General features: G+C 31.7%; 105 protein-coding genes and 5 tRNA genes (2 of these 110 running past the window's edge). 42 read left to right on the top strand and 68 right to left on the bottom strand.

The window, feature by feature from the left end; translation table 11 throughout:
* The 12 genes from ACKTTR_RS11275 to ACKTTR_RS11220 all read left to right on the top strand — a co-directional run.
* Positions 1 to 1,755 carry the 3' portion of a SusC/RagA family TonB-linked outer membrane protein gene (locus tag ACKTTR_RS11275; RefSeq protein ID WP_408027931.1) on the top strand. It extends 1,314 nt beyond the left edge of the window, so 1,755 of the gene's 3,069 nt are visible here — the last part of the coding sequence; its start codon lies off the left edge, out of view; the stop codon is at positions 1,753 to 1,755.
* A 17-nt stretch (positions 1,756 to 1,772) separates the two neighbouring features.
* The gene (locus tag ACKTTR_RS11270; RefSeq protein ID WP_408027930.1) at positions 1,773 to 3,356 is read left to right on the top strand and encodes a RagB/SusD family nutrient uptake outer membrane protein; all 1,584 of its coding nucleotides are present in this window, start codon (positions 1,773 to 1,775) and stop codon (positions 3,354 to 3,356) included.
* A 79-nt stretch (positions 3,357 to 3,435) separates the two neighbouring features.
* Positions 3,436 to 5,238 (top strand): alkaline phosphatase, encoded by a 1,803-nt coding sequence (locus ACKTTR_RS11265; RefSeq protein ID WP_408027929.1) that lies wholly within the window; start codon positions 3,436 to 3,438, stop codon positions 5,236 to 5,238.
* Positions 5,231 to 6,733 carry a calcineurin-like phosphoesterase C-terminal domain-containing protein gene (locus ACKTTR_RS11260; protein ID WP_408027928.1) on the top strand — a complete coding sequence of 501 codons (1,503 nt, stop codon included), beginning with the start codon at positions 5,231 to 5,233 and terminating at the stop codon, positions 6,731 to 6,733. The genes ACKTTR_RS11265 and ACKTTR_RS11260 overlap by 8 nt, the downstream gene beginning before the upstream one ends.
* Positions 6,734 to 7,878: 1,145 nt before the next feature.
* The gene (locus tag ACKTTR_RS11255; protein ID WP_408027927.1) at positions 7,879 to 8,844 is read left to right on the top strand and encodes a hypothetical protein; all 966 of its coding nucleotides are present in this window, start codon (positions 7,879 to 7,881) and stop codon (positions 8,842 to 8,844) included.
* Positions 8,845 to 8,921: 77 nt separating this feature from the next.
* Positions 8,922 to 11,192 carry an N-6 DNA methylase gene (locus tag ACKTTR_RS11250; protein WP_408027926.1) on the top strand — a complete coding sequence of 757 codons (2,271 nt, stop codon included), beginning with the start codon at positions 8,922 to 8,924 and terminating at the stop codon, positions 11,190 to 11,192.
* On the top strand, positions 11,193 to 12,545 hold the full coding sequence (locus ACKTTR_RS11245; protein WP_408027925.1) for a restriction endonuclease subunit S: 1,353 nt from the start codon (positions 11,193 to 11,195) through the stop codon (positions 12,543 to 12,545).
* Positions 12,545 to 14,011, top strand: a complete 1,467-nt coding sequence (locus ACKTTR_RS11240) for an AAA family ATPase (protein ID WP_408027924.1) — start codon at positions 12,545 to 12,547, stop codon at positions 14,009 to 14,011. Before ACKTTR_RS11245 ends, ACKTTR_RS11240 begins: the two co-directional genes overlap by 1 nt.
* Complete coding sequence (locus tag ACKTTR_RS11235) at positions 14,011 to 14,622, top strand: retron system putative HNH endonuclease (protein ID WP_408027923.1); 612 nt, start codon at positions 14,011 to 14,013, stop codon at positions 14,620 to 14,622. Before ACKTTR_RS11240 ends, ACKTTR_RS11235 begins: the two co-directional genes overlap by 1 nt.
* Positions 14,623 to 14,635: 13 nt before the next feature.
* Positions 14,636 to 17,263: an AAA family ATPase gene (locus ACKTTR_RS11230; RefSeq protein WP_408027922.1), complete on the top strand. Its 2,628-nt coding sequence runs from the start codon at positions 14,636 to 14,638 to the stop codon at positions 17,261 to 17,263.
* A gap of 2 nt (positions 17,264 to 17,265) precedes the next feature.
* The gene (mcrC, locus tag ACKTTR_RS11225) at positions 17,266 to 18,297 is read left to right on the top strand and encodes a 5-methylcytosine-specific restriction endonuclease system specificity protein McrC (RefSeq protein ID WP_408027921.1); all 1,032 of its coding nucleotides are present in this window, start codon (positions 17,266 to 17,268) and stop codon (positions 18,295 to 18,297) included.
* 292 nt (positions 18,298 to 18,589) lie between these two features.
* Positions 18,590 to 19,279, top strand: a complete 690-nt coding sequence (locus tag ACKTTR_RS11220; RefSeq protein WP_408027920.1) for an SMI1/KNR4 family protein — start codon at positions 18,590 to 18,592, stop codon at positions 19,277 to 19,279.
* Between the two features lie 556 nt (positions 19,280 to 19,835).
* Here the strand turns inward: ACKTTR_RS11220 and ACKTTR_RS11215 are convergent.
* Positions 19,836 to 20,111 (bottom strand): hypothetical protein, encoded by a 276-nt coding sequence (locus ACKTTR_RS11215; RefSeq protein WP_408027919.1) that lies wholly within the window; start codon positions 20,109 to 20,111, stop codon positions 19,836 to 19,838.
* 675 nt (positions 20,112 to 20,786) lie between these two features.
* Positions 20,787 to 21,143 (bottom strand): winged helix-turn-helix transcriptional regulator, encoded by a 357-nt coding sequence (locus ACKTTR_RS11210; RefSeq protein WP_408027918.1) that lies wholly within the window; start codon positions 21,141 to 21,143, stop codon positions 20,787 to 20,789.
* A 113-nt stretch (positions 21,144 to 21,256) separates the two neighbouring features.
* Here ACKTTR_RS11210 and ACKTTR_RS11205 point away from each other — a divergent pair, with 113 nt between their 5' ends.
* The 3 genes from ACKTTR_RS11205 to ygiD all read left to right on the top strand — a co-directional run bounded on the left by ACKTTR_RS11205 (position 21,257) and on the right by ygiD (position 23,324).
* Positions 21,257 to 21,766, top strand: a complete 510-nt coding sequence (locus ACKTTR_RS11205; protein ID WP_408027917.1) for an NAD(P)H-dependent oxidoreductase — start codon at positions 21,257 to 21,259, stop codon at positions 21,764 to 21,766.
* A gap of 18 nt (positions 21,767 to 21,784) precedes the next feature.
* The gene (locus tag ACKTTR_RS11200; protein ID WP_408027916.1) at positions 21,785 to 22,360 is read left to right on the top strand and encodes a YceI family protein; all 576 of its coding nucleotides are present in this window, start codon (positions 21,785 to 21,787) and stop codon (positions 22,358 to 22,360) included.
* Between the two features lie 133 nt (positions 22,361 to 22,493).
* Positions 22,494 to 23,324 (top strand): 4,5-DOPA-extradiol-dioxygenase, encoded by an 831-nt coding sequence (gene ygiD, locus ACKTTR_RS11195; protein WP_408028007.1) that lies wholly within the window; start codon positions 22,494 to 22,496, stop codon positions 23,322 to 23,324.
* A 57-nt stretch (positions 23,325 to 23,381) separates the two neighbouring features.
* On the opposite strand, the gene ACKTTR_RS11190 is transcribed toward ygiD, so the two are convergent.
* The 6 genes from ACKTTR_RS11190 to ACKTTR_RS11165 all read right to left on the bottom strand — a co-directional run bounded on the left by ACKTTR_RS11190 (position 23,382) and on the right by ACKTTR_RS11165 (position 28,693).
* Positions 23,382 to 25,601, bottom strand: coding sequence for a nitric-oxide reductase large subunit (locus tag ACKTTR_RS11190; protein ID WP_408027915.1), 2,220 nt, complete (start codon positions 25,599 to 25,601; stop codon positions 23,382 to 23,384).
* A 10-nt stretch (positions 25,602 to 25,611) separates the two neighbouring features.
* Positions 25,612 to 26,331, bottom strand: a complete 720-nt coding sequence (gene ric / locus ACKTTR_RS11185) for an iron-sulfur cluster repair di-iron protein (RefSeq protein WP_408027914.1) — start codon at positions 26,329 to 26,331, stop codon at positions 25,612 to 25,614.
* Positions 26,332 to 26,396: 65 nt separating this feature from the next.
* The gene (locus ACKTTR_RS11180) at positions 26,397 to 26,837 is read right to left on the bottom strand and encodes an RrF2 family transcriptional regulator (RefSeq protein ID WP_408027913.1); all 441 of its coding nucleotides are present in this window, start codon (positions 26,835 to 26,837) and stop codon (positions 26,397 to 26,399) included.
* A gap of 115 nt (positions 26,838 to 26,952) precedes the next feature.
* A complete protein-coding gene (locus tag ACKTTR_RS11175) occupies positions 26,953 to 27,378 on the bottom strand; it encodes a DUF2147 domain-containing protein (RefSeq protein WP_408027912.1) in 426 nt (141 codons plus the stop codon).
* 45 nt (positions 27,379 to 27,423) lie between these two features.
* Positions 27,424 to 27,951, bottom strand: coding sequence for a KdsC family phosphatase (locus ACKTTR_RS11170; protein WP_408027911.1), 528 nt, complete (start codon positions 27,949 to 27,951; stop codon positions 27,424 to 27,426).
* Positions 27,935 to 28,693, bottom strand: coding sequence for a Rossmann-like and DUF2520 domain-containing protein (locus tag ACKTTR_RS11165; protein ID WP_408027910.1), 759 nt, complete (start codon positions 28,691 to 28,693; stop codon positions 27,935 to 27,937). Before ACKTTR_RS11165 ends, ACKTTR_RS11170 begins: the two co-directional genes overlap by 17 nt.
* A 153-nt stretch (positions 28,694 to 28,846) precedes the next feature.
* Here ACKTTR_RS11165 and ACKTTR_RS11160 point away from each other — a divergent pair, with 153 nt between their 5' ends.
* From ACKTTR_RS11160 to ACKTTR_RS11145, 4 genes are all read left to right on the top strand, one after another.
* Positions 28,847 to 30,256, top strand: a complete 1,410-nt coding sequence (locus tag ACKTTR_RS11160) for an MATE family efflux transporter (protein ID WP_408027909.1) — start codon at positions 28,847 to 28,849, stop codon at positions 30,254 to 30,256.
* Between the two features lie 75 nt (positions 30,257 to 30,331).
* A complete protein-coding gene (locus ACKTTR_RS11155; protein WP_408027908.1) occupies positions 30,332 to 31,489 on the top strand; it encodes a trans-sulfuration enzyme family protein in 1,158 nt (385 codons plus the stop codon).
* Complete coding sequence (gene bshB1, locus ACKTTR_RS11150) at positions 31,490 to 32,206, top strand: bacillithiol biosynthesis deacetylase BshB1 (RefSeq protein WP_408027907.1); 717 nt, start codon at positions 31,490 to 31,492, stop codon at positions 32,204 to 32,206. It begins immediately after the preceding gene.
* 55 nt (positions 32,207 to 32,261) lie between these two features.
* Positions 32,262 to 32,337 (top strand) — tRNA-His (locus ACKTTR_RS11145).
* A gap of 83 nt (positions 32,338 to 32,420) precedes the next feature.
* On the opposite strand, the gene ACKTTR_RS11140 is transcribed toward ACKTTR_RS11145, so the two are convergent.
* Positions 32,421 to 33,329: a lysophospholipid acyltransferase family protein gene (locus tag ACKTTR_RS11140; RefSeq protein WP_408027906.1), complete on the bottom strand. Its 909-nt coding sequence runs from the start codon at positions 33,327 to 33,329 to the stop codon at positions 32,421 to 32,423.
* Between the two features lie 89 nt (positions 33,330 to 33,418).
* Between ACKTTR_RS11140 and ACKTTR_RS11135 the strand changes: the two genes are divergently transcribed.
* Complete coding sequence (locus ACKTTR_RS11135; RefSeq protein ID WP_408027905.1) at positions 33,419 to 34,066, top strand: rhomboid family intramembrane serine protease; 648 nt, start codon at positions 33,419 to 33,421, stop codon at positions 34,064 to 34,066.
* Between the two features lie 31 nt (positions 34,067 to 34,097).
* Here ACKTTR_RS11135 and ACKTTR_RS11130 read toward each other — a convergent pair.
* The 3 genes from ACKTTR_RS11130 to ACKTTR_RS11120 all read right to left on the bottom strand — a co-directional run bounded on the left by ACKTTR_RS11130 (position 34,098) and on the right by ACKTTR_RS11120 (position 34,401).
* Positions 34,098 to 34,170, bottom strand: a tRNA-Gly gene (locus ACKTTR_RS11130).
* 43 nt (positions 34,171 to 34,213) lie between these two features.
* A tRNA-Gly gene (locus tag ACKTTR_RS11125) sits at positions 34,214 to 34,286 on the bottom strand.
* Between the two features lie 42 nt (positions 34,287 to 34,328).
* Positions 34,329 to 34,401 (bottom strand) — tRNA-Gly (locus ACKTTR_RS11120).
* Positions 34,402 to 34,913: 512 nt separating this feature from the next.
* Here ACKTTR_RS11120 and ACKTTR_RS11115 point away from each other — a divergent pair.
* On the top strand, positions 34,914 to 35,108 hold the full coding sequence (locus ACKTTR_RS11115; protein WP_133534483.1) for a cold-shock protein: 195 nt from the start codon (positions 34,914 to 34,916) through the stop codon (positions 35,106 to 35,108).
* A gap of 356 nt (positions 35,109 to 35,464) precedes the next feature.
* Complete coding sequence (locus ACKTTR_RS11110) at positions 35,465 to 36,346, top strand: DUF4238 domain-containing protein (RefSeq protein ID WP_408027904.1); 882 nt, start codon at positions 35,465 to 35,467, stop codon at positions 36,344 to 36,346.
* A 345-nt stretch (positions 36,347 to 36,691) separates the two neighbouring features.
* Here ACKTTR_RS11110 and ACKTTR_RS11105 read toward each other — a convergent pair whose 3' ends face one another.
* Together ACKTTR_RS11105 and ACKTTR_RS11100 are read right to left on the bottom strand one after the other, a co-directional pair.
* Entirely contained in the window at positions 36,692 to 36,847 is a 156-nt protein-coding gene (locus tag ACKTTR_RS11105; protein ID WP_408027903.1) for a hypothetical protein, read from the bottom strand.
* Positions 36,848 to 36,955: 108 nt separating this feature from the next.
* Positions 36,956 to 37,402 (bottom strand): GNAT family N-acetyltransferase, encoded by a 447-nt coding sequence (locus tag ACKTTR_RS11100; protein ID WP_408027902.1) that lies wholly within the window; start codon positions 37,400 to 37,402, stop codon positions 36,956 to 36,958.
* A 29-nt stretch (positions 37,403 to 37,431) separates the two neighbouring features.
* Here ACKTTR_RS11100 and ACKTTR_RS11095 point away from each other — a divergent pair, with 29 nt between their 5' ends.
* Together ACKTTR_RS11095 and ACKTTR_RS11090 are read left to right on the top strand one after the other, a co-directional pair.
* Complete coding sequence (locus ACKTTR_RS11095) at positions 37,432 to 37,866, top strand: GNAT family N-acetyltransferase (RefSeq protein WP_408027901.1); 435 nt, start codon at positions 37,432 to 37,434, stop codon at positions 37,864 to 37,866.
* A gap of 46 nt (positions 37,867 to 37,912) precedes the next feature.
* On the top strand, positions 37,913 to 38,797 hold the full coding sequence (locus tag ACKTTR_RS11090; RefSeq protein ID WP_408027900.1) for an MBL fold metallo-hydrolase: 885 nt from the start codon (positions 37,913 to 37,915) through the stop codon (positions 38,795 to 38,797).
* 34 nt (positions 38,798 to 38,831) lie between these two features.
* On the opposite strand, the gene ACKTTR_RS11085 is transcribed toward ACKTTR_RS11090, so the two are convergent.
* Positions 38,832 to 38,905 (bottom strand) — tRNA-Met (locus tag ACKTTR_RS11085).
* Positions 38,906 to 39,009: 104 nt separating this feature from the next.
* Between ACKTTR_RS11085 and ACKTTR_RS11080 the strand changes: the two genes are divergently transcribed.
* Complete coding sequence (locus ACKTTR_RS11080; RefSeq protein ID WP_408027899.1) at positions 39,010 to 39,393, top strand: START-like domain-containing protein; 384 nt, start codon at positions 39,010 to 39,012, stop codon at positions 39,391 to 39,393.
* 105 nt (positions 39,394 to 39,498) lie between these two features.
* Positions 39,499 to 40,329, top strand: coding sequence for an aminotransferase class IV (locus ACKTTR_RS11075; RefSeq protein ID WP_408027898.1), 831 nt, complete (start codon positions 39,499 to 39,501; stop codon positions 40,327 to 40,329).
* A gap of 2 nt (positions 40,330 to 40,331) precedes the next feature.
* Here the strand turns inward: ACKTTR_RS11075 and ACKTTR_RS11070 are convergent, their stop codons facing one another.
* From ACKTTR_RS11070 to ACKTTR_RS11025, 10 genes are all read right to left on the bottom strand, one after another.
* Positions 40,332 to 40,889, bottom strand: coding sequence for a YqgE/AlgH family protein (locus ACKTTR_RS11070; RefSeq protein ID WP_408027897.1), 558 nt, complete (start codon positions 40,887 to 40,889; stop codon positions 40,332 to 40,334).
* 95 nt (positions 40,890 to 40,984) lie between these two features.
* Positions 40,985 to 41,734, bottom strand: coding sequence for a LytR/AlgR family response regulator transcription factor (locus ACKTTR_RS11065; RefSeq protein WP_408027896.1), 750 nt, complete (start codon positions 41,732 to 41,734; stop codon positions 40,985 to 40,987).
* A gap of 3 nt (positions 41,735 to 41,737) precedes the next feature.
* Complete coding sequence (locus tag ACKTTR_RS11060; protein ID WP_408027895.1) at positions 41,738 to 43,768, bottom strand: sensor histidine kinase; 2,031 nt, start codon at positions 43,766 to 43,768, stop codon at positions 41,738 to 41,740.
* Positions 43,769 to 43,914: 146 nt separating this feature from the next.
* On the bottom strand, positions 43,915 to 45,009 hold the full coding sequence (locus ACKTTR_RS11055; protein WP_408027894.1) for a hypothetical protein: 1,095 nt from the start codon (positions 45,007 to 45,009) through the stop codon (positions 43,915 to 43,917).
* Positions 45,010 to 45,041: 32 nt separating this feature from the next.
* Positions 45,042 to 45,257, bottom strand: a complete 216-nt coding sequence (locus tag ACKTTR_RS11050) for a hypothetical protein (RefSeq protein ID WP_047789227.1) — start codon at positions 45,255 to 45,257, stop codon at positions 45,042 to 45,044.
* A 212-nt stretch (positions 45,258 to 45,469) separates the two neighbouring features.
* Positions 45,470 to 47,647 (bottom strand): PepSY domain-containing protein, encoded by a 2,178-nt coding sequence (locus ACKTTR_RS11045; protein ID WP_408027893.1) that lies wholly within the window; start codon positions 47,645 to 47,647, stop codon positions 45,470 to 45,472.
* Between the two features lie 27 nt (positions 47,648 to 47,674).
* The gene (locus ACKTTR_RS11040; protein ID WP_408028006.1) at positions 47,675 to 48,106 is read right to left on the bottom strand and encodes a DUF2271 domain-containing protein; all 432 of its coding nucleotides are present in this window, start codon (positions 48,104 to 48,106) and stop codon (positions 47,675 to 47,677) included.
* Positions 48,107 to 48,215: 109 nt separating this feature from the next.
* Complete coding sequence (locus ACKTTR_RS11035) at positions 48,216 to 49,709, bottom strand: ankyrin repeat domain-containing protein (RefSeq protein ID WP_408027892.1); 1,494 nt, start codon at positions 49,707 to 49,709, stop codon at positions 48,216 to 48,218.
* A 10-nt stretch (positions 49,710 to 49,719) separates the two neighbouring features.
* Positions 49,720 to 52,143, bottom strand: a complete 2,424-nt coding sequence (locus tag ACKTTR_RS11030) for a TonB-dependent siderophore receptor (RefSeq protein WP_408027891.1) — start codon at positions 52,141 to 52,143, stop codon at positions 49,720 to 49,722.
* Positions 52,144 to 52,177: 34 nt separating this feature from the next.
* A complete protein-coding gene (locus ACKTTR_RS11025) occupies positions 52,178 to 53,080 on the bottom strand; it encodes a DUF6607 family protein (RefSeq protein WP_408027890.1) in 903 nt (300 codons plus the stop codon).
* 95 nt (positions 53,081 to 53,175) lie between these two features.
* On the opposite strand from ACKTTR_RS11025, the gene ACKTTR_RS11020 reads away from it, so the two are divergent.
* Positions 53,176 to 55,242, top strand: a complete 2,067-nt coding sequence (locus ACKTTR_RS11020) for a TonB-dependent receptor plug domain-containing protein (protein ID WP_408027889.1) — start codon at positions 53,176 to 53,178, stop codon at positions 55,240 to 55,242.
* A gap of 21 nt (positions 55,243 to 55,263) precedes the next feature.
* On the top strand, positions 55,264 to 55,893 hold the full coding sequence (locus ACKTTR_RS11015; RefSeq protein WP_408027888.1) for an HmuY family protein: 630 nt from the start codon (positions 55,264 to 55,266) through the stop codon (positions 55,891 to 55,893).
* Between the two features lie 75 nt (positions 55,894 to 55,968).
* On the opposite strand, the gene uvrA is transcribed toward ACKTTR_RS11015, so the two are convergent.
* Positions 55,969 to 58,761 carry an excinuclease ABC subunit UvrA gene (gene uvrA / locus ACKTTR_RS11010; RefSeq protein WP_408027887.1) on the bottom strand — a complete coding sequence of 931 codons (2,793 nt, stop codon included), beginning with the start codon at positions 58,759 to 58,761 and terminating at the stop codon, positions 55,969 to 55,971.
* A 234-nt stretch (positions 58,762 to 58,995) separates the two neighbouring features.
* Between uvrA and ACKTTR_RS11005 the strand changes: the two genes are divergently transcribed.
* On the top strand, positions 58,996 to 59,577 hold the full coding sequence (locus ACKTTR_RS11005; RefSeq protein WP_408027886.1) for an RNA polymerase sigma factor: 582 nt from the start codon (positions 58,996 to 58,998) through the stop codon (positions 59,575 to 59,577).
* A 242-nt stretch (positions 59,578 to 59,819) separates the two neighbouring features.
* Here the strand turns inward: ACKTTR_RS11005 and ACKTTR_RS11000 are convergent, their stop codons facing one another.
* Positions 59,820 to 60,479: an endonuclease III domain-containing protein gene (locus tag ACKTTR_RS11000; RefSeq protein WP_408027885.1), complete on the bottom strand. Its 660-nt coding sequence runs from the start codon at positions 60,477 to 60,479 to the stop codon at positions 59,820 to 59,822.
* Positions 60,480 to 60,588: 109 nt separating this feature from the next.
* Between ACKTTR_RS11000 and bcp the strand changes: the two genes are divergently transcribed.
* Positions 60,589 to 61,041: a thioredoxin-dependent thiol peroxidase gene (gene bcp, locus ACKTTR_RS10995; protein WP_408027884.1), complete on the top strand. Its 453-nt coding sequence runs from the start codon at positions 60,589 to 60,591 to the stop codon at positions 61,039 to 61,041.
* A gap of 38 nt (positions 61,042 to 61,079) precedes the next feature.
* On the opposite strand, the gene ACKTTR_RS10990 is transcribed toward bcp, so the two are convergent.
* The 5 genes from ACKTTR_RS10990 to ACKTTR_RS10970 are packed head-to-tail and all read right to left on the bottom strand — an operon-like array spanning position 61,080 to position 66,248.
* Complete coding sequence (locus ACKTTR_RS10990) at positions 61,080 to 62,030, bottom strand: sterol desaturase family protein (protein WP_408027883.1); 951 nt, start codon at positions 62,028 to 62,030, stop codon at positions 61,080 to 61,082.
* 54 nt (positions 62,031 to 62,084) lie between these two features.
* Positions 62,085 to 62,723, bottom strand: a complete 639-nt coding sequence (locus tag ACKTTR_RS10985) for an alpha/beta hydrolase (protein ID WP_408027882.1) — start codon at positions 62,721 to 62,723, stop codon at positions 62,085 to 62,087.
* A gap of 3 nt (positions 62,724 to 62,726) precedes the next feature.
* A complete protein-coding gene (locus ACKTTR_RS10980) occupies positions 62,727 to 63,053 on the bottom strand; it encodes a hypothetical protein (protein ID WP_099213844.1) in 327 nt (108 codons plus the stop codon).
* 4 nt (positions 63,054 to 63,057) lie between these two features.
* Positions 63,058 to 64,317, bottom strand: a complete 1,260-nt coding sequence (locus ACKTTR_RS10975; protein WP_408027881.1) for a dihydroorotase — start codon at positions 64,315 to 64,317, stop codon at positions 63,058 to 63,060.
* Positions 64,314 to 66,248 carry a BatA domain-containing protein gene (locus tag ACKTTR_RS10970; protein WP_408027880.1) on the bottom strand — a complete coding sequence of 645 codons (1,935 nt, stop codon included), beginning with the start codon at positions 66,246 to 66,248 and terminating at the stop codon, positions 64,314 to 64,316. Before ACKTTR_RS10970 ends, ACKTTR_RS10975 begins: the two co-directional genes overlap by 4 nt.
* A gap of 121 nt (positions 66,249 to 66,369) precedes the next feature.
* On the opposite strand from ACKTTR_RS10970, the gene ACKTTR_RS10965 reads away from it, so the two are divergent.
* Genes ACKTTR_RS10965 through rlmF form a run of 3 tightly spaced genes read left to right on the top strand, consistent with a single transcriptional unit; the run spans position 66,370 to position 69,487 of the window.
* On the top strand, positions 66,370 to 67,035 hold the full coding sequence (locus ACKTTR_RS10965; protein ID WP_408027879.1) for a class I SAM-dependent methyltransferase: 666 nt from the start codon (positions 66,370 to 66,372) through the stop codon (positions 67,033 to 67,035).
* The gene (bshC, locus tag ACKTTR_RS10960; protein ID WP_408027878.1) at positions 67,035 to 68,630 is read left to right on the top strand and encodes a bacillithiol biosynthesis cysteine-adding enzyme BshC; all 1,596 of its coding nucleotides are present in this window, start codon (positions 67,035 to 67,037) and stop codon (positions 68,628 to 68,630) included. The genes ACKTTR_RS10965 and bshC overlap by 1 nt, the downstream gene beginning before the upstream one ends.
* The gene (gene rlmF, locus ACKTTR_RS10955) at positions 68,630 to 69,487 is read left to right on the top strand and encodes a 23S rRNA (adenine(1618)-N(6))-methyltransferase RlmF (RefSeq protein ID WP_408027877.1); all 858 of its coding nucleotides are present in this window, start codon (positions 68,630 to 68,632) and stop codon (positions 69,485 to 69,487) included. The genes bshC and rlmF overlap by 1 nt, the downstream gene beginning before the upstream one ends.
* Before the next feature lie 114 nt (positions 69,488 to 69,601).
* Here the strand turns inward: rlmF and ACKTTR_RS10950 are convergent, their stop codons facing one another.
* The 17 genes from ACKTTR_RS10950 to ACKTTR_RS10870 all read right to left on the bottom strand — a co-directional run bounded on the left by ACKTTR_RS10950 (position 69,602) and on the right by ACKTTR_RS10870 (position 87,559).
* Complete coding sequence (locus ACKTTR_RS10950; protein ID WP_408027876.1) at positions 69,602 to 71,443, bottom strand: PLP-dependent aminotransferase family protein; 1,842 nt, start codon at positions 71,441 to 71,443, stop codon at positions 69,602 to 69,604.
* Between the two features lie 145 nt (positions 71,444 to 71,588).
* The gene (locus ACKTTR_RS10945) at positions 71,589 to 72,353 is read right to left on the bottom strand and encodes a hypothetical protein (RefSeq protein ID WP_408027875.1); all 765 of its coding nucleotides are present in this window, start codon (positions 72,351 to 72,353) and stop codon (positions 71,589 to 71,591) included.
* A gap of 105 nt (positions 72,354 to 72,458) precedes the next feature.
* On the bottom strand, positions 72,459 to 74,597 hold the full coding sequence (locus ACKTTR_RS10940; protein WP_408027874.1) for an amino acid permease: 2,139 nt from the start codon (positions 74,595 to 74,597) through the stop codon (positions 72,459 to 72,461).
* Between the two features lie 481 nt (positions 74,598 to 75,078).
* Complete coding sequence (locus tag ACKTTR_RS10935) at positions 75,079 to 75,525, bottom strand: hypothetical protein (RefSeq protein ID WP_408027873.1); 447 nt, start codon at positions 75,523 to 75,525, stop codon at positions 75,079 to 75,081.
* A gap of 143 nt (positions 75,526 to 75,668) precedes the next feature.
* Positions 75,669 to 76,604, bottom strand: coding sequence for a bacteriophage abortive infection AbiH family protein (locus ACKTTR_RS10930; protein WP_408027872.1), 936 nt, complete (start codon positions 76,602 to 76,604; stop codon positions 75,669 to 75,671).
* Positions 76,605 to 76,955: 351 nt separating this feature from the next.
* Entirely contained in the window at positions 76,956 to 77,534 is a 579-nt protein-coding gene (locus ACKTTR_RS10925; protein ID WP_408027871.1) for an NAD(P)H-dependent oxidoreductase, read from the bottom strand.
* A gap of 6 nt (positions 77,535 to 77,540) precedes the next feature.
* Positions 77,541 to 77,882: a hypothetical protein gene (locus tag ACKTTR_RS10920; protein ID WP_408027870.1), complete on the bottom strand. Its 342-nt coding sequence runs from the start codon at positions 77,880 to 77,882 to the stop codon at positions 77,541 to 77,543.
* Between the two features lie 58 nt (positions 77,883 to 77,940).
* Positions 77,941 to 78,522: a Crp/Fnr family transcriptional regulator gene (locus tag ACKTTR_RS10915; RefSeq protein WP_408027869.1), complete on the bottom strand. Its 582-nt coding sequence runs from the start codon at positions 78,520 to 78,522 to the stop codon at positions 77,941 to 77,943.
* A 76-nt stretch (positions 78,523 to 78,598) separates the two neighbouring features.
* Positions 78,599 to 79,330, bottom strand: coding sequence for a GNAT family N-acetyltransferase (locus ACKTTR_RS10910; protein WP_408027868.1), 732 nt, complete (start codon positions 79,328 to 79,330; stop codon positions 78,599 to 78,601).
* Positions 79,327 to 79,776, bottom strand: a complete 450-nt coding sequence (locus tag ACKTTR_RS10905; protein WP_408027867.1) for a DMT family transporter — start codon at positions 79,774 to 79,776, stop codon at positions 79,327 to 79,329. The genes ACKTTR_RS10910 and ACKTTR_RS10905 overlap by 4 nt, the downstream gene beginning before the upstream one ends.
* A gap of 51 nt (positions 79,777 to 79,827) precedes the next feature.
* Complete coding sequence (locus ACKTTR_RS10900) at positions 79,828 to 80,430, bottom strand: Crp/Fnr family transcriptional regulator (protein ID WP_408027866.1); 603 nt, start codon at positions 80,428 to 80,430, stop codon at positions 79,828 to 79,830.
* Positions 80,431 to 80,437: 7 nt separating this feature from the next.
* Entirely contained in the window at positions 80,438 to 81,382 is a 945-nt protein-coding gene (locus ACKTTR_RS10895; RefSeq protein WP_408027865.1) for an XdhC family protein, read from the bottom strand.
* 6 nt (positions 81,383 to 81,388) lie between these two features.
* On the bottom strand, positions 81,389 to 81,895 hold the full coding sequence (locus tag ACKTTR_RS10890) for a hypothetical protein (RefSeq protein WP_408027864.1): 507 nt from the start codon (positions 81,893 to 81,895) through the stop codon (positions 81,389 to 81,391).
* The gene (locus tag ACKTTR_RS10885) at positions 81,885 to 84,137 is read right to left on the bottom strand and encodes a xanthine dehydrogenase molybdopterin binding subunit (RefSeq protein WP_408027863.1); all 2,253 of its coding nucleotides are present in this window, start codon (positions 84,135 to 84,137) and stop codon (positions 81,885 to 81,887) included. Before ACKTTR_RS10885 ends, ACKTTR_RS10890 begins: the two co-directional genes overlap by 11 nt.
* Before the next feature lie 8 nt (positions 84,138 to 84,145).
* Positions 84,146 to 85,543 carry an FAD binding domain-containing protein gene (locus tag ACKTTR_RS10880; protein ID WP_408027862.1) on the bottom strand — a complete coding sequence of 466 codons (1,398 nt, stop codon included), beginning with the start codon at positions 85,541 to 85,543 and terminating at the stop codon, positions 84,146 to 84,148.
* Positions 85,544 to 85,690: 147 nt separating this feature from the next.
* Complete coding sequence (locus ACKTTR_RS10875; protein ID WP_408027861.1) at positions 85,691 to 86,461, bottom strand: zinc ribbon domain-containing protein; 771 nt, start codon at positions 86,459 to 86,461, stop codon at positions 85,691 to 85,693.
* Between the two features lie 3 nt (positions 86,462 to 86,464).
* Positions 86,465 to 87,559: a Nif3-like dinuclear metal center hexameric protein gene (locus ACKTTR_RS10870; protein WP_408027860.1), complete on the bottom strand. Its 1,095-nt coding sequence runs from the start codon at positions 87,557 to 87,559 to the stop codon at positions 86,465 to 86,467.
* Positions 87,560 to 87,662: 103 nt separating this feature from the next.
* Here ACKTTR_RS10870 and lpxK point away from each other — a divergent pair, with 103 nt between their 5' ends.
* Complete coding sequence (gene lpxK / locus ACKTTR_RS10865) at positions 87,663 to 88,694, top strand: tetraacyldisaccharide 4'-kinase (protein ID WP_408027859.1); 1,032 nt, start codon at positions 87,663 to 87,665, stop codon at positions 88,692 to 88,694.
* On the opposite strand, the gene ACKTTR_RS10860 is transcribed toward lpxK, so the two are convergent.
* The 4 genes from ACKTTR_RS10860 to ACKTTR_RS10845 all read right to left on the bottom strand — a co-directional run bounded on the left by ACKTTR_RS10860 (position 88,691) and on the right by ACKTTR_RS10845 (position 93,201).
* Positions 88,691 to 90,676, bottom strand: coding sequence for a GTP-binding protein (locus ACKTTR_RS10860; protein ID WP_408027858.1), 1,986 nt, complete (start codon positions 90,674 to 90,676; stop codon positions 88,691 to 88,693). The genes lpxK and ACKTTR_RS10860 overlap by 4 nt on opposite strands.
* A gap of 36 nt (positions 90,677 to 90,712) precedes the next feature.
* Positions 90,713 to 91,774 carry a mannose-1-phosphate guanylyltransferase gene (locus ACKTTR_RS10855; protein ID WP_408027857.1) on the bottom strand — a complete coding sequence of 354 codons (1,062 nt, stop codon included), beginning with the start codon at positions 91,772 to 91,774 and terminating at the stop codon, positions 90,713 to 90,715.
* Positions 91,775 to 91,784: 10 nt separating this feature from the next.
* Positions 91,785 to 92,381: a SprT-like domain-containing protein gene (locus ACKTTR_RS10850; RefSeq protein WP_408027856.1), complete on the bottom strand. Its 597-nt coding sequence runs from the start codon at positions 92,379 to 92,381 to the stop codon at positions 91,785 to 91,787.
* Positions 92,382 to 92,520: 139 nt separating this feature from the next.
* The gene (locus ACKTTR_RS10845; RefSeq protein ID WP_408027855.1) at positions 92,521 to 93,201 is read right to left on the bottom strand and encodes an SDR family NAD(P)-dependent oxidoreductase; all 681 of its coding nucleotides are present in this window, start codon (positions 93,199 to 93,201) and stop codon (positions 92,521 to 92,523) included.
* 74 nt (positions 93,202 to 93,275) lie between these two features.
* Here ACKTTR_RS10845 and ACKTTR_RS10840 point away from each other — a divergent pair, with 74 nt between their 5' ends.
* Positions 93,276 to 94,562 (top strand): metal-dependent hydrolase family protein, encoded by a 1,287-nt coding sequence (locus ACKTTR_RS10840; RefSeq protein WP_408027854.1) that lies wholly within the window; start codon positions 93,276 to 93,278, stop codon positions 94,560 to 94,562.
* Positions 94,563 to 94,900: 338 nt separating this feature from the next.
* Here ACKTTR_RS10840 and ACKTTR_RS10835 read toward each other — a convergent pair whose 3' ends face one another.
* Both ACKTTR_RS10835 and ACKTTR_RS10830 read right to left on the bottom strand, forming a co-directional pair.
* On the bottom strand, positions 94,901 to 96,397 hold the full coding sequence (locus ACKTTR_RS10835; RefSeq protein ID WP_408027853.1) for a hypothetical protein: 1,497 nt from the start codon (positions 96,395 to 96,397) through the stop codon (positions 94,901 to 94,903).
* Positions 96,398 to 96,412: 15 nt separating this feature from the next.
* The gene (locus ACKTTR_RS10830) at positions 96,413 to 97,453 is read right to left on the bottom strand and encodes a glutaminyl-peptide cyclotransferase (RefSeq protein ID WP_408027852.1); all 1,041 of its coding nucleotides are present in this window, start codon (positions 97,451 to 97,453) and stop codon (positions 96,413 to 96,415) included.
* 197 nt (positions 97,454 to 97,650) lie between these two features.
* Here ACKTTR_RS10830 and ACKTTR_RS10825 point away from each other — a divergent pair, with 197 nt between their 5' ends.
* The 3 genes from ACKTTR_RS10825 (at position 97,651) to ACKTTR_RS10815 (ending at position 100,643) form a co-directional block, all read left to right on the top strand.
* Positions 97,651 to 97,902: a type B 50S ribosomal protein L31 gene (locus ACKTTR_RS10825; RefSeq protein ID WP_047789607.1), complete on the top strand. Its 252-nt coding sequence runs from the start codon at positions 97,651 to 97,653 to the stop codon at positions 97,900 to 97,902.
* A gap of 92 nt (positions 97,903 to 97,994) precedes the next feature.
* Positions 97,995 to 99,527: an FMN-binding glutamate synthase family protein gene (locus tag ACKTTR_RS10820; RefSeq protein ID WP_408027851.1), complete on the top strand. Its 1,533-nt coding sequence runs from the start codon at positions 97,995 to 97,997 to the stop codon at positions 99,525 to 99,527.
* A gap of 18 nt (positions 99,528 to 99,545) precedes the next feature.
* On the top strand, positions 99,546 to 100,643 hold the full coding sequence (locus ACKTTR_RS10815) for a methyltransferase (RefSeq protein ID WP_408027850.1): 1,098 nt from the start codon (positions 99,546 to 99,548) through the stop codon (positions 100,641 to 100,643).
* Between the two features lie 42 nt (positions 100,644 to 100,685).
* Here ACKTTR_RS10815 and ACKTTR_RS10810 read toward each other — a convergent pair whose 3' ends face one another.
* From ACKTTR_RS10810 to ACKTTR_RS10750, 13 genes are all read right to left on the bottom strand, one after another.
* Complete coding sequence (locus ACKTTR_RS10810) at positions 100,686 to 101,315, bottom strand: outer membrane beta-barrel protein (RefSeq protein WP_408027849.1); 630 nt, start codon at positions 101,313 to 101,315, stop codon at positions 100,686 to 100,688.
* Between the two features lie 54 nt (positions 101,316 to 101,369).
* Positions 101,370 to 102,539 carry a histidine decarboxylase gene (locus ACKTTR_RS10805; RefSeq protein WP_408027848.1) on the bottom strand — a complete coding sequence of 390 codons (1,170 nt, stop codon included), beginning with the start codon at positions 102,537 to 102,539 and terminating at the stop codon, positions 101,370 to 101,372.
* A 240-nt stretch (positions 102,540 to 102,779) separates the two neighbouring features.
* A complete protein-coding gene (locus ACKTTR_RS10800; protein WP_408027847.1) occupies positions 102,780 to 103,817 on the bottom strand; it encodes a M28 family metallopeptidase in 1,038 nt (345 codons plus the stop codon).
* A 65-nt stretch (positions 103,818 to 103,882) separates the two neighbouring features.
* Positions 103,883 to 104,587, bottom strand: a complete 705-nt coding sequence (locus ACKTTR_RS10795) for an ABC transporter ATP-binding protein (protein ID WP_408028005.1) — start codon at positions 104,585 to 104,587, stop codon at positions 103,883 to 103,885.
* A gap of 117 nt (positions 104,588 to 104,704) precedes the next feature.
* The gene (locus tag ACKTTR_RS10790; protein ID WP_408027846.1) at positions 104,705 to 105,736 is read right to left on the bottom strand and encodes a FecCD family ABC transporter permease; all 1,032 of its coding nucleotides are present in this window, start codon (positions 105,734 to 105,736) and stop codon (positions 104,705 to 104,707) included.
* Positions 105,737 to 106,315 (bottom strand): non-canonical purine NTP diphosphatase, encoded by a 579-nt coding sequence (locus ACKTTR_RS10785; RefSeq protein WP_408027845.1) that lies wholly within the window; start codon positions 106,313 to 106,315, stop codon positions 105,737 to 105,739.
* Positions 106,316 to 106,438: 123 nt separating this feature from the next.
* A complete protein-coding gene (locus tag ACKTTR_RS10780; RefSeq protein WP_408027844.1) occupies positions 106,439 to 107,380 on the bottom strand; it encodes a proline dehydrogenase family protein in 942 nt (313 codons plus the stop codon).
* A 23-nt stretch (positions 107,381 to 107,403) separates the two neighbouring features.
* Entirely contained in the window at positions 107,404 to 108,015 is a 612-nt protein-coding gene (locus tag ACKTTR_RS10775; protein WP_408027843.1) for a hypothetical protein, read from the bottom strand.
* A gap of 51 nt (positions 108,016 to 108,066) precedes the next feature.
* Complete coding sequence (locus tag ACKTTR_RS10770; RefSeq protein WP_408027842.1) at positions 108,067 to 108,648, bottom strand: Crp/Fnr family transcriptional regulator; 582 nt, start codon at positions 108,646 to 108,648, stop codon at positions 108,067 to 108,069.
* 168 nt (positions 108,649 to 108,816) lie between these two features.
* The gene (locus ACKTTR_RS10765; protein ID WP_408027841.1) at positions 108,817 to 109,179 is read right to left on the bottom strand and encodes a DUF2200 domain-containing protein; all 363 of its coding nucleotides are present in this window, start codon (positions 109,177 to 109,179) and stop codon (positions 108,817 to 108,819) included.
* Between the two features lie 8 nt (positions 109,180 to 109,187).
* Positions 109,188 to 109,514 carry a DMT family transporter gene (locus ACKTTR_RS10760; RefSeq protein WP_408027840.1) on the bottom strand — a complete coding sequence of 109 codons (327 nt, stop codon included), beginning with the start codon at positions 109,512 to 109,514 and terminating at the stop codon, positions 109,188 to 109,190.
* A gap of 30 nt (positions 109,515 to 109,544) precedes the next feature.
* The gene (locus tag ACKTTR_RS10755; RefSeq protein ID WP_408027839.1) at positions 109,545 to 110,219 is read right to left on the bottom strand and encodes a hypothetical protein; all 675 of its coding nucleotides are present in this window, start codon (positions 110,217 to 110,219) and stop codon (positions 109,545 to 109,547) included.
* Between the two features lie 41 nt (positions 110,220 to 110,260).
* Positions 110,261 to 110,845: an SMI1/KNR4 family protein gene (locus tag ACKTTR_RS10750; protein ID WP_408027838.1), complete on the bottom strand. Its 585-nt coding sequence runs from the start codon at positions 110,843 to 110,845 to the stop codon at positions 110,261 to 110,263.
* Between the two features lie 264 nt (positions 110,846 to 111,109).
* Between ACKTTR_RS10750 and ACKTTR_RS10745 the strand changes: the two genes are divergently transcribed.
* From ACKTTR_RS10745 to ACKTTR_RS10730, 4 genes are all read left to right on the top strand, one after another.
* Positions 111,110 to 112,198 carry a helix-turn-helix domain-containing protein gene (locus ACKTTR_RS10745; protein WP_408027837.1) on the top strand — a complete coding sequence of 363 codons (1,089 nt, stop codon included), beginning with the start codon at positions 111,110 to 111,112 and terminating at the stop codon, positions 112,196 to 112,198.
* A gap of 188 nt (positions 112,199 to 112,386) precedes the next feature.
* Entirely contained in the window at positions 112,387 to 113,919 is a 1,533-nt protein-coding gene (locus tag ACKTTR_RS10740) for a S41 family peptidase (RefSeq protein WP_408027836.1), read from the top strand.
* Between the two features lie 3 nt (positions 113,920 to 113,922).
* Positions 113,923 to 114,627, top strand: coding sequence for a S1 family peptidase (locus ACKTTR_RS10735; RefSeq protein ID WP_408027835.1), 705 nt, complete (start codon positions 113,923 to 113,925; stop codon positions 114,625 to 114,627).
* A gap of 26 nt (positions 114,628 to 114,653) precedes the next feature.
* A protein-coding gene (locus ACKTTR_RS10730; RefSeq protein ID WP_408027834.1) for a hypothetical protein crosses the window boundary here: on the top strand, positions 114,654 to 115,343 show its 5' portion. Its footprint extends 453 nt past the window's final position; the window shows 690 of its 1,143 coding nt (coding positions 1-690); its start codon is at positions 114,654 to 114,656; its stop codon lies beyond the right edge, outside the window.

Raw genomic sequence — 115,343 nt, 5'->3', positions numbered from 1 at the left:
AACGTATATCTTAACTATGATATTACTGACGGATTAAAGTTTAAAACGAGTTATAGTTATAGTACTACTGATACGAAATATAAAAAGTTCTCACCTCGAATTCCAGAGTTAGGAAGAACGAACTTAAACAATTATTTATATCAGAGTTACTCAGATACCAAGCGCTGGGTATGGGATAATCAATTAAGCTATAAAAAGAGTTTTGGAGACCATAACATAGATCTTACCGCTGTTTACTCGTCACAGTTTACCGATTATGAATACTACTTTCAGCAAGGAGAAGGGTTTAGTAGTGAAGAACCTTTCAATCAATTCATGTCTAATGCATCAGTAATTAGAACTCCAGAAACAGACGTATATGAAGACGCTTTAACTTCTGCAATCGGAAGGGTACTATATAATTATAAAGGGAAGTATTTCTTATCAGGAAGTATTCGTAGAGATGAAACCTCACGTTTAGCAAAAGAAAATCAAGCAGACTATTTTCCATCAGCTTCAGCAGCATGGAAAATATCAGGAGAAGATTTCTTTAATATAGAAGCTATCAATAATTTAAAAGTAAGAGCATCTTGGGGACAAATAGGAAATATTAACTCTGTAGGATATTACTCTTTTGATGTTCCTTTAAACACCACAAATGTTATTTTAGGAGCAGATGGTTCTTTAGACGATAAAGGTACGTATGTAGGAAGACAATCAAACCCAAACCTTAAATGGGAAATTTCAGAATCTTTAGACTTTGGAATTGACATGAATTTATTCAACAACCGACTATCTATTGTTGCCGATTATTTTGAGAAAACTACTAAAGGAATGATTATTCCTGGACTAGAAGATATTCATCAAGGAACGTCGGCTGCTGATGTAAATGGAGGAGAAGTTAAAAACACAGGATATGAATTTGCAGTTTCGTATAAAGATTATGTAGGAGACTTAAACTATAGTATTAGTGCGAACGCTAGTTTTCTTGATAATGAATTAATGAACCTTAATGGGTATAACAGTAGTGGAATTGATTATATAGCACACTCAGATAATGTTAGAAGCACATTATATCCATACAGATCTGTAGTAGGAAAAGAATTATACGCTACTTATTTAGTGCCTTACTTAGGAATTTTCCAATCACAAGAAGAAATCAATGCACATAGTAAAGATGGGCAATTAATACAGCCTAACGCAGTACCAGGAGATTTTAAGTTTCAAGACACTAACAACGATGGTAAAATAGATAATAACGACCGTGTTTTTATGGATAGTTATTTACCAGAAGTAACTTATAACTTGGGATTAAATTTAGATTATAAAGGATTTGATTTAAATATGAACTTCCAAGGGGTAGGAGGTGTTAAAGTATTTAATGCATATAAGTTTACAGCTTTCAATACTTCTCAACAAGGATATAATTTAGATAAGGGAGTGTTAAATGCTTGGACTCCTGAAAATACAAATACAAACATTCCGAGGTTATCTACACAAGATAATAACCAAACTTACGGAACCACTTCAAGTTGGTATTTAGAAGACGCTTCATACTTACGACTTAAAAATGTAACACTTGGCTATACAGTACCAACAAGTAAAATGAGTTCTGTATTAAGTCAATCATCTTTAAGAATATATGTTTCAGGAGAAAATCTATTTACAATCACAAACTATAGTGGAATGGATCCTGAAGTAGGAGGTAAAGGATTAGATGTAGGTAGATATCCTTCAGCAAGAACTATCTCTGCAGGAATATCATTGTCATTATAAAAAATAAAAATAAGAAGATGAAAAACACATATATAAAACTAATCGCATTTATTGTGAGTGTTCAAATGGGGATTGTTTCCTGTTCAGATGACTTCACAAATCTAGATCCATTAGGAAGTACTTCATATGAAAACTTCTGGAAAACAGAACAAGACGCTATAGAAGCAACCAACAGTATGTACGAGTATATGCGTGCAGAAGAAATGTTTGCACGTGGATTCTTTTGGTACATCAACGCATCTGACGATATGGTTACTGGAAGGTTAAACGCCACAGCAGATAATATTAAAAACTTTAATGTAACTGGTGATGAGGGATATACATCAAAAATGTATAAACAAGGTTATAAAGTAATAAGAAGAGCGAACGATGTTATTTTAAACGTTCCACAAATGAATATTAGTCAGTCAACTAAAAATCGTTTGTTAGGTGAAGCTTACTTTATGAGAGGGTTTCATTATTTCTGGTTAGCTCATACTTATGGTGACAATGGTGTAAACGGAGGAATTCCTATCGTTACTGAAAAGAATATGAACGATGAAGCAGGAAGCTATGAAAGACCACAAAGTGTAATAGAAAATTATGAATTTGTTGTTGAAGACTTAAAAAAAGCAGCAGATTTATTACCTCTTTTTACTGAAATGGGAGAAGGTGATTACGGACGCGCACATAAAGATGCAGCCTTAGCTTATATTGCAAAAACCTATTTGTATTGGGCACAATATGACAGTTCTAAATATGCTGATGTGGTAACCTATTGTGATGCAGTAACAAATTCAGGATCGGGTAGAGCACTTATTGATACAGATAACCCTAAAAAAGATTTCAGATTGTTACACAGTCATCTAAATAACTGGACGAGTGAATACATCTGGTCTGTAGATTCTGGTGTTGAAGGTGGTAGCATCTTACCAGGAGTAATGTTAGAAAACAAAGGCTGGGGGCTTTACAATGGTTGGGGATATTACACTCCAACAGAAGACTTATACAACGAGTTTGAAGCAAATGATGCAAGAAGAGAAGTAACCATCTTAAAATTTGGTGATGAGTTTCAGTTCTTTGGTGAAACCAGAAAATACCAATCAGAAAACTCACTTTCGGGATTCCAGTTTAACAAGTACATGTATGAATATGGAATGGAAAACCCAGTAGGAAATTCTATCAACTCAAATGGTAATGCGCCAACAACACTTTACAATGTACCTGTAATGCGTTATGCAGAGATTTTATTAATGAAATCTGAAGCACTAATTCAACAAGGAGGAAACGGAGATACAGATTTAAACAGAGTAAGAGAAAGAGCAGGATTAGCTCCAGTTACCAACGCTACATTAGAAAATATTAAACACGAAAGACGTGTTGAGTTTGCCGGCGAGTTTGCTAACAGACACTACGATTTAGTACGTTGGGGAGATGCTGCTGAGGTATATAGTAAACCTTTATATGGTAGAATCCACACAGATAGATCAAACCCAGATTCAGACTACACCGTTGAACAAGTGTGGCAAGCAAGAAATTTTGACCCTAGTTATATGCATGTATGGCCAATTCCTAACGAAGCAATTATCTCTTCAGGAATCAAGCAAAACACTGGATGGTAATTTTAGTCATTTTTTTAGTTTAATTTAAGTTTAACAAAAAGATGTCGTTAAGGCGGCATCTTTTTTATAAATGCATAAAATGAAATTTATTCAAAAGATATTTTTATACCTAATATTAGGGGTAGGAGCTATACAAGCACAAACCTCAAACCTTACTTATAAAGTACATTCTCACAACGATTATAAACAAACAGTTCCTTTTTGGAAAGCCTATGCAGCAGGAGTCCATTCTTTAGAAATAGATGTAATATTAAAAAATAACACCCTATTTGTAGCACATGGAACAGCCGAGATTATTAAAAAGCACACTATAGAATCGCTTTATTTAGAACCTTTACGAACAGCGTTAAAAAACGATCTTCAACTTACACATAAAATACAGTTGTTAATAGATGTAAAGTCAGAACCCTATAGTACACTAAATCGCCTAGTAAAAACTTTAAAAGGATACCCAGATCTTACTAAAAACAAAAACATACAGTTTGTAATCTCAGGCGGAAAACCACAAGTTAAAGACTATGTAGACTATCCGGATTATATACAATTCGACCATCAAAAATTAACCAAGCTTTTAAACAAACAAGCATGGAAAAAGGTAGGATTGATAAGTGTAGACTATAAAAAATATTCTGTATGGAACGGAAAAGGAAGAATGGTTGCAGACGATCTTAAAAGAGTAAAAAAAGTAATTGAAACAGCACACAATTTAAACAAACCATTCCGTTTTTGGGGAGCCCCAGATTCTGAGTCGGCATGGAAAGTTTTTACAGATTTAAAAGTTGATTTCATAAACACCGATCAACCTTTTGAAGCTACTAAATACCTTAAAAGTTTATCAAAAAGGGTAAGTTTTAATAAAGAAAAATCAGAAGTTTATAAACCTACATTTACTTATGATCAAAAGAATAAAAAAGTAGAAAATATCATTTTATTAATTGGTGATGGAAATGGAGTATCACAAATTTCAGCAGCAGCTTTGGCGAATGGTGGAGATTTAACATTAACTCAATTAAGAAGTGTTGGGTTTTTAAAAACACAATCTTCAGACGATTTTACAACAGACTCTGCTGCAGGAGGTACAGCTATAGCAACAGGAACCAAAACATACAATAGAGCAATTGGTGTAGGACCAGATGGTAAACCAGTAAAAAACATCAGTGAGTTATTAGTAGAACACAATTATAATATAGGTTTAATTACTACTGATGAAATTACAGGAGCAACTCCTTCGGCTTTTTATGCACATCAAAAAGATAGATCGCATATGCAACAAATAGCTACAGATTTTGTAAAGAGTCAAATTTCATTGTTTATAGGTGGAGGTGCAAAGTACTTCTCAAATAAACAAACCATGCCTTTCAGTATTAAAAATACTATTGAAGAAATTACTACTGATGAAGAAAGAATAGGGGTTTTTACTGCAGAAGGAGGAATGCCAGGAATCAAACAAGGAAGAGGTAATTTTTTAGCAAAAGCAACCCAACGTAGTTTGTCTTTTTTAAAGTCGAAAAAAGAACCGTTTTTATTAATGGTAGAAGGAGCTCAAATAGATAGCTATGGGCATTTTAACGATACCCATGGAATTATAGCAGAAGGAATTGATTTTGACAAGGCGGTAACCGAAGCAATAAAATTTGCAGATGCTAATAAAAACACCTTAGTAATTGTTACAGCAGATCATGAAACTTCAGGATTTTCTATTCCACAAGGAAATGTAGAAAACCATATGATTGAAGGAGACTTTACGACACACGATCATACAGGAGCAATGGTGCCTTTGTTTGCTTATGGTCCTCAATCAGATAAATTACAAGGGGTTTATGAAAATAGCGATCTTTTAGGCAAGATTCTAGAAATCTTAAAGGTAAAAACTAATGAGTAGATCAAGATTTCTTTTCGGTTTATTAGTGCTTATGGTGCAAGTAGCTTTAGGACAGTCACCTAAAATTTCAGGAAGAGTTTATCATGATAAGAATCAAAATGGAATTTATGACAAAGGAGATAAAGTTCTTAAAGGTATACTTGTAAGCAATGGAAAAGATGTTGTAGCTACAAATACTAAAGGGATTTATAAAATAGAGTCTTTAGAGAATAATCCAATATTTGTTATCAAACCAAAGGGGTATGTTTCACCACGTACCCCACAAAACAACTTGAAGTTTTACTATCTATCTCAAGAGTTAACCAATAAAAAGTCATTTGATTTTCCGTTATATACTAATAAGGAAAAAGACAAGGTAAAAATAGCGTTGTTGGGAGATCCTCAATCAGATGTAATTGACGATATTCATCATGTTAGTAAGTTAGTAACAGAAGAATTAGTCAAAAATAAACCAGACATTATTATTCCTTTAGGTGATCTTTCTTTTGATAATCTTAGCATATTTAAGCCTCTATCAGAATCATTAGGGCTGGTTGGAGTGCCTGTGTTTTATGTAATAGGAAATCACGATTTAAACTTTGGAGAACAAAAAATTTCTAATAGAGACAAAACTTTCGAAGCTTCGTTTGGACCTTCGTACTATGCTTTTGAATATGGAGACAATCTGTTTTTAGTACTTAATAATAACTTTCCAGTAAATAATCGTGAGTATATAGGCAAGTTTGATGAAGATCAATTAACATTTGTATCTCACATTACTAAGAAGTTTGCAACCAAGTATAACTCGATAAAAGTTTTTATGCATATCCCTTTGGAGTATACAAGTAATAAGGAGGAATTCATATTATTAATGAATCCTTTTGACAAAGTATTGATTGCAGCAGGTCATACACATACACAATACCATTGCTACTTTCAAAGAAATCAGAAACCAGCAGTACATCAGCTAGTAGGAGGAGCGGTTTGTGGTGCTTGGTGGCAAGGAGCGCACGATATTCATGGAGTTCCTTTTGCGATGATGTACGATGGTACCCCAAAAGGATATTGGTTCTTAGAAACAGAAGACAAAGATTATCATCTTAGTTATAAGGTTTCGGGAGCATCTATAGAAAAGCAAATGCGTATTTGGGTTCCAGAGAACAAAGAATGGGATACAGAAATGAACGTTTTAAATGAGCCTTATGTATATGCAAATGTGTTTGCAGGAGGAGAATCTACAAAAGTTGAGGTTTCTTTTGATGGTAAAACATGGCAATCTATGGAGTATTATCAAGGAGTAGTGCCAGAGTTAAAAAGATTTTATTTGCTTCAAGAATTAGGAAGGTATAAAGGACAAAAACTATCTAAAATGCCCAAGCCAACTACCAAAAGTAAACACCTATGGAGGATGAAAATACCCGAAAATATAGTATCAGGGATGCATTTAATAAGAATTAGAGCCAAAGATGATATGTTAAAGTTACAAGCAGAAGACGTAAGAGTTTTTTACAAGTAATAATAAAAGGAGGGGAGTTTCTTGATAACCGTCATTTCGAAGGAGTATGCGACTGAGAAATCTTTTTCTTGGTTCCCGTCACCTCGAACATTATCGAGTTCAAAATATATTTTGAACGAAGATAGTTTTCGAAGTAAGTTGAGAGGTCTTAAAGTTATGAGTAACTCTCCTATTCATGGGTTTTCAGACACTTCGCTACCGCTTGGTTCGTAATGACGTTGTTGTTTGTTGGTTTCCGTCATTGCGAGGCACGAAGCAATCTTTTCCTCGATGACTGTCATTTCGAAGGAGGTTACGACTGAGAAATCTTTAAGTTGATAGTAACTCCCATTCATGAGATTACGTCACTTCACTGTGTTCCATTCATAATGACGTTGAGATGTCAGTTCGAGTGATTTTGTGCAACGTAGCGGAACAAAATAGTATCGAGAACCTTGTTACTACCGAATACTTCTCGATACAAAATTCCCTTCACTATGTTTAAAGAATTTTACTCGAAGTGACAGTTTGTTGTTAATTTTCGGCTTGTTTTCTAAGGACGTTTTATTACCGTAATTGCGAGGAGGTAGAGAAGAGTATGGATAAACGCCGACCTATTTTTATTTTGCTAGAATTCAAGGTTATGGAGTATAAGAGAATCCAAAGAGTTTACGGTCTGGATTCGAATACGGAATACAACGTAGAATTCAAAAAAGGAAAAATAAGTCTTGATTTTTTGTTTCGTTTTGTATCAAGACAAAATGAAAGTATATGTTATGAGTAACTTTTATTCATGGGGTTTCTCACACTTCCTTAACACTCGGTTCAAAATGACTGTTTTGTTTGTTGGTTTCCGTCATTGCGAGGAGGTAGGACGAAGCAATCTTTTTCTCGCCTCCCGTCATTTCGACCAGCGGGAGAAACCTTTAAGTTACGAGTTACTCCCATTCATGAGATTTAGCTCTACTGAACTTAATGTTAAAAACACCTTCTTATACCTGTACACCAAAAAAATAACCAAACAGAAAAGTGTACAGAGGCTGTACACTAAAAAGTTTTTCATTTTAAAAAGTGTACAAGTGGTGTACACCAAAAAAGTTGTACAGAATTAATTGCCTTCTTTTTTTTGAGAATAAAAGTTTATTACATTTATTCAAAAAAATAGAATGGAAAAATTTTTTAAGAAAGATTCTTTTTGGGAGTTTTACGGTATTACAAACGAAAATGATTTTATAACACAAATATCATTAGAAAATAAATATCATGATAATTTACCAAAAGATATTGTAGAGGGGTTTGAAACAGTAATTCAACTTTTAAACCTGTCTTACTTTCATTCTAACTTACTAGACGAAGCGGTAACCAAAGCACTAGTAACTATAGAAACAGGAATAAAAATAAAAGCAAAAGAGCTGGGTATAGAATTGAAGGAGCTTTCTAAAAAAAAAGGAATAATAAAAGAGAAAAGGTTGTTTAGATTAATTGAAGAAGTGTTAAAAGTTACTGGGCAAGAACATTTAAAGCCTGATTTTGATAGAGCAAGAAGCATGAGGAATAGAAGGCTTCATATAGATTCTCATTTTTTTAATGGTTTATTAGGTTATCCAAGAAGAAACATAAAGTCTTTTATAAATTTAATGAACCAAATATTTCTTCCGGTAGATAAAATTAATGAGATAAATGAGTTACAATCCGTACTTGATAAAAATGTAGAGGAAATGAAAGATGATTTATATATACTTGAATTTAATAAAAAGAAAGTTTTAATTGATGAGGTATACAAAATACAGTATATAACTGACGGCAAAGTTAAATTACTGATAGCTTTTATGAATCCAGTGATTAATAATCCAAAAGAATACTATAATACAAATCAATTCAATAAACCTTTAGTGCTTGCAATAAAAGATTTTAGTATTAATGATAACTCTATTGAAGGTTTAGATTTAAAAGAAGAAAAGATAAGTTTATTTAAAAACGAAAAAGACTCTAATAAAATTACGTATAATGAATATCTGAAGGAAATAAAGGAGGTTTCTGAAGAAAGGTTAGATGTTCATTTGGCAGTAGTAAGGCAACAATACCCTTGGCGTTTTGAAGAAATTATTTATGAAAACTGTTGGAATAAATAAAAATTAAAACACTTTAAAAGAATCTTAAGATTATTAACTTTGAAAGTTAAAATTAAAAGAAAACTAATCTATAGTCTATGAGCATAGAACTTCAAATAAAAGGCAATAAAATTTTCGCACCACTATTAGGTAAATGGTTAGTACTTAAACCAGAAGAAAAAGTAAGGCAACTATATATTCAGCGTTTAATTGAAAATTATGGCTTTTCACCAGATCAAATGGCACAAGAAGTTAAAGTGAGTAATTCACAACGCGGTCAAGGTAGAGCAATGGCGGATATTGTAATATGGAAATCTAAAGAAGATAAAAATGAAGGCAATCACGCTGCTATCGTGGTAGAATGTAAAGCAGAACATTTAACCATTCGTGAAGAAGATTATTTTCAAGGCTATAATTATGCGTCTTGGGCTGGTGCAGACTTTTTTGTAACTACCAATCTAAAGGAAACAAGAATATTCAGGGTTATAAAAGGTAAAATCCCAAAACGACTTGATGAGGTTGTAGATATTCCAACGGCAAGTATAATTAATAATGCTAAAAAGGTAGATGCCTTATTAAAGCAAACAAAAGCGTTTACGCGAGATGAGTTTTCCAAACTATTGTTTAAATGCCATAACATTATTAGAAACAATGATAAACTTTCACCAGAAGCTGCTTTCGATGAAATCAGTAAAATCTTGTTTATCAAAATCAGATATGAACGTGAAAATTCTAATGCACAAGTATTTTCAAGAGAACAATTTATAAAAGATAAAGAAGCCTATAATCGTTATTCCTCTTCTTCCAGTAAACCGTTTTATCAGCAACTGTTTGAAAATACCAAAGAGGAATTTAAGGATGATGATTTATTCGACCCTAACGAATCTATTAGAATACGAGAAAATAGTTTTGAAGCTATTGTAAAAGAATTGGAAACGTACAACCTCTCTACAACATCAGATGATGTTAAAGGTATCGCATTCGAGCAATTTTTAGGGAGAACCTTTAGAGGTGAATTAGGTCAGTTTTTTACACCGCGTACTATTGTAGATTTTATGGTAGATGTATTAGACCCACAAGAAGGAGAAATTGTTTGTGACCCTTGCTGTGGTTCAGGCGGATTCCTTATTAAAGCGTTTGAATATGTAAGAGCTAAAATTGAAGAAGATATTCATCAGGAAAAAGAGAAAATTAAAGAAAAATACTATACGACTGAATACGAAAAACTATCAGAGAAAAAGAAAGAAGAAGTAGATGAGGTTGTTAACGATTTATTCGCTAAACTCAATCAAGAATTAGACATAAACAATCCTAAAAGTAGATTAAGGGTATTGAGTTACGAATGCATTTTTGGTACAGATGCCAATCCTCGTATGAGTCGTACTGCTAAAATGAATATGATTATGCACGGTGATGGTCACGGAGGTGTACATCATAACGATGGGTTGTTAAACGTAAATGGAATATTCGATAATCGCTTTGATGTCATATTAACCAATCCTCCATTTGGAGCAAGGGTTGAAAAAAGCTTAAAGATTACGGAAGCCGATAAATACAAGGATGCAGTCCGTATTGTTAAATACAAAAAACGTTATGGTAAAGCCTATGAGAATGCTTTAAAACAAATTAGTGACAATATGGGGAAACCATTGTTGAGTTTATACAAAACAGGAAGTATGAGCACACTTACAGAAGTGTTGTTTATAGAACGTTGTTTAAATTTATTAAAACCAGGTGGTAGAATTGGTATTGTATTGCCAGAAGGCGTATTAAACAATTCTAACCTTCAAAAAATAAGAGATTTTGTAGAAAGCAAAGCAAAAATTGTTCTAATAACTTCAATTCCGCAAGATGTATTTATTGCATCAGGTGCAACCGTAAAACCTAGTTTACTATTCTTTAAAAAGTTTACCGAGGAAGAAGCTAAAACCTATAAAAAAGTAGCATTAAAAGCTAAAAAGGATATTGAAGCAAAATATCAACCGCAAATAGCACCAATTAAATCTAAATTGGTATTACGTGGTAAAGAAGCATTACCTGCTGATGAGAAAAAAGAATTAAGGGCAGAATTAAAAGTTTTACAACAAACAGTTGAAACCGAAATTAAAGCTCAAATTAAAGAGCAGTTCAATTACGAAATACCAATTGCCGAAGTAGAAAAAGCAGGGATTAGCACAACAGGTGCAAAAATAGATAACGAGTTAGAACCATTAGCCAAAGAGTTTACGGAGTATAGAGTAAGCAACCAACTTTGGGAAAACATCATCAATAAAGTAGAATACCAAATTTTAGACAACAGTACAATGTATCGTATTCCTTTATCTGGAGATAATAAAGCTCAAGAACCTGAAATATTTTATAGTCTATAAATGGAACAAGCAAACACATATTTAAAGACGGTTCCATTTACAGATTTCTTGTTGTGGGATGTTAAAAGGTATATTACAAATGCTTTAAATTCAGATTATCCATTAGTATTACTATCTAAATTAATTTATGAGAGAAGTGAAAGAGTAAAATTATACGACTTTCCAGATAAAGAATTTAAAATATTAGGTGTTAATAATAAAACAGGCTTATTTGATGCTTATACCGAATTAGGAGCTAATATTAATCAGTCTTATAAAAAAGTTTATAATCAAGATTTAGCATATAATCCTTATCGAATTAACGTAGGTTCAATTGGTTGGAAAACACCTAATCAAAAAAATGAGTTTATTAGTCCAGCCTACGTTGTTTTTGGCACTAACGATGAATTGTCTTCTGAATACCTTTATTTGATTTTTAAAACAGACACTTTTAATAAGATAATAAATGATAATACTACAGGTTCGGTTAGGCAGAATTTGAAATTTGATACGCTGGTAAACATAAAAATCCCATTACCACCATTATCAGAACAAAACCGCATCGTAGCCCAATACAATCAAAAAATACAATTAGCCCAACAACAAGAACAAGAAGCTAATAATCTTGAACAAGAGATTGAAGAGTATTTGTATTCAACTCTTGGAATAAGTAAAACAAAAAAAGTTCAAAAAGAAGGGTTGTTAGATACTATAAACTATAGGGAAGTGGATCGATGGGCTGTAGATTCTTTAGGGAGGTTAGCAAAAATTGAAAACAAATTTAAAGGACTTTATCCTTTAATTAAATTTAGAGAATTGATTTTTTCAACTCAATATGGTTTATCTGAAAAGTCTTCTAAAGAAATAGTAGGTCCACCTATGTTAAGAATGAATAATATTTATAATGGAGAATTAAATCTTGATGATTTAAAATATATTTCAATTAATGATTCGACTTATAAAAAGTATAAATTAAATAAAGGAGACTTACTTTTTAATAGAACCAATAGTAAAGAATTAGTAGGTAAAACGGCTCTTTTTGATAGTGATGATGAATACACTTTTGCTTCTTATTTAATTCGGGTGGTTTTAAAAGAAGATTTAGTTAATAAAAAATTTATTAATTATTTATTTAACTCATCTATACTTCAATTTCAAAAAGATTTAATCAGTAGGCAAATTACAGGTCAAGCAAATATTAATGCTCAAGAAATGCAAGAGCTTTTGTTTCCTTTACCAGATTGTGATAAACAGAATGAAATTGCTAACCATATTGATGGATTAAAAAATCAAATCAAAAGTTTAAGGAGAAAGGCAAATGCAAACAGAGAAAAAGCCCTACTTAATTTTGAACAAGAAATATTTACCAGTTAATGAAACTAAATTCACTTTATATAAAAGACTATAAGTTGCTAAATGATTTTGAAGTAGATTTTTCACCCAGTAAATCTATAGCAGCTTTTATTGGTAAAAATGGCTCTGGTAAAACAACACTTGTAGAATGTTTATCTATAATATTTGCTAAACTTTTTGAATGTACATCACTTAAAGGAATCTATGAACTAAAATATCCATTTCGATTTAAAATTCAGTATTTACTCAAAAGCGAAAAGATAACTAATACAACTGCTTGGGGAGAAAGTTTTGTAAATTATTATGCCATTGAATTAGAGTATGATGGTAAAATACAAATAAGTCTTTTTGAATCAAGTAATACTTATAGCAAACAAAGTGAAATTGAAAAGTATTTAAGAAATATTGGTGAATCTTTTGAATATATATTACCTGCAAGCCTTATGGTATATTATTCAGGTATTTCAGATATCCTATATAATTTATACCAATCTTACCAAAGTAAAAATATTTTGGGCTCTTTAGATGGTGAAATAAAAATCGACCAACCATTTTATTATTTCACTACTAACAACTTTCCATTAATTCTGATAGCATTATTAAGCTATCAGTATGGAGATGTGCCAGACAAATTACTATCAAAAAATAAAATACAAGGTTTCAAAAAAATCGTATTGGACTTTGATAAGCCAAAATGGGCCAAACCTAAAGCTACAGCTAAAGACTTTTGGGGAGCAAAAGGAGATTTAAAAATATTTTTAACTCGTCTTGCTGCAACTGTTGATGAGGTTGTAATAAAAAGCCCAACCCAAATATCTTATGTAATCACAAATCAAAACTCATTAATAAGACTTTGGGAATATTATGGTACAGAAAAAAGATTGTTTGAATATTTAGTGGCATTACAAGCCAATGGTTTACTAACAAATGTTGAAATCTTTTTAAATAAGGGAAATATTCAAGTTCCATTTCAAAGATTGAGTGAAGGGGAAAAGCAACAGCTCATTATTATGGGTTTGAAAGAGCTATTGGCAGCAGAAAACAGTCTATTCTTATTAGATGAACCAGATACATATTTGCATCCTGAATGGAAAAGAGAGTTTATTTATGAACTCATTAAAAACGAGAATGCATATCAGAATTTTTATCTAATTACATCTCATTCACCTGATATTGTTTCAGCAATGCGTAAGGATCAGTTATTCATAATGGCATCATCCGAGAATAATGCACGTCTTAAAGTATTTGCTTATAACCCTTACGGTAAAGAAGTTGACGATATTTTATTAGAGGTTTTTGACGTAGATGATTTAAGGTATAAAGAAGTAGAAATGACTATTTCTCTATTATGGCAAATGATTAAAGATAAAAAGCATAACTCCGTTGATTTTGAAAGGTTATTTAATGACTTGCAAGATCAAATAGGTAAAGATGATGAAGCCATAACGCAGCTAAAAGTTGAACTTGCTAAAAGGAAAAATGGTTAATGAGAAGGGTGAATAAGCAAGAACCTTTAAAGGAGTTTGAAGATTTCAAGGTTAACAATAAAGGTGCTAATTGGAGTGATTTTCACAAACTCGCACCCGAAGTATTTCAAAATACACGGTTTCAAATTTTAGCAGAGGAACAAGTCTTCCTATGTGGTTACACAGAGGTTTTAATTGATGATGACAGAGATTGTCATATCGACCATTATATCAAAAGAAATATTGATGCATCAAAAACTTTTGAATGGAATAATTTAATAGCAGCTTGTAACGATGAGGATTATGGGGCTAAATATAAGGATAATGGATACTCAATAAAAATGGAGGAGTATATAGAGATATACAATCCTGTGATTGATAATCCTGAACACTTTTTTAATTATTTGCAAAATGGTGAAATAGAACCTAAAGAAGATTTAAAGGAGCTAGATAGAAAAAAAGTTGAGAAAACGGTTGAGATTTTTAATCTCAATGCAAAATCTTTATCCAATAGGCGTGCAGGTTTAATAAAAATGATAAGTGACACGAAAAAAGGAGGGCTTTTAGGAGATGCTTTAAGAGAAGCTTTTAGCACAACAGGTTTTGAAAGTGTAAAAGAACAAGAGTTTTAGATTATAAATAATTATGCAAACACAATTTAAATACATACAAGACCTTGCTACAAAGTATTGTAGTTTAGCAACAGATTCACAAGAATTGTATCAAGCTATTAATGTGTTAAGCCCAGAAATTGTAAACGATATTTATAACGAATATAATACACCAGATAATTTTAAGCCAGTAAATTTATTACGTGCAGAAATGGCACGTTTATTATTAAACGGCGATGAAATTTCACAGGACACAGTAGAGCAAGTTAAAGACTATATACGTAATAAAGATATAGAGGCTCTCAATCATTTGTCACCAACTTTACTAGAGCAACTTCAAAATTATGGCATAGGTAAAAGAGATATGTTTGCCAATTGGCAAAAACCTTGGAGCATATTTCACACTTTCTTTTACAATAAGCATACAGCAGAACGGGAAACAGTTCAAAACTATCTAGAGCAAATAGCCAAAAGCCTTATAGTCCAACTAAATTTAGACGATTACACCTATCACACAGTAGATTTTCAAGGCGCAAATAATTTTGGTCAGGATTTTTGTTGGTTAGCACTTTACCCAAACATAAAAAACTCACATAAAATTGCGTATCAATTCTTTTTAAGAATAGGCCATAAATCTGAAACAGGTTTAGTAGCAGGTTTCGAGTTAAAAAATCCTTTACCAAGAAAACTGAAAACAGTAAATAATTATGATGCTGTTCTGGAGTATTTAACCGAGTTAAAACCTCAAATTGTAAAGATAAATGACGAAACACGTAACTATTTCAAGTTTGCACCTGGTAGTCAAGCATCAGAATGGGACGAATTTTATGCTAATAATATAGTAGCCATAGACTATAGCAATTTAGAAATAGGAGATATTACAAAGGTTGAAAGCTATCAAGAGCTTAATAAGTTAGCAGGTTTACCGCCAGAGAGTCAATCCAATCAAACCGGTAATCTATGGTTTTTTAAAACTGCTAATAAAGGTGATGTGGTTTTTGCTAATAAAGGCATCAATACTTGTTTAGGTATTGGTGTAATTGACAGCAATTATTATTTCGATTCACAAGCACAAGACTATAAGCACAGACGTAAGGTTAAATGGCTAACCAATAAAGTATATCAATACAAATCAAACAGCCTTAAAGGGTATAAGAGACTATTTAGACCAGATACGTTTAGCCCAACAAAAGTTTGGGAATTTTTATTAAATGAATACGCGCGCTTATATCCAGACTTGGTAGATGTATTTACAAAACATAACCTTTTATTTGAGAATACTAAAGGAAATGCAAAATCTAATGATATTGAGGAAATTGATGATGAATTATCTGAAAATGAAGAAGCGATTAACTTTTGGTGGTTAAATGCAAATCCGAAAATATGGAGCATTAGCAATCATAAAGAGGGCGATAAACAAACCTATACAACACACAACGAAAAAGGTAACAAGCGTAGAATTTATAAATATTTTGAGCAAACAAAACCAGGCGATTTAATTATTGGTTATGAAAGTTCACCAACAAAACAAATTAAAGCTATTTATGAAGTAACTAGAGGGATTCATAATACGGAAGTCGGTGAAGAAATTGAATTTGAATTGGTAGAAAAATTAGAAATACCAATTACTTGGAACGAACTCAAAAACATAAATGCGTTACAACAATGTGAAGTATTTATAAATAATCAAGGAAGTCTTTTTAAACTACAAGAAGAAGAATATGATATAATAAGGGATGTAATTGACACTAAAAATATCATTACCGAAAAATTATTACAAAATAGCAGTCATAAAAAATACCAGTTTGCAGAGGATAGCGATAAGCCATTTATTAGCGAGCAACAGTTTTTTCAAACAGTAGCTCTATTAAAAAGAAAGAAAAACATCATTCTACAAGGTCCACCAGGTGTTGGTAAAACCTTTATTGCAAGAAAACTGGCATATCAAATAATGCAGGAAGTTAAAGATGCTAATATAGAAATGGTACAATTCCATCAATCATATAGTTATGAGGACTTCATTCAAGGTTTAAGACCAACGCAAAAAGGAAGTTTTGATTTAAAAGATGGCATATTTTTCTCTTTTTGTCGTAGGGCATTAGCACATCCCGATAAACCGTTCTTTTTCATTATTGATGAAATTAATAGAGGTAATCTTGGGAAGATTTTTGGTGAATTAATGATGCTTATTGAAGCGGATAAAAGAGCCGAAAAATTCGCTTTAAAACTAACTTATGCAGAAGATGAAGAAGACCGCTTTTATGTACCTGAAAACTTATATATAATTGGTACAATGAATACAGCAGACCGTTCATTGGCGATTGTAGATTATGCGTTAAGAAGACGTTTTGCCTTTATAAACTTACAACCATATTTTGATGCTAATTTTCAGAACTTTTTATCAGATAACGGACTATCAAAGGCAATGGTTAATCATATAAGTTTAATGATTCCAAAGGTCAATGATAAAATTAAAAGTGATTCAAATTTAGGGGAAGGTTTTCAAATTGGTCACAGTTATTTCTGCAACTATAATAAAGAGCAAAACGAAGAAAATTGGTGGCAAGAAATAATCGATTTTGAGTTGAAACCGCTTTTAGAAGAAATCTGGTTTGATGATATGGATAATGTATCAGAAATCCTTAAAATATTATCAAGGTAAAAATGCATATTCCTATTGAAAACATATATTATTTATTATGCTATGCTTGGAATAAGTTAGAAGAAAAAGAACGTGTAAATGTTGAGGTGAATGATAAAATGGAAATCCTAGACCTCTTCGCAAAAGTTTTAATAAATGCAACTAAAATATTACTCAAAAGAGGTATAGATAAAGATTACATTGAAACTACTGATGAATTGGCTGGAGTAAAAGGTAAAATCCAATTTAGCCAAACAGTAAAGAGTAATATATTATTTAAGCAAAGGACTATTTGCACTTTTGATGAGTTTTCATCAAACATTTTAACCAATCGCATTTTATTGACTTCAATTAAAACGCTAATCAAAACTAAAGGGCTTAATTCTGATTTAAAAAAAGAACTGAAAAGTTTACTGATAATGTTTGGTGGTATTGAGCCTATTAAAATGAGTAAATCTGTTTTTAGCCAAGTTAGATTAAATAGAAACAATCGATTTTATGGTTTTCTAATGAATGTTTGCCAAATCATCTATGAAAATACATTACCTACAGAGAAATCAGGAGAATATAAGTTTTCAGATTTTACAAGAGATAAAAATAAAATGAATCAACTTTTTGAAGCATTTATTAGAAATTTCTACCGCATTGAACAAACAGAATATCGTACGGTAAAACCTGAAATAATAAACTGGAATTTTGACTATACAGACATAGATAGTTTTCAATATGTACCTATAATGAAAACTGACATTACATTAGAAAATGCTGAACAGAAAATCATTATTGATGTCAAGTATTATAGAGAAACAATGTCGTTGAATTATTATAAGGAAAAAATTAAATCTAATAATTTATATCAGCTATTTAGTTACTTATTAAATCAAGAAGATGGTACAGTAAAAAGCGAAACAGCTAGAGGAATATTATTATATCCTACAATAGAGAAAGAATATGATTTAAGCTATGCATATAAGAGTCATCAAATTGAGATAAAAACATTAAATCTAAATACAAATTGGACGGAAATAGCTTCCCGTCTTAAATCAATTTTATAAGTAGTAAACTAAAAAATAAAGATTGTGTAATAAACTTTGTAGAAATATAAGAAGGTTAATTAATTCTGTAAAGAGGATTATAAAGAGTCATAGGAAATATAAGTATGTTAAAAATAAGATGTAGTGTAATGGTAAAGGTTTAAAAAGTATACAAACCGTAATAGAAAAATGTTTGTTTTTAGAATTTTGTTAGTTGCTAGTAGTGTTATTTAAAAATGAAGCAAAAGGCAAGGAGAAGTTTATAAAATATAGATTTTTGGTAGATTGCAGCTTACATAAAAACATACATACTATGAAAAACAAAATAGAAGAATTGTTAGCGATAATTTCAACAAAGTTTTCAGAAATAAGAGAAACATTACCTCCAGGAGCAAGTGATACAGCAATAGCGCGTATAGAAAAAGAAACTAACTTACCTGTACCGCAATCGTTAAAAGATTTATTAAAAATAACCAATGGAGACGAGAAGTGGGGTGAAAGTCCACACGGATTTTTTAGCTATTTTTTATATAGTTGTAATCGTATTATTGATACCTATAACTTTTTTAAAGAACGCGAAAACCAAGCTTATCCAGATAGTGTTTATCAAAAAGATTTGGTAAAAAATATTTTGTACAGTACCAAAAGGTTACCCTTTGCTACCGATGGCTCTGGTCAATACTTGTGTATTGATTATGATCCAGCAGAAAAAGGGATTTACGGACAAATTATTTACTTGCCATGTGGAGAACCAGAACCTGTTTCGGTTATTGCAGATAGTTTTGATGACTTTGTAGATTTTCTTATTGATGAATACAAAAATGATCGATTTTATATTGATGATGAAAGAACTGAATGGGATGAGGAAGAATGGACAGAATGGAAGGAAGACCAACAAAGTGATTATAGCAAAGTAGAAATTATTTTTGGACACACTCGTAGAAATGATTGGACGGATATTGCTGATAAATACAATAAAAAGAAAAGAATAGTAAGTAATTAATTAGTTATTGTCGTCATTGCGAGGAGGTAGGACGAAGCAATCTTTTCCTCGATGACTGTCATTTCGAAGGAGGTTATGACTGAGAAATCTTAATGTTATGAGTGACTCCCATTCATGAGATTACGTCACTCCACTGTGTTACGTTCGTAATGACGTTTGAGATGTCAGTTCGAGTGATTTTGTGCAACGTAGTAGAACAAAATAGTATCGAGAACCTTGTTATTACCGAATACTTCTCGATACAAAATTCCCTTCACTTCGTTTCGTGAATTTCACTCGAAGTGACAGTTAGGTGTAATTTTCGGCTTGCTTACTGAGGACGTTTTATTATCGTCATTGCGAGGAGGTAGGACGAAGCAATCTTTTTCTCGACTACTGTCACCTCGAATGGATATGAGAGGTCTTAATGTTATGAGTAACTCTGATTCATGAGATTTAGCTCCGCTGAACCTTACGGTTTCTCACACTTCGCTACAGCTCGGTTCGAAATGACCGTTTTTGATTAATTGGATTACGTTGTTATCCAATCCGACTTTAGTGTATGTAAGTAATCTTATTAAGAATACTCGTAAGTGCGTCTTTTTTCTAACCAAGAACTCACACTACCAAGTTCACGAGCTTGATAAAAATTATTCTCTCGTAAAATACAGTCGTTAGAAGCGTTAGTGTCTATTTTAATAAATCGGTATAAAACCAATTTTATAATAGACTCTCTTACTGACTCGTAGGTAGCTCCATTATTTTTATTAGCGTTAATTACTTCTTGAATAAAATTATCTATTCTATTAAACTTATTATCAGTTAATAAGGCTTTAAAAACTACTTCTTCCATAATTCATATTTTATATATGCAAAATTACTTGTTGGAATAATGATTTAAAAGGTGATATATGCAGAAAAAAATGTGGATTTCCGTAGTGGTGTCGGTGTTTATTGATTTCGATTATTGAAAAGAGGTACGATGAAGCAATCTTTTTCTCGACTACTGTCACCTCGAACTGATGTGAGAGGTCTCAAAGTAATGAGTAACTCCTATTTATGAGATTACGTCACTTTCCACTTCGACCATAGTTTATCTTGAGCGATAGTCGAAAGACTCAGTGTCCGTTCGTAATGACGTTTTGTAACGGTCTTTGTGAATAAAAGAGGGGTTATGGGTAAAAACCGACCTATTTTTAATTTAGTAGAATTCGAGGTTATGGAGTAGGAGAGAATCCAAAGAGTTTACGGTCTGGATTCGAATACTGAATATAACGTAGAATTCAAAAAAGGAAAAATAAGTCTTGATTTTTTGTTTCGTTTTGTATCAAGACAAAATGAAAGTATATGTTTGTGAGTAACTCTGATTTATAAGATTTAGCTCCGCTGAATCTCACGTTTTCTCTGTTGCTCATAAAATCTCTTCTTCGAAATGACCATTTTTGATTCATAAGATTACGTCACTTCGCAGCATTTCGTTTGTAATGACGTTATGTAATGTTGGGTGGAATAATAAAGAAGGATCAACTTACTTTAAAGTTAATTCTCTATGCTCAATTCCCCATTTAACCATAACATCTAAAGCAGTATGTAATCGCATTCCAGATTCTGTTAATTCATATTCAACCGTAACAGGAGTGGTATCGTAAATGGTACGCTTAATAATTCCGTTAGCTTCCAAATCTTTCAATTCTTTAGATAACATCCTTGGAGAAATTTTTCCAATATTTCTTTGCAATTCTTTAAAGCGCATTTTGCCATATAATAAGCTACCAATGATAGATAGTTTCCATTTTCCGCTTATTACATTTAAAGTGTCTCTTAGTGCCAATACATATTGAACAGAGCATCTTTTTATCTCTTCCATCTGAATGGTTGTTTCCATATTGTGTTGATGTTGGTATACTTTTGTATACTGGTATACTTAAGTATAGTAGTTACTTTTATATAGCAAATATACATACTTTTGTGATATAAAAAACAAGTAAACATAAAAGAATGAAATACTTAGTAATTGTAACACACCCAAATATTGAGGAGTCAAAAGTTAACAAAACTTGGATAGATGAGCTGCAGCAGCATGATGATAAAGTAACAATTCATCAATTATATAAAGAGTATCCAGATTTAAATATTAATGTAGCAAAAGAGCAAGAGTTATTATTGAATCATGATAGTATAATTATTCAATTTCCGTTGCATTGGTTCAATACTCCATTTTTATTTAAAAAGTGGATGGATGAGGTATTAACGTATGGTTGGGCTTTTGGACCTGAAGGTGACAAGTTAAAAGGAAAAAAACTCCGTTTATCGGTATCAACAGGAGGTACTGAAGAAACCTATAATAGTTTTGTATCTTTAGAAGAGTTATTAAAATCAGTAACTGTTTCGTTTCAGTATTGCGGATTAGAAATGTTGCCATTGCACGTGTTTTACGGAGCCAATGACAATCCGAAGTTTGAAGATATAAAAGTAAATTCTAAACAATACGCAGATTTAATCTTATAATTATAAAAACCATAAACAATGAAAAATTTAAAAAATCCTTTAGTGTTAGTATTAATTGCATTTGCAACACTATCGTTTACTACCATTACAAAAGAAGTAAAAAAAGTAAATACCAAAGAAAGTAAAGTGGTATGGAAAGGTTATAAAGTAACAGGTTCTCACGAAGGAACGGTTAGTTTACAGTCAGGGATATTAAACTTTGAAGAAGATAAGTTAGTAGGAGGAGAGTTTACGATAGATATGACTTCTATAGCTGTAACAGATTTATCTGGAGAGTACCAAAAAAAGTTAGAAGGGCATTTAAAATCAGATGATTTTTTTGGTGTGAATAATCACCCAACAGCAAAATTAGTTTTTACTAAGGTGAAAGCTAAAGGAAAGAATTCGTACGAAGTAACAGCTGACCTAACAATAAAGAATAAAACAAACCCTGTTACTTTTCAAATTTCTGTTTACGGAGGAAAAGCAACAGCATCGTTAAAGGTAGATAGAGCAAAGTATGATGTGAAATACGGTTCTACAAGCTTTTTTGATGGTTTAAAAGATAAGGCAATTTACGACGAGTTTGATTTGGTAGTTGATTTGGTTTTTTAAAACCCAACTAAGATTGTATGCATGCCTCAAACGTTGGTTTGAGGTATGTTTTTTAAATAAAGCTAAACAAGAGTCCCTTATGAAACGAACGACGTTTTTACAGTTATTAGGGTTAGCATCAGTAAATTTGAGTATGGGAACATTAAGTGGGTTAAAAAAGTTATCAGATAGTTTACCTGTTTCTCAAACAATGCCAGTGTTGTTTTTAGGACATGGTAGTCCTATGAATGCTATTGAAGAAAACGAGTTTACTAGAGGTTTTCAGAATATTTCAAAAACTCTTCCTAAGCCGAAGGCAATCATTTGTGTTTCGGCACATTGGTTTACCAAAGGAACAAAAGTAACTGTGATGGAAATGCCCAAAACAATTCATGATTTTGGTGGTTTTCCTCAAGAGTTATTTGAGCAGCAATATCCAGCAAAAGGAAATCCAGAATTGGCAAAAGAAACCAAACAATTGTTACATCCTAATTTTGTGGAATTAGATGAGCATTGGGGTTTAGACCATGGTGCTTGGACCGTATTAAAGCATTTATTTCCGAAAGCTGATATACCTGTAATTCAATTGAGTATTGATTATACCAAAGATGCTAATTATCATTTTGAATTGGCTAAACAGCTAACATCTTTAAGACAGAAGGGGGTATTGATTATTGGTAGTGGAAACATTGTTCATAATTTACGAATGGTTGACTGGAAAAATTTTGATAAGGATGATTACGGATATGATTGGGCTATTGAAGCAAGAGAAACGGTTAATACATATTTATTAGAAGGAAATTATCAACCTTTGATTGATTATACAAAACAGTCAAAAGCTTTTCAGCTTGCAATACCAACTCCGGATCATTATTTACCGTTAATTTATAGTTTAGGGTTGCAACAAAAAAATGAAGAAATTCAGCTTTTTAATGATAAACTATTAGCGGGTTCTTTAAGTATGACCTCGCTAAAAATAGGGTAATAAAAAAAGTCTGTATAGATGGGGTCTACACAGACTTTTTATAAAAATAAAGAGGGGTTACGATTTTTGTTTTATTGCATTAACTGTTGTTCTTACCACAAACCAGCAGAAACATACAATACCTAAAGAGAATACAATGTCTCCTATCATTCGCATCCATTTTAAGGTTTGTACTGTTGGATTGTATAATAATTCAGGATCTCTGGCAAAAGAATACCCTTTGGTAATTGAAGTATATGCTTGAATTATACCTACAGGTAATAAGCTTAATACCACCATTAATACCAATCCACCGTTTAAAAACCAAAAAGCATTTTTTACGAGTTTTTCGTTCCAAGCAATGTTTGAATACAAACGTAAGCAGATTAAAATAAAGCCCATACCTAACATTCCATATACTCCAAATAATGCAGTATGTGCGTGTACAGCAGTTGTGTTTAATCCTTGGATGTAGTACAATGCAATAGGAGGGTTGATTAAGAACCCGAAAACACCAGCACCGACCATGTTCCAAAAGGCAACAGCAATAAAGAAAAATATAGGCCATTTGTAACGTTGAATCCAAGCATTCTTTTTCAATAAATTCCAGTTTTCTCTAATTTCAAAGCCCATTAAGGTAAGTGGTACCACTTCTAAAGCACTAAACGTAGCTCCTAATGCAATGGCTTGTACTGGAGTTCCTGAATAGTATAAGTGGTGTAAGGTACCTATGATACCACCTGCTAAGAAAATAGTAGCAGAAGCTATCGCTGTTTTTCCTGCTGTTTTGGTTGAAATTATTTTCATACGAGAGAAAATATAGGCAATAATCACCGTTGCAAATACTTCAAAGAATCCTTCTACCCATAAGTGTACGAGCCACCATCTCCAATAATTAATTACAGGTAGTGAACTGTTTTCTCCATACATTAATCCTGAGAAAAAGAACATACCAATAGCAACTACAGCTATTAATAGGATAGAAAGTAAATGTTTTGAGTCGTCTTTTTTACGGATACCATACAGTACGTGTCTACCAACCATAACTACCCATAAAATTAAACCAATACCTAAGAATATTTGCCAGAATCTACCTAAATCCATGTACTCGTATCCTTGGTGACCAAAGAAGAAATTAGTGGTTAAGTCTAAAAATTGGTGTACACCTAACCATTCTCCAAGCATAGAACCCAAAACAATAATTAACAAGGCGATAAACAAGAAGTTAATTCCGAAAACTTGGTACTTCATTTCTTTACCACTAATAATTGGAGCCAAGAATAATCCTGTTGCTAACCATGTAGCGGCAATCCAAAATACAGCAAGTTGTGTATGCCATGTTCTAGAGATTGAATACGGAAGATATTCAGATAAATTAAAACCAAAAAAAGCTTGACCTTCTACCGTATAGTGTACAGTAACAATACCCAAAACAACTTGTAATACAATAAGAAGTGAGATTACTAAAAAGTACTTTAATACCGCTTTTTGAGATCTAACTAATTTTAAGTCTAATAAAGGGTCTTTGCTTGGGTTTGTTACCGCTTCTCCTTTCTCATGATTTCTGATATAGTAATAGGTTAATACTCCAATAAATAGTAATAATAAAATTATTGAGAAGCCTGACCACAGCTGTGAATCGGGAGTAATTGTATTATTAATTAACGGTTCATGAGGCCAGTTAGAAGTATAGGTATAGTCTTGACCAGGTCTTTCTGTACTGGCAGCCCAAGAAGTCCAGAATAAAAAGGCATTAAGCTTAGCGAGTTTTTCAGTATCAGTTAATGCTCCTTCTGGAATGGCATATTTTTCATGACCTTTTGAAAAGATATTAGCATAGTATGCAGAGTTTGCTTTAATGGCTTTTTTTCGCTCTTTAGAAATTGTTATTGATTGGTCTTTTTCATTAAAAGTGTTGGTTCTAATATCTTTTACCAAACGAGCTTTTAAGGCAGCTTTGTTTTCTTCATCTAAAGCATCATAGTTGGTGTTAAAGTCTTTTTTAGCCCAGTAGTTTAATAAGTAAACAGCCTCTTTATGAATCCAATCAGCTGTCCAGTCTGGGGCTACATAACTTCCATGACCCCAAATAGAGCCGACTTCCATTCCTCCGATAGATTCCCAAACATTTTGTCCATCTTGTATGTCTTTTTTAGTGTATATAGTTTCATTACTTCCGTTAACTTTTACTGTTTCAGGTATAGGGGGTTGGGTTTGATAAATTTCTGTACCTACCCATATTAATGCAATAAATGATAATACCACTACTGCAATAAATCCAGTCCAAATTTTTCTCATTATTAATTATTTAATTTAATTGATTTTCTAATTTGATTGCTTTTTTAAATAGAATATTGTTTTCTAAATGAATGTGTTTGTGTAAGTCTTCTTCAAACTCTTGTAGCATTGCTAAAGCAACTTTGTAAGTGTTACAAGCGTCTTCAGGTGGAGTGTAATTATTTGTAAGTTTTGCAATTGTTCTAAATCTACTACCTTCATTATCATGTTCAGTATGCATCATGTTTATAGGGTTTTCTACCGTACCAAATGGAGGAGGAGAAAGGGGAGTGTTTGAGTTACTTGCCTCAACTAACTTTTTTATAAAAGGAAATAAAATAAGTTCCTCTTTTTTCATATGTGTGGTAAGTTCTCCGGCACTTTCTTTAAAGAGTTGCATTACCTCGTGTAGCTCAGGATGGTTGTCACCATGTACTTTAGCTATTTTGGTTAGATATTCTAAAATTTCAGGAATTTGTTTTTCCACATATGTATGGTGATTTTTGTAGATATAATCACACAAAAAATCTAAGGACCAGCTTTGATAATCGTTATTAGATTTAGAGCCTCTATCAATGCGAATTAGTTTATTGATTAATGTATCAGGAACAATGTTCTTTTTTGTAGCAACTTCTTGAATAGTTCTGTTACCGTTGCAGCAAAAATCAATTCCGTATAATTTAAAAATTGTAGCTGTTTTATAGTTTTTAGCAACTATGTCTGCTACTGTTGTGTTGTTATCTATTTCCATTTTGTTTCTATTTATTGTTTATAAATCATAAAAAGACCTTTTTATCTTTTATTATTGTAAATTTTTTATTCCCGTTTTAGCCAAAAAGTATTTTTCTTGTCGTTTGTGTATAATACATCATGAAGGGTGTTTCCTTCTAACATTTTTCTTAAGTTATCTCTAATTTCTACAAATTTAAAATGAAGAGGGCACGGAGAGCTATCATCGCATTGTTTTAAACCCAATCCGCAACCTGTGTAAATACTATCACCATCTAATACACGAACCACATCACTTAAGCGAATCTTTTTAAGGTCAGCTTTATTAATTACAAAACCGCCATAAGGACCTTTAATAGAATCAATGATATTATTTTTTGTTAAAATTTGTAATATTTTCCCTGTGAAAGCTTCTGGAGAATCAATAGCGGCAGCAATAGCTTTTACACCAACTTTATTATCTAAGCTAGATTGTTCTGCAACAAAAATAGTTGCTCTTAAACCGTATTCACAAGATTTTGAAAACATATAAAATAGTATGCTACAAAGATATTAGTTTTCTTTAAAAAAGACACTAAAGTCTTTTATTTTTTTATAAAAAAAGCACCATTAAAAAATGATGCTTTTTGAATGTTTTTTAGGTTTAGTTTTTTCGGTGCCAGTAAGCTGTTCTACCAAAGGCAGCAAAACCTATGTAACCTCTAATTTTTAACTTGTTGTCGTTTTCAAGTTTAATATAACACTTGTATTCTTTTCCGTTTTTAGGATCTAAAATTTTTCCGCCACTCCATTCGTTACCATCTTTTTTTAGTCCTGTTAAAATATTCATTCCTAAAATAGGATTGTTTTTACGCTTTCCATTACATTTATCACAAACAGCTTCTTGACGATTTTTGTCTGTAATCTCAATAATTTTAGCGTAAGCCTTTCCATCTTTTTTATATACTTCTATTACAGAATCAACTTTGTTGGTTTCTTCGTCACGGTTTTCCCATTTTCCGAAAATAGTTTGTGCGCTCATAGAAAAGCTAACAGTTGTAAATAATAAAGCAAAAAGTATTTTTTTCATAATCTAAAAGTTTTAATAGTATATCGTTTTCAAAAAGTATTCCAATTAATCGTATTGCGCATCAAAGTTACTATCCCATTTTCCTTGTACGCGTAAAACTTGCTCTATAATATCTCTAGCACAACCGTTACCACCAGTTTTATCAGAAATGTATTTTGAAATTTGTTGTATTTCACGAGCTGCATCGTTAGGGCAAGAAGGCATACCAACAAGTTTCATTACAGGGTAATCAGGGATGTCATCTCCCATGTACACTATATTTTCTGGGTTTAGTTTATATTTTTCAACTAATTCATTAAACTGTTGAATTTTATCATGAGCTCCTAAATAAACATCGGTAATACCTAAGCCTTCTAAACGTGTACGTACTCCTTCGTTTTTTCCACCAGAGATAACACATACTCTATAGCCAGCTTTTACAGCAGCTTTTAAGGCATATCCATCTTTAATATTCATTTGACGTACAAGCTGTCCGTCAGGAAAAACGGTAACAATTCCGTTAGTTAATACTCCGTCTACATCAAAAATAAAGGTGTCTATTTGAGGTAAGTATTCTTTATAACTCTTTTCCATTTTGTTGGATTGATTTTGTAATAAGTTTATAAATTTCTTGTTGTTCAGCATTTAATAATGCTAAATGATTTTGAATAGTTTTTTGGTCATTTCTTTTGGCAGGACCTGTTTGTGCTGCCTTAGGACTCAACTCGGTTATTTTTTGAGCTGTTTCCTGAATTAAGGGAAGTAATACTTCAAAAGGAACTTGATGTTCGTTGCAAATATCAGCACCAATTTTATACATATGATTGGTGAAATTGTTTACAAAAACAGCAGCAACATGTAATCGTTTACGTTGTTCTGAGTTGATACGGTATATCTTTTTTCCAATAGATTTAGCAAGTGCTTCTAATAACTGTAAATCTTCTTCGTTTTCAGCTTCTAAACAAAAAGGAATTTCATCAAAGTTCACATCTTTGTCTTTAGAAAAGCTTTGTAATAAGTAAAAAATACCTTTACGTCCAGTGTTTTGTAATGATTGCATGGCTACGCTACCAGAAGTGTGCACCACTAAACCATTTTTTTGTTCAATTTTACGAGAAACATCACCAATAGCATCATCAGAAACCGCAATGATATACACATCGGCTTTTATTAAAAGTTCTATACTATTTGTAATAGGAGTAGCTTCTTTTAAATGTTGAATTTGCTCAATATTTCGAGCATACATTTGTACTAACGATACTTCGTTTGTTTTACTAAAAGCATTGGCTAAATGTGTAGCTACATTTCCGCCTCCTATAATGACAACCTTAATCATAGCACGAAGATATTGAAATTAATTAAAATTAATTTTGCATATTTGTGCCATTATGATTGTATAAGTCACCTCAAATAGTAGTGTTGCTTGAGCAACAAATAGTTAGGTCTTACTCTTTGTTAAGACAATTTTATGTATTTATAAAACTTTATAATGACTAATCACAATCAAACATCAAAAGAAACCATATTCTCACTTTTTAAAGATGCTGTTTTAGGAAGACAGCAAGATTTCACGACAGGAAGTATTCGTAAAGCAATTTTTTTATTAGCAATTCCGATGATTTTAGAAATGCTGATGGAATCTATTTTTGCCTTGGTAGATATTATTTATGTATCGAGAGTGAGTGTAAATGCCGTAGCTACTGTAGGACTAACCGAATCGGTACTTACTTTGGTATATGCGGTAGCCATAGGTTTAAGTATGGCGGCAACCGCTTTGGTTGCTAGAAGAACGGGAGAGAAGGATTCTGAAGGAGCAAATCAAACAGCAGTACAAGTTATTTTTTTAGGAGTTTTTATTTCTATCCTTATTAGTATTGTTGGAATTGTATATCCAAGAGAAATACTAGCACTCATGGGAGGCGAGCCTGATTTAATTGCTGAAGGTTACGGATATACTCGTGTATTATTGGGTGGAAACATAACGGTAATGTTATTGTTTTTAATTAATGCTGTTTTTAGAGGGGCAGGAAATGCATCTATTGCAATGTGGACGTTGATTTTATCTAACGGATTAAACATTATACTTGATCCTATTTTTATTTTTGGGTTAGGGCCGATACCTGCATACGGAGTAGAGGGAGCAGCCATAGCTACAACTATAGGAAGAGGGACGGCAGTTATAGCGCAATTAGGAGTATTGTTTTTTGGAGCAGGTAAAATAAGATTAGTCGTTAAAGATTTAGTAGTAAGAGTTTCTGTAATGATAAACTTAATAAAAGTGTCATTAGGTGGAATAGGGCAGTTTATTATTGGAACTTCAAGTTGGGTATTTTTAATGCGAATTATGTCTGAATTTGGTAGTGAAGTGTTAGCAGGATATACAATTGCGATTCGAATTATGATGTTTACTTTGATGCCTGCTTGGGGAATGAGTAATGCAGCAGCGACATTGGTAGGTCAAAACTTAGGAGCAGAACAACCAGAGAGAGCCGAAAAATCCGTTTGGATAACTAGTAAATACTGTGCCTTTTTTATGGGAGCTGTCTCATTAATTTACATATTCTTTGCTCCAACTTTTTTAGGATGGTTCTCTGAAAACACTGAAGTTGTTGAAAACGGAGCTTTGTGTTTGCAAATTATGGCAGCTGGATACATAGCGTATGCTTATGGAATGGTTGTAATTCAATCTTTCAATGGTTCAGGAGATACCAAAACTCCAACGTATATCAATTTTGTGTGCTTTTGGTTATTTCAATTACCGTTTGCATACGTAATGGCTATTACGTTAGACTTTGGTCCTATAGGAGTCTTTTTAGCAATAACTTTAGCAGAAATTTTAATTGCAGTTGTTGGTATTTGGATGTTTAAAAAAGGAAAATGGAAATCTGTTAAGGTGTAAGGTAGTTTTTGTAACTTAGCTATTAAAGTTCTGTAAAGAAATCTAAAGTCTAAGATTTTAAAACCTCTTATAACTATGAATACCAAGCAAAAATTAGGCATTAATACTATTTGTACGCATGTTGGTGAAATAAAAGATGAACAGTTTAAAGGAGCCATTTCGCCTATATATATGTCAACTTCTTATCAATTTGATAATGTTGATGTAAAAAGATATCCACGTTATTTTAATACGCCTAATCAAGAAGCCTTGTGTAAAAAAATAGCAGCTTTAGAAAAAACGGAATCAGGTTTATTATTTGGTTCAGGTATGGCTGCCATTAGTACTTCTTTACTAGCTTTTTTACAAAAAGGAGATCATGTAGTATTACAAGAAACACTATATGGAGGAACCTATAATTTTGTGGTAGAAGAGTTTGATAAATTTGGAATAGAATATTCGTTTACCAATAGTTTAGCTATTGAAGATTTTGAAAAAGAAATCCAGCAAAACACACGTGTAATTTTTATTGAAACACCATCCAACCCTTTACTAAGAGTAGTAGATATAAAGTCTGTCGCGAGTTTAGCAAAACAGCATGGTATAATAACAATGATTGATAATACCTTTGCCTCACCAATTAATCAAACACCAGTTGATTTTGGGATTGATATTATGATACATTCTGCTACCAAGTATATGGGAGGTCATTCAGATATATTAGCAGGAGCCGTTGCTGCCTCAGAAGAGCACGTACAACGAATATGGAATTTAGCAAAGAATTTAGGAGGTAGTTTAAGCGATTTTACAGTGTGGATGTTAGAACGTAGTTTAAAAACAATGAACTTACGTGTAAAACGCCAAAGCAAAAACGCTTTAAAAATGGCAAAATACCTAGAGAAAAATGAACATATAGCTAGGGTGTACTACCCAGGATTAAAATCGCATACAAATTATGAGTTGGCTAAATCTCAAATGAAGTATTTTGGAGGTATGTTGTCTTTTGAGTTACAGGAAGAAATAGATGCTATGACTTTTCAACGTAATTTAAAGCTCATAAAACCGTCTATGAGTTTAGCAGGAGTAGAAAGTACGGTGTTGAGCCCTACACAAACCTCACATGCGTTGCTTTCACCTGAAGAAAGAGCAAAACAAGGAATAAAAGATGGGCTTATTCGTTTTTCGGTAGGAATAGAAGAAACAAAAGATTTAATTAAAGATATAGAACAAGCATTACAAAAAACAATACAATAAATGAAACTAGATATATTAGCTTTTGGGGCACACCCAGACGATGTTGAATTAGGATGTGCAGCTACCATAGCCAAAGAAATTTCGGAAGGGAAAAAAGTTGGGATAGTTGATTTAACTCGTGGAGAGTTAGGAACAAGAGGTTCTGCCGAACTGCGTGATACAGAAGCATCGATAGCTGCTGACATTTTAGGCGTTTCAGTACGAGAAAACTTAGGCTTTGCAGATGGCTTTTTTAAAAATGATAAAGAACATCAACTAGAAGTTATAAAAATGATACGTAAGTATCAACCTGAAATAGTTTTGTGTAATGCTATTGACGATCGTCATATTGATCACCCTAAAGGAAGTCAGTTAGTGTCAGATGCTTGTTTTTTAAGTGGTTTACTTAAAATAGCAACAGAGTTAGATGGAGTTCAACAAGAGAAGTGGAGACCGAAACAAGTTTATCATTATATACAATGGAAAAATATTGAACCTGACTTTGTGGTGGATGTTACTGGTTTTATGGATAAAAAAATAAGTTCAGTTATGGCGTATTCATCACAGTTTTTTGATCCGAAAAGTAACGAGCCTGAAACACCAATAACTAGTAAAAACTTTACTGATAGTATAGAGTATAGAGCAAGAGACTTAGGAAGATTGATAGGAGTTGATTTTGCAGAAGGCTTTACATCAGAACGTTACGTAGCGGTAGAAAATTTAAGTAAATTAATTTAAAAAAAAGTTTTGCCAAAATACTAAAAGCTTGTATATTTGCACCCGCAAGTTACATGGTGATTGTAGCTCAGCTGGTTAGAGCGCCGGATTGTGGTTCCGGAGGTCGCCGGTTCGAACCCGGTCTTTCACCCAAAACCTTCTCTATTTGAGAAGGTTTTTTTGTGTTTTAAATTTACTTTTTAAAATTAGTATTGAATAAAAAAAGCTTCTCAGTTTATTGAGAAGCTTTTTTGTTTTTTAGCCATTGATTGTATTTATCTTTATGCTTAAAACGTTTATGTGTCCATAAATAAAACTCTGGTTGAGTTTTAATATGGGCTTCAGTAATTTTTAAGTACTTATCAGTAATTTCAAAGTTTTCAAACTCTTTTGGAGTTTCAGTTATAAGTTCAAAATTAGCTTCATAATATCCTCTTTTTACCTTAGTAATATTCATGTTAACAATAGCAAAATTGTATTTTTTAGCTAAAATTTCCATTCCAGTATGAACAGGAACCCAGTTGTTTAAAAATGTAGCCCAATATCTAGTTTTATGTACTTGAGGAGATTGGTCGCTCAATAAAATGTATAGGCTTTGTATCTTATTCTTTACACGTTCTTCTAACTTTTTATTAAAAAGCCCAGTAGGAACACCATCGTAACCAAACTTTGTCCTTGATGATTTGATAACTTTTTCAAAGTACGGATTTTGAATTCTAGTGTAGGCTCCATAACAACTTATATTGGCTTTTAATGGAAGTCCAAAAGAAAGCTCCCAATTAGATTGATGAGCCCCAGTTAGTATAATGCTTCTTCCTTTAGCAGCTAATTCATTTATAACTTCAATGTTTTTGTACACATACCTTTTTTCAATTTGCTTTTTTGATATGGTAAAAGATTTAATGCTTTCAAAAATTAAATCCACAAAGTGTTTATAGAATTTTTGGGCAATGATTTTTATTTCCTTGTCATTTTTATCTGGAAAAGCCATTTTTAAGTTTTCTACAACGACTTTTTTACGATATCCAACAAGACCGAAAACAATAAAGCGAAAAAAATCAGAAATTATATATAATAATCTCATGGGTAAAATTGATAATATCCATATAAGTGGATAAACAATAATAAATATGAGTAGTTTCATTAAGTTTTAATTTTAGGCAAATATCGTATTAATTAATGAATGATTTACTTTATTAACTTTTGTTTATGTTTGTGCATATATATAAAATTATGAGTCAAATTATTATAATATTAATTGTAGCTAATGTATTAGTGTCTCTCAAAGGATTTAGCGATGCTGCTTTTTTTGATCGCTATAAATTTCAAGTTCAAAGAATATTGGGTGGAGAGAAAATACGAATGTTAACTTCAGGTTTTTTACATGTAGATTGGTTGCATTTAGGATTTAATATGTATGCTTTGTATTTGTTTGGAAAAGTAGTTGACTCAAGTTTTGGAACATTAAACTTCGTCTTAATCTATTTTGCAAGTTTAATAGCAGGAAGTATGTATTCGTTGTATCAACACAAAAGAGTACCTTATTATAGTGCGGTTGGTGCATCAGGAGCTGTGTCTGGAGTGATTTTTTCTTCTATAATGTTATATCCAAGTATGGAGTTAATTATGTTGCCGATACCTATTCCAATTCCAGGGTATGTTTTTGGTATAGGGTATTTGTTGTATTCTATTTACGGAATGAAAAACCAAGTAGGTAATATAGGTCATTCAGCTCATTTAGGAGGCGCTATTGGTGGATATTTGATAACATTAGTGTTACGACCAAGTGTAATAACAAATCATACAATAATGGTTGGTATTATGGCGCTAATTATTCTAGGGTTATTTTTCTTTGGAGATAAGTTAAAACTAAATAAATAAAAAAAACCGAAACTAATGTTTCGGTTTCTTGAGCGGGAGACCAGGTTCGAACTGGCGACATTCAGCTTGGAAGGCTGACGCTCTACCAACTGAGCTACTCCCGCGGTAAAGACTTTTGTAATTTCTTACAATTATGTAAAAACTTTGAGCGGGAGACCAGGTTCGAACTGGCGACATTCAGCTTGGAAGGCTGACGCTCTACCAACTGAGCTACTCCCGCGGTAAAGACTTTTGTAATTTCTTACAACTATGTAAAATTTTGAGCGGGAGACCAGGTTCGAACTGGCGACATTCAGCTTGGAAGGCTGACGCTCTACCAACTGAGCTACTCCCGCAGTAAAGCGGTTGCAAATATAAGACTGTTTCTAATATCTGCAAATATTTTTTTGAAAAAAATAACAAAAACGATATCTTTAATAGGTAGCTTTCAGAAAGTGAATAACATAGGTTTATAAAGATTTTATAAGTTGCAAGGGTAGTTTTATAAATGTGAATGTAAAATATAATCTTGTATAGTAAAAAAGAGTATAAAAATCGGTTTTTATTATATGTGTAGCGTATGAAATTATGGTGTTTAAAATTAAAAAGAAACTAATTTTCCAATAATCAATTAAAAAAGAGTATCTTTGTATCGTTCAAGTAGAACATCTTAATTATTTCAAAGTAGTATATAGTAATTAGTTTTTTGAGTTTATTCTCTTCTTGTCTTTTTTTATCTCATTATTCCTTTATTTTTTAAGTGTTTATAAGCATGATAGCCTTTGTAATTATGTAATTACATTATAGGAGGTTATATAAAGGTTCTTCTTTTACAAAACATTACATAATAATTTAAAACTTAAGCAAGATGCAAGAAGGCACAGTAAAATTTTTTAACAACTCAAAAGGATTTGGGTTTATTACATCATCAGAATCAGGAGAAGATATTTTTGTACATAACTCAGGATTGATTGACGATGTTAGAGAGAATGACAAAGTACGTTACGATACCGAACAAGGTAAAAAAGGCTTAAACGCTTTTAATGTAGAGATTTTAGACTAAAGTTGTGGTTAGTTTATAACTTATACATAACTATATAGTAAAGGCTATCTGAAAAGATAGTCTTTTTTTATTCTTAAATTTTAAGTAAATCACGTAAAAAATGACTAAAGACTGTTTTGGACAACCAGATTTTACAAAACTGATTCAAATAACTAAAAATTAAATCAAAGAATTTATGAAGATTTTACAAAAGCAAAAAAATAATAGCTATAGTATTTTAAAATGCTTTTATATGTTGGTGTAATAAGTTGGTAATTAGTTTTTTGATGTGTTTTAAACTGTAGGTTCTCCGATACCTGAAAAACGGAAAAGCTCTTTGATATTATTGTAGTAAGTTTGGTAAATTTTTTTAATAAATGTCTACACCTAAAAAACATCATTATTTGCCTGAGTTTTATTTAAATGGGTTTACTAATGAATTTGGGAAGTTTATGATTTATAAACTTGAAAAGGCTAACTTCGTTAAAAATGGAAAAGAATTTTATCCAAGTTCTTATTTTTTTGAAAGAGATTTAAATACTATTAAATATAAAAGAAAGAGTTTTTACTTTTTAGAAAAACAATTTTTCTCATCGTTAGATGAACAAGCATATAAAGTCATTGATAAATTAAGATCTTCTGATTCTAGTCAAAATTTTAATGTTGAGGAGCTTGATTTACCTTTTTTAAATTTTTTTGTTTTATTTATGTTTTGGCGTTCACCTCAAAGGGTTAATCAAATAGATTTAATTATAAAACAAAATACTTTTAGAGATTTAGGTTTCATGATTGATGATTCAAAATTGCCTATGGATAAAGTTGAATTAAAAAACAAGGAAGAAGAGTTTAAAAACAGTGATGTTTTTAATAAATCATTTAAATTGATAGGGCCTTACCAAAACTTAATAAAAGGGCTTGAAAGAAATAGTAAATTTAATTACCATTTAATCAGAATTCCTAAGGAATTTCCGAGTTTAATATCAGATGAACCTATTATTAGAGAAAATAATGATTCAGAAATTGGTTTCGTAGAATACGTTTTTCCTATCTCAGGTGATTTGTTATTCATTAAATCTAAAAAATACCCCGAAATTAATCCTATTAGATTGAAATTGTGGGTAGATGCTATTCTATATAAACAAGCAATAAGTTATGTAACTTGTACTAATAGTGATTATATTCAACATTTAGACAATTTAATTTTAGAATATGGAAATGTAGATAATATAAAAATTAAACTTTTCGAAGCTCTTAAATAAATAATCTTTTTTTTAACTAACTACAACCACTTCATTTGAAGTGTTTTTTTATTGTCAAAAGATTAAGTGAATGATTCAAAGTAGAATAAGTGATAAAAAAAAGAACCCACTCAAAAAAGATTGAGTGGGAAAATTGCTATGAAAAAGAACTTAAGACGTCTCTTAAGTACTGCTAAGATACTTATAATTTAATGGATAGAAGAATAAAAAAGCGTAAAAAAATTAAGGTTTAACCATAAAAAACAAATCTTTTTGATTTGTAGTACTAATAATAAAGTACAGATTGTATGATTGAAGTGAAGTGTTAATGAAAGAGAAAAAAAGCGGGAAAACCCGCTTAGTATTTTAAAAGGGTTGAGGTTGACATTGAGGTTCTGCACAACCAAACCAAATTCGAGAACAGGTATTGTCAGGTAATAAACATTGTGCTTTACCACCATTAATAGATCGTTGTTCCTTTTTGTTTAAACTAATTCCTAAGTTTGAAATATTTTTAATCATAATAAAAGTTTTAAGTTTCTCAAACTTAGATTATTTAAAGTAAACTATTTGAAAATAAACCGTAATATAAGTAAGGTTTTACATTATTTTTAGGAAGCTTTATTATTCTTAAAAGAAAGATTTTTCATCCCTTATAATTTTTAGAAAATGGAAACCATAGATTTCAAAACCTTCGTTGTAATAAAACTTATGAGATTTTCTATTCCCAGTATACGTATTTAATTCAACAGCTTCACATCCTTTAGATTTTGTATAATCATATACCCATTTAAAAAGCTGCTTACCAATATTGTTACCTCTATAGTTTTCATCAACAATTACATGGTCAGGTTCTACACTCTTACCAATGTAGTGTCTAGTGCTGTACCAAAGTCCGCAAATACCTATTAGTTTATCATCATCAAAAACACCTATGCATTCATAGTTAGGGTATGCTGCCATTTCTAAAACTCTAGCTTTTAAAATATCTTTTGGTGTTGTAGTATTGGCCTTGCGTAAAAGAGGAAGAATTGTAAGAATATCTTCTTTGCTAATCAGGTTAAAATTTATATTCATTCTGTATTTTTGAGTTAAAGAAATTTCAGATGATAAAAATAAAAAATATATCAGCTCAAGAAACTTATGATATTCGATTAGCTGTTTTACGAAACAACATTGATTTACCTTACAAGTTTAAGGAAGATGAGCATGATAGTAGCTTTCATTTAGGGGCTTTTCACAATAATAAATTGGTAGGTATAGCATCTTTTATACAGAGTAAAACAGAAGTTGTAAAAGGAGAGCAATATCAGTTAAGAGGAATGGCTACTTTACCAGAGGTTAGAGGAATGGGAGCTGGAAGGTTATTGTTAGAAGAAGCAAAAAATATTTTAAAGACTAAAAATATTGATGTTTTATGGTGTAATGCAAGAAAAGAAGCTGTTGGTTTTTATAAAAGTTTAGATTTTGTAATAATAGGAGAGGAGTTCGAAGTGGAAAAAGTAGGTCCTCATTTTAAAATGTATTATATTGTAAACTAGTAGTTTGTTTCTCGACCATTATTCAAAAAAACTAAAACATTTTACAATGAAAACTTCATTATTATTACTAACTACTTTCTTTGTTATATTATCATTTAATGCCTTTTCACAACAAAAAGAAGTTAAAATAACTTCAGAAAAACTAACAGAAAATATATATGTTTTAAGAGGGCAAGGAGGAAATATTGGAGTTTTTGTAGGGGGAAATGGTGTGTTTATGATTGATGATCAATTTGCTCCTTTAAGTAAAAAGATACTTGCAGCTATTAAAACAATTACAGATAAACCAATAACCTATTTGGTTAATACACATTGGCACGGTGATCATACAGGAGGAAATGCTAACTTTCAAAAAGAAGGAGCTGTAATTGTTTCTCATGAAAATGTACGTAAACGAATGAGTATTGAGCAAGTTATTAGAGGTAAGAAAAGACCAGCATCACCTAAAGAGGCATTACCAGTAATTACCTTTTCAAAAGATATACAGTTTTATATTGATGATGAACCAATTATGATTACCCATATTCATAATGCGCATACTGATGGAGATGCATTAGTGTACTTTGGAAATAGTAATGTATTGCATGTAGGAGATGCTTATTTTCAAGGGAAATTTCCATATATAGATCTAAATTCTGGAGGTACCATCGATGGGTATATTGAAGGTGTTAAAAAAATGATAATGATAGCCGATGATGATACTAAAATAATCCCAGGACATGGAAATGTATCGTCAAAGGAAGAATTAAAAATATATTTAAGTATGTTAAAAGACTTAAAAAGTGTAATAGCATCAGAAATAAAAAAAGGAGTGAATTTAGAAGAAGTGAAAAAAAATTCTTCATTAATAGAGAAATATAAAAGCTATAATGGTTGGATTACAGAAGAAAAAATAAAAGAAACTATTTATAAAAGTTTGAAAATGAATTAAAAATAAAAACCCAAATCGAAAGATTTGGGTTTTGTAGCGAGGAGCAGATTTGAACTGCCGACCTCAGGGTTATGAATCCTGCGCTCTAACCAACTGAGCTACCTCGCCTGATTGCGGGTGCAAATATAATTACTTTTTGGTTTTAGGCAACAAACATTTAAATTTTTTTTTAAAAAATAATTATCTATATTGGCACTTAAACAAAAAAATAGATGAGCAAAGTTAAATTTGAATTAGAGTTTCCTATTCATGCATCTCCAAGCATGTTATATCAATATTTTGCAACACCAGCAGGTTTAGAAGAATGGTTTGCAGATAGAGTAAATTCACGAGGAAAGCTTATTACATTTATTTGGGATGACTCTGAAGAAGAGGCAAAGATAATTACCAAAAAAGCAGACGAACGTATTAAGTTTAAATGGACTGAAAGTGAAGGTGATGATAGTTATTTTGAATTCAAAATACAGGTAGACCCATTAACAAAAGATGTTGCTGTAATTGTTACAGATTTTGCTGATGATGAAGATGATGCGGAAGAAGCAAAAATGCTTTGGCAAAACCAAATAGAAGAATTAAAGCATACAATAGGAGCTTAACACACAAAGAGAAAAGAACCAAAAGAAAAACTCGACAATTTTGTCGAGTTTTTTTGTGGCTAATATTTACCTAAATTGTAAGTTTGCAATTAAAATTTTTAAGAAATGGTAAACTTTAATGGAACTTTAATTTCTGATAACGAAGTACAAATTTCAACAAAGAATAGAGCTTTTAAGTATGGCGATGCTATTTTTGAAACAATTAAAGTATTAAATGGTAAAGTTGTTTTTGTTGAAGACCACTATTTTAGGTTAATGGCTTCAATGAGAATGCTTCGTATGAAGATACCTATGAAGTTTACCCTCGAGTATTTACAAGAAGAAATTCTTAAAGTAGTAAAAGAACTGCCTGAATCTTCTACTTATAGAGTACGACTAACTGTTTTTAGAAAAGATGGGGGGTTATATGAGCCACTTACAAACGAGATAGATTATATTATAGAAGGAACTCCATTGGGGCACACAGAAAAAGAAGTGTACAGGATGGATGTTTATAAAGATTTTTATAATTATTCAGGATTGCTTTCAACAATAAAAACAACAAACAGAATGTTGAATACATTAGCTGCTGTTTTTGCCAAAGAAAATGATTTAGATAATTGTATTTTACTAAATGAACGTAAAGGTGTTGTTGAAACAATTAATGGTAATATTTTTATTGTAAAAGGAAGCACAATAAAAACTCCAGCTTTAACTGAAGGGTGTATCAAAGGAATCATAAGAAAAAAAGTAATTGAGATTATAGAAAAACACCCAGAGTATACAATAGAAGAAACAACTATTTCCCCTTTTGAAATCCAAAAAGCAGACGAAGTTTTTATAACGAACGCTATTGTAGGAATTCAACCAGTTACTAATTATCGTAAAAAAGAATTTTCAACAGATATAACTAATAAAATAAAAAGTAGTTTAAAACTTGCGACAGTAACTAGTTAAACCTAGTTCATTTGAATGTCGCTAGGAGCATTTGCCCAAATTTTATACTTACCACCTCTTTCTAATAGTTTTTCTTTCCAAAAACCTTGATTACCGGTGGTTAAAATATTTTCGTAGTCATTCTCTGTTATAAACCAAGAGTTCATTAACAGTTCTTCTTCTAATTGGTTTGTCCCCCAGCCAGAATAGCCTAAAAAGAAACGAATATCACTAGCTTTTAACTGTTTATTATTTAATAACTCTTTTAAAAGATCAAAATTTCCCCCCCAGTAAATACCGTTTGCAACTTCAATACTGTTAGGAAGTAAGTGTGGAACTTTATGGATAAAATATAAATTATCCTGTTCTACTGGTCCGCCCTGATATACTGTAAAATCACAGTCTATCTCAGGGATTAAATCGCTGAGTACATGGTCTAAAGGTCTGTTTAAAATAAAACCTACCGAACTTTTTTCATTATGCTCAGTAAGTAAAACGATGGTTCTTTTAAAAGAACTATCATTTAAAATTGCTGGTTCAGCAATTAATAACCTACCTTTTTCCGGTTTAAATGCAACCATAATTTTTTAGTTTATAAACACTAAGGTAAATAAAAATTTAATAAAACTTTAACAAAAGTGTTAAAAAACCAGAGGAAAAAGGTAAAAAACTGTAATTACATTTTTTCTAAAACGCTAATGACTTCATTTTTTTTGCGAACAGAAACAGGAACTGTTGTTTTGTTTTTTAAAACTAAATATCCTCCATCAGATTTTATAAATTCTTTAATAAATTGAATATTAATTAGATGGCTTTGGTGAACTCGTAAGAAATCGTACTCCTTTAACATATCAGCAAAGTGTTTTAAAGTTTTTCCAACCAATATTTTTTGTCCATCATTCATAAAAAACTCTGTGTAATTATTATCGGACTGACAACGAACAATATCGTCTAAATTTACCACCATAATCTTGTCAGAAGTGTTTAATGATATCTTTTTAGGACGTTGATTCGGTTTTGAAATGGATTGTTGCAGGACTGTTAACTGTTCTTTATCGGGTTTAATTTGATTTTTTGCTTTGTTAATTGCATTGGTTAAATCCTCATTTGAATATGGTTTTAATACATAATCAATGGCGGCAAACTTAAAAGCTTTAATTGCGTACTCGTCGCTCGCAGTAACAAAAATAATTTTTGAAGATAGGTTTGGGTGAATTTCTAAAACGTCGAAACCTGTACCATCACCTAACATAATATCTAAAAATAAAATGTCTGGTTGTTGTTTTCGTAAAGTTTTTGATGCTTCAACCACACTTTTAGCAGTGCCAATAATTTCAATTTCTGGATGAAACTGAGTAAGATCGTTTTGCAACATTTCTAAAGCTGTTGGCATATCGTCTACTAAAATTGCAGAAAGTTTTTTCATGTTTTAAAAATCAGTTTTTAAAGGAATTTTAAATACTACTTTAGTCCCTATTACTTTTCCTTCATCATGTATTTCATTAATAGAAAAAGCACTATTTTTTGATAGGTTTCGAATTCGTTCTTGTGTAACTTTTAAAGCTACGGATTTATGTGAGCTAACTTTTTTAAGTTCTTTTGATTGATGAACACCAATACCATTATCTACTATTTCACAATGTAAAAGATCATTTTTTATAGAGAAACTGATTGTAATTTTTCCTTTTTCAACAGAAGAGATTCCATGTTTTATACTGTTTTCAACAAAAGGTTGTATTAACATTGGTGGAATCAGAATTTCTTCAGCATCAATGGAAAGATTTGTAGTTATTGAATATTCAAAGGTATTTGAGCTTATCTGTTGCTCTAGTTCAATATAATTTTTTAGTGTGGTAATTTCTTCAGCTAAGCTAATTTCTTCTTGTCTAGAATTGTGTAAAACACCACGTAAAAGAGTAGCAAATTTACTAATGGTTGTATTTAATTCAACTAATTTCCCTGAGTTACCCAATGCTTTAATTCCATTTAAAACATTAAAAATAAAATGCGGATTCATTTGTAATTGCAAGGCTTTTTGCTCTAGAGATATCAAATGATTTTCCAGTTCTAATTTTGCAACTTTAGCTTTATTTTTAGCTTTAATTTTTCTGATATATGACCAAACGATGAGTGTTAAAATTATACAGGCTATCCCAATGCTAGACCAAATAAACCAACTTTTTTTATAAATAGGAGTATCAATAAAAAAATTAAATTCAATAGGGGTGCTTTCTATTTTTCCAATTCTTGATTGAGCTGAAAATGTATAGTTTCCCGGAGATAGATAAGCTAAATCAATAGCGCTTTTAGTACTCCAAGGACTGGTTTGATTGTTGAGTGTGTAGCGATACTCTAAGTTATTTGAGTTGCTAATATTTATTGTTTTGTAATAAAAAGAGATATGGTTTTTATCTGCAGGGAGTTTTAGAGTTTTACTGTAGTTGTTTATGTTAATACTATCTAAAGGAGTAAAAACCACCTCAATTTTTTCAAAAGAAATAGTAGGCTTTTTTTGTACTGGTTTGTTACTTTTAATAAAGTAAACTCCCTTATCTTTTGTAGAAACCCAAGTGTTATTTTCATTGTCTTGAAAAGCACTGGTAATTTTATTCGTGGTTAAGGTATTATATTTATTAATGTTTTTAACGAAATTAAAATTAGCATCTAGTACTTCAATACCATTATCTTCAGAGATAACCCAAAATTGATTATTGATTTTTTTAATTTCAGTAACATTTTGTGCAGTGATGGTTTGTGTTTCTACTTCGTTATTTCTAATGAACTTTAGCCCTTTGTTATAGGTAGTTGCAACGATAGTTTTTCCGTTAATTAAAAGAGAAGTATAATTATTTACATCAATTCTTTTTAAAACTTCAGGATTGATAAGCTTATCAAGCTTCCATAAAGATTTATTAGTAGCTATCCAGTAAAATTTTCCATCAAATAACATATCATTTATTTGATTTAGGTCAATTTGAAAGTTAGTACGAAGAGGAGAGAGGTAGTCTTCACGAACTCTAACAATTCCTTTGTTAGTACCTAAAAAAGTATGGTTTTTAACGGTTAAAATGCAGTTAACATTGTTGCCTTCAAAATTAGTAAACCCATGATGGTTTTTTATACTTAAACCTTTATCAGTACCTATAAAAATAGTATTTCCTTTTGAAGAAATAGTATTGATGTTATTAGAAATAAGCCCATTTTTTGTAGTAAATGTTGTAAACTCATTTCCGTTAAATCGAATTAAGCCGTTATTAGAAGCTAACCAAATATAACCAGTTTTATCTTGAGAACTGTTGTTTATGTGTAGGCTTGGTAACCCATTTTTTTTGGTGTAAGTTTTTAAAGGTTGATTTTGAGCAGAAACACTTATCAGACCATAAAAAAAACAGCAAAGCATAAAAAAAACAAAATTTTGTACTGAGTGTTTTTGAGTACTCAATACAAAATTGTTTCTCATAGCTGTTTTTGTAATATGATATTGGGTTTTCATCATAACAAAAATACTTAAATAAAACGTCATTACGAAGGGAAGGAGGTTGAAGTAATTACTTTTATTATGAGGTTTCCCTAGGTTCGTAATGACATTTGTTCAACAATTATTAGTTATTTCATAGCGTATAAACGCTTATTATTGGTATCTGGTTTAACGTGTTCTAATTCTCCGTAAGGTTTAGTTAAAGGTTTTAAAACACATAAAGCAGAAGCTTTACCTTTTATAATTAACTGACTGTTTTTTATAGTATAGGTCCATCTAAATTTCTCTACAGGAATATTTGTTTTTTCAACTTCTTTCATTAACGCTTCTTCACTAGCAATAAAATCCATAATTTCTTCTTGCATTACAAAGTGAGGAATTTCGTTATCAGAGTTATGGTAATCTAACTCTAGGTTTACAGGAATAGTATACTGAATTGTGTATGGTTCTCCCACGTAACGTTCTCTTTCATTGTTTAAAGCATCGTACCATAAAATTTCTTTTTCTTCTGGATATTTTTTAGCGATTTCTTTTGATAAATCTACTTTACCAGGAGAATTTGCTGTTGGATAAAATACGTAGTACGGTTGTGCTAAATAATGGTTAGAAAACTCACCTCCAAAAACATTATAGTATGGTGATGCAACTACTTGAGGAACTTTGTTTTCAGTTATAAAAGCACTTTTTAGTGTGTTTACTAAATCAGTGTTTTCTGCCAATTGATTGGTATGAAAAATAATTCTAGTATCATCTGTAATAGCTTCACTTTTTACTGAGGGTAATGTACCTTTAGTAATTGTTTTTTGTAAAGTTTCAGCGGTTACTTTATCTCCATTAACTACAGTTTCTAAGTTCATTGCTTTAAATGGATTATTGTTGTTTACAATATGAACTTCTCCGTAAGGGTTTTCAGTAGTATTTTTATTCATCCAAGAAATAATTTCTTCTAAAGAATACTTACCGTTGATTATTTCGTAGTTTTTTTCTTTGAAATATACTCTAGCACTATCATAAAAATGGCTATCTCCATTGTCGTTTCCTGTAATAAAAACTACAGGTTTTCTGTACTCCACTACTGGTTTTTTAATAGTTTCCTCTGTAGTAGCAATGTTTCCCAGTTCTTGATTTTTGTTGTCACTTTTTGTGTTATTACAACTTGAAAATGCTCCGATTAGTAGTAGTAATCCCATTACTGTACCTACTTTTAAAATGTTTTGTTTCATAGTTTTTTGTTTTAAGGTTAATATAGTTACTGTTATTGTTGTAAAATGATGGTTACATCCTTTCCTAAATTTATACTAGTTGATAGTTTGTTTAAAATGTTAGGAAGGTTTCGGTCGTTAATCCACTGACCGTTTTCTTGTTTTTCAACAGAAGCGATTAATCCGCTTGTGTTTATTTGTAATTTTAAACTTGTATATTTTTCTAAATACATTTTTAATACTGATGAATAATTGTTATTTGACCACATAATTGTTGTTTTTATATGATCAAAATTACCACAGAAGTAAAGGTAGATTTGGAGTAAATTAGAATTCGTAGTAGATAAATTAGAATTCGTTGATTTTTGTATGAAAGGTAATTAAATGTAGAAAAAAATATACCCAATTATCCAGTAGTAGCCTGATAATTGGGCAATCTAAATATCTTCATTTTATTTTAATAGAAAACTATTTTTACCTATTAATAACAATCCGTTTTAATTTGATTATTCTTTTTGAAGTGGTTTAAGGATGTGTTTAGTTTATTTGAAGTTATTTGTTCTAATACCTTCTCAACACCTTTTAGCATTTTGATAGAACCACAAATCATAATGGTTCCTTCGTTTTGTAAAACACTAGAAATTGTAGTTTCTTTTTTTAGTAACAAATCTTGCACATACTCTTTATCTTTTTCTTGAGAATAGGCAATATGAATGTTATTTTGTTCTATGTTTTTTAACAAAGGAGTGTACATTTTTAATGATTCTTTCGTTCTTCCTCCCCAGAATAAATGCGCTTTTGTACCATTTTTATGTTGTAACATTCCTAAAAAAGGAGCAATACCTGTTCCGTTAGCAATTAGGACTACTTCTTTCTTTTTCTTAGGGAAATAGAAGTCTTTATTCTGTTTGATGTTTGCTTGAAGTGGTTCGTTTTCTTCTAATTGATAAAGTAGGTTGGAGCATACTCCAAGTTCATGTTTTTTAATACTTAGTATGATGTCATTATCTATTTTCCCAACAGAATATAAACGTTCAATATTGTCTTCTTTAGGTGTTATAGATAGTAAATCTCCAGAGTTAAAATGGAGTTTTTTACTTGGTTGTAAACGGATTAAAAAAGAGTCGTCGTTGTTTAATTCAGTTTTAGAAACAGTTGTAAAAGCTTGTTGTTTTTTAGGTTTTTTAATCTCTTGTATCAATTCAAAATTAATTTCAGTTTTTTTACTCCATGAATGTCCCCAAGTTTTAAAATCTTGAAAAGACTGGTTGTTAATTTTATAAACAGGTAAAAGAGGTGTAAACTCTGGAAGTTGTTGTAGTTTGTTATCTATATCAATAGCAAATTGACAAAAATGAGGATATGCTCTTGAGCCAAAACCAACTACCGAGTAGTTAATCTTATTTTGAATAGTTGTTTGCTGAACTAACTGTAAGAATTTAGAAGCGTTAGAAGGAGCTTCACCTTCACCGTAAGTTGAAGTTAAAAAGATTAGGTGTTTCGCATTCTTATACGAAGTATAATTGTTTAAAATGTCGATAAAAACGGGTTTATCTTTTTTGATTAAAGCATTGTATAAAGACGAAGCAAAAGGGTAGGTGTTGTTTGTTTCTGAACCTACTAAAATGATAATTTCGGCGTTGTTTTTATTAGTTTTATTTTTAGGAAGTGCTCTTTTTTGTGTTCTTTTGAAGGTCATTGCAAAACCTGAATAGATAAAAAACAGCATAGATATTGAAGAAAGTAATAATACAACTGACCAAATGATCGTTCCGTTTCCTGTATGTAATAACAAACTCCAGTTTAAAAGCATGCTAGTTAACGAAAGGTTTTCTTTACTAATTATAGTCCCTGTATATTGATGAATTAGTAATTCGCTATCGTTTAGTCTTATAAAAAAGTAATCTTCTTCGTCTTCAGAAAAAGGGAACTCGACACTTTTTACCTCATTTAACGTAGTGTTTTTAAATATAGTAAATTCAGCAACTGCTATTTTTTCGTTAGAAGAAGTTGAAGAAAAATCAAAAGAGTGATTGATTTTTTCTGTAGGTAAAACAGAAAATCTATCTAGTGATAAATAAACACCAGTTAGCGTGATGATTATAATAGGAATAAGTGTGTATCTACCAATGATAATGTGGTAATACTGGTCAAAATTTTCCTTTATAATTTTTGAGAAAAGCTGCTTGAATCCACCTTGTCGTTTGGCAATTAGTATGAGACCTGTTACTGCAATTAAGCAGAGTAAAAAAGAAATAACCCCAACGATAAATCTTCCTGTAGATTTTAAAAATAAAGACCTGTGTAAGCTTGTAGCGAACTGAAAAATAGGTTTCTTTTTCTCAATATCACCTAATTTTTCTCCTGTGGTTGGATTTACATAAAATGTATCACTTTTTCCTTCTTTGGTAACTACCGAAGCTGTTACAAAATTATTCTCATCAACTGTGATCGAAATTACTTCATCATACTGTTTTTGCAGCTTAGATATTGTTTGGGCAAGTGTAATTTCTTCAGTGTTAGAAATACTGTAGTCTGAAAGCTGTTTTGTGATAGGCTCAAAGGCTAAGATTATACCTGTGAAAGCAGCAACGAGTATGAAAAGGAAAGAAGATATAGCCAAGGTTAAGTGGCTATATCTCCATATAGAAGTGGTCATTTTTGTTAGCTATTTCTATTGATAAAATTATTGAGGCATTAAACGGATGTAACGAATAAACCCATTTCCTTCAAACTTACCTTTAAGGTTTTCGGTAGTTAATTCAAACTGCACATCATCTTTGTAGTATTCTTGATCTTCTACAGCTGATTCAAATCTAATTTTATATCCCTTATCAATTTTATCGTTGTCAATTTTTAATACGGTAATAGCTCTATTACCTCCGCTAATTGTTGCTCCTGTGATTGCGTCAATATCTGTACGGACTTTTCCTTGGAATTTCCACCATTCGGTAATGTCAGAGTACCATTCTTCATCATCACCTTGAACATATAATGTTTTTTCGTATTCTCCATTAGGGTTTAATAATGAAATAGCGATGTAGGCACCTTCACCAGTATAATTTTTCATCTGAATCATGCATTTATAAGTGGCACTATCATTTATGTTAAAAGCCATTAATGTGAATACAGTAATAAAAAGAGCTATGATTTTTTTCATTTTTTATTGGTTTATTTTAACAACAAATCGTGCGTAAATAGAATTACACACGACTTGGTACATAAGTTTATTTTAAAAAGTTAATATCTATATTTTTCTTGTTTAAGATTTCATTCTCCTTAGCTAAATCGTGTACAGTTTCATCAAAATCAGTAGTAATTGATTTTTTAGCTCCAATGCTTAATAAATATTTGATTATATCAGTATTATAAGCTTGCATAACAGCTAAGTGAAGTGGAGTTAAACCTTCGTTATTTTTTGCATTTACATCAATTTTTAAAGTATTAATTTTTCTTAGTAAATCGATGTTGTTTTTCTCTATTGCGATATGAAATAATGTGTTTTTATTAGCTTGAAGTTGTGTTAAGTTTAATCCGTTATTGGCTAAAAGATTCATTTTTTCAGTAAAATCGCTCACTTTTTTCGGATGATAACTTTTGATTAAATAATAAGCTAAAGAATTTCCTTTGTTGTCTTTTACTTCAATATCAGCCTCGTTTTTTACTAAATAATCTACAATAGCCTCTGAGTTGTATTCAACAGCATACGTAAGTGCTGAGTGTCCTTTTTTATTAGTGTGATTAATATTCTTTGCTTTTTCTGATAATAGTTGAGCAATCTCTAAAGAGTTTCTACTAGCTGCGATAATTAAAGGAGTGTTACCGTTATCATCAGCTTGATTGGCATTTACACCTTTATCAAGAAAATAATTAAAGGTATTTGAATCTTTGTTACCACGAGCTAAATTATGTAGTGGTGTCTTTCCATCATTATTAGTAATGTTAGGATTGATACCTAAACTTTCTAAATATTTAAAAAAGGCTAAAGAGTTGTAACCGCTTCGAGATCCTTGTGTTGCCATTAACATGGCATTTCCTCCTTTTTTATTTAGGTTTTTATAAGGCAGCCCTTTTTTTATAAGGAGCTCTAACATTTTTTTATTTCCTTTTTTAGCAACATAGTTAAAAGCACCATTACCATCACTATCAACACTGTGTAAACTCAACCCTTTTGAAGTAAGGTAGTCAACAAAAGATAGGTCTTTTAAACTTGGAAGTACTAATAATAAAGCATTGGCTCCGTGTTCATCAACATCAGTTGTAATATTAATTCCGTTTTGAATACAAAGCTCATAGATTTCCTTATTGGTTTGTCCTGCAGCAGCTGCAAAAGTTAATACAGATAGTTGATGAGAATCTTTTAAGTCCATACGAGCATTGTTGGCTATTAAATGCTTCATTATTTCAATATTGTTTTTATAAGCAGACCAAAAAACATAGGTTCTTTTATCGTGTGTAATCTTGTTAACACCATTTCCTTTTTTGGTAAGTAAATGTTTGATTGTTTTATTAGGTGCACTTGCAAGAATAGCATAGGTAACAGCATCAAATCCATTCGGATTTAGAGCGGTAGCATCGTTTCCTTCTTTTATTTTCTGCTCAACAGTTTTTATTGTAGGGTTAGCTTGCCAAAAGGATCTTTCAAAAAAGATGTTTTTTGTTTGTGCTTGTATTGTACTAATAAAAAGTACTAGAGCGAATGTTATGTGTTGTTTTTTCATGTTTTATTTTTTAGAATCTATATCGTAAGGTTGAACCAAAACTAGCAGGTTCTATTCTATTTATGTAACTAGTACGGTAGGCGTTATAACCTACTTCATTAAAAATGTTATTACCAAATACATCAATACTTAATTTTTCATTGAATTTATAAGATGCTTGTAAGTTAACTGTAGTGTACGCTTTTAAATCGAAAGGTTTAACACCAGGAACCACACCTGTATGTGTATAGTTTCTAGACCATACATTATGAGGTCGTTCTCCTAAATAATAAGCTCCCGCACCGATTGATAAACCATCTAAAGATTTTTTAAAAGCATAACGAGCCCAGAAGTTTGCAGTATGTTTTGGCGTGTTCATTGGACGAGAATTATAATAATATGATACATGATCTTTATATTTAGCATCTAAATATGAATATCCACCAATAATTTCTAAATTAGGAAGAATACGACCAACTAATTCAATTTCAATACCATTTCTAACATCATCACCTCCCTGTGTATAATAACCTAAATCATTACCAGCATTGTCATAAACTGGTAGGTTTAAGTTTTTACTTGAAGTGTAGAACGTAGTAATATTAAAACGTAAAGCATTGTTTAACCAAGTAGACTTAATACCTGTTTCAATTTGATCCCAACGTTCTGTACCCAACTCGTTACCATCTATATCTAAATAAAACGACGTTCTCGGATCAGAGCTACTAGCATATGAACCAAAAACAATGATGTTTTCATTTGGTTTCAGATTAAAACCTACAAGTGGGTTAAAGGCGTCGTCACTTTTAGACTCGTCTAAAGGTCTTCCAATAAAGTTACCTTTAGTTCTTTTCATTGAGGTGTAACGTAATCCTAAGAAAACATCTGCCCAGTCTGTGAGACTGATTTTATCTTGTATCGTAATTCCGTAGGACTCCGTTCTAGAACCTGTATCTGCACTTGTGTTTCTGGTAACGCTAATTCCGTTAGGAAGAGTGTTATCTATAGGTTGTAACACATCTATAGTATCTACATAATTGTTACCAGAATTATAGTTTGTTGTGTATCTTAAATTATCAAATTCAGAAGTTCTAAAATCAGCTCCAATTTGGAAAGTATGTTTTAAGAATCCTGTTTCAACATCTTTACCTACTAAATCTATTTGTAATACACTATTGTTATCTTTTCTGCCAGATGCATAGTATTCTCTATAACGTTGAGAGTCTGGTAGAATATCTAATCCGTTTCTTGGGCTACCTTGAAAAGCGTATGAGGTCTCAGTATCAATATCTAAATCAGAAACAAAATACCCAGCTTTTACACTTAATTTGTCGGTTAATTTTCTATCAACTCTAATAGCATAGGTTAGGTTTTTTGTAGTAACATTATCTGAGTCAAACCCCATGAAGTTGTTATTAGGTAGTTTATAAATGTTATTTACATCATAAGTACCTAAATTAAGAGTTCCCTGATCTGGAGTTCTACTGTCATGCATATAATCCATTTCCAAAGTAATAGTTGTTTTGTCATTAGGTCTCCAAGCATAAGAAGGATTTACATAAAAACGTTCAGAACCTACATGGTCTCTAAAGCTATCTGCTTTATCATAAGAACCGGCAATTCTAAAAGCATGTTTTTTATTAGTGTCAATTGGTCCATAAACATCAAAGGTAGGACGTAATTTACCAAAGCTTCCTGCTCTAAAAGTTACTTCACCACCAGTATAAAACTTAGGAGTTTTAGTAACAACGTTGATAACTCCACCAGCAGAACCTAAGTCACCTCCTAAACCTTGGCTAATAGCAGAAATCCCTTTTAATACTTGAATGTTATCAACACCTGCCATATCTGTGATAATCCCTGTTCCTCTAAAATCTGAGTTAATACGAACCCCGTTTTTTAGTAGAGGAATACCTCTAAAACCTCTTAAAGACATACTTTCTTTTGTATTTCCGTAAGTAGCAAACGTATAAACACCTGCTACGTTTTTAGTAACATCACTAAGGCTTAAGGCGTTTTGTTGGTCGATGAGTTTATGTGATAATACTGAAATACTTTGTAATTGCTCATTAGGAGCTAAAGGTAATCTAGTAAGTGTTTCTAGTTTTTCAGCTCTTTTATCCCTTGAGCCAAAAAGTTCAACTTCATCTAATTGAGTGTCTGATTTTAAAATAATTACTAAATTATCTACATTCCCCTTAACCGTTATTTTTTTTGATGATTGAATAAACCCTACAGCGCTGACTACAAGTTTATAGTTTGAAAGGGGAACTTCTTTGATGATAAAAATACCAGTTTCATTAGTTTCAGTACCTATTTTGCTTCCTTTGATAAAAACATTTGCATATGGAATAGCTTCATTATTTTCTGATTTTACAACACCTTGTATGATTGCTTGACTGTATATTGTTTGAATACAACTACATAATAGTAGTAGAGATACTATGATTCTCATTTCTTTTTATTTGAGAGGTTTTTATTTTTTTAGATTACTTCTTTACAAAAGATTCTATTGCTTTATCAATTTGTTCTTTTTCTGAAGTCTTTTCAGAAAACAAGTGTTTGTATAAAGGTTTGTTATCTACTTTTTGTTCTAAAGAAAGGTTGGTGTTTCTTCCATAAACTTCAGACCACTTATTTCTAACTAGTTGCCATTTATTAGTGTTCTTTTTCCACCAATCTTGTGCAGCTTTACATTTGCTATCTGCTACTTTTACGTAAGTGTTGTAACCTTTTTCGTGTGCAATAACAACATCTTCTTTACCAGCTTCTCTTATAATTTTTCTGTTATCTTGATCGTGTAACCAACCGTAGCTCGTAATTTCATGACGGTTTCCTCTTTCAGTTACATTATAATCGCTCCTTTTTGTGTATTCTCTTCTTGGTAATGGGGCGTCTGTAGTGTTTTCCCAATAGCTTTTTCCGTCTACATGAACCCAGGTGGCAGAACCTTCATATCGTGGACTATCATCTACTTGATATACTTTTTGAGTCCATTGTTTTTTAACTTCTGATTTAGGTTTGGTTTGAAATAACCAATTGTTATCGCCATTATACATGTAAAAATCTGTGTTTTCATATAACCAATCTTGTCTCCAGTGCTTAACTATATGTGGTTTAGATGGATTTCCAACTTGTAATAAATGTTGAATTGAAATTTTGTTGTTCTCGTCAACAATTAACTCTGCCCATTCTAAAGCTTTGTCTGTTTTTGTTTTTGAAGGCTTGTAAAGAGAGTCTTTATTATTGTTAAAAGTTTCTGCAAAGTTGAAGGTTACTTCATAACAACCACACATTTTTTTTATAGCTTCTCTATCTTTTTTCTTCTTGTTTTGAGCATTAATAGTGAGTGCAGATAGTATTAATAAACTACCTAATATTATTTTTTTCATTATGAGTTTTGTTTGAATTTATTTTTCGACAAAAATATAACTTTTATTTAGATTGATTAAAAATAAAGGATATATTTGCAAGAAAATTATTAAGAATGTTTCTAAATAAAGAAGTGCTACTAAGTTTTATGTTGCTAAGTTTTTTTGGGTTTTCTCAAGAAAACACTAGTGTTGTGAAGAATGTGACTTCTAGCTATGATTTAGATGAAGTGATTGTGACTGCCACTAGAACATCACGCCAATTATCTTCAGTTCCAATGCCAGTTACGCTAATAACTAAAGAGCAATTACAAAAATCGGGATCGATTAGATTGAGAGATATTCTAATAGAACAAACTGGAATTACCATTGTTTCAGACTTTGGAAATTCTGAAGGAGTGCAGTTACAGGGTGTTGCTGCCGATTATACTTTAATCTTACTAGATGGTGTACCAATTGTTGGAAGAACTTCAGGAAATATTGATCTAAATAGATTAACCGTTAATAATATAAAACAAATAGAAATTGTAAAAGGACCTTCCTCTTCTTTATACGGCTCGGAAGCTATTGGTGGTGTAATTAATATAATTACTGAGAAACCAAAGCACGAGCAGTTTAAAGGTTCATTAAGTTATTTTGCAAGAGGTGGAGCAAAAAACGAACTGGATATAAACATAAACGTTGTTTGGAAAAAGAAAAAGTTAGGGGTTGTAGCTGGAGTGAACTTAAATTCTAGTGAAGGGTTTGACTTATCGCCAGAAACAGTTTCAAGAACAACAGCACCTCACCAAAATTTTACAGGAAATTTAAAGTTCATGTATGATTTTTCTGATAAGTTAAAAGGAACAATTTCTCAACGTTACTTTTCTCAAATACAAGGAAATAATTCCGAAGAAAATAAACAAGAAGATTGGAATGTTACTACAAAATTATCTCATGAAATAACCAACAAATGGAATGTAGATTATACTTTTTACGTAACTAAGTACAACGCAGAAAGTATTTTTAATAATGAAAAAACGAATTACGATCAAACGCTGTTAAGACCAGAGATAAAATCCAAAAACACATTCAATACAGGTACTTTAATTTTTGGAGCAGGAGCTAACTTAGAAAGTTTAGAAAGAACGGAGTTTGAAGGTGTAAAAAAGTTTAACACTCCTTATGTTTTTGGTCAGTTTGACTTTAATCCAATCAACAATTTGAATGTAATTGTAGGAGCTAGGTTTGAAGATAGCAATCAATACAAATCAGCATTTACTCCTAAAATATCTTCTAGTTATCAGATAACTAATTGGTTAATGACTAAAGCTTCTGTAGGTTATGGATTCAAAGCTCCAGATTTCCGCCAATTATATTTCAATTTTAAAAATACAGCAAGCGGATATATTGTGTTGGGTACACAGACCTTATATGATTTGTATGGAGATTTGTCAACAGTACAAACAATAGAAAAAGAATTAAAACCAGAAAGTTCTATTGGTTATAACTTTGGTTTTCAGGTACAACCAATATCAAGTTTGAAACTGAATATTAATCTGTTTAGAAATGATATTAAAGATTTGATAGATACATTTGATACACAATTAAAAGCTTCTGAATTAAACTTACCATCTGGAACAAGAACATTTTCATATCGAAATATTGATGAGGTATATACGCAAGGTATTGAGGTAGATGCGAATTATAAGATTAACAACAATTTTAGAATTTTAGGAGGCTATCAGTTTTTAGATACTGGGGATAAAAATCAAGAAGAGAAGATTAAATCTGGTACTATTTTCTTTAGAAAAACTCCTACTTCACCTGCTCAAAGAATGACATTGTCTAACTACTATGGATTACCAAATAGATCAAAACATATGGGAAATCTAAAGGTATTCTACGAGAATTTTCAATATAATTTTTCGGCAAATATTCGAGCGATATACCGAAGTAAATATGCTTTGTTTGATACAAATGATAGTCAGGGAATTATAGACGATTTTGATGATTTTGTTTCAGCCAATACTCAAGTAAATATGGCTGTAGATAAAACTATTTTCAAATTAATGAATGTTCAAATAGGTGTTGACAATCTTTTTAACGAAAGAGGATTAGAAAATAAAGACAGTTTTAGAAATAATGACAGTGTGTTGCGTTTGGGTAGAACTTATTACGGAAGAATTCAATTTAATTTTTAATATAAATATAAATCAATAAAAATGAGAATTTTAAAGTCAATTTTAGCAATAACTATGTTAGCTTTTGTAGCTGTTTCATGTAGTGATAATGATGATGTTGTTTTAGATGATGTGGTAGCAAAAAAAGTAGAAAATTTACATGCAAAAGAAACTAACGATTATTCGGTAAGTCCACCTTTAGTGTCAGGAGAGTTTGTAAAGTTTAGTTTTAAAACAGGGGACATAGTAACGGGAGATAATTGGGATATAGCCTTTAGAGGAACTACAATTCTTGTAAATGGAGGTGAGAAAACTGGAATTTCAGGCGAGCCAGATAGAACAGGTAATGCAGCGTTAGTAGTTGTAGATGGTACTTTTTCTGAAATAACTTCTGTTTCTGACGATTTTAATTTTGTACAAGATAAAGAAGGTGATTTAGCACTGCCAAAAGGTGTATGGTACACCTATAACCGAGAAAACCATTTAGTAAGTGCAGTAGCAGGAAAGATACTTGTGGTAAAAACTACAGACGGAAATTATGCCAAGATAGAGATTTTAAGCTATTACAAAGATATGGATAGTAGTAACTCTTCTGACCCAGCTAATTCAGGGGCACAGTATTACACCTTTAATTACGTATACAATCCAAATATTGGAGACACGAAGTTTTAGTAATCTTTAGTTATTAAATTTTGTTAATTTTTGTTGTGAAAGGCTGTCCGACCGAGAGGTTGGGTGGCTTTTCTCTTAAAAATGTAACTTTTCTTTTAAATATTTAGAGGTATATGATTTTTTGTTTTTAGCTAACTCTTCAGGAGTACCAGCAAAGATTAAGTTCCCGCCTTTTTTTCCACCTTCCAAACCAAGATCAATTATATAATCAGCACACTTAATCAATTCAATATTGTGTTCAATAACAATAATAGAGTGTCCTCTTTCAATTAAAGCATTAAAAGAAGCTAATAACTTTTTAATATCATGAAAGTGTAATCCAGTAGTAGGTTCATCAAAAATGAACAAAGCTTTGTCTTTGGTATTTCCTTTTACTAAAAAAGAAGCTAGTTTTATACGTTGTGCCTCACCACCAGAAAGGGTAGAAGATGATTGACCTAATTGTACATAACCTAGTCCAACATCTTGTAAAGGCTTTAATTTTCTAGCTATTTTGTTTTGTTGATGTTCTGTAAAAAAAGCAACGGCATCATCAATGGTCATATTCAAAATATCATCAATCGATTTTCCTTCAAAAGTTACTTCCAGTACTTCTTTTTTAAAGCGTTTACCACCACAGGTTTCACACTCTAAATGTACATCAGCCATAAACTGCATTTCAATAGTAACTTCTCCTTCACCTTTACAGACTTCACAACGACCACCATCTACATTAAAAGAAAAATGTTTTGGTTGGTAATTTCTTATTTTAGATAGTTTTTGCGATGAAAGTAGCTTACGAATATCATCATACGCTTTTATATACGTTACAGGGTTAGAACGTGAAGAACGACCAATAGGGTTTTGATCGATAAATTCTACATGTTTTAACAAGTCAAAGCTTCCCGTAACATCTGTATGTTGTCCCAATTTTTCACCATATCCAACTAGTTTTTTTTGCATAGCAGGATACAGAATTTTCTTAACCAAGGTACTTTTACCACTACCTGAAACTCCAGTAATAACCGTTAAATTATTAAGAGGGAAAGAGACATCAATATTTTTCAAGTTATTTTCACGAGCGCCAATAATATCAATAGAGTTTTTTGAAGTTCTCCTGTTTGTGGGGATTTCAATTTTTAATTCTTCCGATAAATATTTAGCTGTAAGCGATTCAGATTGTAGGATATCTTCAAAAGTTCCTTCGGCAACAACATTTCCTCCATAGGTTCCTGCTTCAGGGCCAATGTCAATGATATAATCGGCCTCTTTCATAATGTCTTCATCATGCTCAACTACAATAACGGTGTTACCTAAATCACGTAGGTTTTTTAACACACCAATTAGTCTTTCTGTGTCTTTTGGGTGTAATCCAATACTTGGTTCATCTAAAATATACATAGAACCTACTAACGAACTCCCTAGCGAAGTCGCTAAATTAATTCGTTGACTTTCTCCACCAGATAACGTATTAGATGTTCTGTTTAACGTTAGATAGCTTAAGCCAACATCTGTTAAAAACTGTAAGCGATTATTAATTTCGGTAAGTAAACGTTTACCAATTTTTTCTTCGTATTTGTTTAATTCAATATTATTGAAGAACACCGCTAATTCATCTAAAGGTAAGGTTACTAATTCATCAATAGTTTTACCATAAACTTGAACGTAGTTAGCCTCTTTACGTAAACGTTTTCCATTACATTCAGTACATTTTGTTTTTCCGCGGTAGCGAGAGAGCATAACACGGTTTTGGATTTTATAGCTTTTTTCTTCTAATTTTTTGAATAGATGGTTAATTCCTTTGAATTTTTTAGTTCCGTTCCAAACCAAGTCTTTTTGTTCTTCAGTAAGTTCAAACCATGGTTTATGAATAGAAATTCCGAATTCCTCGGCATTTAGAATTAAATCGTTTTTATATTTTTTGTAACTATCTGTTTTAAAAGGAAAAATAGCATTTTCGTAGATAGAAAGTCCAGTATTAGGAATTACTAAATCTTCATCAATACCAATCACATTTCCATATCCTTCACAAGTAGGACAAGCTCCGTACGGATTGTTAAAGCTGAATAAATGAGTGTTAGGTTCTAAGAATGAAATTCCGTCTAACTCAAATTTATTACTGAATTCAACAGTACTGTTATCTGATAGATTTTCAATAAAACAAATTCCTTTTCCTTCAAAAAAGGCTGTTTGAATAGCATCACCAAGACGGTTGTAAAAATCTTCTTCGTGTTTTACAACAATTCTATCAACAACTAATTGTAATTGATTTCCTTTAAAATCTTTTAAAGGAAATTCATCAATTCTGTATACTGTATCTTGATATTTTAAACGAGCATATCCTTGCTGTGTTAATACTTGTAAAACAGTTTTTATATCTCTGTCTTTACTAATATGTATTGGAGCTAGTAATAATAATTTAGTACGCTCTTCAAACTTTTTTACATAATTAATAACATCAGAAACCGTATGTTTTTTTACTTCATTACCAGAAATAGGAGAGAAGGTTTTACCTATACGTGCGAATAACAATTTAATATAATCGTATATCTCTGTTGATGTACCAACTGTTGAACGTGGATTAGTAGAGTTAACTTTTTGCTCAATAGCAATAGCGGGAGCAATCCCTTTAATATAATCTACTTTTGGTTTGTGTAGTTTTCCTAAAAACTGACGTGCATACGAACTTAAACTTTCTACATAACGACGTTGTCCTTCAGCATATAAAGTATCAAAAGCTAAAGAAGACTTTCCAGAACCAGAAAGCCCAGTAATTACTACTAATTTATTACGAGGAATAACTACATCAATGTTTTTTAAATTGTGCAGTTTAGCTCCTTTTATTATAATATTTTCCTTTGGATTAACAGTTGAAATATCAGTCTTCATATACTCGAAAAAATAAGCGATAAAAATACCAATTTCAAGTGGTTTTAATGAATAAACGATAGTGTTTTTCTCTTTTTTTATAGTTTTTTTTGTATTTATTAATAAAAAATTTAATATTTGTAACTTATTATTAATCAATAAATAATAGCCTATAGCAAGATAATTACTTTTATAACTTAATATCCCCTAACCAAAAGAGAACTAATAAGTTGCTCTTTTAAAAAAGTAATTATTATGCAAAACATAGTAGATGACAGTGTTTTAGTAAAGAACTACATTAATGGTAATGAATACGCCATAGAATTATTGATTAAACGCCACCAACAAAGACTTTATAGCTTTATTTATAGTAAAGTACAAAATAGAGATACTACAGAAGACATTTTTCAAGACACCTTTATAAAGGTTATAAGAACGCTAAAAAAAGGAAATTATAACGAAGAAGGTAAATTTTTACCATGGGTAATGCGTATTGCTCATAATTTGATTATTGATTTTTTTAGAAAAAATAATCGCATGCCTACGTTTAATAATACAGAAGAGTTTGACATTTTTTCGGTATTAAGCGATGGAACTTTGAATGCAGAAGGAAAAATAATAAAAGAACAAATTTTAAACGATGTTAAAGAGTTAGTTGAAGAACTACCTGAAGAACAAAAAGAGGTTTTAAAAATGCGTATTTATAATGATATGAGTTTTAATGAAATATCAGAAAATACAGGTGTTAGTATAAACACAGCATTAGGTAGAATGCGTTACGCTTTAATTAATTTGAGAAAAATAATTGAAAAAAATAAAATTATTTTAGTCAGTTAAACAATATTTGGAAAAATGCATCGTTAAATCATTGATTATAAGTAATAATAAGGGAATTATATATGATGCAAATTTACTCTAAGAAGTCTCCTGACTTTAAAATGGAACCTAAACAAGAAACAGTTCAATATTTGATTAATTTTTCTAAATCGCTAACAGTAGTTAAAACGAAATCAAACTATCTCATTGAATTGAATTTGAATTAAGAGTGGAAAAAGCTTCAACAAAGGTTGGGGCTTTTTTTATACTTTCTTTTTACTATTATAATCGTCTATTACAGATTTTCTTCCAACAGTCTTAGTAATAATATCATTCTCTAACCTCCAACCTCGAGCAGGAGAATATTCGCGTCCGTAATAAATAATCTGTAAGTGTAATTTATTCCATAATTCTTTTGGAAATAAACGTTTAGCATCTTTTTCAGTTTGTGCAACACTTTTTCCGTTAGATAAATTCCAACGATACATTAATCTATGAATATGGGTGTCTACAGGAAAAGCAGGAATATCAAAAGCTTGTGCCATTACAACACTAGCAGTTTTGTGTCCTACAGCTGGTAATTCCTCCAAAGCATCCATATCAATAGGGACTTCACCATTATGTTTTTCAATTAAAATTTTAGATAAACCGTGAATTCCTTTTGATTTCATAGGTGATAGACCTACTGGCTTGATAATCTCTCTAATTTCATCAACGGTAAGTTTTACCATATCATACGGGTTATCAGCTTTTTCAAATAATAAAGGTGTAATTGTATTTACACGTGCATCAGTACTTTGAGCAGACATCAATACAGCAATCAACAAGGTATATGGGTCTTTGTGATCTAAAGGGATGGGAGTTTCAGGATATAATTCTTCTAAAGTATCTATAACAAACTGAACTTTTTCTGCTTTCGTCATTGCTTTATAAAATTTGAAAAAATCAAAGGTACAAAGAAGCTTTGTATGTTTTATGGATAATCAAAATCAACTTTGTAACTTTGACATAATAACTTTGAAACAAAATAATATGACAACACTAAAAATAGGAGATAAGGCACCAAGTTTTGAATCAGTAGACGAAAAGGGAAATGCTGTAAAACTTTCTGATTATGCAGGAAAAAAACTAGTATTATTCTTTTATCCAAAAGCTAGCACACCTGGTTGTACAGCAGAAGCTTGTGACTTACGTGATAATTACAAAACGTTTTTAGCAAAAGGGTATGATGTCTTAGGAGTAAGTGCAGATTCTGCAAAACGTCAACAAAACTTTATTAATAAAAATGAATTACCTTTTCCTTTATTAGCAGATGAAAGTAAAGATGTAATCAACGCTTTTGGTGTTTGGGGACCTAAAAAGTTTATGGGGAGAGAGTATGACGGAATACACCGTACCACTTTTGTAATTGATGAGAATGGAGTAATTGAAGATGTAATTACGAAAGTAAAAACAAAAGAACACGCAAATCAGATATTAAAGTAATAGTATTAGAATATCTAATAAAGAAAAAAGTCGAGTGTTTACTCGACTTTTATTTTTTGTAATTTCAACTCTTTTAAGGAAGTAGTTTTAAGTTCTTCCTGTAATTCCTTACTCGTTTTAGAGCTACCATCATGACTCCATCCTGGAGGCATAAACACATATTTTAATCGTGTTGTTAATGGTAAGTTCTTTTTTCGTTTAAAGAAGTCTTTAAAAATTTCTTTCCATTCATGGAAAATAACATTAATAGGTCCTTTGTCTTCTAAAGGTTTGGTTAAACCATAACGTAGCTTTTCATATTCCGTTTCATCTTCTTCAGCTTGAAAAGTACCAAAAATACGATCCCAAATAATCAATACCATTCCCATATTCTTATCTAAATACTTAGTATTAGAAGCATGGTGAACTCTATGGTGCGATGGAGTAACGAAAATATAACCCCACCAACCTAATTTACTTTTAATAAAATTGGTATGGCATAAGGTTCCGTAGTTTTGATTCATAGCGTAAGCAAACATAATATGCAGAGGCATAACACCTAGAAAAGCTAATGGTAAAAAGAACATGTACCTAAATAAAGGTTGTAAAACTGGAGATCTAAAACCAGTTGAAATATTGTAGTATTCAGAGTTGTGATGTGTTACATGTACAGCCCAGAAAAATCTTGAATGATGATCTACATAATGGTGAATGTAGTACAAAAAGTCTTGACCAATAAAAGCTAATAACCAATATGCCCACGACATGTTTCCTTCCCAGTCAATAATTCTGTATTGGTAGCAAAAGCCCATGATTGCAAAAGAAGTAACCTTCATTAGCAAGTCTAAGCTAAAGTTAACTAAGGCAAAGTAAACATTAGTGGCTGTATCTTTAAACTCATAGTTCTTGGCCTTAGCTCGATAGCTAAAGAACATTTCGAGTAAGATTACTGAAATGAAAAAAGGAGCACTCCAGTAGTAAAGTATGTCTTGATTAAATATATTGCTCATGCTATTTTTTTAGTTGCAAAAATATTTAATTTTACTCTAAATAACTGTTAAAGTTTAGAGTCTTTCCTCTATCCAACGTTTAAAACTATAAAAGTTTTGAGGGGCAACACCATGCCCAACAGGGTATTCTGAATATTCGTTATCCAACTTAAAGTCTTTCAGTATAATAGGAGCTTTACGCGCCCAATCTATTGGAAGAACTTGATCTACAGTTCCGTGAGAGATATAATAATCTGTTGTAATAGAGTTGTCTATTTCAGCAGGTAATAACTCTTCATTAATATAACCACTTAATGCTACTACGTGTTTTACCTTGTTAGGATATTTAAAACTTAACGCATAACTTAAAATAGCACCTTGGCTAAATCCTAATAAAAATGTTTTATCAGGGTTAGTATTGTATTTTTCTTTTATTTCATCTATAAACGAAGCAATCTTATCAACTGATTTTGCTGCTTGTTTTAAATCAGAAAATTTACCGTTAACTGAGTCAAAATTTATAGCATACCATGCATAACCACCATAGCCCATATCGTGAGGAGCTCTAGCACTTACAATTAATAAATCGTCTGGTAATTCTTCAGCAAATGAAAATAAGTCTTGTTCGTTGCTACCATATCCGTGTAATAAAATTAATAGTGGAGGGTTAGCATTTGAGGTTTTAGGTTTTCTTACAATATACTGTAAACTCATGTATTAAATTCCTTTAAATAGGTTTTGAAATTGTTCACCAACAACTGGTACAAGCTTCTTTTCTCCCTTTAAAACAGCTAAAAGGCTAATTAACCAAAGTACAAATAGTAGTACACCAACAATCCAACCAGCATTACTACCTAAATATTTATAAACAACCCACCCGTTTAAAAGTTGAAGAACATTTAAACCAAGCATTTGCCTAATATAAAAGCTAGCAAAAGCGTTTTTTTTGTTCATGTTTAAAACAAAAGCTATAATAAGTCCTATAACTGTAAAATGACTAATGATTGCTTCGGTTTTTCCTTCGTTTACTGTTAGATTTTCCATGATTCTATGAGTTTAAAATTAGTTGATTATTATTGTAAATACCATAAACTTTTCCTTCTAGCTTTTTCCCTAGAAAGATACTGTTTTTTGAGGTAGAAACAATATTTTGCTCTGAGAAAGTATACGCTCCATCAGGGTTAAAAACAGATAAACTAGCTTTTTCATCTTCTTTTATGGAAGCCAATTCAATATTAAAACGTTTTCTAGGGTTATTAGATAAACAGTTGATAATAGTTTCTAAATCTAATACAGTATTCAACGCTCCAAAAGCACTTTCTAAACCAATAGTTCCATCTTTTGCGGTAGAAAACTCTACTTTTTTATGTTCAATGTCAATAGGATTATGATCTGAAGTAACTATGTCAATGATACCTTCTTTTAAACCTTGTATTAAGGCTTTTTTATCTTCTTCTGTACGTAGGGGAGGATTTACTTTTTTATTAGCTTCAAAGCCATGTAGTTCATCATCTGTCAAAACTAAATTATGCACAGCAACACTACACGTTACATCTAACCCTTTTTCTTTTGCTTCTTTAATAAGTTGAACAGACTTTGCAGTTGAGATAGTAGGAATGTGTAATTTCCCTCCTGTATATTCTAACAAAAATAAATCGCGAGAAATTTGGATTTCTTCTGCAAGCGCAGGAGTTCCTTTTAATCCTAAAAGTGTACTGTTTTTTCCTTCGTTAGCAACACCTTCACCTGCAATTAAATTGTTTTTAGGAAAGCTTAGTACCAATCCATCAAAATTTTGAGCATATAACAATGCTATTTTTAATAGATTATCGTTACTAACAGGTTTGTTATAATCGCCAAAAGCAATAGCTCCCGATTGTTGCATGTCGTACATTTCAGACATTTCAATACCCTTACTTTGCTGTGTTAAGGCTCCAATAGGATGAATGCTAGTTGCAGCTCCGTTTACTTTATTAATTAAAAACTCTATGGCTGATTTATTATCAACAACAGGACTTGTATTTGGATTGATAGCTACATGAGTAAATCCACTTTTAGCCGCTACTTGAACACCATGTTTCAAGGTTTCACGTTCTTCATAACCAGGCTCTCCAAAAGAAACACTCGTATCAAACCAACCTGGAGATACATGAAGGTTATCAAGCTCTATAACTTGATAATTTTCTTCACTAGCAATGTTGTTGTCAATTTTGGTGATAATACCGTCGGTAATTAAAATATCTTTAGTTTGTTGGTGGTAAGGACTAGAAGCATCTATTATTGTTGCCGATTTAAGCAGCGTTGTCATGGTTTAAAGAATTTTAAAATCAAAATTTCTAAAAGCAAAGATACAATAGCTAAGCCCAAAAACCATTTCCAAAGCCATTGAATTTTGTTTTCATCATTAATATTTTCCAAGGTGTTTTTAACTGAAGTAGATATGGTCATATCATTAGCTTCAGAAAATGTTAAGAAATCTAAGATACTTTCATTTTTGTCGTAATTAAAAGCAACATTTCTAAGCACATTATTTTCTTGTTGTATTTGATAAAAACCAGCTACTAAAGGTTGATCTTTAGTGGTAATACGTGTTTTGTTTTGAAAAGTTTGTTGCAAAGGAATAAAAGAATCTTTATTAGTAACAATACTTAAAACTTCATCTTTACCTAGTTGTTTATCAATATCAATAGTATTTTGCTTGTCTATGGTATAATACAATTCAGAAAGCTGTAAACTCTGTTTTCCTATGTTATAAAAAACAGGTACAATTAAAGGTGAGTTTGTAAAGTTACTATTGTCTTTTTGTAGAGGAGCCGCTACCCAATACATAGAAGCATTTGGTAAATTAATCTGTTTAATAAAACCTTGTTTATTTTCAAAAGAAACAATGTTACTAGCATTCTTAAATTCAGAATTAAAAGAAGTTTTTACAAACGGATATTGAAAGTTAGCAACTTTCTTTTCGAAAACATTTTTTAAAAGAGGGTGATTATAATTAATCGATGTAACCTTTAAGCTATCGTTTTTTTTAGAAAGTAACCTTCCTGAATTTAGCTTCCTGAAAAAGTTGTTATAAGAAGAAAGTACTGATTCTTTATTTGGAATTATAACAAGGTTTCCGCCTTTTTTAGTGTAGTTTTCTAAACTATTCAGAAGTGTTTCTGGAATATTTTCCAACTCATTTAATACAATAAGATGTTGCTCATCTATTAAGTTATAGTTGGCATTTTGTAGCGTAGAAGAAGTAAAGTTAAACTCTTCTTTGGTATAAATTCGTTGTAAGAAGTCATTTGATTCTCCAATAACTAATACATTAATTTTTTCGTTAGCATTAATGGTAAAATAAAACGAATTATCAAACCCGTACGTATCGTTAAAATTAATAGCAACTTTACCTAAAAATACTGGGGTTTTTACAACAGAAAAAGTAACTTCTGTAGTCTTGTTTTCCTCAATACTAAAGGTTTGTTTATTTAATAACTTGTCATTATTATAAATGGCAATAGGAATGTCGTTTTTAGCATTTCCTTGATTTTTAACAATAATATGTACAATGAAATTAGACCCTCCATTGTCATCTACAAAAACACTATCAACAGAAATGTTGCTTTTTTGTTCAGGAACCAATTTTACAAAAGAAGTATTTTCAGGAGCATTGCTAATAGCCTCTTTTTTTATGTTTTGAAAATCAGAAATTACAATGTTTTTGGTAGGAGAAGTAACAGACTTATGCTCACTAGTCATTTTTAAAAAAACATCAGCAAGGTTTCTGTTTTTAGCAGTATTTGTTGTTTTTAACAGTTCTTCTTTTAGTTCAGAAATTGTTTTATTAGCGTAAAAATGATCGTTTGTAAGTAAAGAATACTTAGTTTTTTCTGTTGAGTTTTCAATAATTTCTTGGGTAGCAATTTGCAGTAAATTACCTTTTTCTCCAATAGCGTTAGTACTCAAAGAATTATCAAGATACATAAAGAAATGTTGTTCTTCATTTGCTTTATGGTTGCTAAAATAAGGCTGAGCAAATGCCAAAATAAGGGCAGTAAGTAGCAGTAAACGAGTAGCTAAAATCAGCCATTTTTTTATACGAGAACTTTTACGTGTTTGCAACACTAACTTTTGTAAAAAAGCTACATTGGTAAACGGAACTTTTACAAATCGCTGTAGTTGGAACAAGTGTACCAATATAGGAATGAGTAAAAAAGCTAAGAAATATAAAATCTCAGGATGTTTAAACTGCATAATTGTAATTTACTAACTGTAAAAATACCTAAATAGATGGTTTAAAAAAGAATGTAGTTAAAAATCTGTTAGAAGTGTGGTAAGTTTTCGACAAAGGATTAAATTTTCCTATTTTTGAACTATGACTACAAAAGAGAGTGAGTGTAACATTCCGGGAGAAATTAACTATAAAGAACACTGGAATGCAGCCTATGTAAAAAATCCAACTGAAAAACTAGGATGGTTCGAAGAAAGTTCGAAAGAAACTATTGAATTATTAAAGGAATCTAACGTGCCAAAAGACGCTAAAATCTTAAATGTAGGCGTTGGCTCGTCTATGTTAATTGATGAGCTAGTAGTTGATGGATATTCAAGTTTAATAGCAAATGATTTATCTGAAAAAGCACTAACCGATGTGAAAAATCGATTAGGAGAAAGTGCATCAAAAGTTAACTTTATAGCCGATAATTTAGTGGCTCCAACTCAACTTGAAGATCTTGGAGAAGTAGATGTTTGGAACGATAGAGCTGTACTACATTTCTTTTTAAAAGAAGAAGAACAAAATGCCTATTTTAACCTGCTAAAGAAGCTTGTAAAAGTAAACGGATTCGTAATTATTGCTGTTTTTGCTTTAGACGGAGCAGAAAAATGTTGTGGACTGCAATTACAACGTTACAATACGGAAATGTTACAAGAAAAATTAGGAAACGATTTTGTTTTAGTCAATAGTTTTAATCACACATTTGTAAATCCGTACGGAGGAGAACGTCCGTATGTTTACACATTATTTCAAAGAGCCAACAAGTAATGAAAGTAACTAATATACCTTATAGAGATACAGGATTCTTTTCTAAAACAATGGAGGACTATTTAAAGGCTGATGAAAAGATTCAACCTTTTTATAATCGCTATCCGAGTTTACGAAACTTTGAAAAACAGTTAGAAGAAAAGAAAGCAACCCCTATTTCAAGCACTCAAAGGAAAAGGTTAGTTGAAGTATTGAGAAAACAATACAAAGACGTTGATTTATCTTTTGAGACACAAAAAAATATAGAAAGTTTACTAAAAGAGAATACGTTTACAATAACAACAGGACATCAGTTGAATTTGTTTACGGGACCGTTATATTTTCTGTATAAAATTATATCAACCATAAACATGTGCGAGCATTTATCAATGCAATTTCCTAATGAGAATTTTGTACCTGTATATTGGATGGCAACTGAAGACCACGACTTTGAAGAAATTAACTTCTTTAACTTTAAAGGGAAAAAAGTACAGTGGAACTCTGACCAAAAAGGACCTGTAGGACGTTTTACAACCGAAGGGTTACAAGATGTTTTTGAAGTATTTGCTGAACATTTAGGAAGTTCAAAAAATGCTATTCAAATTAAAGAACTCTTTGAAAAAGGATATTTACAGCACAAAACATTAGCAGATGCAACCAGGTATATAGCCGACAAACTTTTCGGGAAATATGGTTTGGTAATTTTAGATGCTGACGAAAGAGAATTAAAAAGAGCGTTAACGCCTTATGTAGAATACGATTTGTTACACGAAACCTCTTATAAAGAAGTATCGAAAACAATTACAGAACTAGAACAATCATATAAAATACAAGTAAACCCGCGTGAGATAAACTTATTTTATATTACCGATAGGATTCGTGAACGTATTGTTCTTGAAAACGGAATTTACAAAGTAAACAATACAGATATTTCTTGGACAAAGGATGAAATCTTAGACCATTTACATAGTCAGCCAGAATGTTTTTCACCAAACGTAATTATGCGTCCACTATACCAAGAGGTAATTTTACCGAACTTATGTTACATAGGTGGAGGAGGAGAGTTAGCCTACTGGTTAGAGTTAAAGGCATATTTTGATAAAGTAAATGTTCCGTTTCCTATATTATTATTGAGAAACTCAGCTCAAATACTTTCAGAAAAGCAGTTAGGTAAGTTAGAAAAACTAAACGTTTCAGAAGAAGAACTCTTTTTAAAACAAGATGACTTACTAGCAAGAAAAGTGTTAGCTAACGGCGATACTAAGGTAGATTTTACCAAGCAAAAACAGTTTTTACAACAACAATTTGATGATTTACGTGAGCTAGCTAAAAAAACCGATGTTTCTTTCTTAGGAGCTGTAAATGCTCAAGAAAGAAAGCAGGTTAAAGGGTTAGAAAAACTTGAAAAAAGATGGTTGCGAGCAGAAAAAAGACGTCAAAAAGAAATGGTTGAAAGAATCGTAGCTTTGCAAAACGAATTATTACCTAATCAAAGTTTAGAAGAGCGTCAACGTAATTTTTCAGAGTTCTATTTAGAGTATGGAGCAGACTTCATAACAATTCTAAAAGAAAACTTACATCCGTTACAACTAGAGTTTACCCTTATTACACTTTAATGAGCACAAAAAAAGGATTACATCCTAAAAACATACACAACCAAGGATACGACTTCACGTTATTAGTAGAAAAGTATCCGAAACTTTCTGAATTTATCATTGAAAAGTTTGAGAAAGAGACTATTGATTTTTCTGATCCAATAGCAGTAAAGGAGTTTAATAAGGCATTATTAGCAGCTCATTATAATATTAAACATTGGAATTTTTCTGATGATAATTTATGCCCACCCATACCGGGAAGAGTGGACTATATTCACCATTTAGCTGATTTAGTTGCGGGTGAGGAAAACGTAACGGTGTTAGATATTGGTACAGGGGCAAGTTGTATTTATCCTTTGTTGGGAATTGCAGTATGCGATTGGAATTTTGTAGCAACCGATATCGATTTAGATTCGTTAGATTATGCTCAGGATATTATAGATGATAATGGTTTTACTGATAAGGTTGAATTAAGACAACAGTTTAAAGAAGAACATATCTTAGAAGGAATTATAGAAGAAGGTGATGCATTTACGATAACTATGTGTAATCCGCCATTTTATAAATCGGCAGAAGAGGCGAGAGGAGCCAACCGAAGAAAATCGAGAAACTTAGGGAATAATGCAGTACGGAACTTTGCAGGAAACTCTAATGAGTTATGGTATATAGGCGGAGAGAAAGCTTTTTTGCATACCTATTTATATGAGAGTTCTAAATGTCCGAAAGTAAGTAAATGGTTTACGAGTTTGGTTTCTAAAAAAGAAAACGTAGAAAGTTTACAGAACTCAGGTAAGAAATTAGGAGTTAAAGAGTTTAAAGTAATTCCTATGCACCAAGGAAACAAGGTAACACGTATAGTGTGTTGGAGGTTTTTGTAGTCGGTAGCTGGTAGTCGTTAGTTTTTAGTTGAGGTGAAATTGTTTTAAAAAAGTCACAGCGAGCAGTGGGATAGCCACGTCGTTATCACTCCTCGCTATGACGTTTTGTAGTTCTTAAATACCTTTTACAAAGTCTAAGAAAACTTTTTTATGAAGTTCTAAATCCATATTAGGAGAAAGTGCTACACGAGCAATATAATCTTTATCACCTTCTTTGGTAGTTCCTTGTGTTGAGGTTGCAGGAATTGTCCAGTAACAACCTTTTAACTGTCCGTAGCTTACACAATACTTACTTTCATTTGGAATTTCAGTAATCATTAAATTGATAAGCTTTAAGTTTAAGGCTCTTTTATAGGCTTCTTTTTCTTCCGCAGTATTTCCTTTGGTAGGAAGGTCTAACGAAAATACCGATGGCGTAAATCCTTGTGCTGCTAGTTCTTCTGAAACAAAATTGATTTTAGCATCAGGTAAAACTTCATGAATAAAGTTTACAAACTCACGAGTATTCTTGTAAGCATCACTAATTCTTTGTGTCATCGAAGGCATTTGTGCAGCCAATATTTCATATTGAAGCGGTGTAGCCTCGTTATCGCAAATATGTAAGTGCTTTTCTATTTTTTCTATTAAAGCATTGGTGGTTTTGTTTCCAACACAGTACCCAGCAGTACATTTTCCACCACTAGGGAATTTTGATCCACTAGCAAACGAAATAGTTCTAATATTGGCTAACATGTCTGTATCTCCTAAAAAGTGGACATTCGGACAAAAAGTTTGGTCTAAAATAAACACAGGATCAACCGCTGTTTCACCCGTTGGAGTCGTACGCTTTTTACTCAAAACATCTCTTAAATCGGTAAGATTAGGTACTTCTACTCTTGGATTGGTCGGAATTTCAGCAATGATATACGGAACCGCATCTTGTGCTGCAATATTGGTTAACACGGTATCAATACTTTCTACCATGTCGTTGTCTCCATCAACAGGTAAATCAACAATGTCTACGTTGTTTAAACAAGCAGCAACACGTCTCGCTTGGTCGTTTGTACCACCATAACAGTTTGGAGGTACAACAATTTTAATAGCTTTTCCTTTATGGTTTTCAAGAGCATCGTCAATCAATCCCATTAAAATGGCGTATTGTATTGAAAGTCCACTTGAAGCTACTAACGCTTTTGTGCTGGTATTGGTAATTTCATTGATGAGTTTCTCAACCTTCGCTTTGTTTTGTGCTACGTCAGTTACTGTAACCTCATACGGTTCATCGATAAGACTTTTTAACGCTTTTAATGAATTAGCAGGAGTCATGGCAATAGTTTCTCTTCTTCTTACATGTTGAATGTCTGAAATATAAGAATCGTTTTGCTCACCGTTAACTAATAAAAAGCTTCCTAATTCTGGGTGTGTGTTGATGTAAAAATCAACGTTTGGTACAATGGTAAAGTTGCAAATAGCTTCTTGTTCAACAATCAATACTGTGCTACTATCAAACTCAGGAATAGCTTCAACACTATCTACTTTTTTTAATTCAAACTGATATCCGTATACGCTCTTAATTACCTCTGCATCAAAAAAGCTAGGAATTTCATTGGTGTACACTATTTGCGTGTTTTTATTAGCAAACAAATTCGCTCTTAACACAGCCAATACAGGAACTGTTTGTGACGAAAAACTAATTACATTCGCTGCTTTTGTGTTGTATAGTTTGGCTATCGTCCACTCTAATACAGACGATAACGGATGCCCTAAACGAATATAATCGTATGCAGTTGGCAACTCGCTTAAAGCTGAAGCAGTAGTATCGTTGTTTTTATACAAATCTTCAAACTGCTCTAAAAATTGAGTTTTGGCTAGTTTTTCTACATAAATATCCAGACGGTGAGTGGTTAATTTTAACCAATCTGCTGGCATATTTTCTACAACATTTTTTATATAGGTATGTAAGTTTTTGTCTTGCATTATAGGTGTCTTTTAATAAGACTGCAAGATACGTTAATTAGATTTTTTTAAAAAGTGAGTAGAGGAGAGTTTTATTTAACTGTCGATTGGTGTAACATTGTCTAGTTTTAAAGGTAATACGTATGTTATATAGTGTTTAGTACTGTCAATTGTACTCAATTTCTCTTTTAATAATACTCTTTACTCTGTTATTTTCGAAAATCTTTTTTTCAACCCAATTATTAAACCTGTCAAATTTATACTCATATTTACTTGTTGAAGTCAACGAATCGTTTTGGTTAAAATATTTTAAACCGGTTAAAGTTTCACAATCATATTCGTAAATAGTTTTACTGTTTAGTTTTTGGTTGTTATACACTTTTGTTTCAATACTTTTAATTAATTCTTTTTTGTCAAAATAACTTGTTGAAATAGAGTTTATAATAGTGTCCGATGTGTTTAAACGAATTAGAAGAAGTGAGGTTGTAGTTTTCTCTTTTGTATTGTTGCTTCTATAATAGTATTTCTCAATTTGCTCGAATTTTTCATTTCTATTATCTAAACGGCTTATTGTCTGGTCTAAAAGGTTGTTATTGTATATGTAATTAACTTCAAGAGGTAAACTATCAATAGACATTGTAACAATCTCTTTTTCCAATTTTCCTAAACGATTGTAGATATAATTGGTCTCCATTTTTTGCCCATCAGATGGAGTGTGTCGTGTTTGAGCTAATATTTTATTACTCTTGTTAAATCTTTTATTGGTGATGACAATAGTGTCAAGATTCTTATTGTTTGAGTCATTGTTAGCTACATTAATTGCATACTCAGTTATTTTATAAGCGCTTCTGGTAAGTCCGTTTTGAAGTAATTTAGGCTTGTTGCAACAACTGACCAAGAAGATCGAAAAAAATAATATGAATTTGTTCATGTGGTTTTAATTATCCCCAAAGGTTTAAGGTACCTGTCGTTTTAATAAATTTAAATCGTACAATAGCGAAATTATCGTTTTAAAAGTTAGTAAACAAACCAAAAATTAAGTAGTCTCCTCCGTATCCAGTTTATCTATTTCATAACTCATGTATTCTTTATACAGTTTTGCGATAGACTTGGTTTCTCCAAGTATGGTGAGTACATCATCTGTTAGTAAAACAGTTGAACCGTTAGGGGTAAACGTTTTGTCGTTTCTTTCAACCAAAGCGACTAAAACATCTTTTGGTAGCTGAATTTCCTTTAGCTGTTTTCCAATCATGGTGTCTTGCGGAGTTCCTTCGAGTAGTTTGATGCTTACAAATCGCTCGTTTTGTAATAAAAACTCTTTAATTTCTCTGTGACTGTTCATTTTAAGCAAGGTTTTTACGATTTGCTCTCGTTCTAAAATATCAAGAAGTCTCGATAGCATACGCAATTGCTGTTTTGGGTTTTCATCAGAGTTAATTAGAAAAGCACAGATTTGTATGGGCTTTTTAAACTCATAGTCTTCAGACGGAAGTGTTCCTTCAATTGGTTTTTTAGAAATCACAATTTTCATGGAAGGATGCGAAACACTCTTAAACTTGGCATGAAAAACTAAAATACCTGGTAAAGTGATGACAGATTCATCGGGTATAGACTGAAAAAATTTGTGGAGTACTCCTTCTTTGTTGAGGTCTAATTCTCTACAAAAGTAATCGGAAGCAATATTTAAGACCTTGTCAAAGTTAGTGGTATCCTTAATTATTTTTATTTTCGACTTAATTACGGTTTCATCAAAAGGATCCCCTTCACGAAGTCCTTTTTCTTTTAAAATGGTCATTAATTCATTCTCCAATTCATCGTATTGGTGTCTTCCTAAAAGTGCAAACCAATGAAAAATAGCGCCTTCTCGTTTTACTTTTCCTTTAGAATAAAAGTGATACCAAAGTAAGCCAATAACAATAATACCAGAGGTAAAAAGTATGGGCATCCATCCTAAATAAATAATAAGGATGAATGAAATAACAATTCCGATAACTTGCATAAACGGATATAATGGAGATAAATACCCAGGATCGTATGATTCTATTTTACTTTTTCTAAAAACAATAACAGAGAAGTTAATAAAGATGAAAATTAACAGTTGGAAGGTACTAGCAAGCTTTACAATACCTTCTTCTGATAGTACTAGAATGAATACAATAATTAACGCTGTGGTTAAAAATATAGCGACTACAGGACTTCCTTTTTTACCAATTTTAGCTAGAATAGCAGGAAACAGTTTATCGCGTCCCATGGCAAACGGATATCGTGATGCAGATAATAGTCCTGCATTCCCTGTAGAGGCAAAAGCGGCAAGTGCTGCTACCGACATTAATAACACTCCTACATTATCGGGTAACCATTTAAAAAGTTGTTCAGCGGCTGTAGCAGCTGGTGCCAATTCGTTAGCAAAGGCAGTAGGTTCAATAAGAGTTACCATAATAAAAACACCTAAACCATAAATTAATCCAGTAACGACTAATGAAAGTATCATACCTAAAGGAATATTTCTTTCAGGGTTTTTAATTTCTTCTGCAACGCTTACTATTTGAGTGAGCCCTAAATAGGATACAAAAACAAAACCTATGGTAGTAAACATACCTCCAAATCCGTTTGAAAAGAAAGGAGTAAATTGTTTGTTAATAGATTCATCGGTGATAGTATCTGAGGTGAAGATAGAAAAAAGACCATCTGCAATAAAACCAACTAAAATGATTAATAGGAATATGACAAACACCTTTTGAAAGGCGGAGGTTTTTTTAGCGCCTACTAAGTTTAATGCCATAAAAAAAAGAGTGGCTACGATAGCAACTACCTTGGTAGGAACTTCCCAAAATATAGCGGCGTAAGCACCAATACCAATAATAGCAAAGGCTGTTTTTAGCATTAAAGCAAAATATGTACCCAATCCGCCAATGGTTCCCATGAGTGGACCTAAGCTTCGGTCTAAAAAAAAGTAAGCACCCCCTGATCGTGGTAAAGCTGTTGATATTTCAGCAATACTAAACATGGTAGGTAGTATTAATACACCTGCAAGTAAGTAGGCTAAAAATACAGAAGGCCCTGTGTAATGTGAGGCGATTCCTGGTAGTAAAAAGAAACCAGAGCTAAACATGGCTCCAGTACTTATGGCAAAAACATCAAATAATCCTAAGTCTTTTTTTAGTTTGTTCCTCATGGTTTTTGTGTTTAAGGCTTATTATTAAGTGGTTAGACCATGAGAAGATATGAAAAAAATTACACTTTTTAGCAGCTATTTGGTTAAGGTAATGTTTGTAATGTGCTCTTTTAGAGGCTTTTTTTGTTAGAAAGGCTAGCTTTTGTTGGTTGTTTTATAGGGTGAAAAAAAAGTGTAGTTTTTATCGGGGCGACACCCCAAGCCTAATTGGGGTGACACCCCAACGGTAATGGAAACGATACCCCAAGCCTAATTGGGATGACACCCCAACGGTAAGGGGAGTGATATTCCTTGCCTAAGGGGAGTGACACTCCCACGGTAATGGGAGCGATACTCCCTGCCTAAGGGGAATGACTCTCCCACGGTGGTGGGAGTTGTTTTTTATGGTTTATTGGCTACCGTGTAGAAAAATGTTAGTTAAGAGGTATCGTTTTAAAAGAGGTTCTTTTAAAGGCTTTTGAAAATAGTATGGTTACTGCTTTTAATTAAAAGTTAGTACAAAAGTATCTACGGCACTGCCTTCATAGCTTTCGCCTTGGTTAATAATCAAAAGTCCGTCTTGTATACTATAGCTTCCATACTCATCATTTGTATGAATTCCAAAGTCTTTAATATGAACAAATGTTTTTCCATTAGCTTCCGAAAGATAATAGTTGTAGGTTCCGCTTTGTAAAGGTAAGTAGGTGCTTTGCGAACCGTTATTTATTAGTGTGTTTTTAACGGTAAGGGTTTCTGTTTTAGCATTAAATTGCCAAGTAACGGTTTCATTTTCATAGGTTACATCAACACCAGTAAACCCTCCGTTAACATTTTTTAAACTCCAAGTTCCATTTATAGTTTCAGCTTGTGGTATTTCATTGTCGCTATTACAGTTTATAAATAGCGTTGCGCTTAAAAACAATAGTAAGGTTGATATTCTAATTTTCATAGCTCAATATTTGAATGATTTACTATGTAGATGCAAAAGTGTTGTTATGGTTGCGTCAGATTATTATATCATTTTATTATGAGAATTTTTAGAAGTAGTGAGAGCAAGTAAGTACTTATAGCAGTTTTTGTGTGATGTTGTTTTTATTCAAATAATTTTATTTGGTTAGGGTTAATTCTGTTTTCTATTTCACTATTTGGATGAAATGAAATGAGACTTTCGTTTATTCCACAATCCATTAATAGTTTGGTGTTTTCTTCTATTTTATCTTTTGAATGATAACTTACCTTCCAAGTAACATTATCTGCATTGATTTTCGTAACGATATGCTCAAAATATTTTTTATCCACTTCTGATAAAGAGTGTCCAATAATTACAATTTCCTCGATTTCATTCAGACTATCAAAATAGCCCTTATTTTCATCAATAATTTGTTCACTTTGCTTATAAGTCTCAACGAAGTAATTATCTAGAATTTCATTTCCTTCTGTTATTCTTACATCTTGGTCTTCAATTCCTTTAACATCATTAAATGAAGCAATATCAGCAGGGTTCCTACTATGACCTAGAATTAATAAAGAGTCTTCATCTATTGCTTTGTTGTGAACATGAAAAATATTTTTTGTTGGAATATTATAAATCACTTCTAAAGTTCTAGTGTAATTGAAATTTATAAATCTCGCATTTTCATCTAGACCAAATTCACTGGCATTGTTGTGGTTTTTTATTTCTAAGGATAGTATCCAATCAGTAAAATGGCGTTTTAAGGAAACCGTTACAATATTAATTTTCCTTTCTAATTCGTATTGATAATCGTGATGCATAGAATCACTCCAATCAGGATGACTATATGATTCTAAAAAGTTCATTGCATAATCAACAATCTCATCTGTATCTAGATGTTCAAGAGTTGATTCAAAATCAGACCATAAGTCATCTGGGTTAAAATAAGTATTCAACTCTTCATACAAATAGTTGTCCACCTGTCTAACATACTCTCTAAAATTCCAATATCCTGACGGAATTCCGTGATAGAGGTCAAAACCATTTCCTATTATGTATAATTTCTTACTATTCAATTTTCTGTTCAAATGTTGCACAACTAGTTTATATACGTAATAAAATTACTTATATATTCCTTTTACGGTAGGATATGTGGAACTTTTAGCAATTTTATTAACACTCTCAAATATAGAAAAATAAGATAAAAAAGTGTAACTTTTTTATCGGGTCGACACACGAAGCCTAATCGGGTCGACACACGAAGCCTAATCGGGTCGACACACGAAGCCTAATCGGGTCGACACACGAAGCCTAATCGGGTCGACACACGAAGCCTAAGGGGAGTGATACCAAACATTAAAAAGATTACATATCGTATTATGTAGGAAAATGTTAGTTAGCATCTTGAATGCATAATAGAGGTATTGTTATTTGTTCATTGCTCCAAGAGTTGCTACTTTTTTCAACCATTTAGTTCTAAACTTTTCTTTTGATAATCTTATAGGACCAATAGTAGTAATTCGCACTTTTTTTACTCCTATGTAGTTTAATGTTAGTTTTTTCATAGCATTATGGCTTGGGCTTCTATAAAACCATTTATAGTACCAAGCAGGTTGATCTAAGGTGCAAATTATTCTGGCTGTTTTTCCTGTAAAACATTTATCCCACCATAAAGAGGTTTCTCTTTTATTAAAAGCAAAACCAGGGAGTAAAACTCGGTCTAAAAAACCTTTCATAATTGCAGGTACAGAGCCCCACCAAATAGGGTATACCAATACTAAGTGGTCTGCCCATTTTAGTTTTTCTTGTGCTTCTAATAAGTCAGGTTCAAGTTCTGTTCGTTTTCGATAACCAAATTGAAGGTTGGGATTAAAATTCAATTCTCGGATGTTTATTTCTTGTATTTCAGCAATCGATTTGTTAGCGCCTATTTTATAAGCTTCAGAAAGGGCATAATTAAAACTTTCCTTATCTGGATGTCCGTTTATAATGAGTATTTTCTTCATTTTATCTTAAAATATAGGTTTTAATGTTGCTTCAAATTGAGAGCCTGTTAAGTTTTTTGTTTTAAAAAACTTATACAGTATAAAACAGGTAGGTATTGTTAAAAAGACTGTGCAGATTATAAAAGTGCTAAGGCTACAAAATATGCCTAAAATTTGGGTGCTAGCTTCTCCTATATACGAAGCGATATTGTTTTGCGGATTCTTAAAGTAAATATGAACCGATAGGGCATATTCATAAAACCGAATTGAGGTTTCATAGATTAACCAAGCAGGATAAAACCATTTTCTAATAGGTTCCCACCATTTTCCCCAGATTGACTTTAGTTGTTGTTTGTTGTTATCTTCCATTGTTATTGTATTTGTTAGCAAAATTGCTGTAAATGGAAGGCTTATCATTTGATATAAATCAAATTCGTTTTTTGGGGTTTCTTATCCTGCTCAACGTTTCAAGAGTTATTCCTAAATAAGAGGCAATATGTGTAAGGGGAATTCTGTTGGTTATAAAAGGATAAATACTTAGCAGGTGTTTATACCTTTCTTCCGCTTTGTTGAATTGAATGGTGTATAATCGCTCGCAAAGCCCCAACATGGTTTCAGTGACTATTTTACTAATTAAGCGTTCAAAGTCGTGATGCTTTTGAGAAAGCTTATCAACAGTATCTTTTGAAAATTCCAAAACGGTTGAATCTTCAATAAATTCAACATAGTGTGGACTCGGTTCGTTACTAAAAAAGCTAACTATGGAAGCCATAAACTGATTTTCGAAAGTAAACCAATCAGAAATGTCTTTACCATCTTTTAGGTAATAAGCTCTTGAACATCCTTGGACAATAAAAAAGACTTTTTTAGAGAATTGACCTTCTCGTACAACAATTTCTCCTTTTTTATATACACAAACTTTTGAACTGGTAATTAATTCTTGTTGACACTCAGTAGATAGTGGAGTGTAAGTTTCCTCAATCGTTTTAAAGACTTCTTTATAATTCATCCTCTCTCATTAGTAGCTTCAAACCTACTATTTTTTTACCAAGTTCAAAAGTTATGTATGTTAATATGCTGTACTTTTAAGAAGGATTGGTAACACCATAATTTTTCATTAAAAAATCTAAAGAAAACCCTAGTTTTAAATACATTTCTTTCGCCATTTCTGAGGCTTGTAGTGTAGCTAAAGACAAATTTTGGTCAATGGCTTTGTTCAATGTATGGCGCATAATTTCGGTAGCAAATCCTTGTTTTCTTTTTTCAGGAATAATACCTAAACTGTGCAAGCCAGCAATCGTATTAGTAGTGTATAAAATTACGGTGCCAATAAGTTCTTGTTCAAAATAAACAAGATAGTAGGGGATGTTTTTTTTGGTTTTTAAAATGGTTGTTGTGCTTATTTCGTAACCAAAGGCTTTAAAAAAAGCGTTGCTCCAAATGTCAGCTTCTTCTGTGTTTTCTACTCTTTTAAAATCGATCTGTCTTTGAGTTTCGAACTTTTCGTTTAGCTCTAAACTCATTCCGTATTGTGTTGACTTTAACTGAATTTTAGCGTCAAGTTTAATACTGTTTTCTTGATTGGGTAGTGTAAATAAAGAAAATGTAAAATGGTTGTCTTTGTTTATCATTTGCTGTTGTATCTCCTTCAGCTGATTTTCAGAAGGAGAGAGGTTGGTCCAAATTCTATTAGGCCATTGGGCATTTTCAATATAAGCGCTTTCAAAAGATGTTTCTTTATGATATCCTTGATATGGAGTCGCAGCAGTTTTCCATAAAGAAGTTAAATTATTAATATTTGATACTACTTTTTTCATTTTGAGTTGATTAAAAGAATACTAATTGCCATGAAAACAATTCCAATACATTTTTTGGTAGTTATAGGCTCAACAGGCAGGTTTAACCAACCAAATTTTCCTGCGAATAACGAAAAAATCAATTGACCGCATAAGCCAAAAGCAATCATTTTTGAAATCCCTAGCTTTGGTATGGTGTAAAAATAAAGAGAAATACCAATCATGCTAAAAAGTCCGCCAATAAACCATAAATACCAAGGTACTTGTTGTGCTATAGTTAATTGAATACTTTCTTCTTTGAATAGCAAGATGAATAAGCATCCAAAAATAGCGCTGGCTATAGAAGTGGCTATAACAGCAATAACAGGTTGTTTTACAATAGTACCTAGTTGCGTGTTAAATCCTGCTTGAACAGCTAGTGAAACGCCTCCAATAAAAGCCAATAGGTATATAAAGAATATTTTCATACTGCAAAGATGAAAAGGAAATAAGATCTTTTACTTTACATATGTTGATTGCTATACAGTTTTTTTAATGCTCTTACGAATTCGGCTTAATTGAGTAGGAGTGATACCTAAGTGAGAGGCAATATAGTGTAAGGGTATTCTATTTTCTATGTTTGGGTTAGCGTTTACAAAATCGAGATACCGTTCTTTAGCTTCTTTTAAAACAATATCAATTTCTCGTTTCTCTTTATCAATCACCCAATTCTTTTCAAGATAAGCGATGTAAAAGTTTTGTAAATCTTGGTTTTCCTTAATAAGTTGTCTGTATACATCATACGGAAAGCTAATAACTGTTGAGTCTTCTATAACTTCTAAAGAAAACTGAGAAGGTGTATTAGTAAGTGACGATACTACAGAACCTATAAAACTACCTGATAAAAAGATGTTTTTATGATATACCGTACCGTTTTTATGTAAAAAACACGAAACTACAGCTCCTTTGTAAAGAACATGAACGTGTTTTGATATTTTACCGAAAGGTAATAGGGTGGTTCCCTTTTTTAAATCATGAATTTTTGCTACTGAAAACAAAGAAGAAATAGCATCGTCACTCACTGTAGCATAACGATTAAAAACTCTTGTTAAAAAGGTCTTATATTCATTAGGTTGATTCATTATTCGTTTAGGTGTTTTTAATTTGAATAATCTGTGCCGCTATACTTACCGCTATTTCCTCAGGGGTTTCACTTTTTATAGAAAGTCCAATAGGTGCGTGAACTTTGTTTAATTCTTCTTGAGTAAATCCTTCATTTTGTAAAACTTCCCACATCGTTTGTAGTTTTGCTTTGCTGCCTAAAACGCCTAAAAATTTATAGTTGCTTTTTAGAAGCTTACTCAATACCAATTTGTCATCAGTGTATTTATTGGTCATAATGGCTACATAGCTTGAAGAAGATTCTTCTATGTAGTTTTCAATATCGTTGTAATCAATAACCTGTTTTTTATGAGCAGTTTGATTATTTTCTAAGGTGTTGAGGTTTTCTCGATTGTCAAAAACAACTACATAGAAACCAAGTTTCACAAAGAGTTCAGAAACTGCAACTCCTACATGACCACCACCAACAATGTACAAGGTTTCTTTAAAACCGATATGTTCTTTAAAGTACCAATCTTCTTTTGAGTTGATGTTATATTCAAATTGATTTTCTAGAGTATGGGAAGTAAAATCAAATTGGGTAGGAGACAAGTGTAGAGTTCCTTCTTTACCGTGTTGTAAAGAAGAAATAATAGTTGAAATTATTGAAACATGCTTAGCATCTAAGCAATGAAAGGCTACAGTTTGTTCACCAGAACAAATCATACCCGAACCATCTTTGATATTTCCTTTATGAATTTGTTTTTTGATGAATGTTGGTGGATTTTCTTGTTGCAACAATTGTTTTGCTTCTTCAACGAGTGCAAACTCCATAACACCACCACCTACAGAACCGAAAATAAAACCATCTTCAGCAATTAACATTTTAAAGCCTTTTCGACCTGGAGAACTGCCAAGGTTTTCAATTACTGTTAGGAGGTATACCTTCTGTTTGTTTTGAAGTTTTGTATGTAACTGTTGCCAAAATTCCATAAAAGCTTAGTTAAAAATGGTTTCGCTTAGGGCATAATAAATAGCCATTAGTGCAGAAAAAATAGCACTGGCTAAAAAACGCCAATCGAGTTTTACTTTATTTTGAATGATAAAATTAGCGATAAATGAAATAGGGATGTTCACTAAAAACGACCAACAAGCAACAATGAATAAGTTACTGGTTATCTGTTCAAAATTACCAGAAAATAGCTTGATAAACAGCAAATGTCTAAAAATCCAAAGTGGATTAAAGTACGCAATCGCTAATATTGTTTTTGCAATGGTTCTTCTGAGTCCGCTATTGTTGGCTGTCTTTTTTTCTATCCAATTAAAATAATTAGGGATTTCAAAAGCATAAACAGTAGCACCAATAAGTACCATTCCGAGAAGTCGGTATATTGAAAACTCGTTTAGTAAAAGGGATGCAATCGTATCTCCAATGCTATAAATTAACGCACCCCTAAATATATTCTGTTTGGTGTATTGTAGTTTGATAGGTCTTCTATTTTTCATACAATCCCATCAACACTTTTTCGGGTGTAAAAGGAGCGTGGAATTTTAGTTTATAATTAGGGTTGAAAGCTTTCACCGCTTGCTGGATGGCAAAATAAGCTCCAATTCCATACATTAATGGAGGCTCGCCAACCGCTTTCGATTTTTTAATAGCCATTTGATTCCCTTCAGTTTTTAAAGGAATAGTTTCTACTGTTTTGGGAGCTGAAAAAATATCAGGAACCTTGTAGGTAGATAAAGCATTTGATAACAACCTTCCTTCATTGTTATAGGAGATTTCTTCCATAGTCATCCAACCAATTCCTTGTGCTAAAGCTCCTTCAACTTGTCCTAAATCAATACCCATATTCATACTTTTACCAAAGTCGTGTACAATTTTCACACTGTCAATTTCATAATTACCACGGATACAATCTACCGTAACTGTTGTTATAGCTGTACCGTATACATGGTAGGCAAACGGATGCCCTTTTTCTTTGGTCTTGTCAAAATGAATAATAGGAGTAGCATAATGAGCATTTTCAGAAAGTGCCACACGACGTAGCATCGCTTCAGTAATTAAAGCTTCCCATGTTAGCTCTGATTTTTTATCGTTTACAAAAACAGCATCTTCTTTAAAAGAGATATTTTCTTTTTTGGTAGAGAGCATGTCAGCGGCAACTTCTGTTAGTCGTTCAACTAACGAATTACAAGCCATTTCAGTTGCTTTTCCGTTAAGGTCGGCAGTTGAACTTGCTGCAGAAGGTGAGGTATTGGCAACACGTGTAGTATTCGTGGTTTCCAGTTTTACTTTATCTGGTGAAATTCCTAAAACACTTTGTGCTACTTGCAACATTTTGGTGTTTACACTTTGTCCCATTTCTACAGCACCTGTTGAGACACCAACACTTCCATCTTGATAAATATGTACCAAAGCACGTGCATGGTTCATTGGAGTATTGGTAAACGAAATACCAAAAGCAATAGGCATTAATGAAATCCCTTTTTTGTAGTGGTCGTTCTTATTATTGAAGTCAGCTACTTCATGTTCTAGCTGTTCAAGTTGATATTGTTCCTTTGCACTAAACCACGAATTTTGTGCTTGTACTTCGGTAGCTATTTGTCCGTAAGAAAACTCATCATTTTCAGCTAATAGATTAGCTTCTTGAATTAATCTTTTATTGATTCCGATTTTATCAGCAGCATCTGCAATAGCACTTTCAATAACAAACATTCCTTGAGGACCACCAAAACCACGAAAAGCGGTATTAGGGGGTAAGTTGGTTTTACAACTATATACTGTAGTATTCACATTCGGAACGAAATAGCTGTTCGTTGCATGAAACAAAGTTCTCTCAGCAATAGCAGGTGATAAGTCAGCCGCAGCACCTGAGTTTTGTAAAAACTCAGCTTCAAAAGCTTTTATTTTAAAGTCTTTGGTGAGTCCTATTTTATAAAATGATGAATAGGGATGACGTTTCCCAGTCATACGTAAATCGTCATGGCGATTCAGCATGTATTTAACTGGGCGGTTTAAGTGTTGCACTGCTACAGCAGCCATAACAGCCCAAGGAGTTGCTTGATCTTCTTTACCTCCAAAACCACCTCCTAAACGGATTACATCTACTTCAATTTTATGCATTGGGATACCTAAAACCTTGGCTGCTGTTTTTTGAACAGCGGTAGGGCCTTGAGTTGATGAGGTAATTTTTATATTCCCGTTTTCTTGAGGAACCGCATAACAACCTTGTGTTTCGAGGTACAAATGCTCTTGTCCGTTAGAAAAAGTTTCGCCTTCAAATACATATTCACATTCGGTAAAAGCATTTTGAGTATTTCCTAAGTTAAATGAACGAGGAGCATTAATAAAACTTCCTTTTTCTTTAGCTTCTTTAGCGGTTGTGATTACAGGAAGTTCTTCAATATCTATGGTAATTAAAGCTCTAGCTTTTTTTGCGATAGCTTCACTTTTAGCAACGATAAAGGCAATCGGTTGTCCCCAAAAATGAACTTCATCTTCAGCCCATAAAGGTTCATCAGGAATGATACCTCCAATTTGATTTTCTCCTAAGACATCTTTATAGGTGAATATTTTGATAACGCCTTCTAGTGCTTCTGCTTTTGAATAATCTACCGATTTGATTTTTCCATGCGCTTTTGGCGAGTCAAAAACCAATCCGAATAAGGTGTCCTGTCTCAGCATTAAATCGTCAACAAATAACGATTCTCCTCTAACATGTGTAAAACTGTCTATGTTCTTCATCGTTTTCATTAGGCAATCAATTTTTTAAGTTCTACTTGATTAGGGAAAAGCTCTAAAAAGTGAGCAAAAAATAACTGTCTTGCCAACAAACGCTTATAGTCAGCAGTTCCACGAACATCACTAATGGGAGAGATTTCTGATTGTAAAACTGTTTCGGCTTCTTTTATAGTTTCAGAATTGATTGTTTTTCCGATTAAAAAGATATTGGTATTTGATAAATATTTTGGAATAGCTGCGACACCTCCTAAAGAAAAATGAGCATCTGTAATTATACTATTCTTTATAGAAATTCTTCCTGCCGAATTTACACTAGCAATATCTAAATGTGTTCGTTTGCTTACTTTTTCAAAATTGAAAAAGTCTTCTGCTTGTGGAACTTTAAACTGTATTGATTGTAAGATTTCACCTTCGTGTAAATCGTACTTTTTATAGTCTTGATGAAATTCTTGAAATGGAATTTGTCGAGTATTTCCATCTTCTTTTTGAATGGTTACTATTGAATTTAACGCTAAAAAGAAAATAGACATATCGCCAATAGGAGAGGCGTTTACAAAGTTACCTCCAATAGTTCCCATGTTTCTAATTTGTTCAGAAGAAACAAGCTTTAAAAATTGTTTTAGTTTAGGAAAGAGAGTTTGCAATTGTTTACTTTCTGCAATTTCGGTAACCGTTGTATTAGCACCTAATGTGCAAAAACCTTCAGTAAAGGAAATTTCTTTCAAAGCATTTTTATCGGTTAATAAATGTACATCTTCTTCCGCCATTTTATCAGCATGCTGTACATAAATATCGGTTCCGTTAGCTACTTTTATTCCCGTTTTTTCAAAGATTTTTGGTTGTATTTGTGCTAATTTTTCAGGGATAGTTTCAAAATAATTAGGAATAAATCCTTCCTTGATTAGCCAGTCAATTTGATGGTTTTTATCTTTTTGTTGTAGTTTTTGTTCTATTTCAAAACCAGCTTTTTCAATCGATTTATACCCTGTACAACGACAAATGTTTCCGCTGATAGCATCGTTACAAGAAGTTGTTTGTTTACTGTCAAGAGCATAACCAGTCATAGAAACCACAAATCCTGGTGTACAAAAACCACATTGCGTCGCATAATTATCGGTCATTGCTTTTTGAACGGTATTCAGTTCTTTTGGTAAATTGATGCCTTCTACCGTAACGATGTGTTTTCCGTTAGCATTTCCTAGAGGAGAAATACACGACGTTATACTTTGATAGCTAAGGCTACCGTTTTTTTGTTCGCCGATTAGAACGGTACAAGCACCACAATCACCTTCACGACATCCTATTTTTGTGCCTTTTAACTGTTGGTGTTCTCGAATAAAATCGAGTAGGGTAATACCAGCGTTCGCTGTAGTTTTTATTACCTGATTATTTAATATAAATTGTATCATAAGCAGAATGCAAGATACGAAAATGTAACGTTAGGTGAAAAGTGAGGAGCTTTGATTTTTAATTGTTACTAATTTTACAATCAAAACTGATAGCAATAAAAAAGCCTCCAAATTTTTGGAGGCTTTGTATATATTTTAAGAAAAATATTAAGCAAATAAGCTGTCTATTTTTTCTTTTTCTTCTTGTGCTAAAGCAGGGTCTACTAAAATACGACCACTGTGCTCGTCAATTGTAATTTTCTTACGGTTAGCAATCTCTAATTGAACTTGCGGTGGAATAGTGAAGAAAGAACCTCCAGCAGCTCCACGCTCAATAGCAACAACAGCTAAACCGTTTCTTACTTTAGTTCTAATTCTTTTATATGCCGTTAATAAGTGCTTGTCAATAGATTGAGAAAACTCTTCAGACTTTTCTTTTAATAATTGCTCTTCTTTCTCAGTTTCTTTTAAGATAGCATCTAATTCACCTTTTTTGTGAGCTAAATGTGCTTCTTGCTTAGCTAATTTTTCTTTGGTGTTATCAATAACCTCTTTCTTTTGAGTAATTTTAGCTTTGTATTCTTTAATTCTCTTTTCAGATAATTGAATTTCTAGCTCTTGGTACTCAATTTCTTTAGATAAAGAGTCGAATTCACGGTTATTACGAACATTTTTTTGTTGTTCTTCGTATTTAGTAATTAAGTTTTTAGATTCTTCAATCGCTAACTTTTTGTTACTAATATCAGTTTCTAAATTTTTAACATCCTCAGCTAAATTAGAAAGTCTCTTGTTTAATCCGGCAACTTCATCTTCTAAATCTTCAACTTCTAAAGGTAATTCACCGCGAACGTTTCTAATCTCGTCAATTCTAGAATCGATTAACTGTAAATCGTATAACGCTCTTAATTTTTCTTCTACCGTTACTTCTTTTTTTGCCATCTGTTAAATATAGTGTATTGGATTTGTACTCTTTTCGCTTAAAATAATTGCAAAAGTACTAAATTTTTTGCTAAGATAATCAACTAAAAGGTTTTTTGTAAACTGCTCGCTTTCATAATGTCCTACATCTGCGAGTAATATTCTTTTTTCTGCTTTAAAAAATTCATGGTATTTAAAATCAGCACTTATGTAAGCATCGGCACCAGCTCGCATTGCATTTTTAATGGCAAAACTTCCTGAACCTCCTAGTACAGCTACTTTTTTAATAGGTTTGTCAAGTAGTTCTGAGTGTCGTACACAACCAGTTTTAAAGGTTTCTTTTACAAATAATAAAAAGTCTTTTTCATTCATTGCCGAAGGAAGTTCTCCAATCATTCCCATACCTACGTGTTGGTTTTGATTATCAAGAGTAATAACTTCGTAGGCAACCTCTTCATAAGGATGGTTTTTAAATAGAGCGGAAAGTATTTTTCCTTCTAAATAAGAATCAAATGTTACTGTAATACAGGTTTCTTCTTCAAACATTAATTCTCCTTTTTCTCCTACTTTAGGATTTGAATTTTCGTTTCCTCTGTAGCTTCCTTTTCCTTCTACATTAAAAGAGCAGTTATCATAATTCCCAATATTTCCCGCGCCAGCTTCAAATAATTTTTCACGTAAATTAGCTGCTTCCTCAAAGGGAACATAAGTTGTTAGTTTTTTAATAATCCCTTTTTTAGGAATCAAGGTTTTCATGTTTTCTAACCCTAAAACTTCTCCCATTTTAGCTGAAACTCCATTATTGACATTATCTAATGCTGTATGTGTAGCATATATAGCAATGTTGTGTTGAATAGCTTTTAATACGACGCGTTCTACATAATTGTTACCGTTAATCTTTTTCAATCCGCTAAACACAATAGGATGAAAACTTACGATAAGATTACAATTTTTAGCAATAGCTTCCTCAACAGTTTCTTCAAGAGTGTCTAAGGTAACTAAAACTCCAGTAACTTTAGTATTATAGTTTCCTATTAATAAGCCTACATTGTCAAAATCTTCGGCATACGAAAGTGGAGCTAATTGTTCAATGTAGTTGGTAACGTCTTTTATTTGCATTTGGGTGAGTTTAATAATAGTTCAAAGTTAGTAAAACTAGTTGTGACTATAAAGGTTACTTCACTTTGTTCGTAATGAAGAAATAATTTTTACTTTTGGTGTAATGAAGCTACTTCGATTTTTATTATTTCCGTTTGCTGTTTTGTATGATATAATTACGAGGATTCGTAATTGGTTTTTTAATGTAGGCATTTTAAAATCTACTTCTTTTGATATTCCTGTAATTGCTGTTGGTAATTTAAGTGTAGGAGGAACAGGAAAATCTCCACAGATTGAATATTTGATACGATTACTGAAAGATAGCTATAAAATAGCTGTTTTAAGTCGCGGCTATAAGCGTAAAACAGAAGGCTTTCAAGTAGTGAATGATACCCATACAGCTGAAGATGTAGGTGATGAACCCTTACAATTTTATAAGAAGTTTAAAAAAGATGTTACCGTAGCTGTGGATGCTGATAGAACGAATGGAATTCAACAGTTGTTACAGCGCAATAATCCGCCAGAAATTGTATTGTTAGATGATGCTTATCAGCATAGAAAAGTAACGGCGAGTAGTTATATTTTACTAACCAAGTATAACGATTTATTTGTAGATGATTTTTTATTACCTACAGGAAATTTACGAGAAAGTAGGAGAGGGGCTAAACGAGCAAAGGTGATTGTGGTAACGAAATGCCCTGAAAATTTATCTGAAGTAGCGCAAGAAAAAATAGTGAGAAAACTCAATCCCAAGCCATATCAAAAAGTATTCTTTACAACAATAGCTTACGATGAGAATTTAAAAGGAACAAATGAGTTAACAATTGATGATTTGCAGGATAAAGAAGTGTTGTTAGTGACGGGAATTGCGAATCCGACTCCTTTATTGAATTTTTTGAAAGAAAAGAAAGTAAGTTTCAAGCATCTAAACTTTCCTGACCACCATAATTTTACGAATCAAGATATTGAGAATATCAAGAAATCATATGAAACATTAACTTCTCAGCAAAAAATCATACTAACTACCGAAAAGGATTATATGCGTTTAGAAGGAAAGGTTGATTCTCTTAATTATATCTCTATAAAAAGTCACTTTATAAGTGAAGAGAAAGTTTTTAACTCTTTGGTGTTGAGTGAAGTAAAAAAGATAAACTAAATAACTCGTTCGTCAGCTTTATAAGCACCTCGTCGATGTAAAATCCATTGAGCTTCGTCTAATGGATTCACTCCTTTAAAAGGTCTTGACTTTCCTTCTCCTTCAGGACACACGTCATAACCATGAAAAACCATTCGTAAACGTATACGACCACTACAAATAGTATTTAATTTAATACTTAAATCTAAAGAAGTAGCAACAGGAATCGTTCCTGTAAGATGCATCATTTCATTTTGAAAAGTAGGAGAGTTAATAGTAGCTCTTCTCGTAGTAAGTTCCGAAATAATTTTACTTAAAAACTCTTCATTTGTTTTTATTTCAAAGCGAACTAAAGGTTCCAGCAAATGTGTTCCACCAGCTTGTAAACCTTTCATGATTCCCATTGGAGTAGCTAAGTTAAAATCACCAGGTCTTGAATGAACATTATGATCTTCTCCTTTAATCAATGTTATTTTTACATCGGTTACTTCCCAGCCAAGTAAACCTTGTTCTAAAGCTTTAGGAATCGTTCTGGCTATTTCGTTTTGATATTTGTTATGAATGTCGTTTTTAGAAACAATAGATTGGTAACTAACACCAGAATTTAAAGGAGCTGGTTCAATTAAAAAAGTCATGATTGCCCAACAAGGTTTAGGCATCCAATAACGAACATAACCTTCTGCGGCTTTGCTTATGGTTTCTTTATAAACAATTTGAGGCTCTGTAAAAGTAGCGGGTATTGAAAATCGCTCTAATAAAACATGTGTAAGCACTTCAATTTGCATATCTCCCATTAGTAACAATAATAATTCTTTTTCGGGTTTATGCCATTTGAATTGTAGCGTTGGATCTTCTCTGTCTATGATTTGTAAAGCCTGCGCTAAAGCATTGTAATCTTTATCGTTATCAGGTATTACTTGTACACTCAAAACAGGCGTGTTTAATTCGGGTAGTTTTGGAATTCCTTCGGGGTTGCCAAGAATGTCCCCTGTTTTTGTATCAACAACACCTGTAATAATTCCGATATCACCAGTTTTAATAGTAGTGTCAATATGTTTGGTATGATGAAAAACCTTCGATTGGTTTATTTTAGTTTCTACAGCTTGTGTGTGATTATAAATAACCGACTTAGAAGATAACTCACCCGAAAAAACTTTTACATGTGCCATAACACCATGAGTTTTATGATGTTCTAACTTGTATACATAAGCAGAAGTTTCTTGTGTGGCAGTATTCTTATCTGGTTTGATGAAACTTGTTAATCCGTCTAATAGCTCCTTTACACCAATGTTGTTTTTAGCAATTCCAATAAATACAGGAGAAATTAAAGTTTTGGAAGTGTTTTTTACAATAGATTTTATATAGGTCTCATCAGTAATGGTGTGACCGTTTAAGTATTGTTCTAACAGGTTTTCATCAGTTTCAATCAGTTCTTCTGTAATGGCTTCTTTTTGTTCTTTGGTAATCGAACTATTATGAAAAACTGGATTAATACAAGCAGTGTCCAATCCTTCATGATGACTGGTATAGATAGACACAGTTTTAATTTGAAGCTCATCTTTTATCTGTTCTAAAACATTCTCTGTATCTGCTCCTTGTCGGTCAATTTTATTAATGAAAATTATTGTAGGAATTTTTAGTTTTTGCAAAGCATCCGCAATAGTTAAGGTGTGAGCTTGTACACCTTCAACTGCTGAAACAACTAAAACAACTGCATCTACTACACATAATGTTCTTGCAACTTCACTCGAAAAATCTACGTGTCCTGGAGTGTCTATTAGATTAACTTTGGTATTATTCCAAATAAAAGAAGTGGTTGCTGCTTTTATGGAAATTCCACGTTCTTTTTCTAGCGCTAGACTGTCAGTAACGGTAGAACCTTTATCTACACTTCCGATATTTCTTATAGCTCCTGTATGGTATAACAAATGTTCGGTTAAAGTAGTTTTACCAGCATCGACATGTGCTAAAATTCCTATGTTAAGAATGTTAGAATATTCCATTAATCAGTAATATCTTATAAAGAGAGAGGTAGTTTGTTAAAATTTCTCTTTTGCTTCAGTTCGTAGTTTTTTAATGTCTTGTTCGTCTTTACGTGGACAAATTACCAAAACATCATCTTTTTCTACAATAATAAAATCTTGTAACCCTTGGACCACTACTTTTTTACCGTTTTTAGTGCTGACCATATTTCCGTTGGCATCTTTAAAAATAGTTGTGGCTCCAACTGTTGCGTTTTGATGAGTGTCTTTACCTAGTTTGTTATATAAAGAACCCCAGGTACCCAAATCATCCCAACCAAAATCTACAGGGAGTACATGTACTTTTTCAGAACGCTCCATGATTCCGAAATCGATAGAAATGTTTTCACATTTTTCATAGTTACGTTTAATAAAATCATCTTCAAAATTGGTGTTGTACACGTTGTCTTCGGTTTCTAAAATGTTTACCATTTCAGGAAGATGTTTTTTAAAGGAATCTAAAATGCTAGAAACAGACCAAACAAATATACCAGCATTCCAAAGATAGTCACCACTCGCTAAAAACTGAGTAGCTTTTTCTAGGTTTGGTTTTTCAGTAAATGTTTTTACCTTTTTTATTTCAGAAGAATTTTCTTCAAACTGAATATAACCATAACCTGTATTTGGATGACTCGGTTGTATTCCTAGAGTCATTAATATATCTTCTTGAGAACAAGCGTTAAAAGAAGTTTCTATATTCTTAATAAATTCTGTTTCATTTTCTATCCAGTGATCTGATGGAGCTACTAACATCACAGCATTTTCATTTTGCTGACGGATTTTTAACGCAGCATATAAAATACAAGGAGCAGTATTGCGCATAGTAGGTTCAAGTAATAACTGTTTTGCGCTAATTTTAGGAAGTTGCTCTAATACTAATTCTTCATAAAGCTTATTGGTGGCAATTAAAATATTTTCAGAAGGAATTAATTGATTAACTCTACTAAAAGTTCTTTGCAGTAAAGATTCACCACTTCCTAATAGGTCGTGAAATTGTTTTGGGTACTTTTCGGTACTTACTGGCCAAAGACGAGAACCTACACCTCCCGCCATAATTACTACGTAATAATTAGTGTTCATACTATTTTGTTTATTTAGAAACGACTAGCTTCACTTCTGCATTTTGGTTGAATAGATACACACGTTTGTTTTCTAAATTTAAACATTCATAGCGTGTTCTACGTTTATTTCCTCTTTTGTAAAGTGTTTCTTTAAACTGAAAAACACTTCCGTTAGGAATTTCAAAGATAAAATTCTTTCCATCTTCTGATTTTCCGCCACGTAGTGCTAGTGATAAATTTACATCGGCATCTGTACTGGCTTTTGGGTTTTTTAAATAGTTAGCTAAATAAGGTAGAATATTTTTTGGATAAATCTCAGGCTGTAAAAAAGGTAGCATTAAATGTTGAAAAACTGTTTTCCATTCTTTACCATGAGGTTGTACTCTTCCAAATTTTTGATACGTAACATGGTGTGCAATTTCATGAACTAACGTCAACAAAAACTGATAAGGGTTTAGGTTGTTATTCACTGTAATTTGCATGTGACCATTAGGTAAACGACGGAAATCACCATGTTTGGTTTGACGTTCGCTTACTATTTTTAAGTTAATTTTATGCTCTATAATTAAATATTCAACTAACGGAATAGCTTCTTCAGGGATGTATTTAATCAGTGTTTTTTTCAAAAGTTAGTTCGAGTGGTTTTTATTTTGAAATAAAATGGAAAAATAAAAATTGTATAGAGAACTAGCTAATACTTCTCGATACAATTTTCTTTTCAGCTATGTTGAACGAAAATCACTCGAAGTGACAGTCGTTATTTTTCTATGGAGTAGAACTTGAAACTTGTAATACTTTTCCGTTATAGTATTTATTACCAGTTAACGCAAAATCAAAAATATAATTAGCCATTTCTTTAGCAGATAAAGGAGCTTCATATCCAGGGAAAGCCTCTTCTAACATTTCTGTTTGTACAGCCCCTAAGGCTAAGACGTTAAAAGCTATTTGTTGTTCTTTATATTCTTCAGCTAATAATTCCGATAAGGTTATTACAGCACCTTTGGCAGAGCTATAAGCGGCTAGTCCAGGAAATTTCATGCTTCCTTGTATTCCGCCCATACTACTCACTGTTACTACATGACTCCCTTGTTGCATAAAAGGCAGTAGGTTTTTAGTCAATTCAGCAACTGCAAAAACATTCACTTTATAAACTTCTTCAAAATCTTGCGTAGTTAATTGTTGAAAAGGTTTATTAATCAACTTTCCTGCATTATTGATAAGAATATCTACCTTTTTCCATTCAGTTGAAACAAAATCAACCGCTTTTTTTATATCCTTTTCCTCAGATAAATCGACGGAGATGGTTGTGATGTTTGGGTGACTTACCTGTTCTAAAGGTTTTGTATTTCTTGATAGAGCTAAGACTTGATGTCCTTGATTAGCAAACTGCTGCGCTAATTCAAAACCAATACCTCTACTAGTTCCAGTAATAACAATGTTCTTCATGTAATTGTCAAAATTTAAAAAGGCAAGCTACATAAAAATCACTACATTTATTGCTTAATCATTCTTAAATTATCATGAAAAAAAGACTTTTTTTAGCGCTATTCTTAACAATGTCAATCGCAACATTTGCTCAAAACACTTATATATTTTGTGGAAAATTAATTGATACAGAAAAAGGTGAAATAAAAGAACAACAAACCGTAATTGTAAAGGATAATAAGATTGTTGATGTGTTAAAAGGCTATGTGAATCCTGAAAACACTGATGATATAACGATAGATTTAAAAGATAAGGTGGTAATGCCTGGATTGATTGATATGCATGTGCATATTGAAAGTGAACACAGTCCAAAGTCGAGATTAGAAAAATATATATTGAATGAAGCTGATAGAGCTTATAATTCAGTAAAATTTGCAGAAACTACTTTGTTAAACGGTTTTACCACAGTAAGAGATTTAGGAGGAACTGGAGTTAATATTTCTTTAGCCAAAGCAATTAAAGTAGGTAAAATTACAGGTCCTAGAGTATTTACAGCAGGAAAATCTTTAGCAACTACGGGTGGGCATGCAGACCCAACGAATGGAAGTAGTAGAGAGTTGATTGGGAATCCTGGTCCAAAAGAAGGAGTCGTAAACTCTGTTGAAGATGCAAAAAAAGCAGTTCGTCAACGTTATAAAAATGGAGCAGACTGTATAAAAATTACAGCTACGGGAGGAGTGTTAAGTGTGGCTAAAAGTGGAGACAATCCGCAATTTAATATTGATGAAATAAAAGCTATTTGTGAAACTGCAAAAGATTATGGAATGCATGTAGCGGCTCATGCTCATGGAGATGAAGGAATGCAACGTGCTATTATTGGAGGTGTAAAAACTATAGAGCATGGAACTTATATGAGTGATATTACGATGGAGCTGATGAAAAAACATGATGCATATTTAGTACCGACTATTACAGCAGGAAAAGAGGTTGAAGAGAAAGCAAAAGTAAAAGGGTTTTACCCTGAAATAGTGGTCCCTAAAGCATTGGCTGTTGGTCCGCAAATACAAGGAACTTTTAGTAGAGCTTACAAAAGAGGGGTAAAAATAGCTTTTGGTACTGATGCTGGAGTATTTAAACACGGTAAGAATGGTAAAGAATTTGGGTATATGGTAGAAGCTGGAATGCCTGCTATGGAGACTATACAGTCTGCTACAGTAACTAATGCAGCATTATTAGATATGAAAAATGAGCTAGGACAAGTTAAAAAAGGATTTCTAGCAGATATTATTGCAGTAGATGAAGATCCTACTCAAAATATTCATACCATGGAAAAAGTAACCTTTGTAATGAAAAACGGAAAAGTGTTTAAAAAAGCTAAGTAGTATTTTAAGAGCTTGTAGCCTTTAAAAATAAACAAAAAAGGAATACTTTAGTATTCCTTTTTTACTCTGCATAGATTTCTCAATCTATTGATATTGCCCCCCGACAATGCTTTTATATATATATATTAATTTTTATCTAAAAAAAAAAGAGCTATTCATTACGGTTAAGAAGAACAGCTCTCAACTAACCAAACTAATTAATCTATTTATTTTATTACTATGAATGAAACAAATACACTACAAATATATGTTTACTTAGTAGTGTACTTTATTATAATTCGACGAATGGATTGTTTTAATCGTTGAATGGAAGTGTTTTGTAGATAAATATTATCTATTTAAAAATCAGTATGTTGATATGCGCCAATATCAGGTGTAGAGCTTCTAGAAATACCTAAAATATCTTGAGAAACAGTGGAAGATTGCGCTTTGTTAATTGCATCACTATTTTTACCAATGATAAACTCGTTTTTAGTAACATCTTTAAAGTTAGGTTCTCCGTTTAAAATGTTATTTTGATAGTGTGTAGAATCATCAAAATTCAATTCATTATTGTCAGTGAATGAATTATTAAGGTCATTAAATTTTATTAAGCAATTTTCAACCATGTAATTAAAGGTTGTGCCATCAATTTTATCAAGAATAAATTCAACGTTGTTGTTTCCTTCAATGATACAGTTTATAAAGTTAGCGGTAACTAAATCATTAGTCTCCGTAACTTCTTGATTATCATTATTAAGATAAGTAATATGGTTATTGACTAAAACTGAAGGTAACTGACGAATACTATTGTTCCAAAAGTTAGCAAAAGTAGCATGTGTAAAACTATATTTTCCTCCAAAGGTACAAGCCAGTGCAGATTGCCCCGTACTACCTATTACTAGGTTTTCACCTTCAATATGTGTGTTTCTACCTAAAACACCATAGTTTGAGCTGTTATATATTTCAGTGTTTTTTATAGTTAGAGTAGGAGAGGAGATACCTTGTCCGTCAACTAGAAACCCAACAGTTCCGTTTTTAATTTGAGCGTGATTCAACTCGTTATTATAACTTCCTTCACGTATCCAAATTACTCCCCATTGCCCTGGAATTTCACTGAATTGATGTTCTAATCGGTCTCCTTCAAAAACCACTTTTTCATCTAAAGTACCATTTACTTTAAAGTTTGCATCTTTATCAATAATTAAGCCTGAGTTATTATGAAAGTGAATTTTAGCTCCAGCTTCAATTGTTAATGTCTTACTAGATGGTACAGCGGCGTAACCGTAAATGACATAAGGTTTTTCATTAGTGAAGGTTAGTTCTTCGTCAGTTAAAAAACGACCTTGAATTTCGGTTTCTTCACCATTAATGTTAAGAGTTTCTATACCAGAACTACTTTTAGAAGGAAAGATAAAATGAGCATCTTGTACCAAAGTAACTAAATCTACATCTTGTTGGTTTTCTCCATTATCAAATAATATTTTATCGGTATATAAAGGGTTGGTAACTGTGTTAGCATCAATAGTAGTTTCTATAAAAATATAAATACTATCATTTGCTAAAATATCGATGTTATTAAAATTATCACCAGTTAATCCGTCTACATTCAAACGATAGTTCGAAGAGTTTCCGTTCTCTAATTTAATTTCTGGAATAGTAATAGTTTTACTACTCTTATTATATACTTTTAGATTATAAGTAGCTGAACCGATGTTACTAAAAATAGTGTCTAGAAATACTGTGTCTTTGGAAAATTGTAGCTTCCCATAACTAGGTATCGTATTGAAGTCTTTTCTACAAGATATTACAATAATAGATAAAATAAGTGCTAGTATGGGAAGGGTATTTTTCATGATTTGGAAAGTAGATTATTGTTTGATTAGTTCTATTTCAAATAATTTCCCCCAATGTTTTCCTGTAACAAATAAACGGTTATTCTCAGCGTCATAAGCAATTCCGTTTAGTACATCATCTTGAGGTTCTAAAGTCTGATCTTTTGCAACAATATCTCTTAATCCATTTAAGTTAGCTACACCTTCAACAACACCTGTTTCTGGATTAATAATAACTATTGAATTTTGTTGCCATTTGTTTGCAAAAACTTTCCCATTAATAAGCTCAATTTCATTTAAATTATCAACAGGATATTTGTTTGTGTAAACTTGGATACTTCTTTTTTCTTCTTGTGTATTTGCATCTAAAAACCAAATTTTATTGCTACCATCTGTTTTAATAAGTTCAGAATTGTTGTGCGTTAATCCCCATCCTTGATTACTGTTTGTGTAGTTAAAGCTTCCAAGTTGTTTAAATGTTTCAAAATCGTATATAAAACCTTTACGTGCATGCCATGTTAACCAATAAATTTTATTGTTAAAAATAGTCATACCTTCTCCAAAGTATTTTTTGTCTAAATCTACTTTTTGTAGTACTTCACCAGTTTTTAATTCAACCTTTCGTAAAGTAGATTCTCCGTTACGACCTGTACTTTCGTATAAGTAACCATTTTTATATTCTAACCCTTGAGTATAGGCTCCTTTATCGTGTGGATAAATGTTTACAATTTTATAAGAATATACAGCAGGAGCTTCTTTTGCTAGCACCTCAATAGAGTTGTTTATTTTTTTTGATTTGTTAGGGTAAAAAGCTAAAGCTGTAACAGCATGTTTTCCAACACCAAAATCAGCAGTGTTAATAGTAACACTCGTTTCGTTTGTATTTACACGTTTGTTATTTACGTATAATTGTACAGAATCTATCTGTTCACCTTTCAATTGCTCAAATTTAATAGCAGCTTTTTTACCTAGTGTGGTTTTTTTGGTAGTATTTAATTTAAATTTGTAATTAGTTTCGCTACAAGAGGTTACAAGTAAAGTAGTTAATCCTAAGGTTAAAAGTTTATAAAAACGCATATATAAAATGTTATTTTCTGTAGTTTATAAAGATGTTGTACAAATTAAAGCAAATTATTTGTTTGCAAATTAAAAAAAAGGGTTAAATTTGCACCCTCAAATAGCCATTGCAGGTTTTTGATATATGAAACAACTATAAAGCTTTACCAACTTTATAATTTTTTCAACAAAAATAAAAGATTTTAAATTTACAAGAGATGAAAAAAGGTATACATCCAGAAAATTATAGAATGGTAGCGTTTAAAGACATGTCTAACGGAGATGTTTTTTTAACACGTTCAACTGCTAATACAAAAGAAACTTTAGAGGTAGAAGGAGTTGAGTATCCATTAATCAAATTAGAAATTTCAAGAACTTCACATCCTTTCTACACTGGTAAGTCTAAGTTAGTAGATACTGCAGGGCGTATTGATAAGTTCAAAAACAAATACGCGAAATTCAAAAAATAATTTCAAGTATTTTAAATATAAAAGAAAGCTCTGGCTATATGTCAGAGCTTTTTTTATGCTAAAATTGTATTTTTGCCAGAAAAATAAAAGAAATGAGAGATACCATTTTATCTGTTATTGTTGTAATTAATATTTTATGTGGTGTGTTGGTTTATTTCATGCCAGATATGGGAAATTATATTTTGTTAACTGTTGCATCAGCAGTAACTTTATTAGCAATATATGATGCCTTTATTCAAAAAAAGCATTCGTTAATGCGTGCTTTTCCAGTAATTGCTCGTTTGCGTTGGGTATTTGAAGAAGAAAGAGAAAAAATTCAACAATATTTTATTGAAGATGATTTAAGTGGAAAGCCTATTAATCGTGAGAAAAGAAGTATTGTTTATCAGCGATCAAAAAAAGAAATTGAAACAGTACCTTTTGGTACCCAACATAATGTATATGCAAAGGGGTATGAGTTTGTAAAACATTCGTTATTTCCTAAAGATCATCATCATATTAATGGTGAAAGAGTACTAATAGGTTCAGATAAGTGTACACAAAAATATGATTCTTCTATAATCAATATTTCTGCAATGTCTTTTGGTTCGTTGAGTAAGAATGCAATTATGGCATTGAACCAAGGGGCTAAAATGGGAGGCTTTGCTCATAACACAGGTGAAGGAGGTATTTCTCCTTATCATTTACAAGGAGGAGATTTAATTTTTCAGGTAGGTACCGGATATTTTGGAGCAGGGAAAAGTGTAAATGGGAAGCGAGTTTTTGATGCAGAGGTTTTTAAGAGAAATGCTGTTAGAGAAGAGGTGAAGATGGTTGAAATAAAGCTTTCACAAGGAGCTAAACCAGGTCACGGAGGAATTCTTCCAGCAAAAAAGAACACTAAAGAAATTGCCGAAATTCGTTCTGTAGAGCCTTTTACACGAGTAGATTCACCACCAGGACATGATGCTTTTTCTAACTTTGATGAAATGGTTGCATTTATTCAACAAGTAAGAGAATTATCAGGAGGGAAACCTATTGGAATTAAGTTTTGTGTTGGTGACAATGATGAAATTGAAGCTATGATTAAAGCTTTTGCTGACGCTAATAACTATCCTGATTATATAGCTGTTGATGGAGGTGAAGGAGGAACAGGTTCAGCACCTTTAGAGTTTTCAAACTACATTGGGACACCGTTATTAGAAGGATTATCTTTTGTAAATAAGATGTTGAAAAAATACGGACTAAAAGACCAAATAAAAATTATTGCAAGTGGTAAAGCTATTGATGCTTTTGATGTGATTAAATATTTAGCATTAGGAGCCGATGCAATTGGTATGGCCCGTAGTTTTATGTTAAGTTTAGGTTGTATTCAGGCGCGTGAGTGTAATTTAGATACTTGCCCTGTAGGTGTGGCAACACAAGAGAAGGACTTAGTAAAGGCTTTGGTAGTTAAGTACAAGAATATACGTGTGAAAAATTACCATAATAAAACAATTAGTGCTATTAAAGAAATGGTTGCGGCTATGGGGAAAGATTCAATAGAAGATGTAGAGCCAAAACATATTTTTAGAAGAAATAGAGCAGGAGAAATAACTTCGTTAGATGAAATTTACTACGCTAAAGAAAAGGTTTTAGTTAGTTAAATGTAGAAAATTACTTAATTGGATACTACAGTAAAAATAAACTCAAAAACGTATCAATTACAGCGTTACCCCAAGACTTTTGATAAAAGTTTACGAGCTTGGAGTAACGCTGAACTCTTAGTGTTAGATTATATAACTGATAAGAATATAGAGCACGTACACCTTTTTAATGATCGTTTTGGAGTGTGGAATTGTGCTTTACAGAATAAAAAAGTTACTACTGTTTGGACGTATGCTAGTCAACAAACAGCAATTCGTCAAAATTTAAAATTGAATAATTTTTCTACGGAAGTTGATTTTAAAACTCCACTTGATGATTTGCAGCATGTAGAAGTGGCTTTAATTAAAATTCCAAAGTCTTTAGAATTATTTGAGTTGTTCTTACAACAAATCCATAAAGCTTCACATGAAGAAACAGTCGTTGTTTGCGGGTTTATGACTAAGTATTTTTCTTCTTCTTTTATAAAGGTTGCTGAACAATATTTTGAAGAAATCACTCAGTCAAAAGCTTGGAAAAAAGCACGTTTGTTGATTTTAAAAGCTCCTAAAAAAGAAATTCAAAAGAAAAACCTAATTAATACTATTCAGTGGAAAGATAAAGCTTTACAGCAATATTATGGCGTGTTCTCTTCTGGAAATGTAGATATAGGAACACAATTTTTTTTAGAAAGTTTAGTGGTTAAACCAGAAGAACTGAGAGTATTAGATCTAGCTTCTGGAAACGGAATTATAGCTTATGAAGTTGCTAAGAAAAATCAACAAGCTGAAGTAACTCTACTAGATGATTTTAATTTGGCTATAGAATCATCTAAAATTAATTTAGAAGGAAATAAAACAGAATTTTTATGTGATGATAGTCTAGAGAACATCAAAGAAAATTCTTTTGATTTGGTTGTATCAAATCCACCTTTTCATTTTGAACATGAGAATAATATTGAAGTAGCATTGAAACTTTTTACAGGAGTAGAAAATTGTTTAAAAAACGACGGGAGGTTTTTGTTGGTGGCTAATTCACATTTGAATTATAGTACGCATCTAATAAAGCTTTTTACTTCGGTAAGTGTGTTACAACAAAATAAAAAGTTTCAAATAATAGAATGTATAAAAAAACGCTAAGAATTTTCTTAGCGTTTCTTGTTTGATTTGTAAACTTTAATACTACCAATAATATGATAGGCCAAAAAATAAATCAGTTGAGTTGATGCTAAAACTAAAACTGTCGAATTCGCTATTTGAAAAATCGGAATCTTCTCGGTCTATTTTAGAATAACCTAAACTACCTATATTAGCTTCTAAGGCAATATTTTTGTTTAAGAAATAAGTTATTCCAGGTCTTATCCCTACAAAATATTGGTTGGTGCTTCTTTCGTATGGAGTAGAATTAATATTGTTTGAATAGTCAGAATAACTATAGCTAAATTCTCCTTGTAACGAAATAGTCAATTTTTTTCCAAGTGGAAAATGCTTTTTAATATAAGGAAAGATTTGATAAGAGTTACCTTTTCCAATTTCATTCCCTGATTCACTTTTTGAATATCCATACCCTAAGCCCAACCCTATAATTAAGTTGTCGTTAATAGTATATCCTACCTTAGGAGAGAAGTTAAAGTTAAAATATTTAGAAGTTTCAGGAGAACCTTCAAATTCATTACTATTATGTCCTATAGAAAAATTTGCACTAGTATACCACGTACCTTTTTCAATAGTTAATTTTTCGTTTTCTTTTTTTTCTTGCCCATAAGCAAATGACAATGCAAGTAGCATTGTACTTAATAATAATTTCTTCATAATTAAATTTTCTTTTAAAGCAATCAAAAGTACTTGTCTTAGATTAATAAAAGGTTAGCTTAATGAAAAATCATAGGAAAATTCCTCTTCAATAATCTGTTCTGTACAATTTTTTAAATCGTTTATAAATTCATCAATTTGAGTTTTCGTTACGTTAGGCATACAAATAACATGAGAAATGTTTCCTTCAGTAGCTAATTGCCATTTATCTTTAATACTTTGTGGAGTTTTTGGTAATACCACAGTAATTGCATTAGGATTTCTCCAAGCATTTACTCCAATTTTTTGTAATTCAGCTTCGCAGTATTCAGCTATAGCTAAACTATGCTGATAACGCTGTTGTAAACCTTCAATACCTAACTTTTTTATGGCATACCACAAGAATAAAGGAGAATGCCCGTTACGTGAACCTGTAATAGTAGTGTCAAACGAACCGATATATGAAATACCTTTAGCAATTCTGTCTCTATTTGACCTTTTAGCCATTAAGACACCAGTTGGGATTGGTGAACCAATAAATTTATGCCCACTAATAGAAATACTGTCAGCTCCATCCATAAAGTCAAAAGGAAGACGAGGTTGCATGAATGGTCCAAAAGAGCCAGCTAAAGCAGCATCACAATGAATATAATGATCTTGAATGGCTAAATTGTGTAAAATTCCTTTGATTTTACCTATGTCATCTTTAGCTTCTTTCATAGTAGTACCAAAAGTTGCTAATACAATTACAGGTTTATGACGATTCATACGAACAGTATTTTCAAAATCTTCATAATCCATCTCACCATTTTCTTGTGATTTAATTACAATACTTGGGATATTTAATAAATGGATGTTCTTACGTACACTGTAATGAGTAGATTCAGAATAGTATACCATAGCCTTAGGGAATAATTCACGAGCAATGTATAAACCATATAGATTGCTTTCTGAACCACCATTGGTTACATACCCCCAAAAGTCTTTCGGATTTGCTCTAAATAGTTTTGCGAAAAATGCAATAACCTCACGTTCCATTTCATGAGTTCGTACACGATAAGTTCCTTGTTCGAATGGATCACCAAGATTGTTAATTGGATATTGAAAAAATTTATTTAATTCTGAATAATCGAAATCTTTTGATACAGGATACCCTAAAAAAGTATCACGAGCAGAAGCTAATTCTTCTTGTAATTTATCTAATTTTTGTTGATTTTCTAATGATAATTTCCCTTCGTTAACCATAGTATTAAAATTTAAGCGGGCAAATGTAAACGAAGCAATGTTATTTATCAGGTATTAGTTTAGTTTTTAGATTATTTTTCTGATTTAATTATTTTAGTAGATAAATAATCTAATTATAGGGCTTTGTAGATGTAAAAGGAGATATATTTTAGGAGTAATATTAAAGGCAAGAAAAGGAAATAAAAAAGCTCATCCAATTAGATGAGCTTTTTAACTTTATAATTTAAATTTGATTAGACCTTATTCTGCGGCTTTATCAACTACAACACGATTCTCACGATTCGCAACTTCCCAAGCTGTATAGAAAACCAAACGAGCCCTATTCTCTAACATTTCATAATTGATTTTGTCAGGAGTGTCAGTTGGTCTGTGATAGTCGGCATGTGTTCCGTTAAAATAAAAAATAATAGGAATGTTGTGCTTAGCAAAATTATAATGGTCAGAACGGTAATAAAAACGGTTAGGGTCGTTATCATCGTTGTATTTATAATCTAAATCGATGTTAGTATACTTTTTATTCATTGCTTCAGAAATGTTATGTAATTCAGTACTTAACTTATCAGAACCGATTAAGTATACATAATTGGGATTTCCTTTATGGCGGTCATCAACTCTACCAATCATATCAATGTTTAAGTTGGTAACAGTATTAGCTAATGGGAAAATTGGGTTTTCAGTATAATATTTAGACCCTAATAGACCTTTTTCTTCACCTGTAACGTGTAAAAATAAAATAGAACGTTTAGGACCTTTACCAGCATCAGCAGCTTGTTTAAAAGCTTCAGCAATTTCTAAAATAGCTACAGTTCCTGATCCGTCATCATCAGCACCATTGTAAATTTCTCCATTTTTAACTCCTTCGTGATCTAAATGAGCAGAAATAACCACTATTTCATCTGGTTTTTCCGTTCCTTTGATAAAAGCAACAACGTTTTCAGAGTCTTTTAAAGTCATTCCTCTACGATTGTTACTTAAGTACTCAGAAGGTACTTCTTGAAAGTAATCATCATCACCTAAAGGAGATGCTATTCCTTGACCAACATAAAAATCTTTTAAATACTTTACCGCTTTCTTTTGTCCAGGTTCACCAGTATTTCTCCCTTCAAATTCATCTGAAGCGTAGATAAACAAGTGTTTTCCTAAATCTTTTGCGGTAATGGTTTTGGCATATTTTGCAGCTTGGTCTGTGGTTGCTTCATTATCAGTACTTGCAGTTTCCTTGCTTGAACCACATGCTACCAGTGCAACTGCACTAGCCATATAAAGTAATTTTTTCATCAATAATTAAGGTTTGTTTAGTTTGATTAGTCTCAAAAGTAACAAAATGTTACAATCGTTCAAATTTAATTTTTCTTAATAACGAATTGTTCTAATGTTTTGTTAAAACTTATTAATTCTTTCGGAAAAAGTTCATCAAAAGCGTTTTTAGCAATTAATTCTTGTGAATTGCCAGTATATAGTTGTTTTTCAGAAAGTAATATGAATTCGTCAGCTAATTGAATGGCTATATTTACTTCGTGAGTAGAAATAATAATAGTTTTTCCTGTGTTCTCTACAAGTTTTTTTAATAAAGAAAACACTTTGAATGTGTGATGTATATCTAAGTGAGCAGTGGGCTCATCTAAAATAATGATTTCGGTATCTTGAGCTAATGCACGAGCAATAAGTACACGTTGTAGTTGACCATCGCTCAATTCATAAAATCGTTTGTCTTTTAAATGGGTGATTTCTGTTTGTTCAATTGCCCAGAGAATTTTTTTTAGATGTTCTTGAGTTAGTTTATCAATCCAGTTAGTGTAAGGTTGACGCCCTAGAGCAACGAGTTCAAAAACCGTTAGCTGACTTAGTGGTAAACGTTCGGTTAATACTAAACTCAGCGTAGTAGATAATTCTTGATTAGTATAGGATGAAAGTTCTTTTTGGTTAATTTTTACAGTTCCGTTTAAAGGTTTTTGAACCTTAGAAATGGTACGAAGTAAGGTTGATTTTCCAATTCCATTTTTACCTAACAAAGCAACAAATTTTCCTTTTTCAATAGTTAAATCAATATCTGAAGCAATAAGTGTTTCTTGCTTTTTTGATTTATATCCTATTGAAAGATTTTCTGTTTGTAAGACGATATGTTTTTGTTCTTGTTTGATGTTTACTTGTTTATAAGCTTAGTTTTATACATATATTTTCTTCTTCCTAATTAATAACCATATAACTACAGGTGCTCCAAATAATGATGTTATTGCGTTAATAGGTAAGGTGAATTCGCTTGTAGGTAACTGCGCTATACTATCACAAATTAATAGAATAATAGCTCCAATTAAAGCAACTGCAGGTAATAATATTTTGTGGTTTGACGTAGAAAAAATCATTTTAGCAATATGTGGAACAGCTAATCCGACAAAAGCAATAGGACCTGAGAAAGCAGTAATTACTCCTGTAAGAATACTTGTAATTAATAAAATAATATTTCTACTTTTTTTAATGTTGATACCAAGGCTTTTTGCATAGTTTTCGCCTAATAAAAAGCTGTTTAAAGGTTTTATAACAGAAAAAGTTCCAAGAATTCCTACAAGGTAAATAACTCCAAAAACTGAAAGTTCAGCCCAAGTTAAGTTTCCTAGACTTCCAAAGCTCCAAAATAAATATTGTTGTATTTGTTCAGCTTCACTAAAAAAAGCTAATACACTAATAACAGCTGATGTTAAAGAGCCAAACATTAATCCAATAATTAAAATAGACATCGTATTTCGAACTCTATTTGCAGCTATAATAACTGCCGATAAAACTAAGAAAGATCCTGCACTAGCAGCAATGGCTAATGCCCAGTTGGAGTAGATTGCTACTAAAAAAAATCCTCCAAAAACACTAGAACCTAAAATAAGCAATGCTACACCAAGGCTTGCGCCAGAAGATATTCCTAATACAAAAGGGCCAGCAAGTGGATTTCTGAATAATGTTTGCATTAATAAACCGCTTATGGCTAATCCTGACCCTACTAACATTGCAGTAATTGCTTTTGGTAAACGGTAGTTAATAATTATAGTTTCCCAGCTATCTTTTGCCACAGGGTAACCAAATAAGGAGTTGAAAATTTCTTTTAAGGGAATTGATACTGAACCTAAACTGATGTTTAGTAGTAGAAAAACAATCAGTAAAACTGATAAAAGTAAAAAATGAACTGTATATGTTTTTGATAAATTCAATTAGTTAATTGATTTTAAAAATGCTACTAACTGCTGAATTGCTAACCCCCTATGGCTTATTTTGTTTTTTTCTTCTGAAGTCATTTCTGCAAATGATTTGTTATAACCCTCAGGCTGAAAAATAGGATCATACCCAAATCCTTGTTCGCCTTGTTTAGAGGTTAAAATACTTCCTTTACAAATTCCATCAAATAAAAATTGCTTTCCATCTAAGTTTAAACAAATAGAAGTTCTAAACTGAGCATTTCTGTCAGTTTTGTGATTCAATTCTGTTAATAGTTTTTGCATATTGTTTTCTGCATTAGCAGGTTCACCAGCATAGCGAGCAGAATATACTCCTGGTTCTCCATTTAAAGCTTCTACCTCTAAACCTGTATCGTCGGCAAAACAATTAAATCCAAACTTTTCAGTAATATAATTTGCTTTAATCTTGGCGTTTCCTTCTAAAGTAGTTGCGGTTTCTTCAATATCATCAAAGCAATCGATATCTTTCAAAGAAAGTAACTCAATAGAGTTAGGGAGCATTTTTTGTACTTCAGCAAGTTTATTTAGATTATTGGTAGCAAAAACTAGTTTCATGCGTTGAAAATTAACAAAAGCAAATGTATTCAATTTTTATCATCTTTGCTGGTGTTTTTATTTCTCATAGTAATGAAATAAACTATGTTGTGCCATAAGTATAGAGTGGGTAATGAGAAATTTTTAAGTGTTATCAACAATATCGGCCAAAGCTCTAAAAATATTCATAGGATATTCGGCTACTCTGTTACAAAGGTATAGATACCATTCTTTACCATAAACGAAATATAACTTTGTATTATATCCTTCATTTTTTAAATTAATAAGTTGTTGTGTTTGTATACCATAAAGGCTTTCAAACTCATACATTTCATTAGACGGATTATATAGGTTGATAAGTTTTTTAGCTTCTTCTTGTATGATATGATGATGCGTAGCAATTGAACATTTGTGGTTGTTAGATAGTAAATATTCAATATAATCCAGATACACGCTATTTAATTTTTCCCCTCTTGGGATTGAGAGTTTTTTAGGAGTTTCAAAAGCACCTTTTACAATTCGAATTCTTCCTTTCTCTTTTACTAATTCTTTAAAATCATCTTTACTTCTATATAAATAAGCTTGCATTGTTATAGAGAGGTTTTCAAATGATTTAGAACCTTTTTTATAAGTATCAATGATATCGTCTGTTCGATTAATTCCCTCTGCGCTTATTGTAACTTCTATGTTTGGGTTTTCTCTGCAAATTTTTGATAGATTTTCATAAGCTAAATCTTTAGATATAGCCAAACCAATATGTGAAAGGTCTAAAGAAACTGTAGCATTTAAATTTTGATTATTAATTTCTCTCACTATTCTTAAAAATTCATTTGTAGCTTTATTTGCTTCTTCAATAGTAGAAGTGTTTTCTCCCATGAATTCTATAGAACACTTAAATAGCCTTTTATTTTCTTTAATAACCTTGGTTATGGTTTCATTTAAGTTTTCTCCACCTATATATCTATCTGCAGCCTTTTTTAATGTATTAAAAAGAATGGGGTTGGCTATTAAATATTCTTTCGCATTTTCATTCATAGCGGCTTTTCGAAGAGCTTCTGAACCAAGTAGAAGTAAGTCTTTGTGCATTCTAAATTAGTTTAGTTAGTATTTTATTTTCCGATTAACACGTTATACTCTTCTGGTATTTTAACTCCAGAAAACCCATTTGTTAACCCATAAAAGGTTATTACAGTAAATACAATTCCTATTAAAAAAATAATTTTTGATTGTTGCTTAACTGATAACCCGATGAAGTTTTTTTTCATTTTTTGATAATGAACTGCCGCTATGTGTCCAAAAAAAGAGATAATAGCTAAGCTGTAGTAAGGGAAAAAGAAAAGATTAAAAGGAGAAGTATTTAAGCCAGCAACACCAAAATAAAAGTTGGTATCAAGGCTCAAGAAGTATCTACCACTTAATACCGCACTAACATGTATGAGTAAGAAAAAAGCTAAATATAAACCTGTCCAAACTTGTAGTTTGTCAAAATATGTAACTAATGATTTTCGTTTTGAAATAAATAATTTTAAACCTGAAATAATTTGAATAAGTACTGTAACAAATAGTATGAACTCTATAAAGACATTTCTATAGACAACTCTTAGTTGGTCCATGAATTTAATATGGACTTCTTCTCCAAAAACACTTAAAAAGTGGTTGAGTAAATGGAGTCCTATAAAAACAGTAATTGTTACTCCTGATATGTAGTGTAGACGTTTCATTTTTTTTTTAACAAAAATCTATACTTTTTAGCAGGATTCATTTGATATAAATCAAATTCGTTTTTTAGGCTTCCTTATTCTACTTAAGGTTTCAAGAGTAATTCCTAAGTATGATGCTATGTGGGTTAAAGAAACTCGTTGTATTATAGTTGGATAAGTTTCTAATAACTGTTTGTATCGTTGTTCTGCTTTTTGAAATAGTATAGAGGAAATTCTTTCTTGTAGACTTAACATGGTTTTAGTTACAATAACTCTAATTAATCGTTCGAAATCATGGTGTTTGTTTGAAATAATTTCAACATTTTCTTTTGTAAGTTCTAATAAAATGGAGTCTTCAAGTAATTCAATATAGTGTGGACTGGCTTTATCTGTGAAATAACTTATAATAGGACTTATGAAATCATTTTCAAAAGCAAACCAATCTGAAACATCTTTTCCATTTTTTAAATAATAAGCTCTAGCTGCTCCAGAAACTATATAATATGTTTTGTTAGAATATTGCCCCTCACGTACAAGGGTCTTTCCTTTTTCAAAACTCAATATTTTAGTGATTTTTAATAAATCTGATTGACATTCTGAAGATAATTTACTGTACGTGTTGCTAATTGAGTTTATTATAGCTTCTTTGTTCATAGTTAAATGTTGTAATTATATTTAAATCACTTATTTAGTTAATAAAAGAGATGAATAAGAGTTGATAGGAGGTAATAGTTAATGTTTAGAAAAGCAAGATAAAGAGATTATATAAAGTAAAAAAACTCCAAGTTTTTACTTGGAGTTTTTTGTGAAAAATTAGTTATGTTAACCACGTAAAATTTTTTCCATTTTACGACCTTTAGCCAATTCATCTACAAGCTTGTCTAAATAACGAACTTTTTTAGTTAATGGAGTTTCAATTTCTTCAATTCGATAACCACAAATAACTCCTGTAATTAAATGAGCATTTGGGTTTAAGTTGGCTTCTTTGAAGAAGGTTTCAAAGGTTACTTTTTGATCAATTAATTTGTTTAATATCTCCTTATCAAAACCAGTCAACCATTCAATTACTTGATGTAATTCTTCTAAAGTTCTGCCTTTCTTCTCAATCTTCGTAACATAGTGTGGATAAACAGAAGCAAAAGTCATTTTTGCAATTCTTTCGTCGTGCTTTGGTGTTGTTTTCATATTTTAAGTTAATGAGAAACTATCTTGAGGCCTACAATCGAAGTGATTAAGGTAGTAATAAAAAAGAGTCGCCAAAATGTAGCGGGTTCTTTAAAAACAATAATTCCAATTAGTACTGTTCCCACAGCACCAATACCTGTCCAAACAGCGTAAGCAGTTCCGATAGGTAGCTCTTGAGTTGCTTTTATAAGGAGCAACATACTAATAGATAAACAAACTAAAAAGCCAATATACCAATAGTTAGCTACCATTCCAGTGGATTCTTTTGCTTTTCCAAGGCAAGCGGCAAAAGCGACTTCAAAAAATCCAGCTATAATTAATAAAATCCAATTCATTTATTAAACCTTTACTGTTGAGTCTTTATTTTATATAACAGACTCTCTTTGAGATGTTAATTTATGAAAATTTTTATTAGTTAGTAATTCAGCTATTTTATTTCTCCCTTCAGCACCGTTTTCTAATATATATGTTAATTCTTTTGAGGTTAAAAGAGTTACATTAACTAAAGCTATCTCTTCAATGCTTAGTTTTAATGATTTATTAATACTATTGTTTTTTAAACCTAATAATATACCAGCCTCCTCATCTTCGTTTACAAATTGTTCTGGCAATCCACTACCATCAATTGTAGTTGATATGTAAGTATAATCATTTAAAGTATACGAAATATTAGGGTTAGCAGCAGCAATGTTACTTGCTCTTCGCATAACTTTAAATTCCCAAGAATCAATAACATGCTGAATGTCTTCATATTTGTTGTCGCTAATTGCATAAAGTTCTAAACCAATACCATTATAGGTTTGGTTTTCTGAGTTTGTATCATAGTCGTCATATGGATCACTCAACCCATCTGTAGCTATAATAGTACTATCTTCAGTATTAATTCCTATATGAGCTTGTCGTAAAGAAGGCCATTTTGGTCCTCCTAAAAAGGTAGGGTTAATCATACTCCCTATAACATCGGAGAAAGGAGTTCCTATTTGTTGCCAGTATTCATTTCTAATCTCTGATGAAAGTTTAAAATGTTGTTCGTAATTCATAAAACAGTTTTTATTTATAGTTTTTTATAGCTTATTTTAAATTAAATATCTTCTCTACTAACTATTCCTCCCCATTCGTCGGAGTAAACATATTTATTATTTTCAAGACTCTTACAGTAGTTTTCAAAGAAAATTTTAAAAGAAGGAGCAATGAATTCTCTTACGCTATCGTCATGCCACATTCTTATTATTTGTCCTTTGGTTCCGTTTTCAGTAGGATCCATATCTATACAAAGGTGATTTCCAGACCCATCGTAGGTAATAGGTATCCATTTAGGGTTCCACCAAAAGTCTTTAATCTCTTCATCAGGTTCAGCTTCGCTATCTTCAAAGTCTCCACTTTGATATAAATCATACCAAATCTTCCATTCATCTATTATTCGGTTAGAAGAAAGTAGTTCTTCAGCTTTTATAAAACCATCGGCATTTCTATTTTGGCCATTGTGTATGCTTAAAAAAGCTATAAAGTCTTCAGGTAATTCTGTTTGTATGGTTTGTTGCAATTTGTTTATTTCTTCCGGTAGAATTGCAGGTTGAAGTTCTCTAGATAAATGTGGAGCGTTAGAAGTAATCCAAATTTTAAATCGATTCCATAAATTTTCAATTTCAATTTTTTGATTTTTCATTTTAATTATTTTTTGTAGTATAATATTGATGCTTACTTAAACTCTCTCTCAAAAAATAGATAAAGTCTTTCATAGCACTTTGAAACTCTCAAGCTAAAGTACTATGTGTGTAAAATGAGTAAGGAAGTTTTTTCGCTAATTTTTCGTTAAAAAAGAGTAGAGAGGGCTAAAGCGTTACGCTTAATTTTTAAATGGAGAACTTTTTTGTAGTAGGTATGTATCATTTAATAATACGATATTTACAATCTTGGTAAAAGAATTAAAATGATAGATATATTTCAAGGAATCGCTTTTTTTAACTTTATATTTTTTTCGATACTTATTTGGTTACACAAAGATAAAATAGACTATGCAATCTATATTTTTTCTTTCTTTTTATTAGGAAAAGGGCTTACATTATTTAGTAATTTAATATTAACAAAGGCTATTTTCCCAAGTAATGAGACTATTCTAAATACAGGAATTGTATTAAATTCTTTTTTATTTTTTTATGCACCTTTTTTATGTTTTTTCGCATTAAGTGTAGTTTACGGAGCAGTTTCTTTAAAAAAATATTGGATTCACTTTATTCCGTTTGTGTTGTTTTTGTTGTTAAATACAATTGTTGTTTTTGCAAGACTTACAAAAGTAGAAGAAAGTGTTTTTGTGAAGATACTTGATATTAGAAGTACTTTTACCAAACTCTATTATGTACAGGTTGTTGGTTATACCATAGCTTCGATTTGGATTTTACATTCATATAAAAGCGAGAGTGTAAGATTTCAAAAAATGTCGAGATGGTTAAAGGGAGTTTTAATTGCTTTTTTTACGGTTTGGATGCTTTTTTTAGCAAGTTCAGTAACAGAAACAAATGTCAATTTGTCTGAAGGATTTACCTTTTTAGGAGTTCTTTTACTCTTGCTACTGTCAAACATTGTAATCGTATTTCTTCTAAATAATCCCGAGTTTTTTTACAATCACTTGTCAGTTAAGCTTCAAAAGTTACCCGATGATAAAAAAGCTACCAGAGCGGTTTACGAAAAGTTATGTCAATTAATAGTTGAGCAGCAGCTGTATAAAAAGGCGGACTTAAAAATTGGAGACTTATCGGAGGCTATACAAGAGTCATCTCGTGCAGTTTCTAAAGTAATTAATTCTCACTATGGTGGAAATTTTAATGATTTTATCAATTCATATCGTATAGAAGAAGCAAAGAAATTATTGAGAAATGAAGATGAAGAGATAACTATTTTGACAATTTTGTATGAAGCTGGATTCAACAGTAAATCTGTTTTTAATACTGTTTTTAAAAAAATGGAAGGGGAGACACCTTCTTCTTATAGAAAAAAATACCTTACCTCTATGTATAGTTAATGATTGTGCTTACCCTTTTCTTTTTTAAAAAATAATTTCCTTTTCAAGTTGTTAAATACCTCTTAAAATGAGGTTCTGATTTCTGTTTTTACACATTTTAGGACGACTTACGATCTTTTAAAACATAGGTTTGCGTACGTTTTAATACATGTTTGTTATTAAACGGTTACATATTAAAAACCTAATAGATGAAATCTAATTTTTTGATCGTATGGAGTTTGCTTGTCATCTCCTGTAGTGGAATTTCACAAAAAGTAAACCTATCTATAGAGTATGCACTATGGAATGAAGATGTTACCTACCTAAAGAAAAAAGTAGAGGAAATAGTACCTCAATTTAAAACTTCAAAAAACAAGGTAGCTTTTGAAAAACAATACAACAATTTTTTAAATCGTACGAAGAAGACTTCAGGGATAGGTAACGTTTTTGAACTACAAAAAATACTAAATACACTCGGAGATGAAGGGTGTACGATTCCATTATTTCAAAAAGGGCTGGCATTAGAAGTACTACCAATAAAAACATATTGGTTTAACGATGGTCTTTATGTATTAGATGCGGCTCCCGCCTATAAAGAAATAGTGGGGGAAGAGATTGTAAAAATAAATACTACCACACCAAAGGAAACATTTAAAAAGGTTTTGTCTTTTTTGAATGCAGATAACAACTATTATCAAAAACACCTTTTTCAGTTATACGGATTTGCACCATTATTATTAAAACATCTTGGGTTGGGGGCAAGTGAGAATGAAATAGTGTTGCAACTAGCTTCGGGAATATCTGTTGTTGTCAAAGCAGCACCTATCGAAAATTATGCAGAACTTGATAGAAAATTACCGAATGATGGTTTTTTCAGTCACACAAACAAAAATCATTCAGAAGAAAATTACTGGTTTGAATTCATCCCAAACACCAAAACACTTTTTATGCAATTACAAAAAATTATAAACAACGATAAGGGAGATTCATTCTCTAATTTCATAGACAAAGTTGAAGAGCACTTAAAGAAAGGAGAAGTGAATAAGCTAATTATTGACCTTCGCTATGGAGGTGGTGGGAATGGGTTTAAGTTAAAAAAGTTTACCGACCTGTTAAAAGACTCAAAAAAAATGAATAGAAAAGGAAATTTGTTTGTACTAACAAGCAAAGCTACTAGGGGGAGTTTAGTAGAGTTAGCATCAATATTAAGCATAAATACGAAAGCTATTCTTGTTGGCGAACCCACAGCAGAAGGACCCAATACTGTTGGTGATATCAAGTACATTATCTTGCCCAACTCAGGTGTCAAAGTATCTCTTACCCATACACTATGGCCAACCAGTTGGAAATCTGACACCACTACTTTTTTAATACCCTCCTTAAGTGTTATCTATAACTACCAAGATAAGGTTAATACCACAGACCCATGGCTTACTAAAATACAAGAATACAAGAGTGAAGAACTGAAAGAGAAAATACCTAAAGAAGTACAAGAGGAAATAATAGGGAGTTATAGAATAGCAGGAAGAAGGGTAACTATTGAAAGAAATAAAGACCGATTATTTTTTAAAATGAGTGGAAGAATGAGAAGTTTTTTTGAAATTAATACAGAATTATATTTTCATTCTGAGGGAATACTTTCTACTGATATAGAAGACGTATTTGTGAAGTACGAAAAAAAATCAGGCAAAATACAACCAACGGTTTTACAATGGAAACAAGTGAATTTAAATATTCAATAAATTATGAAAAATAGCAAACGATGTACACTAATAATTTACCTGTCTCTAGTATTTTTTAATGTGCATGCACAAAAAGATACTGTTTTGGTATGTGATGTAAAATTTAAAAACCCAAAATTTAATAATAAACATGCAGGAAGTGCTTTTTTACTCAATTATAAAGGCAAAACTTTTGCCTGTACGGCTAAACATGTGTTGTTTTTTGCTAAAACAGATAGTATGAAAACGATTAGTTTTAATAACAGCTTAAAGTCATGGAGTTTTACCTCTAAAGTAAATCCTGAAAACAAGGTAATAGCTGGGAAGCTCCTGAATGAAAATACCAACGAAATTTTGACAATGCCACCAAAAGGAGATTGGCTGGTTTTTGAAATTAAAAGCAAACCCTCAAAAAATATAGTTGTACACAAATTAAGGAAAGCTCCTTTAAGAGGAGGAGAACAATTATACTTTATGGGATACCCATACAAAAGTTCAAAACCCATAAAAGTAAAAGGATCTTTTATAGGCTTTACCAAAGATAAAAATTTAAAGTTAAATGTGCCAAAAGGAATATACAATGGTTGCAGTGGTGGTCCAGTATTCGATGAAGAAGGAAAGCTGGTAGGATTGGTATCTATGGGATATTTTAACAACAAGGAAAATAAAATGATTTTTGAACCTGCTTCTACAGATTACTTCAAGCAAATAGTCAATAACAACAATTAAAAGTTCAACAAACAATATAAATACAGATGAAAGTAAAAAGCACTTTTTTCACTATAAAAAAAATAAGAGTACTTGTTTTTACAATGCTTTTAAGTAATGCTGTTTTGGCTCAAAAAATAGCATATTACCGTCATTTAGTCTTTAGAGAAACTCCCTTCTCAGATACGAAAGGAATACATCAAATAGATAAAGCTACGGCTCAAAAAGAAACACATTATCGATTTGTTTACGATGAGCAAAATCGGTTAATTGAAGTGTCACATAGGCTAGGAGATTATATTATCAATGATAATAATAACTGGGACAGCTTTATATGGTTTTCTCCAAAAATGACTATCAAATACTCCAAGAATCAAGAAATAAGATATTACTATAATAGATTAAACAAAAGAGTTGAAGCACATGGTAACATGTACAAAGCTGTTTTTCAGTTAGACGATCAAGGCAATAGAACTTCAGTGAAATTTTTTGATAAAGAAAATAGGGCTTCTGAAAATGCTTGGGGAATACACCAATACGAATGGACTATTTTGGGAGAAGGAAAAGTAATAGAAAAACGTTTTAATTTGAAAGGAGAGCCCAAAACCATACGTCCTGATTTTACCTTTTATACGGTAAGAATGGAGTTCGGAAAAGATAGCCTTTTAGATTTTGTATACCATTTAGAAGAAAACGGAGCTATTGTAAACAATAGTATGAAGGCGGCTATGGATAGG

This window comes from Tenacibaculum litoreum, from assembly GCF_964513915.1.
GTDB classification, from domain to species: domain Bacteria; phylum Bacteroidota; class Bacteroidia; order Flavobacteriales; family Flavobacteriaceae; genus Polaribacter; species Polaribacter litoreum.
Note: the sequence above shows the minus strand (reverse complement) of the source record. Positions and strands in the feature narration are given on the sequence as shown.

Bases quoted from the DNA above. Each gene is read 5' to 3' on its own strand.
- bshC (WP_408027878.1), top strand. From the start codon at position 67,035: ATGAAAGTAACTAATATACCTTATAGAGATACAGGATTCTTTTCTAAA.
- ACKTTR_RS10975 (WP_408027881.1), bottom strand. From the start codon at position 64,317: ATGACAACGCTGCTTAAATCGGCAACAATAATAGATGCTTCTAGTCCT.
- ACKTTR_RS11025 (WP_408027890.1), bottom strand. From the start codon at position 53,080: ATGAAAAAAATAATATTAGGTAGTTTATTAATACTATCTGCACTCACT.
- ric (WP_408027914.1), bottom strand. From the start codon at position 26,331: ATGGAAATAGATAACAACACAACAGTAGCAGACATAGTTGCTAAAAAC.
- ACKTTR_RS11070 (WP_408027897.1), bottom strand. From the start codon at position 40,889: ATGGTTGCATTTAAACCGGAAAAAGGTAGGTTATTAATTGCTGAACCA.
- ACKTTR_RS11055 (WP_408027894.1), bottom strand. From the start codon at position 45,009: ATGAAACAAAACATTTTAAAAGTAGGTACAGTAATGGGATTACTACTA.
- ACKTTR_RS10990 (WP_408027883.1), bottom strand. From the start codon at position 62,030: ATGAGCAATATATTTAATCAAGACATACTTTACTACTGGAGTGCTCCT.
- ACKTTR_RS10875 (WP_408027861.1), bottom strand. From the start codon at position 86,461: ATGGCAAAAAAAGAAGTAACGGTAGAAGAAAAATTAAGAGCGTTATAC.
- ACKTTR_RS10940 (WP_408027874.1), bottom strand. From the start codon at position 74,597: ATGAGGAACAAACTAAAAAAAGACTTAGGATTATTTGATGTTTTTGCC.
- bshB1 (WP_408027907.1), top strand. From the start codon at position 31,490: ATGAAACTAGATATATTAGCTTTTGGGGCACACCCAGACGATGTTGAA.
- ACKTTR_RS10840 (WP_408027854.1), top strand. From the start codon at position 93,276: ATGAAAAAAAGACTTTTTTTAGCGCTATTCTTAACAATGTCAATCGCA.
- ACKTTR_RS10885 (WP_408027863.1), bottom strand. From the start codon at position 84,137: ATGAAGAACATAGACAGTTTTACACATGTTAGAGGAGAATCGTTATTT.
- ACKTTR_RS10950 (WP_408027876.1), bottom strand. From the start codon at position 71,443: ATGCAAGACAAAAACTTACATACCTATATAAAAAATGTTGTAGAAAAT.
- ACKTTR_RS10810 (WP_408027849.1), bottom strand. From the start codon at position 101,315: ATGAAGAAATTATTATTAAGTACAATGCTACTTGCATTGTCATTTGCT.
- ACKTTR_RS11180 (WP_408027913.1), bottom strand. From the start codon at position 26,837: ATGTTTTCAAAATCTTGTGAATACGGTTTAAGAGCAACTATTTTTGTT.
- uvrA (WP_408027887.1), bottom strand. From the start codon at position 58,761: ATGAAGACTGATATTTCAACTGTTAATCCAAAGGAAAATATTATAATA.
- ACKTTR_RS10905 (WP_408027867.1), bottom strand. From the start codon at position 79,776: ATGAAAATATTCTTTATATACCTATTGGCTTTTATTGGAGGCGTTTCA.
- ACKTTR_RS11095 (WP_408027901.1), top strand. From the start codon at position 37,432: ATGATAAAAATAAAAAATATATCAGCTCAAGAAACTTATGATATTCGA.
- ACKTTR_RS11005 (WP_408027886.1), top strand. From the start codon at position 58,996: ATGCAAAACATAGTAGATGACAGTGTTTTAGTAAAGAACTACATTAAT.
- ACKTTR_RS11230 (WP_408027922.1), top strand. From the start codon at position 14,636: ATGCAAACACAATTTAAATACATACAAGACCTTGCTACAAAGTATTGT.
- ACKTTR_RS10945 (WP_408027875.1), bottom strand. From the start codon at position 72,353: ATGAACAAATTCATATTATTTTTTTCGATCTTCTTGGTCAGTTGTTGC.
- ACKTTR_RS11240 (WP_408027924.1), top strand. From the start codon at position 12,545: ATGAAACTAAATTCACTTTATATAAAAGACTATAAGTTGCTAAATGAT.
- ACKTTR_RS11250 (WP_408027926.1), top strand. From the start codon at position 8,922: ATGAGCATAGAACTTCAAATAAAAGGCAATAAAATTTTCGCACCACTA.
- ACKTTR_RS11020 (WP_408027889.1), top strand. From the start codon at position 53,176: ATGTTTCTAAATAAAGAAGTGCTACTAAGTTTTATGTTGCTAAGTTTT.
- bcp (WP_408027884.1), top strand. From the start codon at position 60,589: ATGACAACACTAAAAATAGGAGATAAGGCACCAAGTTTTGAATCAGTA.
- ACKTTR_RS11200 (WP_408027916.1), top strand. From the start codon at position 21,785: ATGAAAAATTTAAAAAATCCTTTAGTGTTAGTATTAATTGCATTTGCA.
- ACKTTR_RS11260 (WP_408027928.1), top strand. From the start codon at position 5,231: ATGAGTAGATCAAGATTTCTTTTCGGTTTATTAGTGCTTATGGTGCAA.
- ACKTTR_RS10800 (WP_408027847.1), bottom strand. From the start codon at position 103,817: ATGAAAAAATTACTTTATATGGCTAGTGCAGTTGCACTGGTAGCATGT.
- ACKTTR_RS10845 (WP_408027855.1), bottom strand. From the start codon at position 93,201: ATGAAGAACATTGTTATTACTGGAACTAGTAGAGGTATTGGTTTTGAA.
- ACKTTR_RS10835 (WP_408027853.1), bottom strand. From the start codon at position 96,397: ATGAAAAATACCCTTCCCATACTAGCACTTATTTTATCTATTATTGTA.
- ACKTTR_RS10965 (WP_408027879.1), top strand. From the start codon at position 66,370: ATGACTACAAAAGAGAGTGAGTGTAACATTCCGGGAGAAATTAACTAT.
- mcrC (WP_408027921.1), top strand. From the start codon at position 17,266: ATGCATATTCCTATTGAAAACATATATTATTTATTATGCTATGCTTGG.
- ACKTTR_RS11040 (WP_408028006.1), bottom strand. From the start codon at position 48,106: ATGGCTTTTAACATAAATGATAGTGCCACTTATAAATGCATGATTCAG.
- ACKTTR_RS11100 (WP_408027902.1), bottom strand. From the start codon at position 37,402: ATGAATATAAATTTTAACCTGATTAGCAAAGAAGATATTCTTACAATT.
- ACKTTR_RS10740 (WP_408027836.1), top strand. From the start codon at position 112,387: ATGAAATCTAATTTTTTGATCGTATGGAGTTTGCTTGTCATCTCCTGT.
- ACKTTR_RS11155 (WP_408027908.1), top strand. From the start codon at position 30,332: ATGAATACCAAGCAAAAATTAGGCATTAATACTATTTGTACGCATGTT.
- ACKTTR_RS11190 (WP_408027915.1), bottom strand. From the start codon at position 25,601: ATGAGAAAAATTTGGACTGGATTTATTGCAGTAGTGGTATTATCATTT.
- ACKTTR_RS11065 (WP_408027896.1), bottom strand. From the start codon at position 41,734: ATGAAAAAACTTTCTGCAATTTTAGTAGACGATATGCCAACAGCTTTA.
- ACKTTR_RS11170 (WP_408027911.1), bottom strand. From the start codon at position 27,951: ATGGAAAAGAGTTATAAAGAATACTTACCTCAAATAGACACCTTTATT.
- rlmF (WP_408027877.1), top strand. From the start codon at position 68,630: ATGAGCACAAAAAAAGGATTACATCCTAAAAACATACACAACCAAGGA.
- ACKTTR_RS10780 (WP_408027844.1), bottom strand. From the start codon at position 107,380: ATGCACAAAGACTTACTTCTACTTGGTTCAGAAGCTCTTCGAAAAGCC.
- ACKTTR_RS10785 (WP_408027845.1), bottom strand. From the start codon at position 106,315: ATGAAACTAGTTTTTGCTACCAATAATCTAAATAAACTTGCTGAAGTA.
- ACKTTR_RS11215 (WP_408027919.1), bottom strand. From the start codon at position 20,111: ATGGAAGAAGTAGTTTTTAAAGCCTTATTAACTGATAATAAGTTTAAT.
- ACKTTR_RS10805 (WP_408027848.1), bottom strand. From the start codon at position 102,539: ATGGTTAACGAAGGGAAATTATCATTAGAAAATCAACAAAAATTAGAT.
- lpxK (WP_408027859.1), top strand. From the start codon at position 87,663: ATGAAGCTACTTCGATTTTTATTATTTCCGTTTGCTGTTTTGTATGAT.
- ACKTTR_RS10855 (WP_408027857.1), bottom strand. From the start codon at position 91,774: ATGAACACTAATTATTACGTAGTAATTATGGCGGGAGGTGTAGGTTCT.
- ACKTTR_RS10870 (WP_408027860.1), bottom strand. From the start codon at position 87,559: ATGCAAATAAAAGACGTTACCAACTACATTGAACAATTAGCTCCACTT.
- ACKTTR_RS11165 (WP_408027910.1), bottom strand. From the start codon at position 28,693: ATGATTAAGGTTGTCATTATAGGAGGCGGAAATGTAGCTACACATTTA.
- ACKTTR_RS11080 (WP_408027899.1), top strand. From the start codon at position 39,010: ATGAGCAAAGTTAAATTTGAATTAGAGTTTCCTATTCATGCATCTCCA.
- ACKTTR_RS11255 (WP_408027927.1), top strand. From the start codon at position 7,879: ATGGAAAAATTTTTTAAGAAAGATTCTTTTTGGGAGTTTTACGGTATT.
- ACKTTR_RS10935 (WP_408027873.1), bottom strand. From the start codon at position 75,525: ATGAAAATTAGAATATCAACCTTACTATTGTTTTTAAGCGCAACGCTA.
- ACKTTR_RS11110 (WP_408027904.1), top strand. From the start codon at position 35,465: ATGTCTACACCTAAAAAACATCATTATTTGCCTGAGTTTTATTTAAAT.
- ACKTTR_RS11265 (WP_408027929.1), top strand. From the start codon at position 3,436: ATGAAATTTATTCAAAAGATATTTTTATACCTAATATTAGGGGTAGGA.
- ACKTTR_RS10900 (WP_408027866.1), bottom strand. From the start codon at position 80,430: ATGAATCAACCTAATGAATATAAGACCTTTTTAACAAGAGTTTTTAAT.
- ACKTTR_RS11205 (WP_408027917.1), top strand. From the start codon at position 21,257: ATGAAATACTTAGTAATTGTAACACACCCAAATATTGAGGAGTCAAAA.
- ACKTTR_RS11140 (WP_408027906.1), bottom strand. From the start codon at position 33,329: ATGAAACTACTCATATTTATTATTGTTTATCCACTTATATGGATATTA.
- ACKTTR_RS11060 (WP_408027895.1), bottom strand. From the start codon at position 43,768: ATGAGAAACAATTTTGTATTGAGTACTCAAAAACACTCAGTACAAAAT.
- ACKTTR_RS10775 (WP_408027843.1), bottom strand. From the start codon at position 108,015: ATGAAACGTCTACACTACATATCAGGAGTAACAATTACTGTTTTTATA.
- ACKTTR_RS11115 (WP_133534483.1), top strand. From the start codon at position 34,914: ATGCAAGAAGGCACAGTAAAATTTTTTAACAACTCAAAAGGATTTGGG.
- ACKTTR_RS10910 (WP_408027868.1), bottom strand. From the start codon at position 79,330: ATGAAAAAAGTAGTATCAAATATTAATAATTTAACTTCTTTATGGAAA.
- ACKTTR_RS11220 (WP_408027920.1), top strand. From the start codon at position 18,590: ATGAAAAACAAAATAGAAGAATTGTTAGCGATAATTTCAACAAAGTTT.
- ACKTTR_RS11000 (WP_408027885.1), bottom strand. From the start codon at position 60,479: ATGACGAAAGCAGAAAAAGTTCAGTTTGTTATAGATACTTTAGAAGAA.
- ACKTTR_RS11015 (WP_408027888.1), top strand. From the start codon at position 55,264: ATGAGAATTTTAAAGTCAATTTTAGCAATAACTATGTTAGCTTTTGTA.
- ACKTTR_RS11035 (WP_408027892.1), bottom strand. From the start codon at position 49,709: ATGAAAAAACAACACATAACATTCGCTCTAGTACTTTTTATTAGTACA.
- ACKTTR_RS11045 (WP_408027893.1), bottom strand. From the start codon at position 47,647: ATGACCACTTCTATATGGAGATATAGCCACTTAACCTTGGCTATATCT.
- ACKTTR_RS10985 (WP_408027882.1), bottom strand. From the start codon at position 62,723: ATGAGTTTACAGTATATTGTAAGAAAACCTAAAACCTCAAATGCTAAC.
- ACKTTR_RS10880 (WP_408027862.1), bottom strand. From the start codon at position 85,543: ATGATACAATTTATATTAAATAATCAGGTAATAAAAACTACAGCGAAC.
- ACKTTR_RS10755 (WP_408027839.1), bottom strand. From the start codon at position 110,219: ATGAATTACGAACAACATTTTAAACTTTCATCAGAGATTAGAAATGAA.
- ACKTTR_RS11050 (WP_047789227.1), bottom strand. From the start codon at position 45,257: ATGTGGTCAAATAACAATTATTCATCAGTATTAAAAATGTATTTAGAA.
- ACKTTR_RS10750 (WP_408027838.1), bottom strand. From the start codon at position 110,845: ATGAAAAATCAAAAAATTGAAATTGAAAATTTATGGAATCGATTTAAA.
- ACKTTR_RS10890 (WP_408027864.1), bottom strand. From the start codon at position 81,895: ATGAAAAATAGAAGACCTATCAAACTACAATACACCAAACAGAATATA.
- ACKTTR_RS11075 (WP_408027898.1), top strand. From the start codon at position 39,499: ATGGTAAACTTTAATGGAACTTTAATTTCTGATAACGAAGTACAAATT.
- ACKTTR_RS11160 (WP_408027909.1), top strand. From the start codon at position 28,847: ATGACTAATCACAATCAAACATCAAAAGAAACCATATTCTCACTTTTT.
- ACKTTR_RS10915 (WP_408027869.1), bottom strand. From the start codon at position 78,522: ATGAATTATAAAGAAGTCTTTAAAACGATTGAGGAAACTTACACTCCA.
- ACKTTR_RS10820 (WP_408027851.1), top strand. From the start codon at position 97,995: ATGAGAGATACCATTTTATCTGTTATTGTTGTAATTAATATTTTATGT.
- ACKTTR_RS11175 (WP_408027912.1), bottom strand. From the start codon at position 27,378: ATGAAAAAAATACTTTTTGCTTTATTATTTACAACTGTTAGCTTTTCT.
- ACKTTR_RS10830 (WP_408027852.1), bottom strand. From the start codon at position 97,453: ATGCGTTTTTATAAACTTTTAACCTTAGGATTAACTACTTTACTTGTA.
- ACKTTR_RS10925 (WP_408027871.1), bottom strand. From the start codon at position 77,534: ATGAAGAAAATACTCATTATAAACGGACATCCAGATAAGGAAAGTTTT.
- ACKTTR_RS11030 (WP_408027891.1), bottom strand. From the start codon at position 52,143: ATGAGAATCATAGTATCTCTACTACTATTATGTAGTTGTATTCAAACA.
- ACKTTR_RS10860 (WP_408027858.1), bottom strand. From the start codon at position 90,676: ATGGAATATTCTAACATTCTTAACATAGGAATTTTAGCACATGTCGAT.
- ACKTTR_RS11235 (WP_408027923.1), top strand. From the start codon at position 14,011: ATGAGAAGGGTGAATAAGCAAGAACCTTTAAAGGAGTTTGAAGATTTC.
- ACKTTR_RS10745 (WP_408027837.1), top strand. From the start codon at position 111,110: ATGATAGATATATTTCAAGGAATCGCTTTTTTTAACTTTATATTTTTT.
- ACKTTR_RS11210 (WP_408027918.1), bottom strand. From the start codon at position 21,143: ATGGAAACAACCATTCAGATGGAAGAGATAAAAAGATGCTCTGTTCAA.
- ACKTTR_RS11245 (WP_408027925.1), top strand. From the start codon at position 11,193: ATGGAACAAGCAAACACATATTTAAAGACGGTTCCATTTACAGATTTC.
- ACKTTR_RS11105 (WP_408027903.1), bottom strand. From the start codon at position 36,847: ATGATTAAAAATATTTCAAACTTAGGAATTAGTTTAAACAAAAAGGAA.
- ACKTTR_RS10770 (WP_408027842.1), bottom strand. From the start codon at position 108,648: ATGAACAAAGAAGCTATAATAAACTCAATTAGCAACACGTACAGTAAA.
- ygiD (WP_408028007.1), top strand. From the start codon at position 22,494: ATGGGAACATTAAGTGGGTTAAAAAAGTTATCAGATAGTTTACCTGTT.
- ACKTTR_RS10895 (WP_408027865.1), bottom strand. From the start codon at position 81,382: ATGGAATTTTGGCAACAGTTACATACAAAACTTCAAAACAAACAGAAG.
- ACKTTR_RS10760 (WP_408027840.1), bottom strand. From the start codon at position 109,514: ATGAATTGGATTTTATTAATTATAGCTGGATTTTTTGAAGTCGCTTTT.
- ACKTTR_RS10970 (WP_408027880.1), bottom strand. From the start codon at position 66,248: ATGCAGTTTAAACATCCTGAGATTTTATATTTCTTAGCTTTTTTACTC.
- ACKTTR_RS10920 (WP_408027870.1), bottom strand. From the start codon at position 77,882: ATGGAAGATAACAACAAACAACAACTAAAGTCAATCTGGGGAAAATGG.
- ACKTTR_RS10825 (WP_047789607.1), top strand. From the start codon at position 97,651: ATGAAAAAAGGTATACATCCAGAAAATTATAGAATGGTAGCGTTTAAA.
- ACKTTR_RS11090 (WP_408027900.1), top strand. From the start codon at position 37,913: ATGAAAACTTCATTATTATTACTAACTACTTTCTTTGTTATATTATCA.
- ACKTTR_RS10765 (WP_408027841.1), bottom strand. From the start codon at position 109,179: ATGAAAACAACACCAAAGCACGACGAAAGAATTGCAAAAATGACTTTT.
- ACKTTR_RS11135 (WP_408027905.1), top strand. From the start codon at position 33,419: ATGAGTCAAATTATTATAATATTAATTGTAGCTAATGTATTAGTGTCT.
- ACKTTR_RS10980 (WP_099213844.1), bottom strand. From the start codon at position 63,053: ATGGAAAATCTAACAGTAAACGAAGGAAAAACCGAAGCAATCATTAGT.
- ACKTTR_RS10735 (WP_408027835.1), top strand. From the start codon at position 113,923: ATGAAAAATAGCAAACGATGTACACTAATAATTTACCTGTCTCTAGTA.
- ACKTTR_RS11270 (WP_408027930.1), top strand. From the start codon at position 1,773: ATGAAAAACACATATATAAAACTAATCGCATTTATTGTGAGTGTTCAA.